Annotated in this window: 94 protein-coding genes and 1 tRNA gene (2 of these 95 running past the window's edge); 34 read left to right on the top strand and 61 right to left on the bottom strand. The window is 64.9% G+C overall.

The genetic code is table 11. The features are described from left to right. From glnL to glnA, 3 genes are all read right to left on the bottom strand, one after another. Nucleotides 1–975, bottom strand: the 5' portion of a protein-coding gene (gene glnL / locus ACFPQ5_RS01240) for a nitrogen regulation protein NR(II) (protein ID WP_379751111.1). It extends 108 nt beyond the left edge of the window; 975 of the gene's 1,083 nt are visible here — the first part of the coding sequence; its start codon is at nt 973–975; the stop codon falls past the left edge of the window. Beyond that, the gene (locus ACFPQ5_RS01245) at nt 972–1,469 is read right to left on the bottom strand and encodes a DUF4124 domain-containing protein (protein WP_379751113.1); all 498 of its coding nucleotides are present in this window, start codon (nt 1,467–1,469) and stop codon (nt 972–974) included. Before ACFPQ5_RS01245 ends, glnL begins: the two co-directional genes overlap by 4 nt. 174 nt (nt 1,470–1,643) lie before the next feature. After that, complete coding sequence (gene glnA / locus ACFPQ5_RS01250) at nt 1,644–3,059, bottom strand: type I glutamate--ammonia ligase (RefSeq protein ID WP_379751115.1); 1,416 nt, start codon at nt 3,057–3,059, stop codon at nt 1,644–1,646. 333 nt (nt 3,060–3,392) lie between these two features. Between glnA and ACFPQ5_RS01255 the strand changes: the two genes are divergently transcribed. Continuing rightward, nucleotides 3,393–3,851 carry a rhodanese-like domain-containing protein gene (locus tag ACFPQ5_RS01255; RefSeq protein ID WP_379751117.1) on the top strand — a complete coding sequence of 153 codons (459 nt, stop codon included), beginning with the start codon at nt 3,393–3,395 and terminating at the stop codon, nt 3,849–3,851. A gap of 107 nt (nt 3,852–3,958) precedes the next feature. Here ACFPQ5_RS01255 and ACFPQ5_RS01260 read toward each other — a convergent pair whose 3' ends face one another. From ACFPQ5_RS01260 to ACFPQ5_RS01275, 4 genes are all read right to left on the bottom strand, one after another. After that, entirely contained in the window at nt 3,959–5,914 is a 1,956-nt protein-coding gene (locus tag ACFPQ5_RS01260) for a CocE/NonD family hydrolase (RefSeq protein ID WP_379751119.1), read from the bottom strand. Between the two features lie 63 nt (nt 5,915–5,977). Further along, nucleotides 5,978–7,360 (bottom strand): TAXI family TRAP transporter solute-binding subunit, encoded by a 1,383-nt coding sequence (locus tag ACFPQ5_RS01265; protein WP_379751121.1) that lies wholly within the window; start codon nt 7,358–7,360, stop codon nt 5,978–5,980. Continuing rightward, entirely contained in the window at nt 7,357–10,605 is a 3,249-nt protein-coding gene (locus ACFPQ5_RS01270) for a transglycosylase domain-containing protein (RefSeq protein WP_379751123.1), read from the bottom strand. The genes ACFPQ5_RS01265 and ACFPQ5_RS01270 overlap by 4 nt, the downstream gene beginning before the upstream one ends. Before the next feature lie 336 nt (nt 10,606–10,941). Further along, a complete protein-coding gene (locus tag ACFPQ5_RS01275) occupies nt 10,942–11,772 on the bottom strand; it encodes an EI24 domain-containing protein (RefSeq protein WP_379751125.1) in 831 nt (276 codons plus the stop codon). A 104-nt stretch (nt 11,773–11,876) separates the two neighbouring features. Between ACFPQ5_RS01275 and ACFPQ5_RS01280 the strand changes: the two genes are divergently transcribed. Together ACFPQ5_RS01280 and ACFPQ5_RS01285 are read left to right on the top strand one after the other, a co-directional pair. Then, entirely contained in the window at nt 11,877–12,233 is a 357-nt protein-coding gene (locus ACFPQ5_RS01280) for an FKBP-type peptidyl-prolyl cis-trans isomerase (RefSeq protein WP_136220257.1), read from the top strand. A gap of 161 nt (nt 12,234–12,394) precedes the next feature. Beyond that, entirely contained in the window at nt 12,395–12,649 is a 255-nt protein-coding gene (locus ACFPQ5_RS01285; RefSeq protein ID WP_379751127.1) for an acyl-CoA-binding protein, read from the top strand. A 118-nt stretch (nt 12,650–12,767) separates the two neighbouring features. Here ACFPQ5_RS01285 and ACFPQ5_RS01290 read toward each other — a convergent pair whose 3' ends face one another. Beyond that, nucleotides 12,768–13,049, bottom strand: coding sequence for a polyhydroxyalkanoic acid system family protein (locus tag ACFPQ5_RS01290; protein WP_379751129.1), 282 nt, complete (start codon nt 13,047–13,049; stop codon nt 12,768–12,770). 170 nt (nt 13,050–13,219) lie between these two features. On the opposite strand from ACFPQ5_RS01290, the gene ACFPQ5_RS01295 reads away from it, so the two are divergent. From ACFPQ5_RS01295 to ACFPQ5_RS01325, 7 genes are all read left to right on the top strand, one after another. Next, complete coding sequence (locus ACFPQ5_RS01295) at nt 13,220–14,758, top strand: gluzincin family metallopeptidase (protein ID WP_379751131.1); 1,539 nt, start codon at nt 13,220–13,222, stop codon at nt 14,756–14,758. 197 nt (nt 14,759–14,955) lie between these two features. After that, nucleotides 14,956–15,279 (top strand): ferredoxin FdxA, encoded by a 324-nt coding sequence (fdxA, locus tag ACFPQ5_RS01300; RefSeq protein ID WP_136220260.1) that lies wholly within the window; start codon nt 14,956–14,958, stop codon nt 15,277–15,279. A gap of 139 nt (nt 15,280–15,418) precedes the next feature. Continuing rightward, entirely contained in the window at nt 15,419–16,516 is a 1,098-nt protein-coding gene (locus ACFPQ5_RS01305) for an NAD(P)/FAD-dependent oxidoreductase (protein WP_379751134.1), read from the top strand. 289 nt (nt 16,517–16,805) lie between these two features. Then, entirely contained in the window at nt 16,806–18,041 is a 1,236-nt protein-coding gene (locus ACFPQ5_RS01310; RefSeq protein WP_379751136.1) for a polyhydroxyalkanoate depolymerase, read from the top strand. A gap of 383 nt (nt 18,042–18,424) precedes the next feature. After that, complete coding sequence (locus ACFPQ5_RS01315) at nt 18,425–21,151, top strand: TonB-dependent receptor (protein ID WP_379751138.1); 2,727 nt, start codon at nt 18,425–18,427, stop codon at nt 21,149–21,151. 193 nt (nt 21,152–21,344) lie between these two features. Beyond that, nucleotides 21,345–21,956: a hypothetical protein gene (locus ACFPQ5_RS01320; RefSeq protein ID WP_379751140.1), complete on the top strand. Its 612-nt coding sequence runs from the start codon at nt 21,345–21,347 to the stop codon at nt 21,954–21,956. A 10-nt stretch (nt 21,957–21,966) separates the two neighbouring features. Further along, on the top strand, nt 21,967–22,557 hold the full coding sequence (locus tag ACFPQ5_RS01325) for a hypothetical protein (RefSeq protein ID WP_379751142.1): 591 nt from the start codon (nt 21,967–21,969) through the stop codon (nt 22,555–22,557). Nucleotides 22,558–22,622: 65 nt separating this feature from the next. Here the strand turns inward: ACFPQ5_RS01325 and ACFPQ5_RS01330 are convergent, their stop codons facing one another. Further along, a complete protein-coding gene (locus ACFPQ5_RS01330; protein ID WP_379751144.1) occupies nt 22,623–22,829 on the bottom strand; it encodes a hypothetical protein in 207 nt (68 codons plus the stop codon). A 194-nt stretch (nt 22,830–23,023) separates the two neighbouring features. After that, nucleotides 23,024–23,467, bottom strand: coding sequence for an RcnB family protein (locus tag ACFPQ5_RS01335; protein ID WP_379751146.1), 444 nt, complete (start codon nt 23,465–23,467; stop codon nt 23,024–23,026). Nucleotides 23,468–23,639: 172 nt separating this feature from the next. Here ACFPQ5_RS01335 and rsxB point away from each other — a divergent pair, with 172 nt between their 5' ends. Both rsxB and nth read left to right on the top strand, forming a co-directional pair. Beyond that, on the top strand, nt 23,640–24,335 hold the full coding sequence (gene rsxB, locus ACFPQ5_RS01340) for an electron transport complex subunit RsxB (RefSeq protein WP_379751148.1): 696 nt from the start codon (nt 23,640–23,642) through the stop codon (nt 24,333–24,335). Beyond that, nucleotides 24,335–25,015, top strand: a complete 681-nt coding sequence (gene nth / locus ACFPQ5_RS01345) for an endonuclease III (protein ID WP_379751150.1) — start codon at nt 24,335–24,337, stop codon at nt 25,013–25,015. Before rsxB ends, nth begins: the two co-directional genes overlap by 1 nt. A 68-nt stretch (nt 25,016–25,083) precedes the next feature. Here the strand turns inward: nth and ACFPQ5_RS01350 are convergent, their stop codons facing one another. The 8 genes from ACFPQ5_RS01350 to rplU form a co-directional block, all read right to left on the bottom strand. Beyond that, nucleotides 25,084–26,736, bottom strand: coding sequence for a methyl-accepting chemotaxis protein (locus tag ACFPQ5_RS01350; RefSeq protein ID WP_379751152.1), 1,653 nt, complete (start codon nt 26,734–26,736; stop codon nt 25,084–25,086). A gap of 201 nt (nt 26,737–26,937) precedes the next feature. Continuing rightward, nucleotides 26,938–28,191, bottom strand: a complete 1,254-nt coding sequence (locus ACFPQ5_RS01355) for a serine hydrolase domain-containing protein (RefSeq protein ID WP_379751154.1) — start codon at nt 28,189–28,191, stop codon at nt 26,938–26,940. 79 nt (nt 28,192–28,270) lie between these two features. After that, nucleotides 28,271–28,639, bottom strand: coding sequence for a nuclear transport factor 2 family protein (locus ACFPQ5_RS01360; RefSeq protein ID WP_379751156.1), 369 nt, complete (start codon nt 28,637–28,639; stop codon nt 28,271–28,273). Between the two features lie 8 nt (nt 28,640–28,647). Next, nucleotides 28,648–29,766 carry a glutamate 5-kinase gene (proB, locus tag ACFPQ5_RS01365; protein WP_379751158.1) on the bottom strand — a complete coding sequence of 373 codons (1,119 nt, stop codon included), beginning with the start codon at nt 29,764–29,766 and terminating at the stop codon, nt 28,648–28,650. Then, nucleotides 29,763–30,170: a hypothetical protein gene (locus ACFPQ5_RS01370; RefSeq protein ID WP_379751160.1), complete on the bottom strand. Its 408-nt coding sequence runs from the start codon at nt 30,168–30,170 to the stop codon at nt 29,763–29,765. Before ACFPQ5_RS01370 ends, proB begins: the two co-directional genes overlap by 4 nt. After that, on the bottom strand, nt 30,160–31,275 hold the full coding sequence (gene obgE, locus ACFPQ5_RS01375) for a GTPase ObgE (RefSeq protein ID WP_379751162.1): 1,116 nt from the start codon (nt 31,273–31,275) through the stop codon (nt 30,160–30,162). The genes ACFPQ5_RS01370 and obgE overlap by 11 nt, the downstream gene beginning before the upstream one ends. Before the next feature lie 106 nt (nt 31,276–31,381). Further along, nucleotides 31,382–31,654: a 50S ribosomal protein L27 gene (gene rpmA, locus ACFPQ5_RS01380; protein ID WP_136220274.1), complete on the bottom strand. Its 273-nt coding sequence runs from the start codon at nt 31,652–31,654 to the stop codon at nt 31,382–31,384. Between the two features lie 40 nt (nt 31,655–31,694). Continuing rightward, nucleotides 31,695–32,006 carry a 50S ribosomal protein L21 gene (rplU, locus tag ACFPQ5_RS01385; protein WP_136220275.1) on the bottom strand — a complete coding sequence of 104 codons (312 nt, stop codon included), beginning with the start codon at nt 32,004–32,006 and terminating at the stop codon, nt 31,695–31,697. A gap of 281 nt (nt 32,007–32,287) precedes the next feature. Here rplU and ispB point away from each other — a divergent pair, with 281 nt between their 5' ends. Together ispB and ACFPQ5_RS01395 are read left to right on the top strand one after the other, a co-directional pair. Next, the gene (gene ispB / locus ACFPQ5_RS01390) at nt 32,288–33,274 is read left to right on the top strand and encodes an octaprenyl diphosphate synthase (protein ID WP_379751164.1); all 987 of its coding nucleotides are present in this window, start codon (nt 32,288–32,290) and stop codon (nt 33,272–33,274) included. A 52-nt stretch (nt 33,275–33,326) separates the two neighbouring features. Further along, nucleotides 33,327–33,403, top strand: a tRNA-Pro gene (locus ACFPQ5_RS01395). 56 nt (nt 33,404–33,459) lie between these two features. Here the strand turns inward: ACFPQ5_RS01395 and ACFPQ5_RS01400 are convergent. Both ACFPQ5_RS01400 and ACFPQ5_RS01405 read right to left on the bottom strand, forming a co-directional pair. Next, nucleotides 33,460–33,879: a hypothetical protein gene (locus ACFPQ5_RS01400; protein WP_379751166.1), complete on the bottom strand. Its 420-nt coding sequence runs from the start codon at nt 33,877–33,879 to the stop codon at nt 33,460–33,462. A gap of 86 nt (nt 33,880–33,965) precedes the next feature. Continuing rightward, on the bottom strand, nt 33,966–35,207 hold the full coding sequence (locus ACFPQ5_RS01405) for an ROK family transcriptional regulator (RefSeq protein ID WP_379751168.1): 1,242 nt from the start codon (nt 35,205–35,207) through the stop codon (nt 33,966–33,968). A 310-nt stretch (nt 35,208–35,517) separates the two neighbouring features. On the opposite strand from ACFPQ5_RS01405, the gene ACFPQ5_RS01410 reads away from it, so the two are divergent. Beyond that, nucleotides 35,518–35,781 carry a hypothetical protein gene (locus ACFPQ5_RS01410; RefSeq protein ID WP_379751170.1) on the top strand — a complete coding sequence of 88 codons (264 nt, stop codon included), beginning with the start codon at nt 35,518–35,520 and terminating at the stop codon, nt 35,779–35,781. 132 nt (nt 35,782–35,913) lie between these two features. Here ACFPQ5_RS01410 and ACFPQ5_RS01415 read toward each other — a convergent pair whose 3' ends face one another. From ACFPQ5_RS01415 to ACFPQ5_RS01445, 7 genes are all read right to left on the bottom strand, one after another. After that, nucleotides 35,914–38,613: a molybdopterin-dependent oxidoreductase gene (locus tag ACFPQ5_RS01415; RefSeq protein WP_379751172.1), complete on the bottom strand. Its 2,700-nt coding sequence runs from the start codon at nt 38,611–38,613 to the stop codon at nt 35,914–35,916. 14 nt (nt 38,614–38,627) lie between these two features. After that, nucleotides 38,628–39,839 carry an NAD(P)/FAD-dependent oxidoreductase gene (locus tag ACFPQ5_RS01420; RefSeq protein WP_379751174.1) on the bottom strand — a complete coding sequence of 404 codons (1,212 nt, stop codon included), beginning with the start codon at nt 39,837–39,839 and terminating at the stop codon, nt 38,628–38,630. Next, nucleotides 39,836–40,177 carry a nitrite reductase small subunit NirD gene (gene nirD, locus ACFPQ5_RS01425; RefSeq protein WP_379751176.1) on the bottom strand — a complete coding sequence of 114 codons (342 nt, stop codon included), beginning with the start codon at nt 40,175–40,177 and terminating at the stop codon, nt 39,836–39,838. The genes ACFPQ5_RS01420 and nirD overlap by 4 nt, the downstream gene beginning before the upstream one ends. An 11-nt stretch (nt 40,178–40,188) precedes the next feature. Beyond that, nucleotides 40,189–42,714 (bottom strand): nitrite reductase large subunit NirB, encoded by a 2,526-nt coding sequence (gene nirB / locus ACFPQ5_RS01430; protein ID WP_379751178.1) that lies wholly within the window; start codon nt 42,712–42,714, stop codon nt 40,189–40,191. 10 nt (nt 42,715–42,724) lie between these two features. Then, entirely contained in the window at nt 42,725–44,020 is a 1,296-nt protein-coding gene (locus tag ACFPQ5_RS01435; protein WP_379751180.1) for an MFS transporter, read from the bottom strand. Nucleotides 44,021–44,551: 531 nt separating this feature from the next. Next, nucleotides 44,552–45,700: a CmpA/NrtA family ABC transporter substrate-binding protein gene (locus ACFPQ5_RS01440; protein ID WP_379751182.1), complete on the bottom strand. Its 1,149-nt coding sequence runs from the start codon at nt 45,698–45,700 to the stop codon at nt 44,552–44,554. Further along, nucleotides 45,697–46,356, bottom strand: a complete 660-nt coding sequence (locus ACFPQ5_RS01445) for an ANTAR domain-containing response regulator (protein WP_379751184.1) — start codon at nt 46,354–46,356, stop codon at nt 45,697–45,699. Before ACFPQ5_RS01445 ends, ACFPQ5_RS01440 begins: the two co-directional genes overlap by 4 nt. 488 nt (nt 46,357–46,844) lie before the next feature. Here ACFPQ5_RS01445 and ACFPQ5_RS01450 point away from each other — a divergent pair, with 488 nt between their 5' ends. The 3 genes from ACFPQ5_RS01450 (at nt 46,845) to ACFPQ5_RS01460 (ending at nt 53,360) form a co-directional block, all read left to right on the top strand. Further along, nucleotides 46,845–49,196 (top strand): S9 family peptidase, encoded by a 2,352-nt coding sequence (locus tag ACFPQ5_RS01450; RefSeq protein ID WP_379751186.1) that lies wholly within the window; start codon nt 46,845–46,847, stop codon nt 49,194–49,196. Between the two features lie 93 nt (nt 49,197–49,289). Further along, nucleotides 49,290–51,554, top strand: coding sequence for a hypothetical protein (locus ACFPQ5_RS01455; protein WP_379751188.1), 2,265 nt, complete (start codon nt 49,290–49,292; stop codon nt 51,552–51,554). Between the two features lie 108 nt (nt 51,555–51,662). After that, complete coding sequence (locus tag ACFPQ5_RS01460; RefSeq protein WP_379751190.1) at nt 51,663–53,360, top strand: vWA domain-containing protein; 1,698 nt, start codon at nt 51,663–51,665, stop codon at nt 53,358–53,360. 89 nt (nt 53,361–53,449) lie between these two features. Here the strand turns inward: ACFPQ5_RS01460 and ACFPQ5_RS01465 are convergent, their stop codons facing one another. Continuing rightward, nucleotides 53,450–54,676 (bottom strand): M20/M25/M40 family metallo-hydrolase, encoded by a 1,227-nt coding sequence (locus tag ACFPQ5_RS01465; RefSeq protein WP_379751192.1) that lies wholly within the window; start codon nt 54,674–54,676, stop codon nt 53,450–53,452. A 4-nt stretch (nt 54,677–54,680) separates the two neighbouring features. Next, nucleotides 54,681–55,898, bottom strand: coding sequence for a urate hydroxylase PuuD (locus ACFPQ5_RS01470; protein WP_379751194.1), 1,218 nt, complete (start codon nt 55,896–55,898; stop codon nt 54,681–54,683). A gap of 206 nt (nt 55,899–56,104) precedes the next feature. On the opposite strand from ACFPQ5_RS01470, the gene ACFPQ5_RS01475 reads away from it, so the two are divergent. Next, entirely contained in the window at nt 56,105–57,043 is a 939-nt protein-coding gene (locus tag ACFPQ5_RS01475; protein ID WP_379751196.1) for a LysR substrate-binding domain-containing protein, read from the top strand. Nucleotides 57,044–57,117: 74 nt separating this feature from the next. Continuing rightward, the gene (locus tag ACFPQ5_RS01480) at nt 57,118–58,860 is read left to right on the top strand and encodes an allantoate amidohydrolase (protein WP_379751198.1); all 1,743 of its coding nucleotides are present in this window, start codon (nt 57,118–57,120) and stop codon (nt 58,858–58,860) included. Here ACFPQ5_RS01480 and ACFPQ5_RS01485 read toward each other — a convergent pair. From ACFPQ5_RS01485 to aptA, 10 genes are all read right to left on the bottom strand, one after another. After that, complete coding sequence (locus tag ACFPQ5_RS01485; protein ID WP_379751200.1) at nt 58,846–59,148, bottom strand: hypothetical protein; 303 nt, start codon at nt 59,146–59,148, stop codon at nt 58,846–58,848. The genes ACFPQ5_RS01480 and ACFPQ5_RS01485 overlap by 15 nt on opposite strands. Nucleotides 59,149–59,311: 163 nt before the next feature. After that, a complete protein-coding gene (locus ACFPQ5_RS01490) occupies nt 59,312–60,178 on the bottom strand; it encodes a DMT family transporter (protein WP_379751202.1) in 867 nt (288 codons plus the stop codon). A gap of 193 nt (nt 60,179–60,371) precedes the next feature. After that, nucleotides 60,372–60,701, bottom strand: coding sequence for a hypothetical protein (locus ACFPQ5_RS01495; protein WP_136220293.1), 330 nt, complete (start codon nt 60,699–60,701; stop codon nt 60,372–60,374). Between the two features lie 76 nt (nt 60,702–60,777). Beyond that, the gene (locus ACFPQ5_RS01500; RefSeq protein WP_379751204.1) at nt 60,778–62,049 is read right to left on the bottom strand and encodes a Zn-dependent hydrolase; all 1,272 of its coding nucleotides are present in this window, start codon (nt 62,047–62,049) and stop codon (nt 60,778–60,780) included. A gap of 104 nt (nt 62,050–62,153) precedes the next feature. Beyond that, nucleotides 62,154–63,545, bottom strand: a complete 1,392-nt coding sequence (gene hydA / locus ACFPQ5_RS01505; protein ID WP_379751206.1) for a dihydropyrimidinase — start codon at nt 63,543–63,545, stop codon at nt 62,154–62,156. A 22-nt stretch (nt 63,546–63,567) separates the two neighbouring features. Continuing rightward, the gene (locus ACFPQ5_RS01510; RefSeq protein WP_379751208.1) at nt 63,568–65,055 is read right to left on the bottom strand and encodes an NCS1 family nucleobase:cation symporter-1; all 1,488 of its coding nucleotides are present in this window, start codon (nt 65,053–65,055) and stop codon (nt 63,568–63,570) included. 109 nt (nt 65,056–65,164) lie between these two features. Continuing rightward, on the bottom strand, nt 65,165–66,487 hold the full coding sequence (preA, locus tag ACFPQ5_RS01515) for an NAD-dependent dihydropyrimidine dehydrogenase subunit PreA (RefSeq protein ID WP_379751210.1): 1,323 nt from the start codon (nt 66,485–66,487) through the stop codon (nt 65,165–65,167). After that, nucleotides 66,475–67,845 (bottom strand): NAD(P)-dependent oxidoreductase, encoded by a 1,371-nt coding sequence (locus ACFPQ5_RS01520; RefSeq protein WP_379751212.1) that lies wholly within the window; start codon nt 67,843–67,845, stop codon nt 66,475–66,477. The genes preA and ACFPQ5_RS01520 overlap by 13 nt, the downstream gene beginning before the upstream one ends. 291 nt (nt 67,846–68,136) lie before the next feature. After that, entirely contained in the window at nt 68,137–69,639 is a 1,503-nt protein-coding gene (locus tag ACFPQ5_RS01525; protein WP_379751214.1) for a CoA-acylating methylmalonate-semialdehyde dehydrogenase, read from the bottom strand. Nucleotides 69,640–69,651: 12 nt separating this feature from the next. Next, nucleotides 69,652–70,968: an omega-aminotransferase AptA gene (gene aptA / locus ACFPQ5_RS01530; RefSeq protein WP_379751216.1), complete on the bottom strand. Its 1,317-nt coding sequence runs from the start codon at nt 70,966–70,968 to the stop codon at nt 69,652–69,654. Between the two features lie 327 nt (nt 70,969–71,295). Between aptA and ACFPQ5_RS01535 the strand changes: the two genes are divergently transcribed. The 5 genes from ACFPQ5_RS01535 (at nt 71,296) to ACFPQ5_RS01555 (ending at nt 74,365) form a co-directional block, all read left to right on the top strand. Next, on the top strand, nt 71,296–71,883 hold the full coding sequence (locus tag ACFPQ5_RS01535) for a GNAT family N-acetyltransferase (protein ID WP_379751218.1): 588 nt from the start codon (nt 71,296–71,298) through the stop codon (nt 71,881–71,883). A gap of 96 nt (nt 71,884–71,979) precedes the next feature. Further along, entirely contained in the window at nt 71,980–72,231 is a 252-nt protein-coding gene (locus ACFPQ5_RS01540; RefSeq protein ID WP_379751220.1) for a hypothetical protein, read from the top strand. A gap of 2 nt (nt 72,232–72,233) precedes the next feature. After that, the gene (locus tag ACFPQ5_RS01545) at nt 72,234–73,124 is read left to right on the top strand and encodes a sensor histidine kinase (RefSeq protein ID WP_379751222.1); all 891 of its coding nucleotides are present in this window, start codon (nt 72,234–72,236) and stop codon (nt 73,122–73,124) included. Next, on the top strand, nt 73,124–73,888 hold the full coding sequence (locus ACFPQ5_RS01550; RefSeq protein WP_379751224.1) for a LytR/AlgR family response regulator transcription factor: 765 nt from the start codon (nt 73,124–73,126) through the stop codon (nt 73,886–73,888). Before ACFPQ5_RS01545 ends, ACFPQ5_RS01550 begins: the two co-directional genes overlap by 1 nt. A gap of 90 nt (nt 73,889–73,978) precedes the next feature. After that, the gene (locus tag ACFPQ5_RS01555) at nt 73,979–74,365 is read left to right on the top strand and encodes a VOC family protein (protein ID WP_379751226.1); all 387 of its coding nucleotides are present in this window, start codon (nt 73,979–73,981) and stop codon (nt 74,363–74,365) included. 110 nt (nt 74,366–74,475) lie between these two features. Here the strand turns inward: ACFPQ5_RS01555 and ACFPQ5_RS01560 are convergent, their stop codons facing one another. From ACFPQ5_RS01560 to xapA, 10 genes are all read right to left on the bottom strand, one after another. Continuing rightward, nucleotides 74,476–75,468: a DUF6708 domain-containing protein gene (locus ACFPQ5_RS01560; protein WP_379751228.1), complete on the bottom strand. Its 993-nt coding sequence runs from the start codon at nt 75,466–75,468 to the stop codon at nt 74,476–74,478. 42 nt (nt 75,469–75,510) lie between these two features. Then, on the bottom strand, nt 75,511–77,976 hold the full coding sequence (locus tag ACFPQ5_RS01565; protein WP_379751230.1) for a T6SS effector BTH_I2691 family protein: 2,466 nt from the start codon (nt 77,974–77,976) through the stop codon (nt 75,511–75,513). Beyond that, complete coding sequence (locus ACFPQ5_RS01570) at nt 77,973–78,863, bottom strand: DUF4123 domain-containing protein (RefSeq protein ID WP_379751232.1); 891 nt, start codon at nt 78,861–78,863, stop codon at nt 77,973–77,975. The genes ACFPQ5_RS01565 and ACFPQ5_RS01570 overlap by 4 nt, the downstream gene beginning before the upstream one ends. Before the next feature lie 11 nt (nt 78,864–78,874). Continuing rightward, the gene (locus tag ACFPQ5_RS01575; protein ID WP_379751234.1) at nt 78,875–81,619 is read right to left on the bottom strand and encodes a type VI secretion system Vgr family protein; all 2,745 of its coding nucleotides are present in this window, start codon (nt 81,617–81,619) and stop codon (nt 78,875–78,877) included. A 180-nt stretch (nt 81,620–81,799) separates the two neighbouring features. After that, the gene (locus ACFPQ5_RS01580; RefSeq protein ID WP_379751236.1) at nt 81,800–82,204 is read right to left on the bottom strand and encodes a cytidine deaminase; all 405 of its coding nucleotides are present in this window, start codon (nt 82,202–82,204) and stop codon (nt 81,800–81,802) included. 10 nt (nt 82,205–82,214) lie between these two features. After that, nucleotides 82,215–83,537, bottom strand: a complete 1,323-nt coding sequence (gene deoA, locus ACFPQ5_RS01585) for a thymidine phosphorylase (RefSeq protein WP_379751238.1) — start codon at nt 83,535–83,537, stop codon at nt 82,215–82,217. Nucleotides 83,538–83,694: 157 nt separating this feature from the next. Then, nucleotides 83,695–86,073, bottom strand: coding sequence for an aldehyde dehydrogenase family protein (locus tag ACFPQ5_RS01590; RefSeq protein WP_379751240.1), 2,379 nt, complete (start codon nt 86,071–86,073; stop codon nt 83,695–83,697). 18 nt (nt 86,074–86,091) lie between these two features. Continuing rightward, nucleotides 86,092–87,048 (bottom strand): deoxyribose-phosphate aldolase, encoded by a 957-nt coding sequence (gene deoC, locus ACFPQ5_RS01595; protein ID WP_379751242.1) that lies wholly within the window; start codon nt 87,046–87,048, stop codon nt 86,092–86,094. Beyond that, nucleotides 87,045–88,238, bottom strand: a complete 1,194-nt coding sequence (locus ACFPQ5_RS01600; protein ID WP_379751244.1) for a phosphopentomutase — start codon at nt 88,236–88,238, stop codon at nt 87,045–87,047. Before ACFPQ5_RS01600 ends, deoC begins: the two co-directional genes overlap by 4 nt. A 12-nt stretch (nt 88,239–88,250) precedes the next feature. Then, on the bottom strand, nt 88,251–89,096 hold the full coding sequence (xapA, locus tag ACFPQ5_RS01605; protein WP_379751246.1) for a xanthosine phosphorylase: 846 nt from the start codon (nt 89,094–89,096) through the stop codon (nt 88,251–88,253). 285 nt (nt 89,097–89,381) lie between these two features. On the opposite strand from xapA, the gene ACFPQ5_RS01610 reads away from it, so the two are divergent. From ACFPQ5_RS01610 to ACFPQ5_RS01620, 3 genes are read left to right on the top strand one after another with little or no spacing between them, the layout of a single operon-like run. Beyond that, nucleotides 89,382–90,473 (top strand): carbohydrate kinase, encoded by a 1,092-nt coding sequence (locus tag ACFPQ5_RS01610; RefSeq protein WP_379751248.1) that lies wholly within the window; start codon nt 89,382–89,384, stop codon nt 90,471–90,473. A gap of 14 nt (nt 90,474–90,487) precedes the next feature. Continuing rightward, entirely contained in the window at nt 90,488–91,405 is a 918-nt protein-coding gene (locus tag ACFPQ5_RS01615; RefSeq protein WP_379751250.1) for a pseudouridine-5'-phosphate glycosidase, read from the top strand. A 7-nt stretch (nt 91,406–91,412) separates the two neighbouring features. After that, entirely contained in the window at nt 91,413–92,315 is a 903-nt protein-coding gene (locus tag ACFPQ5_RS01620) for a LysR family transcriptional regulator (RefSeq protein WP_379751252.1), read from the top strand. Between the two features lie 159 nt (nt 92,316–92,474). Here the strand turns inward: ACFPQ5_RS01620 and pcp are convergent, their stop codons facing one another. The 3 genes from pcp to ACFPQ5_RS01635 are packed head-to-tail and all read right to left on the bottom strand — an operon-like array spanning nt 92,475 to nt 94,761. Continuing rightward, nucleotides 92,475–93,113 (bottom strand): pyroglutamyl-peptidase I, encoded by a 639-nt coding sequence (gene pcp, locus ACFPQ5_RS01625; protein ID WP_379751254.1) that lies wholly within the window; start codon nt 93,111–93,113, stop codon nt 92,475–92,477. A gap of 2 nt (nt 93,114–93,115) precedes the next feature. Beyond that, the gene (locus tag ACFPQ5_RS01630; RefSeq protein ID WP_379751256.1) at nt 93,116–94,072 is read right to left on the bottom strand and encodes a DUF979 domain-containing protein; all 957 of its coding nucleotides are present in this window, start codon (nt 94,070–94,072) and stop codon (nt 93,116–93,118) included. After that, a complete protein-coding gene (locus ACFPQ5_RS01635) occupies nt 94,069–94,761 on the bottom strand; it encodes a DUF969 domain-containing protein (protein WP_379751258.1) in 693 nt (230 codons plus the stop codon). Before ACFPQ5_RS01635 ends, ACFPQ5_RS01630 begins: the two co-directional genes overlap by 4 nt. Before the next feature lie 162 nt (nt 94,762–94,923). Here ACFPQ5_RS01635 and ACFPQ5_RS01640 point away from each other — a divergent pair, with 162 nt between their 5' ends. After that, nucleotides 94,924–96,087 carry an NHL domain-containing protein gene (locus ACFPQ5_RS01640; RefSeq protein WP_379751260.1) on the top strand — a complete coding sequence of 388 codons (1,164 nt, stop codon included), beginning with the start codon at nt 94,924–94,926 and terminating at the stop codon, nt 96,085–96,087. 18 nt (nt 96,088–96,105) lie between these two features. Here ACFPQ5_RS01640 and ACFPQ5_RS01645 read toward each other — a convergent pair whose 3' ends face one another. Beyond that, nucleotides 96,106–96,408: a YciI-like protein gene (locus ACFPQ5_RS01645; protein ID WP_379751262.1), complete on the bottom strand. Its 303-nt coding sequence runs from the start codon at nt 96,406–96,408 to the stop codon at nt 96,106–96,108. A gap of 217 nt (nt 96,409–96,625) precedes the next feature. Between ACFPQ5_RS01645 and ACFPQ5_RS01650 the strand changes: the two genes are divergently transcribed. The 5 genes from ACFPQ5_RS01650 (at nt 96,626) to ACFPQ5_RS01670 (ending at nt 102,586) form a co-directional block, all read left to right on the top strand. Then, on the top strand, nt 96,626–97,498 hold the full coding sequence (locus ACFPQ5_RS01650; RefSeq protein WP_379751264.1) for an alpha/beta hydrolase: 873 nt from the start codon (nt 96,626–96,628) through the stop codon (nt 97,496–97,498). 387 nt (nt 97,499–97,885) lie between these two features. Further along, a complete protein-coding gene (locus ACFPQ5_RS01655; RefSeq protein WP_379751266.1) occupies nt 97,886–98,905 on the top strand; it encodes a BMP family lipoprotein in 1,020 nt (339 codons plus the stop codon). A 92-nt stretch (nt 98,906–98,997) separates the two neighbouring features. Next, nucleotides 98,998–100,527 carry an ABC transporter ATP-binding protein gene (locus ACFPQ5_RS01660; RefSeq protein WP_379751268.1) on the top strand — a complete coding sequence of 510 codons (1,530 nt, stop codon included), beginning with the start codon at nt 98,998–99,000 and terminating at the stop codon, nt 100,525–100,527. A 5-nt stretch (nt 100,528–100,532) separates the two neighbouring features. Further along, a complete protein-coding gene (locus ACFPQ5_RS01665) occupies nt 100,533–101,618 on the top strand; it encodes an ABC transporter permease (protein WP_379751618.1) in 1,086 nt (361 codons plus the stop codon). A gap of 2 nt (nt 101,619–101,620) precedes the next feature. Beyond that, nucleotides 101,621–102,586: an ABC transporter permease gene (locus ACFPQ5_RS01670; RefSeq protein WP_379751270.1), complete on the top strand. Its 966-nt coding sequence runs from the start codon at nt 101,621–101,623 to the stop codon at nt 102,584–102,586. Between the two features lie 93 nt (nt 102,587–102,679). Here ACFPQ5_RS01670 and ACFPQ5_RS01675 read toward each other — a convergent pair whose 3' ends face one another. The 8 genes from ACFPQ5_RS01675 to xdhC all read right to left on the bottom strand — a co-directional run. Continuing rightward, a complete protein-coding gene (locus ACFPQ5_RS01675) occupies nt 102,680–104,059 on the bottom strand; it encodes a hypothetical protein (RefSeq protein ID WP_379751272.1) in 1,380 nt (459 codons plus the stop codon). Between the two features lie 90 nt (nt 104,060–104,149). Next, nucleotides 104,150–104,989 (bottom strand): MipA/OmpV family protein, encoded by an 840-nt coding sequence (locus ACFPQ5_RS01680; protein WP_379751274.1) that lies wholly within the window; start codon nt 104,987–104,989, stop codon nt 104,150–104,152. Nucleotides 104,990–105,128: 139 nt separating this feature from the next. Continuing rightward, entirely contained in the window at nt 105,129–106,181 is a 1,053-nt protein-coding gene (locus ACFPQ5_RS01685; RefSeq protein WP_379751276.1) for a S1/P1 nuclease, read from the bottom strand. A gap of 25 nt (nt 106,182–106,206) precedes the next feature. Continuing rightward, entirely contained in the window at nt 106,207–107,913 is a 1,707-nt protein-coding gene (locus tag ACFPQ5_RS01690) for a bifunctional metallophosphatase/5'-nucleotidase (RefSeq protein ID WP_379751279.1), read from the bottom strand. Nucleotides 107,914–108,086: 173 nt separating this feature from the next. Next, nucleotides 108,087–111,542 carry a TonB-dependent receptor gene (locus ACFPQ5_RS01695; RefSeq protein WP_379751281.1) on the bottom strand — a complete coding sequence of 1,152 codons (3,456 nt, stop codon included), beginning with the start codon at nt 111,540–111,542 and terminating at the stop codon, nt 108,087–108,089. A 528-nt stretch (nt 111,543–112,070) separates the two neighbouring features. Further along, nucleotides 112,071–113,585: an adenosine deaminase family protein gene (locus ACFPQ5_RS01700; protein WP_379751283.1), complete on the bottom strand. Its 1,515-nt coding sequence runs from the start codon at nt 113,583–113,585 to the stop codon at nt 112,071–112,073. 189 nt (nt 113,586–113,774) lie between these two features. Beyond that, nucleotides 113,775–115,094 (bottom strand): guanine deaminase, encoded by a 1,320-nt coding sequence (gene guaD / locus ACFPQ5_RS01705; protein WP_379751285.1) that lies wholly within the window; start codon nt 115,092–115,094, stop codon nt 113,775–113,777. Further along, nucleotides 115,094–115,343, bottom strand: the 3' portion of a protein-coding gene (gene xdhC / locus ACFPQ5_RS01710) for a xanthine dehydrogenase accessory protein XdhC (RefSeq protein WP_379751287.1). It continues 842 nt past the right edge of the window; the window shows 250 of its 1,092 coding nt (coding positions 843–1,092); its start codon lies beyond the right edge, outside the window; it ends in the stop codon at nt 115,094–115,096. The genes guaD and xdhC overlap by 1 nt, the downstream gene beginning before the upstream one ends.

The raw sequence follows: 115,343 nt of genomic DNA on the forward strand, positions 1-115,343 counted from the left end.
GCCGCTGCCGCCATCCCTGCCCGACACCAGCGGGTAGAAGATACGGTCGCGGATCTCCGGTGCGATGCCCGGTCCATTGTCGATGATATGCAAGTCTAATGCCAGCCCGTAGCGGACCTTGGCCAGCGTGACTTGCCGCGCCACGCGGGTGCGCAAAACGATCTCGGCGTCGCCCGCCGCGATGCGGCTTGCCAAGGCCTGCGCGGCGTTGTGGACGATGTTCAGGACGGCCTGGATCAGCTGTTCCTTGTCGCCCCTGAATTCGGGGATCGAGGCGTCGTAGTCGCGCCGGATCGTCAGGCCATTCGGGAATTCGGCCAGCACCAGCGAACGCACGCGCTCGCACACTTCGTGGATGTTGACGTCGCCGACGATGTGGGGTTTACGGTGCGGCGCCAGCAGGCGGTCGACCAGGGTTTGCAGGCGGTCGGCTTCCTTGATGATCACCTGCGTGTATTCCTTCAGCTGGCTCACGTGCAGCGGCGGCAGTTCGAGTTCGAGCAGCTGCGCCGCGCCGCGGATGCCGCCCAGCGGGTTCTTGATCTCGTGCGCCAGGTTGCGTATGAGTTCCTTGTTGGCCTGGCTCTGGTCGAGGAAGCGCTCCTCGCGGTCCAGTTTCAGCTGCTGCACGTTCTCGCGCAGTTCGATCAGCACCTCGCCGCCTTCCAGGCTGCTGGCGATCGAGTGCACGTGCAGGGTCTCCCTACCCGGTCGATCCAGGGCCAGGTCCTGCCGCAGGTCGGCGTACTGGTGGGCGCGGGTCTGCTCGCACAGGGCCGCCAGTTCCTCGCCGTTCGAGAACAGCGATTTTAACGTTTGGCGCGACAGCGATTTCAGGGAGGCGTCGAGCATGTTCTCGGCCGCCGGATTGGCGTAGCGCACGCGGTCGGCGGCGTCGATCAGCAGCACGCTGGAGGCCAGCAGTTCGAGGCCGGCGAAGCGGGCCTCGCCGGCAGGACGGTCGGGGAGGTTCATCGGATATTCGAAATCTCGCGGCGCAGCGCCTCGATGTTGCGCTCGGTGCGGCTGATGTCGTCGCGCATCTGCGCCACGCGTTCCTGGTACTTGGCGTAGTTGCGCTCGTTGCCCTGGCGTTCGGGCTCGCCGTTGTTGAAGACCTTGCGCAGGTCCGCCAGCTTCTGCTCCTCGGCGCGCAGCTCCTCGTTCAGGATGCCGCGGCGGTCGTCGTCGCGCGCGCGCTGCTGCGAGCTGTCCACGCGCGGGAAGTTGGCGGGGCTCGGCGTTGCGGCGGCGGGCGCCGGATTGTTCGGACGGCTCGCGGCCGGCGCTGGAGCGCTGCGCGCGGGAGGCGCCGGAATATAGCCCGGCAGGTCGAGCGCCTTGCAGCCCTTCTTGCCGGTATCGGTGAACTCGACGCGGCCCTGGGCGTCGACGCATTTGTAGACCGTGGTCTGGGCTGCGGCCGCACCGCTGAAGAGCACGCCGGCAGCCAGTGCCAGGCGGGTCATGCTGGTTGTCATTCGCATCGGTAGAAAGCTGCACGGCATACGCGTGCCTAGGTCATCGTTGGGCCGAATATACCGCATCCAAATAAAAACGCGGGGAAAGCCACTGGCCCTCCCCGCGTTTGTTACCTGCGCTTACAGCTTTTGATGCCGTAGCGCAACGGTATGGTCAAGCAATTACGACGAGTAGTACATGTCGAACTCGGCCGGGTGCGGGGTCATGCGCATGCGCTGGACTTCCTGCATTTTGAGCTCGAGGTAGGCGTCGATCATGCTGTCGCTGAACACGCCGCCGCGGGTCAGGAACTCGCGGTCCTTGTCCAGCGCTTCCAGGGCTTCTTCGAGCGAGGCGCAGACGGTCGGGATCAGCTTGTCTTCTTCCGGCGGCAGGTGGTACAGGTCCTTCGAGGCGGCTTCGCCCGGGTGGATCTTGTTCTGGATGCCGTCCAGGCCCGCCATCAGCAGCGCGGCGAAGCACAGGTAGACGTTGGCCAGCGGGTCCGGGAAGCGCACTTCGATGCGGCGGCCTTTCGGGTTCGCCACGTGCGGGATACGGATCGAGGCCGAACGGTTCTTGGCCGAGTAGGCCAGTTTCACAGGCGCTTCGTAGCCAGGCACCAGGCGCTTGTACGAGTTGGTGCCAGGATTCGTGATCGCGTTCAGGGCCTTGGCGTGCTTGATGATGCCGCCGATGTAGAACAGCGCCGTTTCCGACAGGCCGGCATAGCCGTCGCCTGCGAACAGGTTCTTGCCGTCCTTCCAGATCGACTGGTGCACGTGCATGCCCGAGCCGTTGTCGCCGTTCATCGGCTTCGGCATGAAGGTCGCGGTCTTGCCGTAGCTGTGGGCGACGTTCCAGACCACGTATTTCAGGTTCTGGGTCCAGTCGGCGCGCTCGACCAGGGTCGAGAACTTGGTGCCGATTTCGTTCTGGCCGGCGCCGGCCACTTCGTGGTGGTGCACTTCGACCGGGATGCCGAGCGATTCGAGGATCAGGCACATTTCCGAGCGCATGTCCTGGAAGCTGTCGACCGGAGGGACCGGGAAGTAGCCGCCCTTGACGGTCGGACGGTGGCCGCTGTTGCCGCCTTCGGTTTTCGCGTCGGTCGACCACGAGGCTTCGTCCGAATCGATCTTCACGAAGCAGCCCGACATGTCGATCTTCCAGCGGATCGAGTCGAAGATGAAGAATTCAGGTTCCGGGCCGAAGTAGGCGGTGTCGCCCAGGCCGGTCGACTTCAGGTAAGCCTCGGCGCGCTTGGCGATCGAGCGCGGGTCGCGGTCGTAGCCCTTGCCGTCCGACGGTTCGATCACGTCGCACTGCATGAACATGGTCGTTTCTTCCATGAACGGGTCGATGTTCGCGGTGTTCGGGTCCGGGAGCAGGAGCATGTCCGATGCTTCGATACCCTTCCAGCCGGCGATCGAGGAGCCGTCGAAGGCGTGGCCCGACTCGAATTTGTCGAGGTCGAAGTGCGACACAGGAACGGTGACGTGCTGCTCTTTACCGCGGGTATCCGCAAAGCGGAAATCCACGAACTTGACTTCGTTATCCTTCACCATCTGCATCACATCTGCGGCGGTCTTTGCCATGCGTTTCTCCTAAATGAAATCGGTTGCTGCAGAACGGGCGAGGTCTTTGTCGACCGGTCAGCCCTCTACAACATGCTTGCAGGAACATATGCAGGAACCATGCCAGCCGCTTATCGGACTTTTCAGCATGAACAAATGCATAATCCTTCTTTAGCGCGCCGAGTGTTTGACCATAAAATCAGGCATCCGGCCATGGTGCAGCTTTGCTCATCCATTGCACCAAAACGGTGCGCGCACTCCAAAGCGCACCATTTTGATGCAGAGCGCACCGTTTCGGCAAGGGCGCTCCACTGCGGTGCGCATGCCCGGTGCGAACGTTTACGAAAGGACATCATGCAAACGACCAAAGAAATACTCGACGCCGCGCGCGAACGTGCCCCGGGCCAGCCTTATGCCGGCGCCGTCACGCCAGGCGAGGCCTTCACGCTGCTGCAGGCGGCCCCAAACGTGAAGCTGGTCGACGTGCGCACCAACGCCGAGCGCGACTGGGTCGGCCGCGTCGTGGTGCCGGAAGGCCAGCACCTGGCCGTCGAATGGGCGAGCTACCCGGGCGGCCAGCCGAATCCGCAGTTCGGCCAGCAACTGGAACGCCTGGCCCGCAAGGACGACGTCCTGCTCTTCCTGTGCCGCTCCGGCGTGCGCTCGCGCCACAGCGCGCGCGTGGCGGCCGAACTGGGCTACGCGAACGCTTTCGACATCCTGGAGGGTTTCGAGGGCGACAAGGATGCGGACGGCCACCGCAAGACGGTGGGCGGCTGGTGCAAGGCGGGGTTGCCCTGGGCAGGCGCGTGACCCGCACCTGACGACAGCTGTAGGGTGGGCGCCCCGTGCCCACCAAACGATGCGTCGACGGTACCTATGCTCATGGTGGGCACGGGGCGCCCACCCTACGCCTAGCGTTACATTCCTGCCGGCAGCACCATCACCTGCAGGCCCGAGGCTTGGCCCGGCGCGCGGTACACGCGCTGGGTCGCCTTGACGAAATCTTCCGGCTTCGCTTTCGGGATGTGGGTGAAGGTCTGCGGATTCAGGTCGATCAGCGGGAACCAGGAGCTCTGCACCTGCACCATGATGCGGTGGCCGCGGCGGAAGGTGTGGTTTACCTGGCCGATGTCGAAGCTGAGCGCCTCGACCTTGTTCGGAGTGAACGGCTCCGGCTTCTCGAAGCTGTTGCGGAACTTGCCGCGCAGCGGATTGCCGCGCACCAGCTGCTGGAAGCCGCCCATCTCCACGTCCGGCGCACCGACGTCGCCACCCTTGCGCTCCGATGGCGTTGCCGGATACGCGGCCGGATACACGTCGATCAGTTTCACGACCCAGTCGGCGTCGGTGCCGGTGGTCGACACGAACAGCTTCGGCGTCACCGGACCGGCAATCGTCACGTCCTCTTCCAGTACTTCGCTCTCGTACACCAGCACGTCCGGACGGGTACTGGCGAAGCGCTGGTCGGAGACCATGTACTCCTTCGGCATGCCGGTGGACGGGTAGCCGATGAAGGGCACCGGCTTTTTCGGATCGGCCACGTATTCGTCGAAGGCGACGCCCGCGGCGGCCGGCTGGGTCCAGCCCAGTTTGCCGTCGGCGCCGAAGTAGAGCGTGCGCGGCTTGGCCTGCACCGGCGGCCAGGCCGCATAGCGGCGCCAGACATTGCTGCCGGTCTCGAAGGCCGTCACTTCGGCAATCGCGGCAGCCGGTTTCACGCCCTTCAGGTGCTGCTCGAAGAAGGGAAATTGCAGCTCCTTGCGGAAGTACTCGGCCGTCTTGCCGTCGAAGGACACGTGCCCGAGCCGCGCGCCCTCCCCGTGCGCCCAGCCGCCGTGCACCCAGGGCCCCATCACCAGGCTGTTGACGATGCCCGGGTTCTGCTTCTCGATGGCGCCGTAGGTCGTGAACGGTCCCTGCGGATCTTCGGCATCGAACCAGCCGCCCACCGTCAGCACGGCCGCCTTGATGTTTTTGAGGTGCGGCGCGATGGCGCGCGCTTTCCACCAGGCGTCGTAGGTGTCGTGTTCGATGTTCGGCATGAAGAGCGCGCGCTGCTCCGCGCTCATGCTGGCGGCGATATTCGACAGGGTCAGGTGCTTCAGGAAGAAGTCGTAGCCGCTGGTCGTGCCGTAGTCGAATCCGGTCCAGGTCTTGGGCAACGGAGTCGGGTTCGGCGCCTCGGTGAAGGCGGCGTAGAAACCGAAGTTCGCGGCCAGCATGAAGGCGCCGCCATGATAGGAGTCGTCGCCCATGTACAGGTCGGTCACCGGCGCCTGGGGCGAGGCCGCCTTGATCGCCGGATGCGAGTCGATGATGCTGGCCGCCGTATAGAAGCCCGGATAGCTGATGCCGTAGATGCCCACTTTACCGTTGTTGTTCGGGACGTTCTTCAACAGCCAGGCCACGGTGTCGTGCATGTCCTCGCTCTCGACGCCCTCGCCCGGCGCGCGTTTGGCTTGAGCGTGCGGCGTCATCTCCTGCCACTTCCCTTCCGACATGTAGCGGCCGCGCACGTCCTGGCTGACGAAGATGTAGCCGGCGTCCTCGAACTCGCGCGAGGGGCCGATCGCGCCCGGCATCCACTGCACGCCGTAGCGCAGCTCGCCCTCGGCATGCACGCCGGCGCTGTAGGGCGTGCGCGTCATCAGGAAGGGATAGGGGCGCGAGGCGTCCTTCGGCACGTAGACGGTCGTGAACAGCTTCACGCCGTCGCGCATCGGGATGCGGTATTCGTACTTGGTGTAGGTGTCGCTCAGCTTGCGTTTGGCGGCGGGGGCGTCGGCCTCCTGCGCTGCGGAGGTGGCCAGTACAGGGCTGGAGGCGAAGGCCAGCGCAAGGCTCAGCGCAAGCAGGGAAAGCGGACGACGCATGGTGGATTCTTTCGAAGCAATTACATTGGGGCCGCCAGTGTAATCCGATTCGGAACCGAATTGCTATTCGGGCAAGCCGTCTCCTTCGGTGGCGACCGCTTTCAGACGCTGGCGCACGATGTTGATGTGGCCGCGCAGGCCATACAGGCCGTCCGCATAGGCCAGCGGGATCGAGATGTGGTTCACCTGCTCCTCGATCTCGTCGAGGCGTTTCAAAAGATAGGCGCGGACGATCTCGCGCTGCGGCTCCTGCACGCCCTCCCAGGCCTGCTCCACCGCCCGCAGTTCGCCATACCAGCGGTAGACGCGCGAACGCACGCGCCACACGTACAGCGGCGGCACGATCTTCGACAAGGGAATCACCAGCGCCGCCAGCGCCACCACCACGACCCAGAGCCGCTCGAACAAGTTGGCCAGCCAGAACCGCATGTAGCGCTGCAGGAGCGGCGGACCATCGCGGTAGTACTTGGCCGCTTCGTCGGCTACCGGGATTTCCGTGAACTTCGGCGACGGGAACTGGCCCTGCTGCTGGAACCACCCTGCCCCGCCGTGGATTTCGCCGGCCGCCTTGACGAACAAATCGATCAGGGCCGGATGCAGGTCTTCGCGCGCTACCAGCGTCGCTGTGGGCGCAATCAGGTGATAGTCCTGCGAAGGAATGTCGCGCCCGAGGTCGACGATCCCGCGCGGCAGGGTCACGTGGGTGAGGAAAGGCAGGCGCCGCGTATAGGCTTCGGCCTGCGTGAAGTTGAAGAGGCGGATACCAGGGGTCTGCAGCAGCATCTGGATCAGCGGCGCTTCCGGCGCCGAACTGAAGACCAGGCCATCGATGCGTCCGGCCAGCAGTTCGACCGTGGCCGGCGTGTTCTCGAGCGCGCTGATGTTCAGCTCCTGCGGCTCGACGCCGTTCACGCTCAGGATCTGCCGGAACAGGTTCGGCACGCCGGTCCCCTCCGGCCCCAGGTTGATGCGCAGGCCGCGCAGGCCGGTCAGGTTGTTGGTCTTCACATTCTCGCGCAGGAAGAGCCAGACCGGTTCCGTGAACAGGCTGCCCAGCGAGGCCAGCCCGAGCTGGGCGGCCTGCTCCGCGCTGGTCGAGCCGCTCTGCACGAAGGCGATGTCGGCCTGGCCGCTGCGCAAGCGTTCGAGATTGTCCTGCGAACCGAGGGTCGGCTGCAGGCTCAGGACGATGTCGTCCTTCTTCAGCGCGGCGGCGTATTGCGCGCCGAAGGCCTGGTAGGCGCTGTTCTCCTGTCCCGTCGCCAGGCGCACTTGGCGCGGCGGCGCCGGATCGACCAGCCAGTAGGCGACGATGCAGGCGAGCGTGACGAGGATGATGGTCGGCCCGGACGCGACCAGCAGGTCGCGCAGCGAGACGAAGGAGAAATTACGGATTTTCGAAACAGCGCGCCGGCTTGCCCGGCGCGCTTTCTCTGACGCCGTCAACGCACGCACTGGCGCGTGGCGCCCACGCTGCCCTGCGGCGGTTCGATCATCGGCATCAGGCTCGGCGCCAGGGTCACCAGCAGCTGCGAAGGCAGCGCACTGGTGAAGTCGTAGTGCTCCGACTGCGGACCATGGACATAAGCCGTCATCGAACCGAAGAAGCGCTCGCCGATGTTGAAGACAAAGGTCGCCGAACGGTTCACGTAGCGCGATTCGATCAGGCGGCCGCCGCGTGCATAGACGTCGAAGCGCTGGTCGCCGGTACCGGTCTTGCCGCCCACGGCGATGACGTTGCCGTCCGAAGTGGAAAACGCCGTCTTGACGCGCTTGGCGGTGCCGTCCGAGACCACGCCGCGGATCGCATCGGCCACGGCGCGCGCCACTTCCGGTGCCAGCACGACTTCGTTCTCCACTTTCGGCGCGCGCTTCACGAGGGTCTCGTAAGGCGTGCCCTTGGCGAAGTGCAGCGAGTCGATGCGCTCGACGGGTTTGCGCACGCCGCCGTTGATGATGATGCCCATCAGTTCGGCGAGGGCCGCCGGACGGTCGGCCGAGGCGCCCAGGGTCGTCGCATAGGACGGCACCAGCGAGTCGAACGGATAACCCATCTTCTTCCACTGGGCGTGGATCTTGAGGAAGGATTCGACTTCCAGCAGGCCCGCGATGCGCTTGTCCTGGGCGTTCTTGCGGTTGGTCTTGAACAGCCACGAGTACACTTCCTGGCGTTCCTTGACGCTCGCCGCCACCGCTTCGCTCCAGCTGGCCTTCGCATGGGTACGCAGGTAGCCGACCAGCCACAGTTCCAGCGGATGGACCGAGGCGACGTAGCCGCGGTCGGCCAGCGACATGTTGGCCGGGGCGTACTGGTCGTACATCTTGGCGATGCGCTCGTCGTCGACCTCGTTGGCCGGCAGCGAGGCGTCGATGAAGGCGCCGAATTCCTGCAGCGTCGCGTTCGGGGCGATCGTGCGGTGCACGGCGGCGAGCTTCGAGGCCATCGGGCGCACGCCCTGCACCAGCAGCGTGGTCGCCTCAAGCCCGGTCTTGCCCTTGTACTTGTTCCAGAACTTCGCCAGGAAGGTCTTGCCCTCGGCATCGGCGAAGCGGGCCAGGTACTCGGCGCGGCGCGGATCGTCGGCGTCGGCCAGCAGCGCGGCCGAGGAGCCAGGCAGCTGGAACATGTAGTAGCGCGCGACGTCGCGCATCAGGCGCACGAACACCAGGTTGGTCGACTGCTGCAGCGCTTCCTGCACCGTCATGATCTTGCTGTTATCGAGCTTGCTGAAGTTGCCGAAGTAATGCAGGCCGCCGCCGGTGAAGAAGCCTTCGCCCGGATTGCCCGAATACTTGCGCGCCATCGCGGCGGCCAGCATCGGCTTGAGGCCGCGGTCGGCATTCGCCGGCAGCGCCTGGAAGTATTCGACGGCCCACTGGCTCAGGCGGTCCTTCGGATCGATGCGGGTTTCGCGCAGCGCCTTCGGGTCGAGCGGCTCGTAGCGCTTGTGCAGCTGGTCGACGATGTCGAGGTAGGTGACGAGCGTGCGCAGCTTCGCGGTCGAGCCGAGATCGAGCTTGGCCTGCTCGTTGATGTCGAGCGGCTGGTCGTAGTTATCGGTCTGCACGCGCAGGTAGTTGACGTTCTCGCCGCGTTCCATCAGCGTGAAGCTGTACACCACTTGCGAGGGGTCGCCGTTGCCGAGCAGGCCCTTGCCGGTGAGGCCCGCCTCCGCCGCCGCTTCCGGCGTAGTCAGGCGGCGCAGCGCCGAGGTCACGGCCTGCTGGGCTTCGGAGTCGAGCGTCGAGACCACCGACATGTCGAGGCGGTCGAGGTTGTACAGGCGCGGTTCGCCGAGCAGGTAGCCGAGGTGGTTGCGCACCGCGTTCGAGGCCTTGCGCGAGACAAAAGCGTTGGCGGCCGGCGCCTCGACGCCCGAGTGGAGCGCGGGTTTGAGCTTGACGGCGAGCGCGGCGTCGCGCAGCTGCGGCGTGATCACGCCGGCCTGCGCCAGCACGCGCAGGTGGCTGTTAGTCAGCGTCTCGAGGTCGGCTTCGCCGGCGCCGAGGTAGTAGGCAGGGCGGCGCTGCGCGATCATCAGCGACAGCGCTTCCTTGTAGATCAGGACCGCTTCCGGCGTATCCATCGCGCCCTTCAGGGTCGCGCCGACCTTCTTGAAATCGCGGCCGTACCAGACCCACATGCCGTCGCCGATGCCGTTTACTTCGCCGTAGCCCAGCTTTGCCGACAGCGGCACCGTGTTCAGGTAGTCGAGCACGATCTGGCGCCGCGCGCCGGTCGTGTCTTCGCCATCCTGGTAGGCGCGCAGCGTGGCCGATGCCATCTGGATCAGCTTGTCGTGCAGCGAGGCGGTGCGGCCTTCCGGCGAGTGGCGGTATTTTTCGATCTGGGTGGCGAGCGTCGAACCGCCGGCCACGCGGCCGCCGCCGCTGATGCCGATCGCGGAGAGCGACTTGTCGAATACGGCTTTCGAGAAGCGGTCCCATTCGATCGCCGGATTGCGTTTCGGGTAGGCCGGGTCGAGCAGCTCGCGGTTCTCGATGAAGAGCAGGCTTTGCACCAGCAGCTGCGGCGTGTCGTCGAAGCGCTCGTAGAAACGCTCGGGGAAGCGCGAGGCGAACAGCGGCTGGCTGCGGCAATCGAGGATCTCGAGACCGGTGCGGGTCTTTTCGCGGTAGGTCGCGAAGATGCCGCGGTCGGCCAGCTCCAGCATCTTGGGCGACATGCGCGCCTGGGCGTCGATGACGTAGTCGCGCGTCTGCAGCTTGGTGAGGAACGCGGGCAGGTGCGAGTAGCCGAGGCGCGCGTCATACGGGCTTTCGGCGGGGAAGCGGATCGCATCGCTCGGGCCCTTGTCCATGCGGTAGTGGACGTCCTTCATCATGCCGGCGAAGAGCTTGGCCTGCAGGGTCGAGGTGCGCGTTTCGTAGACCGCGTAGGCCGAACCGGCGGCCACAACCACCAGCAGGATCCCGAACAAAACGAGCTTGCCGCGGCCCTTGCCTTTCGGCGGCTCGCCTTCGCGTTCGGGTTCGGGGCTGATCCCGTCTTCCGGGCTGCTGTCGGCGGGCGCGCCGGCTTCGGTCACGAGCGACAGGTGGGGAACGGTCTCGGGCAAGGTTTCTTCCTGCGCGGCCGCATCGATTGCGGGCGCGGCGTTGCCGTCGGCTTGACCGCGCAGTGCGCGAAATACGTTACGAGGCCGTTTGAAACGGCGGGTGCTTTCCATGATGGCTCAACTGGTTTTGAATCGATATGCCTGCAATCCCGTCAACCTGCTCGCCATCCATGCTGCCGGTTTGTTCGAGTGATTACGGTAGTCTTTTTGTTCACGTTTGTGGTGCTTTTTTCAAGCGCCGATCCAGTGAGAATTGTGTCGGCGCCCAAGACATCATTCCACCACATCAACAGGTATTGGATGAAGCGCTGTTCAACAAATTTGACCTGCCCTGATTTTTTTCGCAAAAAAACAACGGCAGAGTTATCGGGATAGCATTGATGCCTACAAGCATCCTTCTCGCTATCCTACACAGCAGTCATGTCGGGTCTGTGACAGGCAGTTTCATCAACGTTCGAGGGTGCCCATCGGTGCACTTGCGTCCTGCCCGCGCAGCTCTTCCAGTGCCTGCAGGCAGTAGTACTGGAACCACAATCCCGTGAACAGGAAGATCAGCACATACAGCCAGGCCGACAGGATGGCGAGGAAGGGAAACAGGGCCACGGCCAGCACCGCGCCGCCCATCCAGGCGATGCCCGGCAGCGCGCCCAGCACGCCCGAGGCCATGCCGATCGCCAGCAGCGGCCAGCGCCGCGTGTGCATCAGGGTCTTGCGTTCGGCGGCGCTGGCGTGGGCGGCGAGCGCGTCGTAGCTCATCACGCGCGAAGACACCCAGCCCCACAACGCCGCCTGCACCAGCACCGCCAGCGGCGGGATCGCATACAGGGGCACCGTGCACAGCCACAGCAGCGCGAACACCAGCACGCTGCTGAGGTTCATCCAGACGCTGCCGGCGAAGCTGCCGCCCTCCTTCTGTTCGAGCTTGGGGAACTGGCGGCGGCCGACATAGCGCTCGATGGCCGGCATCGCGAACACGCCCATGAACAGCAAGGCGGAGGCGATCATCAGCGGAAGCAGCAGCAGGATCGCCATCAGCGGCACGACCACCACCTTCAGCACGCCCAGTCCCAGGCTGGACAGTACGCTGCCGCTCGACTGGAACCAGCCGTAGTCGCGGAAGACGCCATCGAGCCAGTCGAACAGCGCCGGCCCGTAGGCCCACAGCAGGCCGCCCCAGAGCAGCAGCGACAGCAGCAGCGGCGCCAGCGACAGCAGCATCATGCGCGGCGAAAAGCCGGCGGCCAGTGCGCGGCCCCAGGCCGTGGCGATGCCCTTCATGGAAGACTCCCGATGTCAAAAGGACATTGTAGAACAGGGCAACGAATGGCGGTTTGCAGGTGCATGCACTACAATCGCCGTTCACAGATTATCGAGGGAACAACATGTCCACTACCACCACCGCTTCCGGCCTGCAATACGAAGACACCGTCGTCGGCGAAGGCGCCGAGGCGAAAGCCGGCAACTACGTCACCGTCCACTACACCGGCTGGCTGCGCAACGACGACGGCACGGCCGGCGCCAAGTTCGACTCCAGCAAGGACCGCAACGACCCCTTCCAGTTCCCGCTGGGCGCCGGCCACGTGATCCGCGGCTGGGACGAAGGCGTGCAGGGCATGAAGGTCGGCGGCCAGCGCCGTCTCACCATTCCTGCGAGCCTCGGCTACGGCGCACGCGGCGCCGGCGGCGTGATTCCGCCGAATGCGACGCTGATCTTCGACGTCGAACTGCTGGCAGTCTAAGTAATCAGGTAGCACCTGCCTTGCCCCGCCTCGCGCGGCAAGGCAGCATCGAGTATCCCTTCTAAAATTCCCCGCCAAACGGCACGCTCAGCCGAACCCTGCGCTAAGATGGCCGCGCGCATTGCCATCCCGTCAATGCACCTTCATCCACAGGAGTAGTTATGAGCTTGCAAGACCAGTTCACCCAGGCCCAGGCCGATTCGAAGAACCTGCCGGAACGCCCGGACAACATGACCTTGCTGAAGATTTACGCGCTGTTCAAGCAGGCCTCGAGCGGTGACGCCACCGGCGAGCGTCCAGGCTTCACCGACATGGTCGGCCGCGCCAAGTTCGATGCGTGGGACGCCCTGAAAGGCACCTCGCAGGAAGACGCCATGCAGCAGTACATCGATTTGATCGAAGAGCTGAAGGCTTAAGAGAATCGATCGGTTTTGTAGGGTGGAGTCCTGACTCCACGCGTTGCAGCGCTTGAACCGCGTGGAGTCAGGAGCGGTTCGCCGCCCGCTCCACCCTACAACGGCAACCCCGACGCCGTCACGCCGCGGTGAACACCCGGCGCATCTTGTCCGCTACCTTCTCCTCGATCATCGGGCGAAACGCACTCATCAGCATTCCCAATTTGATCCGCAGCGCCGCGCGCTGTTCGCCCAGGGTCAATGCTCCCTCCACGCCGCTGCGCTCGAAGCGCAGGACGTCGCCATCCCAATGGCACTGCATGCCGAATTCGGCGGCCACCTTGTCGGCCACCTGCTGCGCCGCGGCGCGTGCCCCTTCCGGGCTCAGCTTGTGCTCCTGGACGATCTGGATGTCGGCCATGTGTGATTCCTCTCTCTCTACAAATTGCGCAAACAGTCCGCCATGATGCCAGTTGCATGGGTCTGATGCCAGTCCAGTGTGCAATTGATCCGGGTCAAAACCATATCCGGCTGGGGGACGAGTATTGGCTGAGCTAAGTCAATCGCCATCAATAACATGAGGATTGCGCAATGGAACGAGCCTTGCTGCCGGACGACATCGTCACCCCAGAGCGCGACCAGCCTCCGGTCGCCTTCATCCCCACCCCGAGCGCGCCCTACCGCCAGCACCGCAAGGCGGCCCAGCTGCTCGACCAGCCCGGCGCCCCGCGCGCGGTGGATGCGCCGCCGGCCCCGGACGTGCCCCTGCCCTACGCCTTCGGCGCGCGCGTGCTGATGTGGAAGCAGGACCCGTCGGTGCTCGAGATGGGCACCCGCAAGGCCTTCCTGCCCGGCGTGGTGCTGGCCGGACCGCGCGACGCCCGCATCGCCTCGGGCGACCCCGGGATCAGCCCGGTCGAGCCGAATGCCTTCGGCGACTTCGTCACCATGCCCGACACGCCCCAGTTCGACGCCGTCCACACCTTCGCAGTGGTGCGCCAGACGCTCACGATGTACCAGCGTTCGCTGTCCTCGGCCGGCGCCGAGATGCCGCTGCCCTGGCAATGGAACAGCAGCATCGACACGGCGCCGCTGCAGATCTTCCCCTACGGCCTGCCGAACGTGATGAACGCCTTCTACAGCCGCGCCCAGACCTGCCTGAAGTTCGGCGACTTCGTGCCCGCCGGGGAAAAGGAACGCGTATTCACCTGCCGCTCCTTCGACATCGTCGCCCACGAAACCGGCCACGCCGTGCTGGATGGCCTGAAGCCTCACTGGCTGCTGGCCGACGCCCCGCCGCAGACGGGCGGCCTGCACGAATCCTTCGGCGACCTGACGGCGATCTTTCTCGCGCTGTCCCAGCTCGACCAGTGCGAAGCGGTGGTGGCCCAGACCAAGGCACGCCTGCACGACAAGACCTTCCTGGCCGACATCGCCGAGCAGTTCGGCCTGGCGCTGGGCGGCACCACCGGCCTCCGGAACGCCGACAACGACCTGACGCTCTCGCAGGCCGGCACCCAGGTGCACGCGATCTCGCAAGTGTTTACGGGTGCCGTCTACGACATCCTGGCCGACCTGTTCGCCCTGGAACGCAATCCGGCTTTCGAGGACGATGCCGCCGTACTGCACCGGGTCGCCGCCTGGCTGCGCGGACTGGTGCTGCGGGCGCTGGTCGCCGCACCCGACATCGCCGCCACCTATGCCGACGTGGTCAACGAAATGCTGCGCCTGGCGAGCGAGGACGGCAAACCGGTTGGCTACCTCGATGCGATCCGCCACCAGTTCACGATCCGCGAAGTCGTGGGCGGGCCGGAAGCGGCGCAGGACGCGCCACTTCCCGTCGAGCCCACCGGCCCAAGCGCCTCCGCCACGGTGCCCTGCGCCTACACGCGCCTGGCGGCGGCCGTCTGCGACGCCCCCGGCGCCCAGCAGGACCGGCGCGCCTGCTGCGGCACCATGAACCTGGCCGAGTACTACAACATCGAGCGTGTTCTGGATGCCGAGGCAGAGGCGCTGGCGCGCTGGTGCGCCGAGCGCGGCCGCAACGGCCCTGCCGGCGAGGAGTTACCGATCGAAACCGTCCCGTCAGGCGACCAGAGCCAGGCGGCCTTGCACCAGCCGGGCAAGTGACACGCGGCTCTGCCCCGGGGCAGCTTGCGGTCTGCCACGGGGCAAATCGCGCGTCACGCATCACATTTGCTTATGTATATTGTGTCTAAGCCCAATTTGTAGGAAAAGGCGAATTGCCCTAAAATACAGTGCTTTGCCATGTTGGCGGCCCCACCCTGCGCTGATGGCCGCGGCACCCCACCATAGATAGGACTGTTATGACCCACGTTGTCACCGAATCGTGCATCCGCTGCCGGTATACCGACTGCGTCGATGTATGCCCGGTCGATTGTTTCCGGGAAGGCCCGAATTTCCTCGCGATTGACCCTGACGAGTGCATCGACTGCGCAGTGTGCGTGGCCGAGTGCCCGGTGAATGCGATCTATGCCGAGGAAGACGTGCCGGGCGACCAGCAGCAATTCATCAAGATCAACGCCGACCTGTCGCGCTTCTGGCCGTCGATCACCAAGACCAAGCCGGCCCTGCCCGACGCGGAAGAGTGGAAAGACGTCAAGAACAAAGTGGACCAGCTGGCCCGCTAAGCGTCATGCTTCTTCGCCGCTGGCGCCCGTTTTGACCGGCGCCAGCAGGCACGCTCCATCCATGGCACACTAGCGGCCATCGCAGCATCGGGCATCCCCCGCGCGCCCCTCTTTTACAAAATCAACAGGACCCAAGCACATGACGATCAGTGCCACCCATGATGCGGGCAGCATCGCCCCCAACAGTTCGTTCGCCGGCGCCATCGACGCCGACGCCGTCATCATCGGCGCGGGCCCGGTCGGCCTGTTCCAGGTCTTTGAACTCGGCCTGCTCGAGATCAAGGCCCACGTCATCGATTCGCTCGCAGCCGTCGGCGGCCAGTGCGTCGAGCTGTATCCGGACAAGCCGATCTACGACATCCCTGCCGTGCCTGTCTGCACCGGCCAGGAACTGACCGACAACCTGCTCAAGCAGATCGAGCCTTTCGAGCCGACCTTCCACCTGGGCCAGGAAGTGACGACCGTGCAGCGCCGCGAAGACGGCCGCTTCAACGTCGAAACCTCGACCGGCACCCAGTTCATCACCAAGACCATCTTCATCGCCGCCGGCGTCGGTTCCTTCCAGGCGCGCACGATCAAGGTCGAGGGCATCGAGAAGTTCGAGAACACCCAGCTGCACTACCGCGTCAAGGATCCTGCCCTGTTCGAAGGCAAGAACCTGGTCATCTGCGGCGGCGGCGACTCGGCCCTGGACTGGGCCCTGAACTTCGTCGGCAAGGCCGAATCGGTCGTGCTGGTGCACCGCCGCGAAGACTTCCGCGCCGCGCCTGCCTCGGTCGCCAAGATGAAGCAGCTGTGCGAAGAGTACGAAATGCAGCTGATCACCGGCCAGGTCACCGGCTTCGACGAGAAGGACGGCCAGCTGAGCGAAGTGAAAGTCACCGGCGCCGACGGCGTCACCCGCCGCGTGCCGCTGGACATGCTGATGGTCTTCTTCGGCCTGTCGCCGAAACTCGGCCCGATCGCCGAGTGGGGCCTGGACATCGAGCGCAAGCAGCTGAAGGTCGTGGACACCGAGAAGTTCGAGACCAACGTGCCGGGCATCTTCGCCGTGGGCGACATCAACACCTATCCGGGCAAGAAGAAGCTGATCCTGTCGGGCTTCCACGAAGCCGCGCTGGCCGCTTTCGGCGCCGCCCCGTACATCTTCCCCGACAAGAAGATCCACATGCAGTACACGACGACTTCGCCGAAGCTGCACAAGATCCTTGGTGTGGAAACCCCGGTCTTCGATTAATACGACCGTTCAGTTTCCTAAAAACGACAATGCCCCGGACCTCCGGGGCATTTGTTTTTATGTGTGCCGCATCACCGACGGCCTAGCGTAATCGGGTGTATAAATTCTCTTAAGCGTGTGCCGAATAAGCTTGGGAGGGAAATGGATATTTCCACGCGTCAAGCAAGTTATCCTATAATTGGTTGATGAATTTTCGCGCACCGAGACGGCCCGCCCACACGGCGGCCATGCCGGGCGCAAGGGCCCTGGCGACGCGCCAAGGCGACACGCACCACATGAAGGAAATACTATGCTTTATCAACTGCACGAGATGCAACGCTCCTTCCTGACCCCGCTGATGCAATGGGCGGATGCGTCCTCGAAGCTGTTCTCCAATCCGGTTTCCCCGTTTGCCCACACCCCGTTTTCCCAGCGTATCGCCGCCGGGTACGAGCTGATGTACCGCCTGGGCAAGGACTACGAAAAGCCGGCCTTCGGCATCGACACCGTCCCCATCAAGGGCGAGACGGTCAAGATCGTCGAACGCGCGGCCGTCACCAAGCCCTTCTGCAAGCTGCTGCATTTCAAGAAAGACCTGCCGGACGCGGCTTTCGAAGCGCTGGCGCAGCCGACCGTGCTGGTGGTCGCGCCGCTGTCGGGTCACCACTCGACCCTGCTGCGCGATACCGTGCGCGCCCTGCTGCCCGACCACGACGTGTTCATCACCGACTGGATCGACGCGCGCATGGTGCCCCTCTCCGACGGTCCGTTCCACCTGGACGATTACATCTATTACGTGCAGGACTTCATCCGCGCCCTGGGCCCGGACGTGCACGTGATTTCCGTCTGCCAGCCGACCGTGCCGGTACTGGCCGCGATCTCGCTGATGGCCAGCGACAATGACCCGAAACTGCCGAAGACGATGACGATGATGGGCGGTCCGATCGACCCGCGCAAGTCGCCGACCGCCGTCAACGACCTGGCCACCGAAAAACCCTTCTCGTGGTTCGAGAACACGGTGATCTACGCCGTGCCGGGCAACTACCCGGGTTTTGGGCGCAAGGTCTATCCGGGTTTCCTGCAGCATGCCGGCTTCATCGCCATGAACCCGGGCCGCCACGCCCAGTCGCACCGCGAGTTCTACCAGCACCTGGTGCGCGGCGACGAGGAGTCGGCGGAAAGCCACCGCCAGTTCTATGACGAGTACAACGCCGTGCTCGACATGCCGGCCGAGTACTACCTCGACACCATTAAAACCGTGTTCCAGGAGTTCCGCCTGCCGAAGGGCACCTGGGAAGTCGGCGGCAAGCTGGTGCGTCCGCAGGACATCAAGAGCGTCGCCCTGTTCACCATCGAAGGCGAGCTCGACGACATCTCCGGCGCCGGCCAGACCCAGGCCGCGCACGAACTGTGCAGCAGCATCCCGGAAAACATGAAGCGCGACTACGTGGCGCCGAAGGCCGGCCACTACGGCATTTTCTCGGGCCGCCGCTGGCGCGAGACCATCTGCCCGAAGATCGGCGAATTCATCCGCGAATTCGGCTGAGCATCCCTCGCCCTCCTCCAAAAATGCCGCAGTGACTGTGGCATTTTTTTTTGCCGTTCCTCCATGCTCGCTGGGTAAAAGCAGACTAAAGTTGTAAGTACGCAACACAAAATCTTGTGTTATGGCATCTTTCGTACGGTCTGCCCGGACCATCCGAAACCCATAGCCCCTGTACGTACGGGGCCTATGTGAATTATCACCTGTTCGCGGCACAGCTCCATTTGTGCAAATCTATCCAATTCTCACAAATTTCTCTTCGTCATTGTTGAGTTCTTCTACATAATTTATTTCGGCAACTGCGAAGCCAGCTTCGCAGGCATGCCGGAGACCACATCGTTATAACGAAACAAGGTAGATAGAGAAATATGATGTTTAGAGAAAAAATGGGTGTACGTTCCGTACGCCTGGCACTGGGCCTGCTGACCGGCCTGGCTGCAACCCAGTCGTTTGCACAAGAACAAGCAATGCAGCGCGTCGAAGTGACCGGCTCGGCGATCAAGCGCATCAATGTCGAAGGCGCGCTGCCGATCCAGACCCTGTCGCAGGAAGTCATCGCCAAGACCGGCGCGACCAACGTGGCGGAACTGATCCAGACCCTGCCTGCCATGCAGGGCTTTACTATTTCGGCCGTCGCCGCCGGCTCGAACTCGGGCGGCCGCGTCAGCGCTTCGATCCACGACATCGGCGAAAGCTACACCCTGGTTCTCCTGAACGGCCGCCGCCTGGCGCCGCAAGGTTCGGGTAGCGCCGTCAACCTGCAGGCCATCCCGATGAGCGCAGTCGAGCGCGTCGAGATCCTGACCGACGGCGCCTCGGCCCTGTACGGCTCGGATGCCATCGCCGGCGTCATCAACTTCGTCCTCAAGCGCAACCAGCAAGGCGGCGACATCGAGGCCAACTACAGCACCCCGACCAGCAACCGCGCAGGCGATTCGAAATACGTCGCCGCCAGCTATGGCTTTGGCGACCTCGACACCCAGGGCTTCAACGTCCTGCTGAGCTATCGCCACGACGACCAGAGCCAGGTGCGCTCCACCGACCGCGACTTCGCGAAGACCGCCTACCTGCCGTTCGAATACGGCGGCAAGAACTACATCTACGACCGCACCAGCTCGGCAACGATTCCGGCCAACGTCACCGTCACCTTCAACGACCCGAAAGTGGCTTCCGCGGCCTTCTCGCCTTACCTGCGCAAGAATGGCAACTGCCCGGAACTGAACTTCGCCAGCCTGACGAACACCGCTGCGATCCAGAACTGCTCGTTCGACTTCGTTACCCAGGTCGAAATCGTCCCCGAAAACAAGCGCGACAGCCTGTTCCTGAAGGGCTCGCTGAAAGTTGCCGACAACGTCACCCTGTTCTCGGACGTCGCCTACTCGCGTTTCGACCTGACCGCGCGTATCGCCTCGAACACCGCGCCGTTCACGATCGCGACGAACTCGGCCATGTTCACCCAGTACGTCGATCCCTACCTGACGCCTGCCCAGCGCGCCGCCGGCATCAAGAGTGTGGCCGGTAACTACCGTACCTATGACTGGGGTACCCGTGACAGCCAGACCATCACCGAATCGAAGCATGCCGTCGTCGGCGCCGACATTGATGTGGCGAACTGGAGCGTAAATACCGCCCTGACCTGGTCGCAGAACGCCATCGACGAGCGCTATGTCGGCGGCTACGCAAAGAACGCCGAGTTCCGCAAGATGCTGGCCGACCGCTCCTTCGATCCGTTTGCACCGATCGGCGCCCAGAGCGCAGCGACCCAGGAACTGATCAAGAACTCGATCTTCCACGGCTCGATCCGCGAAGCCTCGACCACCCTGAAGGCGGTCGACCTGCGCGCCTCGCGCGAACTGTTCGCCATGGCGGGCGGTGCCGCCGCCGTCGCCCTTGGCGCCGACTATCGCGAGTACCGCTACGACCAGGTGCCGCATGCCACCTCGTCCGACATCTACAACTTCAACACGTCGCCAGCCTACGACATGAAGCGCGACAACATGGGCGCCTTCACCGAGTTCCGCGCACCGTTGACCAAGCAGATCGAACTGAACGCAGCCCTGCGCTACGACAAGATCTCGGCAATCGACGACGCCATCCAGGGCCGCAAGTTCGGCAGCGATCAGTCGAAGTCGACCTACAAGCTGTCGGCCCGCTACCAGCCGACCCAGCAACTGCTGTTCCGCGGCTCCTACGGCACCGGCTTCAAGGCACCGAGCATGCTCGACATCGCCCAGCCGCTGGTCAACGCCGGTTTCACCGCCGGCAACTTCGATTGCCCGATCGCCGACGCCAACCTGTGCCGTCCAGGCAAGACCCAGTACAACGTCGTCTCGAGCGGCAACGAGAACCTGAAGCCGGAAACCTCGAAGCAGTTCACGATCGGTACCCGTTGGGAACCGAGCGCGCGCCTGTCGATGGGCCTTGACCTGTGGGACGTGAAGATCCGCGACGCCGTCTCGGCCGTCAGCGAGCAGCAGGCCTTCGCCGATCCGGTGAAGTTCCGCGACCTGTTCACGACCTACACCGAGCCGTCGACTGGCAATACCTACTGGGCGTTCCGCAGCTCGTCGGTGAACATCGGCCGTACCCACAACCGCGGCATCGACTGGGATATCACCGCCCGTCAACGCCTCGGCTTCGGTAACCTGACCGCGACCCTGAACGGTACCTACACGCTGAAATCGGATTACACCCGTCCGGGCACCAGCAACGACTGGACCAACAGCATGAACTACTTCGGCATCAACAATGCCGTCACGTTCAAGAACATCGTGCGCCTGCTGACCACGCTTGACACCGGCAAGCTGTCGAACAGCATTGTCGTCAACTACCGCAACGGCTATACCGATGCCGCTGCCGACGTGCGCGACGTGGCTGCGAACGCGACCGTGAAGAACTTCCGCATGGAAGTGCCGTCGTTCACGACCTTCGACTGGCAGGCACGCTTCAAGTACAACGAAGCGATCACCGTTCGTGCCGGCATCAAGAACCTGTTCGACCGCGAGCCGCCGCTGTCGCTGCGTAACTCGTCGGGCCACCAGGTCGGCTTCGATCCGCGCTACGCCGATCCGCTGGGCCGCCAGTTCTACCTGACCGGCAACTACAAGTTCTGATTCAGGGCAGGCTGAAATAAACAATGCCGTCCGGTGCAAGCCGAACGGCATTGTCGTTTTTACTGCCGCGTCTTGTCACACCCGGTACAGGCAAACTTGCCGATGTGACAAAGGGAGAGATTTCCAGCTCAGCAATACTATATCCTCGAGTGTCGGCATCTTGCCGCATTCAAAACACGAGGGGATACATGACATGAGTACTGCCTTTGCACGCACGCTGCGCCGTGCCGCCGTCGCTACGCTGATGGCCGGTTCCGCGCTGCTGACCGGTTGCGCCAGCTTCTATGTGGACACCGCCACCCGCGACGTTCCGGTCGCCCAGCTCAAGAAAGTCGCCGCTCCGAAGCCGGTCGCCTTCAGCTTCGAGTTCAAGTCGCGCGGCGCACCGAATCCACGCGCTACCGAGTTCCTTCAGGCCCAAGTGCGCGACCAGGTCGCCGGCAGCGGCCTGTTCTCGGCCGTCAACGGCGGCAGCGACAGCGCCCGGCTGAACGTCGAACTCAACAACGTGCCGAAGGAAGGCGAGAACGCATTCGGCAAGGGCTTCGTCACAGGCCTGACCTTCGGCGTGGCGGGCAATGTCGTCACCGATCTCTACGAGTGCAAGATCACCTACCTGCCGCCGGGCCAGGGCGCGCCGCTGGTCACGACCGCGCGCCATGCGATCCACACCTCGATGGGCGCGACCGGCGAGCCGGCCAACGCCGTCAAGTCGGCCAACATGGAAGACGCCATCCGCACGATGACGCGCCAGATCGTCGCCAATGCCCTGAACGACCTGTCGCAGCAAGCCACTTTCAACTAAGGAAAACAAGATGACCGCTTCCCTCCTCCGCAAGCTCGGCCTCGCCCTGGCCGCCGCCGTTGCACTGCAATTGACCGGCTGCGCCACCCCGATGGGTGCCCCGCAGGCAAGCATCGACAACACCACGAAACTGCGCGCCGCCGCCATCGCGCCGGCCAGCCTGGGCAGCTTCACGATCGCGCCCGGCAAGGCGGCGGGCATGGACCAGGGCGTGAGCCTGCGCGGCACGAAAGTGCACTCGCCCTATAACGAATCCTTCTCCCAATACCTGAAGGAGACGCTGCGCGTCGAACTGGACGCGGCCGGCCTGCTCGACCCGGCCTCGCAGGCCGTCATCAGCGGCACCCTGACCGACAGCGAAGCCGATGCCGCCATCGGCACCGGTACGGCCAAACTGGGCGCGCGCTTCGTCGTCACCCGCGGCCAGACCGTGGCCTACGACCGCACCCTGCAGGCGGACGCCAGCTGGGAATCCTCGTTCGTGGGCGCGGTGGCGATCCCGCTGGCGGCGGGCCAGTACCAGGGCCTGTACCGCAAGCTGGCCGGCCAGCTGTTCGACGATCCGGAGTTCCGCAAGGCGCTGGCGCGTCCGGCGCTGTAAGGCAGCCAGGACGGAAGACGAAAAAAATGCCACGACACGTCGTGGCATTTTTTTTGCGGTATGGCTCAGAGCACGTCGTCGCGCCGGTCCTCGCCGCGGCCGAAGTCGGGATCGGCTTCGTCGTCGTGGTTGTCGCGGCGCTCGCCATGGCGGCGATCACCGCTCTCCTCTTCGGCCTCGTCCTGCCCTTCGGCGCTGTGCGCCGAAACGCGGTGCGCGATCATGCCGGTCGGGTCGGGTTCGAGCAAGGGGGCGATAATCCATTCGTTCATACATTCTCCTGTCAGCGTTCGCCGCGTCATGCGGCCGATGGTCTATTAAGCCATCGGCGGCGGATCACATCTGTTAGATACGCCACTTACGAGAACGATACGCACTGTCTCAATTGCGTAGCCTGGGCTCCCGAGCGTAGCCTGGGCTCTCGAGCCCAGGACTGCGGCGCAAACATCGTGTTTGCTCCACTCGCTTAATTATTCAACAGGACGCTTGCAATGATCCCCGTCGCAATCGCCGCCAGCACGTAGTCGCCGCCGACCTGCACCCAGTGGTAGCCGCGCGGCGGCGCGCTCAGGCGGTGCGAGCGCCAGTTGTCGACCACGTATTGACGGTTGTGGTAAGCGGAGGGCAGGCGCTGGCCGCGGTACAGGTCGTGGCGCGGGCCGGCGCCGCGGCGGGCGTCGCGGTAGCCCTCGCGGTAAGCCTGGCGCTCGTCGCGGCGGTCGTCGCGGTAGTCGCGGCGGGCTTCACGGCGCTCCTCGCGGCGCTCCTGGCGGTACTCGCGGCGTTCCTCGCGGCGTTCCTGGGCGCGGTCGTCGCGGTGATCGCGGTAGCCGCGGTCCTGGGCCATCGCCGGCAGGCTGCCTGCCAGCATGACGGCGATCATGGCGCGTGCAATCGTCTTGTTCTTCATGGATTTCTCCTGTTGTCAAAGCCGGCAACGGCCCGGCGGAACACTCAGTAGGCCACACGCGGGCTTACGGCTCTGTACGCTCACCCACGCAAGCGCCGAGCTCGCCGGTGCAGGTCGCACCCTGCCCGCTTTTGTCGGATAATGACGCCTTTGACATCGCTTTCGCCGCGCCGTGACCAAGACCCTTGCCGACCTGATCGAAGACCAGCTGCCGCAGACGCAATGCACCAAGTGCGGCTATCCGGCATGCCGGCCTTATGCCGAAGCGATCGCCGCCGGCGAAGCCGACATCAACCAGTGCCCGCCCGGCGGCATCGAGGGCGTGCGCCGCCTGTCCAGCGTGACCGGCCGCCCCGTCATTCCGATCAATCCGGCCAACGGCGTCGAGCGCCCGCGCCCGGTCGCCTTCATCGACGAAGCCTTGTGCATCGGCTGCACCCTGTGCATCCAGGCCTGCCCGGTCGACGCCATCCTCGGCGCGGCCAAGCAGATGCACACCATCCTCCCGAGCCTGTGCACCGGCTGCGATCTGTGCGTGGCGCCCTGCCCGGTCGACTGCATCAGCATGGTGCCTGTCACCGGGAACGCCACCGGCTGGGATGCCTGGTCGCAGCAGGCGGCCGACGCTGCCCGCGCCCGTCACGATTTCCGCAGCGCGCGTTTGCAACGCGAACGCGAAGAAAACGAGGCACGCCTGGCGGCCAAGGCGCTGGAGAAGATGCGCGAAGTCACGGCCGAGGCGACCAATACGCCGGAGGAGCTGGCGGAGAAGGAACGCAAGCGCGCCATCATCGCCGCCGCCATGGAACGCGCCCGCCAGCGCGCAGCAGGCACTCCGACCGAAGCGCCCGAAGATAAGCCAAATTAATGAATCCGGCCAAACGTTTAGAAATATTTACGCGCTTTCGCGCCGCCAATCCGCATCCGACCACCGAGCTGGAATACTCGACGCCCTTCGAACTCCTGATCGCGGTGCTGCTGTCGGCGCAGTCGACCGACGTCGGCGTGAACAAGGCCACGCGCCGCCTGTACCCGGTGGCGAACACGCCGCAAAAGATCCTCGACCTTGGCCTGGACGAACTGAAGACCTATATCTCGACGATCGGCCTCTACAACACCAAGGCGAAGAACGTGATCGCCACCTGCCAGATCCTGGTCGAGCAGTACGGCGGCGAGGTGCCGCGCCAGCGCGAGGCGCTGGAAGCCCTGCCGGGCGTGGGCCGCAAGACGGCCAACGTGGTGCTCAATACCGCCTTCGGCGAGCCGACCATGGCGGTCGACACCCACATCTTCCGCGTTTCGAACCGCACCAAGATCGCACCGGGCAAGAACGTCGACCAGGTCGAGATGAAGCTGCTGAAATTCGTGCCCAAGGAGTTCCTGCAGGACGCCCACCACTGGCTGATCCTGCACGGCCGCTACACCTGCGTGGCGCGCCGCCCGAAGTGCTGGAACTGCATCATCAACGACTTGTGCGAGTTCCGCGACAAGACGCCGGCGCCGGATGGGCTGATCGCACCGGAGGCGGTGCCGCCCGTCGCCGCCTGATTGCGGCATAAAAAAAGCCCGCGCGGCACAGGGCGCCGGCGCGGGCTGTCAAGGCAAAACCGTTCGAATTAAAACGCTTCCCAGTCGCCGCCTGCGACGCGCTTTGGCGCCGCACGCATGCCGTGCGCCGGCAAGGCACGCACCGGCGCGAGGGGGATGGCCGGCGCATCGTTGGCCGCGAGCGCCACGCTGCTGTCGCCATCGAGCTTGAACACGCCGACGACGCCATTGAGCGCCACGGTCTGCTCGCGCAGCGCCTCGGCCGCGGCCGCCGCTTCCTCGACCAGCGCTGCATTCTGCTGGGTGACGGTGTCCATCTCGGTCACGGCGATGTTGATCTGTTCGATGCCGGCGCCCTGCTCGGCGGTGGCCGCGCTGATCTCGGCCATCACGTCCATCACGCGCTTCACGCTGGCGACGATGTCGGTCATGGTGGCGCCCGCTTCGCTGACCAGCGCACTGCCCGCTTCCACGCGTTCGGTGGAGGCGCCGATCAGGGTCTTGATTTCCTTGGCGGCGACGGCCGAACGCTGGGCCAGGCTGCGCACTTCCGAGGCCACCACGGCGAAGCCGCGGCCCTGCTCGCCGGCACGCGCCGCTTCCACGGCCGCGTTCAGGGCCAGGATATTGGTCTGGAAGGCGATGCCGTCGATGACGCCGATGATGTCGGCGATCTGCTTCGAGGATTCGCTGATCGCGGCCATGGTGCCGACCGCGCGCTCGACGATGTCGCCGCCCTTCACGGCTACGTCACAGGCGCTCACCGCCAGCTGCTTGGCCTGGCGCGCATTGTCGGCATTCTGCTTCACGGTCGACGTCAGCTCTTCCATCGAGGAGGCCGTTTCTTCGAGCGCGCCGGCCTGCTGCTCGGTGCGCGAGGACAGGTCCATGTTGCCCTTGGCGATTTCGTTGGAAGCCACCGAGATCGTCTCGGCGCCGCCGCGCACCCGGGTGACGATCTGCTTCAGGCTGGCGTTCATGTCGCGCAGCGCGGCCAGCAGCTGGCCCGTTTCGTCGTTCGACGTCACCTCGATGCGGGTGCGCAGGTCGCCGGCGGCCACCGTCTTGGCCACTTCGACGGCGCGGTCCAGCGGACGCACGATCGAACGCGAGACGACGATGCCGGCCACGATCGCAGCGGCCGAGCCGAGCACCATGGCGAGCAGGCTCAGGAACGTGGCCCGCTGGCTGCCGGCCTGTGCTGCCGCCACCTCATGTTCGGTTTCCGCCACGATCTCGTCGGACGCCTGCACCAGCAGTTCGGAGGGCGCGCGGTCCTTGCCCTTGACGGCGGCGTCGCCGGCGGCCGGTTCGAAACCGGCGGCCTCGAACCGGGCGTAGCCGGTACGGAAATCCTGGCCCATCTTTTCATGTGCTTGCGCGAACTGCTCGAGCAGCGTGCGCTCCTTGCCTGCCGGGAGCGATGCGATCAGCTTGCCCGCCTGCCCGGCCACCTTGCGCTCGCCCTCCTGGAAGGCTTGCCAGTACCTGGCGCGCTGCGTCTCGTCCTTACCGCGCAGCAGCGTATTCTTCCATTCCTGGACCTGGGTCTTGAAGCTCGACTGCAGGGTCTCGACCGCTTCGGCCTGGCTGTAGCTGGTGACGGCGCCGCCGTAGGTCGCGATCGAGCTGTTCAGTTCGTAAAGGCCGAAGAAGCCGGCGCAGGCCACCACGAGGGCGACGGCGGCAAAGCAGAGGGGAAGTTTACGGCTCAGTTTCATGGCGATTCCAGGTAGCGGCGGTGCAGGTATGCACGCCGGGTCCCGGCCAGTCTACGTGAGCTGTATCCGTGCGGCAATAAAACGCGGCCGAGAATGGCGAATGTCCGGCGGGATGTCAGCCCGCCACAACACAGTTAATTGAACCATATGAGCGAAGCGGCAAGTTCTTTGGTCAGCCTGGCAAGCCTGCCGCCCGACCGCTTACCATTTGCCGTAATGCTCGACCACGCCGCGCCAGAAGGCGTCGGCTTCCTTGCCCAGCGACGTCCCTCCCGCCTTGGCCGTGGCATTCGCAGCCGTCTGCACCATCACCAGTTTCAGCTGCGGATCGACCACGATCATCTGCCCGTACACGCCGAGCAGCGCGAAACGCCGCTTCTCGCTCGGGAAGGTCCAGAACTGGTAGCCATAGCCGTAGTAGGGCGTCGCCGCCAGCGGACGGAAGGCCGGCGGCGCCTGGCGCCAGTCGGTGGCCTCGACCAGGTAGCTGTTCGGAATGACTTGCGTACGCGCCGGATCGTCGGGACGCGCGCCGTCGTTGGCCAGCACCACGCCCAGGCGCCCGTAGTCGCGCAGCGTGGCGTTGAAGTTGCCGGCCGCGCGCTCCAGGCCGGTGCGGTCGGCGCGCCACAGGGCCGGCGTCTCCGCGCCGATCGCCTGCCACAGGCGCGTGCCCAGGTAGTCGCTCAGGTTGCCGCCGGTCGCGCCGCGCAGGACCGCCGCCAGCACTTCCGTTTCGGCGCTGGCGTAGGAAAAGCGCGCGCCCTGCGGCGCATCGCGCGTCGTGATCGCCTTGGCCGCCTGCTCGACGCCGCCTCCGATCACGGCGCGCGCCCAGCGCTCCAGGTCGTCCTTGCCGTCGTAGCGCTCTTCGAAGTGGGCGCCCGAGGCCATGCGCAGCAGGTTGCGGATCGTGGTCTCGCCATACAGGGTGCCGCTCAGGCCCGGCGCGTACTTGTCCGCACGGTCGTCGAGCGAAGCGATCTTGCCTTCTCCCAGCGCGATGCCCACCGCCAGCGAGACGAGCGACTTGGCCATGGAATTCGAGACGAAGCGCTGCTGCGCCGTGCGGTCGTACTGGTAGCGTTCGACCTGGATCACGCCGTCCTTGATGATCAGGAGGCCCATGATGCGCTGGCGCGCCAAGTAGTCGTCGATGCTCAGCTTGCGGCGCATGTCGAGCGTCCAGCGGATCGGCGGCTCCTGCTCCAGGCGCGGCAGCGGCATTGGCGCGCCGCTGGCCGGAAGCACGTTGGCCTTGCCGCCGAAGATGCCCGGGATCTCGCCCTGGGCGGTAAACGAACCCACCCGCACCGATTCGTCGTAAAACCAGCTTTTCGCCGTGCCGACCGGGTAGCCCAGCGGCTTGCCCAGCTTGTCTTCGTCCGGTGCGGGCGCGGCGCAAGCGGCGCCCGTCCACAACAGCAGGAATGCTAGGGCGCGTGCGTACGGCATGGGTCGATCCTCGTCCGGTGCTGGAATGCCGGACATGTTGCCACGAAGTTATCCTTCAGGCAACAACCAGAACCGGGTCTCAGGCGGCGAACAGGGTGGTGGCGCCGGTGGCAAAGGAAGCGCGCGCGATGCGCCCTTCCACCACCTCGTAGATGCACAGCATCTCGACCCTGCCCTTCCCTTCCGGGAAGTTGCGCGTCACGACTTCGAGGTCGGTGACGAAGTTGCCCAGCACCGTGCGGCTGAGCAGGCGCGCGTGCAGGTCGGGCTCGGCGAAGCGCGCCACGTAGCGCGGGCGAATCGCATCGATGCCTTCGGCCAGCAAGGGACCGTGCAGCGTGAACTGCTGCGCATTGGTCGCATACGTCGCCATCAGGGCATCGACGTCCTTGGCGTTATAGGCCTCCAGCTGGGCCTGGACGACGGCGGCGGGATCGAGATAGGTCATGCGTGCTTTCAGAGGAGGACGAGGTTGTCGCGGTGGACCAGTTCCGGTCCTTCGATGTAGCCGAGGATGGCTTCGATCTCGTTCGAGGAGTGGCGCATGATGCGGCGCACCTCGCTGCTGGTGTAGCTGGTCAGGCCGCGCGCGATCGGTTGGCCGGCCTCGCTGACGCAAGTGATCACCTGCCCGCGCCCGAACTCGCCTTTCACCGCGATGACGCCGATCGGCAGCAGGGACTTGCCCTCCTTGGTCAGCTTTTGCACGGCGCCGGCGTCGAGCACCACTTCGCCGGACGTGTGCAAGTGGTCGACCATCCACTGGCGGCGCGCGGTCAGGCGCGTGGTGGGCGCCTGCAGCTCGGTGCCGATCGATTCGCCGCCGGCGAGGCGCGTCAGCACCTCCGGTTCGCGGCCCCAGGCGATCACGGTATGGGCGCCCGAACGCGCGGCGCGCCGTGCGGCCAGCACCTTGGTCAGCATGCCGCCGCTGCCGATATTGCTGCCGGCGCCGCCGGCCATCGCTTCCAGGCTGGCGTCGCCGGCCTGGGCCCGTTCGATCAGGGTGGCGCCTGGGTCCTTGCGCGGATCGGCCGAATACAGGCCGCGCTGGTCGGTCAGGATCACCAGGGCATCAGCTTCGATCAGGTTCGCGACCAGGGCGCCCAGGGTGTCGTTGTCGCCGAACTTGATCTCGTCGGTGACGACGGTGTCGTTCTCGTTGATGATCGGGACCACGCCCAGGCGCAGCAGGGTCGTGAGCGTGGCGCGCGCGTTCAGGTAGCGCTCGCGGTCGGCCAGGTCGGCGTGTGTGAGCAGCACCTGCGCCGTTTTAACACCGTGGGCCTTGAAACTGGTTTCGTAGATCTGGGCGAGGCCCATCTGGCCGACGGCGGCGCAGGCCTGCAGCTCGTGGATGTCATGCGGGCGCGTAGCAAAACCGAGGCGCAGCATGCCTTCGGCGATCGCGCCGGAGCTGACCAGCACGACCTCCTTGCCGAGGCTGCGCAGGGCCGCGATCTGGGTGGCCCAGCGCGCGATGGCGTTGTGGTCGAGGCCGCGGCCTTCGTTGGTGACGAGCGAGGAGCCGACCTTGACGATGATGCGGCCGGCGGTGTGAATCACGGAATTCATGGCGAGAGTCTCTTTTCCCTGGGACGCAAAGCAAGCAGGGCCAACCCTGCCAGCAACTCGATCCCGCTGACGACGAACAAGGACCCATGCGGCAGGCCGATCGCGAAAGCCGCGACCAGGCGCCCGGCCGGCTGGGCCAGCAGGAACAATGCTACGAGATCGCCGAGGATGGGCTGGTCGCCCCGCCTTGCCGCCAGCACAGCCAGTCCCGCGGTGGCGAGACGGACTCCGACATAGATGGCGTAGAACTGGCTGTAGCCGTTCACGCCAACGAGAAACAGGCCCATTGCGGTGGCGACCCGGTCCGGATCGAGCAAGGCAACGAGCGCCGCCAGCGAACTGGCGGTGGCGACCAGCTGCAGGAGCTGGCCGCGAGCCCAGGCGCGGGTGGGCTTAGTCTTCAAGGATCTTGAAGCGAGGATCGTCCGGATCGATCGAGACGATGCCGCGTGCCTCTTCCGTCATCTGGGTCGTCTCGTCGGCGCGTACGTCGAGCGCGCGCTTCTCTTCCAGGTGCAGGTAGATCGCATTGATCAGCTCCTGGCAGCCTTCGCGGCTGAGGGCCGAGATCTCGAAGACAGGGCCCTTCCAGGCCATCTTCTTGAGGAAGTCCTTGACGCGCTTCTTGCGCTCTTCTTCCGGCACCATGTCCAGCTTGTTGAGCACGAGCCAGCGCGGCTTGTTCAGCAGGTCCTCGTCGTACTTTTCCAGCTCCTTGATCAGGGCTTTCGCTTCCTTGACCGGATCGACGGTCGCCTCGAACGGCGCCAGGTCGACGATGTGCAGCAGCAGACCGGTACGCGCCAGGTGGCGCAGGAACTGGTGGCCGAGACCCGCGCCTTCGGCCGCGCCTTCGATCAGGCCCGGGATGTCGGCGATCACGAAACTCTTCGCGTGCGACACGCGCACCACGCCGAGGTTCGGATGCAGGGTCGTGAACGGGTAGTCGGCGATCTTCGGCTTGGCGTTCGAGACGGCCGTGATGAAGGTCGATTTTCCGGCGTTCGGCATGCCCAGCAGGCCCACGTCGGCCAGCACCTTCAGCTCGAGGCGCAGCGTGCGGCGCTCGCCTGGTTTACCGTCGGTCTTCTGGCGCGGCGCGCGGTTGGTCGAGGTCTTGAAGTGGATGTTGCCCCAGCCGCCTTCTCCGCCCTTGGCGAGCAGTTCGGTCTGGCCGTGTTCGGTCAGGTCGGCGATGATCTCGCCGTTGTCGTTATCGATGATCAGGGTACCGACCGGCATGCGCAGGGTGACGTCGTCCGCGCCCTTGCCGTAGCAGTCCGAGCCGCGGCCCGGCTCGCCATTGCGCGCCGTGTGGGTCTTCGAATAGCGGAAGTCCACCAGGGTGTTGATGTTACGGTCCGCCACCGCCCAGATCGAGCCGCCCTTGCCGCCGTCGCCGCCGTCCGGACCGCCGAAGGGGCGGAACTTCTCGCGCAGGAACGAGGCGCACCCGTTGCCGCCGTCGCCAGCAATGACATCAATTCGTGCTTCGTCGATAAACTTCATTTTTGACCGCCAAAAAACTAAAAGGCTCTACGTTAAGCAGAGCCTTTCGATGGAAGGCTTGCGCCTTACAAGATGCGCCGCTCGGGGCGGCGCTTGCATGCTTGAATTAAGCAGCGACTGCTTCGTTGGCAACGACGGTCACGAACTGCTTCGAGCCCACGCCTTGCTTGACGAATTTCACGGTGCCGTTGACCAGGGCGAACAGGGTGTGATCCTTGCCCAGGCCGACGTTCACGCCAGGACGAACCTGGGTGCCGCGCTGACGCACGATGATGCCGCCGGCGTTGATCGCCTGGCCGCCGTACACTTTCACGCCGAGGCGTTTGCTTTCTGAGTCGCGGCCGTTACGGGTAGTGCCGCCGCCTTTTTTGTGTGCCATTTAGTTACTCCTTGATGACTGTTTAAATAGACCGGGGCAATTAGCCGTTGATCGAAACGACTTCGATCTCGGTGAAGTTCTGGCGGTGGCCTTGACGCTTCTGGTAGTGCTTACGACGGCGCATCTTGAAAATGCGGACCTTGTCGTGGCGACCATGGGAAACGACCTTCACCAGCACCGTCGCGCCTTCGACCAGAGGAGCACCAAACTTGATGCTTTCGCCCGCGCCAACGGCGAGGACCTGATCGATGGAGAGTTCGGAACCAATGTCTGCCGGTATCTGTTCTACTTTAAGTTTTTCGCCAGCGACAACTTTGTATTGCTTGCCACCGGTTTTTATGACCGCGTACATGATTGAAAACCTCATCAATTGTTAATTAAAAATCCCTGCGGCGACGACCGATCAATGACCGCGTTGCGCTTCTCTGGTGCCGGGGAACAGGGAATTATACACGGATGATCCTGTTGCGTCAAAAGCCGGAATGATCGCCTTACTGTCGTGGCAACGCGGCAACGCCGCCCGGGAGGCCGGGATCGCGGGCACGCACGCGCAAACTTGGCCAAATGGCACGGCTCATGCTTGCATGTCGTATAATCGCCGCACTCTCAACGCATATAACAAGCAGGTTCGCCTTGTCCGCCGCTACCCCTCACGCCCAGAACACCATCACCCAATCGATCGCCGCCGACATGGATGCGGTCAACGCGGTGATCCGCCAGCGCCTGCATTCGGAAGTGAGCCTGGTCAACCAGATCGCCGAGTACATCATCAGCGCCGGCGGCAAGCGCATCCGCCCCGTGCTGGTGCTCCTGCTGGCCAACGCCTACGGCTACAAGGGCACGGCGCACCACGAACTGGCGGCCGTCGTCGAATTCATCCACACCGCCACCCTGCTGCACGACGACGTGGTCGACGAATCCTCGATGCGCCGCGGCCGCCAGACGGCGAACGCCCTGTTCGGCAATGCCGCCTCGGTGCTGGTGGGCGACTTCCTGTACTCGCGCTCCTTCCAGATGATGGTGAGCCTGGAAAACATGCGCGTCATGCAGATCCTGTCGGACGCGACCAACGTGATCGCGGAAGGCGAAGTGCTGCAGCTGCTGAACATGCACGATCCGGACGTGAGCCACGAGAGCTACCTGAAGGTGATCCGCTCGAAGACGGCCAAGCTGTTCGAAGCGGCGGCGGAACTCGGCGCCCTGGTCGCCGGCGCCAGCAGCGCGCAAGTGGCCGCGGCCGGCGAATACGGGCGCTCGCTGGGCACGGCGTTCCAGCTCATCGACGACGTGCTCGATTACGCCGGCGACGCTGCCGAAATCGGCAAGAACGTCGGTGACGACCTGCGCGAGGGCAAGCCTACCCTGCCGCTGATCTACCTGATGGAACACGGCACCGCGGAACAGCGCGAACTGGTGCGCACCTGCATCGAGCAGGGCGACGAGCAGCATTTCGACGCCGTGCTGGCCGCCGTCACCTCCAGCGGCGCTCTCGATTACACCCGCCGCGAAGCCGAAACGGCCGCGCGCCGCGCCGCTGAATCGATCGCCGATCTGCCCGACAGCATCTACAAGGACAGCCTGCTCCAGCTGTGCCGTTTCGCTGTTGACAGGAACCATTGAGCAAAATTATAGTAATGCTTCCTGAGGCAGGGTTTCAGCGCCTCGAACCAGTCGGGGTGTAGCTTAGCCCGGTAGAGCGCTACGTTCGGGACGTAGAGGCCGGAGGTTCGAATCCTCTCACCCCGACCATCCGATTCCTTGCGAATCATGACAGCAAAGCCCCTCATCGAAGGGGCTTTTTGCTTTCAACTGCCCGTGCGCCGCGTACAGTAATCGTAGGCATCCGCCTTCGGCGCCAGGTCGGTATCGACCAGGATGATGACCGGCGCGCCGTCGCCGCGCTTGCCGAAATGCGCCTCGAAACCCTTGCCCAGCGGACCGCTGGTGAAGGCGATCTTGCCGCTGGCGCTGTCATACGTCATGGCGCCGGGCTTCTTGCCGCCGCTGACCCAGGCGTACTGGGTCGGGCTGCCGAATTCGACGACTTTATACGTGTAACCCGCCTGGTTGTACTGCTGGCGGCAGGCATAGGTGCCTGGCTCGAAGGCGCCGCCACGCTCCTTGAAGACGCTGAGCGGCTGGATGTCGGCCAGCGCGGGAGAGGCGCATGCCAGTGCCAGTGCGGAAAGAAGGAAGGAGTGCGTGAGCCGATGGATGGGTTTCATGGATTCTCGCTGGGCGGGCTGGGAAGGCTTGCACATTCAAAAATACCATAGATCGCGTGCCGGCGGACGAGCTCGCCAGCCGCGATTCAGCCCCTGCCCTGCTTCAGGAAGGATTCGTGCCCCGGCGCGAAATTCGCGTGCAGCGGCAGGTAGGCCGCCCCGATCACCTTCGCATCGCGTCCGATGGCGCCGGGGATGATCTCGGGCCGGATGATGCCCTGCCAGCTGTACTGGCCCAGCGCCATGCGGATCGCATCGACCAGGCCGTCCAGCAGCGATGCATGGAGCGCGCCGTCGACGATCACGCCATCCAGGTCGAGCAGGCAGGACCCGCCGTTGACGGCAAAGGCGATCGCATTCGCCGCTTCTTCCAGCCAGCGCGCCGTGACCGGCGCCCAGGGCGCCTGCAGCAGGCGCGCGTCGCCGGGCGGCAGCTTGTCCAGGCCCACGGCCGCCAGCATGTCCTCGAGCGTGGCCAGCGAGGCGCAGGACAGCAGCTGCTGCGCGCCGCCGGGACGCAGGCCGTCGGCCACTCCCAGCGGCATCGAACCGATTGCGCCGGCGTTGCCGTAGACGCCGGCATGCGGCTGGCCGTTCAGCACCAGGCCGCCGCCGATCAGGGTGTCGATGTACACGTACAGGTAGTTCTTCAGGTGGCGTCCGCGCCCGGCCACCAGTTCGGCGACGCAGGCGGCCGCCGTGTCCTTGGCAAAGGCGACCGGCAGCCGGGTCATGGCTTGCAGGCGCTCGCGCATATTGGTGCGGGTCCAGGCGTCGGCGTCCTGCGGCGACAGGCCCACCAGCTCGCGCCAGCCGCCGAAGGCCAGCGGCGCTGCCAGGCCGATGCCGCTCACGCGCCGGCCCTTTTCCGCGCCCAGCTGGTCGGCAATGCGTTCCAGGTGCTCGCCGATCTCGCCGAACACGGCATCGACCGAGGGCGCGCCATAGACGATCGATTTGCGGTAGCGCGGCGCGCCGGTGAAATCGATCAGGGCGACATCCAGGTTGCGGCGCCCGATCTGCACGCCGATCGAAAAGGCGCCGTCCGGATTCAGCGCGATCGGCTGCGAAGGCTGCCCTACCCGGCCGCGCAGGGAGTCGCGCTTGACGACAAAACCTTCTTCCAGCAGGCGGTTGATGATGACCGAGACCGTCTGCGTACTCAGGTTGGTGAGCCGCGCCAGCTCCGCCTTCGGCAGGCTGCCGTGCAGGCGGATCGCATGCAGCACCACGCGCTCGTTGAACTCGCGCATGCCGATCTGGTTCGAGCCCGGCATGCGGGGCGTGGCGGTGTCGGAAAGAGCGCTGAGAGGGGCGAATGAATGCATGCGAAAACAGAATCGGCGTAGCGAAAAGACACCGAGTATAAATTTCACTAATAAATAAATCAATGTGAATTATTATCTTGGCGCTAATTTATTACGTGTTTCGCATTGCAGCGCAACAAGAAGACGCTGGTGTTCGCAGAACTGGAGGGTGGGTCGCGCCGATGAGGCAGAGAGCGTCGGAAGGCGGCATTGACGCCTCGATAAATATACGTCTGGCTTATCATGGACATCACGAACTGAAAGTATATTTATGGACGCAAGGCATTTATACTGCACCGCAACATCACAGTATTTATCTCTGGAGCGACACATGAACGCAGCAACGATCACCCAGGCGCAGGAAGACGGTCTGCGCCACCAATCCACCGGCCTGTTCGCAACGGTCCGCAGCTTCGCCGAACAGCTGTTTGTCGCCCACGGCGGCTGGCTGGCAGCGCGCAAGGAACGCGCCGCCCAGGCTTCGTATGCCGTCGCCGAGCGCGCGGGCCGCGCCGAACTGTTCGCGATGGCCGCACAGGCCGAGAAGCATTCGCCTAACCTGGCCGCCGAACTGCGCTGGCTGGCGAACCGCTAAGCTTTGTAGTAGCAGCAAGCAGTAGAAGCAGGTAGTACCTCGCGCCCAGGCTTTCGCCGCTTCCGCGGCACCCTGGGGGCACACTTCCCTCCTCCACCCGGAACATGGTGCCCACCGTGTTCCGGGTTGCTTTTATCCCCTCTCCGATTCACCGCACCTGGCCTCGGCCAGCAGCTTGCCGATCTCCGGCACGCAGGAACCGCAATTGCCGCCCGCCTTGAGGCAGCTCGTGACCTGCGCAGTCGTTTCCAGGCCCTGCTTGCGGATCGCCGCGTAAATCGTGTTGCGGCCGACGCCAAAGCAGGAGCAGACCGTCGGTCCCGGGTCCGCGCCGGCCAGCGGCGCACGCCCCGCCAGCAAAGTCGCGCGTTCGCCCGGCGCCAGCGTCTCCTGCGCGAACAGGCCGGCCAGCCACTGGCGCGGCGGCAGCGCCCCTCCACGCGTGACGAAGATGCAGGCCTGCAGCCGGCCCTCGACCAGGTGCGCCGCCCGGTACACGCCGGCGCCGGCATCGTCGTACTCGATCCAGTCGGCTTCCTCGTCCACGTCCAGCAGCGTGCGCGCCCACCCGGCCTGCGCGGGACCGCGGCCGCCCAACTCGTAGCGCACGAAGCCCGCGCCCTGCACCCGCGTCCAGTTGGCGACCTTGTCCACGGCCAGCGGCGTGCGGCTCAGCACAAAGGCCTGCCACTCGACGACGAAGGGTTCGACCCGCACCGGCGTGTGCTTGAATTCCGGCTCGCCCGAGACCGGATCGACCACCGGATTGACCAGCGCGCCGACGCGGGCATCCGACGCCGTCTGGCCGCTCCAGTGGATCGGCACGAACACGCTGCCGCGCGCGATGCCGCCGCCGTGCGCGACGCGCGCCACCATCGCGCCCCAGCGGCTGGTGACGCGCGCCAGTTCGCCTTCGCGCACGCCGCACAGCAGGGCGTCGTGCGGATGCAGGTCGATGGTCGGTTCCGGCGCATGGTTCGCCAGGCGCGGCGACTTGCCGGTGCGCGTCATGGTGTGCCACTGGTCGCGCAGGCGGCCCGTGTTCAGGGCCAGCGGGAAGTCCTCGTCGACGGCGTGCACCGGTGCGCGCGGCGCCGTCGCGATGAAGCGCGCCTTGCCGTTGGCGTGGGCGAAGCGGCAGTCGGCGAACAGGCGCTGCGTTCCTTCGCTGCTGCCTGGCGCTACCGGCCACTGGACCGGTTCGAGCGCGTCGTAGTCCTTGCGGTGCATGCCGGCGAGGCCGGAGATGTCGAACACGCGCCGATTGTGTGCATCGTTGCGCCAGCCCGACAGCCGTGCATGCTCGTCGAAGATCGCGTGCGCGTCTTCGTAGCCGAAACCAGTAAAACCCATGCGCCGCGCGACTTCGCACAGCGCCCGCCAGTCGGCGCGCGCTTCGCCCGGCGCCGGCAAAAACGCGCGCTGGCGCGAGATGCGGCGTTCGGAATTGGTCACCGTGCCGTCCTTTTCTCCCCAGCCCAGGGCCGGCAGCAGCACGTCGGCGTAGTCATTGGTATCGGTCGCGGCCACGATGTCGCTGACCACCACCAGCTCGCACTTGTCGAGCGCGCGCCGCACTTTCTCGGCGTCGGGCAGGCTGACCAGGGGATTGGTGGCCATGATCCACACGGCTTTTACTTTGCCCTCCTCCACCGCGCGGAACAGGTCGACCGCCTTCAGGCCCGGCTTGTCGGCGATGCGCGGCGCATCCCAGAAGCTGCGCACGAGCTCGCGCTGGGCCGGATTGTCGAGGTCCATGTGCGCGGCCAGCATGTTGGCCAGGCCGCCGACCTCGCGCCCGCCCATCGCGTTCGGCTGGCCGGTCAGCGAGAAGGGGCCCATGCCGGGCCGGCCGATGCGCCCGGTGAGCAGGTGGCAGTTGATGATGGCGTTGACCTTGTCGGTGCCGCTGGAGGACTGGTTCACGCCCTGCGAATACGCGCTGACGACTTTATCGCTTGCGGCGAAGGCCTCGTAGAAGGCAAGCAGCTTGCCAGGGTCGACGCGGCAGATGCGCGCCACCTGGACCGGGTCGCTGCAATCGGTATCGGCCGTGGCCAGGGCGCCTTCCAGCCCTTCGGTCTGCGCCTGCACGAAGGCCGCATCGGCGTGTCCGTGGCGCGCGAGATAGGTGAGCAGGCCGTTGAACAGCCAGACGTCGGTGCCGGGCTTGATCGGCAGGTGCAGGTCGGCCAGCTCGCAGGTGGCTGTGCGGCGCGGGTCGATCGCCACGATGCGCAAGCCAGGCCGCGCTTCCTTCGCCTTCAGGATGCGCTGGAACAGGGTCGGATGGCACCAGGCCGTGTTCGAGCCGACCAGCACGACCAGGTCGGCCAGCTCGAAGTCCTCGTAGCAGCCGGGGACCAGGTCTTCGCCGAAGGCGCGCTTGTGGCCGGCCACGCTGGAGGACATGCACAGGCGCGAATTGGTGTCGATGTTGGCGCTGCCAACGTAGCCCTTCATGAACTTGTTGGCGACGTAGTAGTCCTCGGTCAGCAGCTGGCCGGAGACGTAGAGCGCGACCGCGTCCGGGCCGTATTCTTCGATGATGCGCGCGAAGCCGCCAGCCACGCGCTCCAGGGCTTCGTCCCAGCCGGCGCGGCGCATCGCGCCCTCTTCACGGATGTGCGGATACAGCAGGCGGCCGTCGAGATCGAGCGTCTCGCCGAGGGCCGCGCCCTTCACGCACAGGCGTCCGCCGCTTGCTGCGTGCCGGGCATCGCCGGCGATGATCGGGATCGTGCCCGGCTTGACGGTGGCCGTCACGCCGCAGCCGACGCCGCAGTATGGACAGGTGGTGCGCACGGTGGGCGCGGGCAAGGACATGTCCATGGTGCTTCCTTTTCTTATGTTGCAGTACAGAGCGCCTGGCCGAACAGCAGCCGGTCGCGCAGTTGTGAAACGTCGGCACCGCGCTGGATCAGGTCGAAATACCAGGGGCCGTCGCCGACGTCGCCCATCAGTACCGCGCCGGTCACGCGCCCGCCCTCGAGCACGAGGCGTTTATACACACCGGCCGTGCGGTCGCGCAGCACCAGCTCTTCGCTGCCTTCGCCGCCGAGGATGTCGCCGGCCGAATACAGGTCGATGCCGGTGACTTTCAGCTTGGTGGCGGTGGCGGCCTGCACGTAGCGGCGGTGTCCGGCGCCGGCCAGGTGGGCGGCGCAGACGCGCGCCTGTTCCCACACCGGTGCGACCAGGCCGAAGGTGGCGCGCCGGTGCTGCACGCATTCGCCGACGGCATAGACGCGCGGGTCATAGGTCTGCAGGGTGTCGTCGACGACGATCGCCCGTTCGCAATGCAGGCCCGCATCGCGCGCCAGCGCGATATTGGGGCGCACGCCGGCCGCCATCACGACCAGGTCGGCCGGCAATGCGCTGCCGTCGGCGAACTGCACCGCTTCGACCTTGCCTTCGCCCGTGATCGCCGTGGTCTGGGCACCGAGCACGATCTGCAGGCCGCTGCGTTCGAGCGACTCCTTCAGCAGGCGCCCTGCTTCGCCGTCGAGCTGCTGGTTCATCAGGCTGGCCGCCACGTGCACGACGGTCACGCGCATCCCGCGCCGCATGAGCGCGTGCGCCGCTTCCAGTCCCAGCAGGCCGCCGCCGATGACCACCGCAATACCTTTCTCGCGCGCGGCGGCCAGCATGGTGTCGACGTCCTGCAGGTCGCGAAAGCCGACCACGCCGGGCAGCGTATTGCCTGGCACTGGAAGCATGAACGGCGTCGAACCGGTCGCCAGCAACAGGCGGTCGTAGGGCGCTTCCAGACCGGAGCGGGCAACGACGACGCGCCGCTTGCGGTCGATGCGCACCACCGGATCGCCCGCGTGCAGGGTGATGCCGTGCTCGGCATACCAGGCGCGCGGATGCAGCATGATGTCCTCGACCTGCTTGTCGCCGGCCAGCAGCGGAGAGAGCAGCACGCGGTTGTAGTTCCCATGCGGCTCGGCGCCGAAGACGGTGATGTCGTACAGCTCGGGCGCAAGCTTCAGCAGTTCCTCGACCGTGCGCATGCCGGCCATGCCGTTGCCGATGAGGACGAGACGGGGTTTCATGCGGCGACCCACACGGTGCCGTTCTCGATCCGCACCGGGAAGCTGCTCACCGAGTGCGCCGGCGCTTCCAGGCACTCGCCCGTCTGCAGATCGAAGTGATGCTTGTAGATCGGCGACGCGACCACGATGCGCTCGCCGATGCTGCCGACCAGGCCGCGCGAGAGCACGGCGGCATGCGCGTTCGGATCGTAGTTATCGATGGCGAACAGGCGTTCCCGGCCGACGCGGAACACGGCGACCTGGCGGCCGTTCAGCAAGGCGCAGACGCCGGTGTCGGGCACGATCTCGTCGACGGGGCAGATCGCATTCCAGTTGTGAAGCTGAATATCTCGGTGCATGGCGAACTCCTTCAGTTGATGGCTGCGATCGGGATCGTGCGGCGGCGTTCTTCGATGGTGGCCGGACGAACCTGGCCGCGCTCCGGCATGAAGACCACGTTGTCGTCCTGCGCCGGACTGTTGACGAAGTGGCGGAAGCGCTTGCGCACCTCCGGGTCCTCGACCGCGCTCTTCCATTCGCAGGCATAGCTGTCGACGACTGCCTGCATGTCGGCTTCCAGTTCTTCTGCGATGCCCAGCTTGTCGTCGACGACCACGCTCTTGAGGTAATCCAGCCCGCCTTCCAGGTGTTCGCGCCAGGTGCTGGTGCGCTGCAGGCGGTCCGCCGTGCGCACGTAGAACATCAGGAAGCGGTCGACCAGCTTCACCACGGTCGCCTCGTCCAGGTTGGAGGCGATCAGCTCGGCGTGACGCGGCTTCATGCCGCCGTTGCCGCACACGTACAGGTTCCAGCCCCTGTCGGTGGCGATCAGGCCGACGTCCTTGCCCTGGGCCTCGGCGCATTCGCGGGTGCAGCCGGAGACGCCGAATTTCACCTTATGCGGCGTGCGCAAGCCCTTGTAGCGGTTCTCCAGCGCGATGGCGAAGCCGGCGCTGTCGCCCACGCCGTAGCGGCACCAGGTCGAGCCGACGCAGGACTTCACGGTACGCAGCGACTTGCCGTAGGCATGGCCGGACTCGAAGCCGGCGGCGATCAGTTCTTCCCAGATCGGCGGCAGCTGGTCGACCCTGGCACCGAACAGGTCCACGCGCTGGCCGCCCGTGATCTTGGTGTACAGCCCGTACTTCTTGGCGATCTGGCCGACGGCGATCAGGCCGTCGGCCGTGACTTCGCCGCCCGGCATGCGCGGCACCACCGAATACGTGCCGTCCTTCTGGATATTCCCGAGGAAGTAGTCGTTCGAATCCTGCAGGCTCGCGTGCTCGGGCTTCAAGACGAAATCGTTCCAGGTCGAGGCCAGGATGTTGGCGGCGACCGGCTTGCAGACGTCGCAGCCGAGGCCCGTGCCGTGCTTGGCCAGCAGTTCGCCGAAACTCCGGATGCGCCCGACCCGCACCAGGTGGTGCAGTTCCTGGCGCGAGTGCGCGAAGTGTTCGCACAGCGCGCGGCTGACGGCCACGCCCTGCTTCGCCAGTTCGGCGTTCAGCACCTGCGTCACCAGCGGCACGCAGCCGCCGCAGGCCGTGCCGGCCGTCGTGCACTTCTTCAGCGCGCCGATGCTGGTGGCGCCGTCCTGCACGGCCGCGCACAGGGCGCCTTTCGAGATGTCGTTGCAGGAGCAGATCTGGGCCGTGTCCGGCAGCGCGTCGACGCCGAGCCCCTTCTTCGCTGCGCCGCTGGCCTGCGGCAGGATCAGGCTCTCGGGTGCTTCCGGCAGGTCGATGCCGTTCAGTGCCATCTGCAGCAGCGTGCCGTATTCGGCCGCGTCGCCCACCAGCACCGCACCCAGCAGGCGCTTGCCGCAATCGCTGACGACCAGCTTTTTATAGGTCTGGCGCCGCTCGTCGAGGTACTGCACGCTGCGGCTGCCGCTTGTCGCGCCGTGGGCGTCGCCGATGCTGGCGACGTCTACGCCCATCAGTTTCAGCTTGGTGCTCAGGTCCGCGCCGGCGAAGCCGCCGGGCGCGCCCAGTACGTGGCGGGCGGCGGCGCGCGCCATGTCGTAGCCCGGCGCCACCAGGCCGAACAGCTGGCCGCGCCAGGCCGCGCATTCGCCGACCGCGTAGATGTCGGGGTCGGACGTGAGGCAATCGTCGTCGATCGCCACGCCGCCGCGCGGCCCCAGCGCGAGATCGCAGGCGCGGGCCAGCTCGTCGCGCGGACGGATGCCGGCCGAGAACACGATCATGTCGGTGTCGAGGTGAGTGCCGTCGGCGAAGCGCATGCGATGGGTGCCGGCTTCGCCGTCGACGATCTCCAGCGTGTTCTTGCCGGTGTGGACCGTGACGCCGAGTTCTTCGATACGGCCGCGCAGCACGCGCGCACCGGGGTCGTCGACCTGCACCGCCATCAGGCGCGGCGCGAATTCGACCACGTGCGCCTCCAAACCCAGGTCGCGCAGGGCTTTCGCGCATTCCAGGCCGAGCAGTCCGCCGCCGACCACGACGCCGGTACGCGAACGGGCGCCGCATTCCTGCATCGCTTCCAGGTCTTCGATGGTGCGGTAGACGAAGCAGTCGGCGCGTTCTCGGCCCGCTACCTGCGGCACGAAGGGAGAGGAGCCGGTCGCCAGCACCAGCTTGTCGTAGACGAGGACTTCTCCGCTTGCCAGCGTCACCGTGTGTTCCGAACGGTCGATGGCGACCACCCTGGCGTCAAGCTTCAACGCCAGATTGCTGCGCTCGAAGAAGCCCGGCGCGACCAGCGACAGGTCCTCCGCCGTCTTCCCCGCAAAGAATTCGGACAGGTGCACGCGGTCGTAGGCCGGGCGCGGCTCTTCGCCCAGCACCGTGATGTGGATGTGGGGCGCGGCGGCGGCCAGGCTCTCGACGAATTTGTGGCCGACCATGCCGTGGCCGATGACGATGACGTTCATACTGCTCTCCTCATGCACGCGCCGCGGCGGCGGCGCTCGTTGCGGTATTGCTGAATCGGGCGCCCAGGGCGCACAGGCTGGCCACCACCACCAGGCCGCCCAGGATGAACAGGGTCTGGCGCACGTCGCCCGTCCCTTTCATCAGGAAGCCCGCCAGCACGGCGCCGACATTGCCGCCGGCGCCGACGATACCGGCCACGCCGCCCAGCGCGCTCGGGGCGACGAAAGGCACCAGCGCATAGGTGGCGCCACAAGCCATGTGGGTGAACAGCCCGAAGACCAGCATGGCGGCGAGTGCGAAGGCGACGCCGTCGGCATTCGCGAACAGGAGCAGGCCCAGGCCTTCGCCCACCATCAGCACGAACAGCACGGTGACGCGGCTGTTGAGGTCACCACGTCCGGCGCAGCGGTCCGACAGCCAGCCGCCCAGTGCCCGGGCGAACAGCGCCAGCACGCCGAAGCTGCCGGCCGCCAGGCCCGCGGCCTTGAGCGACAGGCCGAAATGGTCGACGTAGTACACGGCGGCGATGTTGTGGATGAAGATCTCGATGCCGAAGCAGGCGCCGTAGGTGACGAACAGCAGCCAGGCGCGGTGGTTGCGGCAGGCCGCCTTGAAACTGGCCCAGCCGCCCTTGCCGCCGCTTTCGACAGGAACGCCGGCCGCGCGCAGCTCGCTGAAATTCCCGGCCGGGCAGTCCTGGGTGTAGCGCCAGTAGACGACGGCCATGACCAGCATCGCGACCCCCGGGACGATCAGCGCGACGCGCCAGCCCAGGGTTTCGGACACGCCCGCCATCAGCAGGGCCGCCAGCAGCAGCGGCATCGCCGCCTGAGCCGCCCCGCCGCCGGCATTGCCCCAGCCGGCGGCGGCCGCGTTGGCGGTGCCGACGACCTTGGGCGCGAACATCACCGAGGTGTGGTACTGGGTGATGACGAAGCTCGCGCCCACGGCGCCGATCCCGAGCCGGAACAGCAGGAAGCTTTCGTAGCTCTGGGCGAAGGCGACGCCCAGCACGGGAATCGCGCCGAGGGCCAGCAGGCCGGTGTAAGTCTTGCGCGGACCGTATCGGTCGCACAGCGGACCCACGACCAGGCGCACCAGGATCGTGATCGCGACCGCGGCGATATTGATGTTGGCGATCTGCGCCACCGACAGCCCAAACTCGCCTTTGATCACCGGCATCAGCGGCGCGCAGGCGAACCAGGCGAAGAAGCAGACGAAGAAGGCGACCCAGGTCAGGTGGAAGGCCCGCATCTGGGGCGTGTGGAACTCGAGTAAGTTGATGCTGTTCGCTTTGCTGGCCATGGTATCCCTCGTTTGAAAACAAAAAGGCGTCCGCGTCCCGAGGTGGTCACCTGGGAGGCGGACGCCGTTGTCCGGATGAGCAGGTCCTGCGTTGGACCTGCCAGATAAATGAAGGGATCGCCGTTGATCCTGTCCTCTGTGTTTGCAAGAGGCGTGCCAGAAGCGGCGCGGGGCGGGAAGGACCGTCAGGGCGGTGCGGGCGCTCTATTGCAGTGCACAATGCGCGTTAATGATGCAAGAATGCGCACCGGGATGATTCGGTACAGGTGAACTTGACCCGTAAGGTGGGCGGGTTCCCCCGCCCACGCGTTCAACCAGCTAGGGAATGGACGCGATATCAAGATAGATACGCCTGTTGAACGCGTGGGCGGGGAACCCGCCCACCTTACGGGTTAATGATGCGAAAGCGCGCACTGTCGTAGGGTGGGCGCCCCGTGCCCACCGATGGTCGAGCAGGGTTGGCGCACGCGGAACCGGTGGGCACGGGGCGCCCGGTGAAACCGTGGGCGAGGCCATTGGCCTCGCCCACCCCTACGCCCTCAGGGCTTGCGGATCGCGCTGGTGAATCGCGAACGAGGCCGTATACCCCACCGGATCGCTGCCATCCCACACCCGCCCATCCATCAGCCGGCTGCTGCGCATCAGCCCATCCGGCACGTCCACGCCCGCCAGCGCCGCCGCCTCGCGATACAACTCCACCTGGTTCACCGCGCAGGCCACGCCCAGGTAATCGGGATCAGCACGCAGCAAACCCCAGCGCCGCTGCTGGGTCAGGAACCACATCCCGTCCGACAGCCAGGGAAAAGTCGCCTCCCCTTCGCCGAAGAAGCGCAGGCCGGGAAAGTCGCCGCGCCGCGGCAGCAGGCAGGCGCGCAGCAGGTCGACCCTGGCGTGGACGTAGGCTGGACTGGCCAGCACTTCGGCCGCCGCTTCGCGGTTGGTGGCCGAAGCGTCGAGCCAGCGCGCGCTGTCGAGCAGGGCCGCGACGAGAGCCCGGCAGCTGTTCGGATGGCGCGCGACGAAATCGGCGCGCGCGCCGAGCGCCTTGCCGGGGTGATTCGGCCAGACCTGGCTGCTGGGCGCAACCAGCGCGCCGCTCGCTTCCATCACCGCGCGCCGGCTCCAGGGCTCGCCCGCGCAAAAGCCGTCCATGTGGCCGGCTTCCAGGTTGGCCGCCATCTGGCCCGGCGGCACCGTCACGAGGCGCATCTGCGCCAGCGGATCGATGCCGGCCGCGGCCAGCCAGTAGCACAGCCACATCGCATGGTTCCCGGTCGGGAAGGTGTGGCCGAAGGTGTAGCGCCGCGGCTGTTCGCGCATCAGCGCGGCCAGGCCGGCGCCGTCCTTCACGCCGGCGGCCGCCACGGCGCGCGAGAGCACGATGGCCTGGCCGTTCTGGTTCAGGTTCATCAGCACGGCCATGTCGCGCGGGGCGCTGCCGATCCCCATCTGCAGGCCGTACAGCAAGCCGTACAGGGCGTGCGCGCCATCGAGTTCGCCGTTGGTGAGGCGGTCGCGCATGGCCGACCAGGACTGCTGGCGCTCCAGCACGAGCTTGATGCCGTACTTCTCGTCGAAGCCGAGGATGGATGCCATGACCAGCGGCGCGCAGTCGGCCAGCGGCATGAAACCGATACGGAGTGTCTCGGTTTCGGGGCGGTCGGAACCGGCGATGTTCATGGGTTTCCTTTCGCCGGGCGTTCGCCCAGCAAGTCCTCGACGTCCAGGATCCGCTGCGCGATCTCGGCCAGTCTCATGTTCTTGTTCATCGCCAGGCTGCGCAGGCGGCCGTAGGCTTCGTCCTCGAGCAGCCCGTGGCGCGCCATCAGCAAGCCCTTGGCGCGGTCGATCACCTTGCGCTCGGCCAGCTTCTGGCGGGTGTCGGCCAGTTCGCCCAGCAGTTTCTGCTCGCGCTTGAAGCGCGCCAGCGCCACGTCGAGCACGGGGCGCACGCGCTCGGCGCGCAGGCCGGCCACGATATAGGCCGAGACGCCGGCCGCCACCGCCGCTTCCATCGTGTCGGCGCTGTCGTCCTCGGTGAACAGCACGATCGGCCGGCGCGCCTCGCGGGTGGCGATCACGATGTGTTCGAGCACGTCGCGCGCGTCGGACTCGCTGTCGACGATGATCAGGTCGGGCTGCAGCTGGGCGATGCGCTCGGGCAGGAAGATGTCCGGCGGGAGCGAGGCGACGATGTCGTAGCCCGACTCGAGCAGGCCAACGCGCAGGGCTGCGCTGCGGCAGGCCTGGGCAGCGAGGGCGGCGTCGTCCGCCTGCGCGTCGCCGCCATGGACGACGACGATGCGCAGGCTGCGGGAAGGATCGGGAGCTTTCATGCCCCTGGTCGATGCAAGAAGCGGGCCACGCCGCTGTCCATACAACACAGCCGCAGTCGAGATATTTCACTCATCAATATCTGGCGACGCCACGAATGCTCATCCATTCACAAAACGCATCGCCGAGATCACAAACAAAAAGTTCGTTTATGACTGGGAGGGACTTATACTGCAACGCAACATTACCAACAAACCCAAGGAGCTCCAGCATGACCGTTCTCGAATTCCTCCCTGTCGGCCTCGCCGTGCTCGCCGTTGTCGCCCGCATCGCCATGTTCCTGCCACGCCAGCCGAAGTCGGCCGCACAAGCCGGCTAAGCTGCAACGCAGCACCCGACGCTCCAAGGCGCGCCCGTCAATACGCGGGACGCGCCTTTTTTCATGGGCCGGATAAATCTTCCGTGCGCTCCCCTGTCGCAGAGTGGCTGAGCTAGAATGCATGCGCATTTTCTGGCCAGAAAGCTATTTTCACTCACTCACACATCCACGATGCGACTTCCTGCCCTCACTTTTATTGCCGCGCTGAGCGCCCTTCCGGCGGCGGCAGCCCCCACGCCGATCACCCTCGAGCAGGCCATGGCCCATCCGGACTGGATCGGCAATCCGGTCGAAGCCGCATGGTGGAGCTGGAACGGCAAGGATGTGTACTTCAAGCAGAAGCGAAGCGGCTCGCAATTGCGCGACACCTTCCTCGCCGCGCAAAAAGGCGCACAGAAAGTCGACGACGCCGACCTGGCGAAACTCGACAGCCCGGCCGTGGTCTACGATCGTGCACACACCCGCACCATCATGGTGCGTAACGGCGACCTGTTCGAGCGCGACCTCAAAAGCGGGCAGCTGGTCCAGATCACCCGCGGCGTGAAGGCCGAAGATCCGCAGTTCTCCAGCGACGAGCGCGCCATTCAATTCCGCGTCGGCCACGACTGGTTCAGCTGGGACCGCGCCAGCCGCGTGCAGGGCCCTGTGGCCCAGCCGCGTGCTGCCAAGGACCCGGCCAATCCGGAAGCGGACGCGCTGCGCGACATGCAGCTGCGCCTGATGACGACCCTGAAGCGCGCCAGGGACGACCGCGACGCCGCCCGCGCGCGTACTGAAGAAGAGCGCCGGGCCGATGCCACGCGCGCGCCCGGCCAGGTATACCTGGGCGACAAGGTCACCATCGAGGGCAGCGCCCTGTCGCCAGACGGACGCTGGCTGCTGGTCGTCACCGCCGCCAAGGGCGCGGATAAAGGCCGCGTCGGCAAGATGCCGCGCTATGTGACCGAATCGGGTTACGAAGAGATGGACGACGAGCGTACCCGCGTCGGCCGCACCAATCCGGTGCCGCACCAGCTCAAACTGATCGATCTCACCACCAGCCGCGTGCAGGACGTCCCCTTCGACACCCTGCCCGGCATTGCGGTCGACCCGCTCGCCAAGCTGCGCGCCGAAGCCAAGCTCGAGCCGCTGAAGGGCAACCGTCCGCTACGCATCGCCGACCGCGCCGACGCCGTGCGCTGGACCCTCGACGGCAAGCAGGCCGCCGTCATGCTGCGCGCGGTCGACAACAAGGACCGCTGGATCGCCACCGTCGACCTGAAAGCGGCGAAGCTGGTGCCGCAGCACCGACTCAGCGACGAAGCCTGGGTCAACTTCGACAACAGCGATTTCGGCTGGCTGCCGGACAACCGCACCCTGTGGTTCGTGTCGGAAGAAAGCGGCTACGCCCACCTGTACACGCAAACGCCAGGCGGCCCGCACCGCGCGCTGACCAGCGGCCAATGGGAAGCCGGCGACGTGCGGTGGAGTGCCGACGCCGCCACCGCCTACATGCTCTGCAACCGCAAGAATCCGGGCACGTATGAAGTCTGCGCCGTGAACGCCAAGGACGGCGCCACGCGCGAAGTGACGCAGCTCGAAGGCGTCGAGCGCTTCACCCTGTCGCCGGACAGCCGCAAGCTGCTGGTCCACTATTCGTCGAGCTACATGCCGGCCCAGCTGGCGACCGTGCCGGCGAGCGGCGGCGCGGCCGTCAGGCTGACCGACACACGTACCGCGGACTACAAGGCGCGCGAGTGGATCCAGCCCGAATTCGTGGCGGTGCCGTCGAGCGACGGCGGCGCGCCGGTCTGGTCCAAGCTGTACCGCCCGGCGAACATGGTCGCCGGTAAAAAATATCCGGTCGTGATGTTCGTGCACGGCGCCGGCTACCTGCAGAACACCCATAAACGCTTCCCGGTCTACTTCCGCGAGCAGATGTTCCACAACCTGCTGGTCGAAAAAGGCTACATCGTGCTCGACATGGACTACCGCGCATCGCAAGGCTATGGCCGCAACTGGCGCACCGCGATCTACCGCCAGATGGGCCACCCGGAACTGGTGGACTACCAGGACGGCGTGAAGTACATGGTGGCGAACCACCAGGGCGACCCGGCGAACGTCGGCATCTACGGGGGCAGCTACGGCGGCTTCATGACCTTCATGGCCCTGATGCGCGCGCCGGAGATGTTCAAGTCGGGCGCAGCCCTGCGTCCGGTGACCGACTGGACCAGCTACAACCACGAGTACACCGCGAACATCCTGAATACGCCGGACCTCGATCCGCAGGCCTATAAAATCTCGTCGCCGATCGAGTACGCCGACAAGCTGCAGGGGAACCTGCTGATCGCGCACGGCATGGTCGACGACAACGTGTTCTACCAGGACTCGGTGCGCATGGCCCAGCGCCTGATCGAACTCCGGAAGGACAACTGGGAACTGGCGAGCTACCCGCTCGAACGCCACGCCTACACCCAGCCGGAAAGCTGGTTCGACCAGTATCGCCGCATTTATAAACTGTTCGAACGCACGCTGAAACAGTAAGCCTGCAGGCTTCAGACGGACAAACGGGCGCCCCGCGGGGCGCCTTTTGTTTTACTGTTCACCTTGTTTTCGTTTCGCTTTCCGATTGCCCTCATGACGCCTTCCGTTTCCCGCACTCTCTCCTGCCTGCTGGCCCTCCTCGCCTGCGGCGCCGTCCACGCCCAGGACAAGGGCAAGTCCGGCGACCTGGGTTTTGTCGGCTTGCCCGTCACCGGCCAGCTCGATGCGAACCGCGTGCTGGCCGAGCGCCACGGCGAAGCGCCTGACGATGAGGACAAGGATCAGGACAAGGACAAGGACAAGGACAAAGGCAAGGACAAGGACAGGGCCGGCGCCAGGGAAGACGCCGCGCCCGCGCGTGCAGCGCGCAGCACGCCGATTCCAGCGGGCGGCATCACCGGCGTCGTCATCGAGAGTACCGCGCGCGAAGACCAGGCCGACGTGCCGGTCAGCTTCGGCCAGGTCTTCGCGCCCGGCGACCTGCCGCGCGGCGCCGGCCTGGCCGCCAGGCTGGCCGACGGCAGCCTGCTGCCGCTGCAGCTGGACGTCAAGGCCAGCCATCCGGACGGGTCGGTGCGCCACGCCGTGATCTCGCTGATCCTGCCGCGCCTGCGTGCGGGCAAGGACCTGGGCCTGGCCCTGGTCAAGAGCACGAAGAAGCCGCAGGGAAGCGCGAAGGCGGGCAGCGCGCCCGACACCGTGGTCACTGTCGTGATCGACGGCGAGCGTTATACCGCGTCGAGCGCGGTCCTGCTGAAGGCGCAGAAGGCGCAGACCTGGCTGCAAGGCCCGGTCGTCACCGAGCTGCAGGTGGCCGCGCCGCTGAAGAACGCCAAGGGCGACGAGCACCCGCACCTGGCGGCGCGTTTCGCGCTGCGCTGGTATCCGGAAGCGCGCCAGGCGCGGGTGGACGTGACGCTCGAAAACGACTGGGCCTACGAACCCGATCCGCGCAATTTCACCTACGACGTGACGATCACGGCCGGCGGCAAACAGGTCTACCGCAGGCAGGACCTGACGCACCACCACCATGCGCGCTGGCGCAGCGTGGCCTGGACCGGCGAGGCGCCGGCCCTGCACCTGCGCCACGACAGCGCCTACCTGATCGCAACGCGCGCGCTGCCGAACTACGATCTCTCGGTCGTCATGCGCGAGAAGGCGCTGGCCACGATGGACGCGCAGTGGGAAGGGCCGAAGACCGAACCGATGGGCGTGGGCCTGGCCGCGCGCTCGATGCACGCCCAGGGCGGACGCCCCGACATCGGCCTGCTGCCCGGCTGGGGCGCGGCTTACCTGATCAGCATGGACCCGCGCGCGAAGAAGGTCACGCTCGGCACCGCGGACCTCGCCGGCAGCTGGCCGATCCACTACCGCGACAAGCAGACCGGCCTGCCCGTCAGCCTGCTCGACTATCCCTACATGACCCTGCTCGGGCGGCCGAACGACACCCGCAATCCGAAGACCGGCAAACTGGAAGTCTTCCCGACCTGCCGCAAGGAGCTGTGCGCGTCGCCGAACGGCGCCGACGATTCGCACCAGCCGGCCTTCGCCTACCTGCCCTACCTCGTCACCGGCGACCACTACTACCTGGAAGAGCTGCAATTCTGGGCCATGCTGAACGTCTTCGCGACCAACCCGGGCTACCGCAAGAACGTGCAGGGACTGCTCGCGCCCGGCCAGGTGCGCGGCCAGGCCTGGAGCCTGCGCACGCTGGGCGAGGCCGCCTACATCACGCCCGACGGCCATCCGCTCAAGCAGGCCTTCACTACCCTGCTCGACAACAACCTGGACTGGTACAACGCCACGTACAGCCACAACAAGGAAGCCAACAAGCTGGGCGTCATCGTCAACGGTTATGCGGTCCTCTACAACAAGAAGACCGGGGTCGCGCCCTGGCAGGACGACTTCTTCACCGCCGCCGTCGGCCACCTGGCGGAGCTCGGCTTCAGGGAGGCCGAGCCGCTGCTCAAGTGGAAAGCGCGGTTCCCGATCGGGCGCATGGTGGGCGACGGCGTCTGCTGGATCGAAGGCGCGGCCTATGCCTGGGCGGTACGCGCGACGCCCAGCGGGCCCTTCTTCGATACGATAGCCGAAGCCTACGCGGCCACCGTCGGCCCCGAGGTCGCCGCCCTGCCCTGCAACAGCGCCCAGATGACGGCCGCGGTCAAGAAGCGCCAGGGCGACATGGGCGGCTATTCCAACGCCGTTGCCGGCTTCCCGTCGAACATGCAGCCGGCGCTGGCCTATGCCGCGAACGCCGGCGGCGAAGCCGGACGCAAGGCCTGGGCGCGCTTCATGTCGCGCAGCGTCAAGCCCGACTATGGCAATGGTCCCCAGTTCGCGATCGTGCCGCGCTGAACGCGCAGGGGCTGCCACGGCTTAAAACGATTACAACATGTAACCGCGATTGCATCGGCGCGCCGCCCGTAGCATCTTGTACGAACAATAATTCGACAAGGTCCTGACATGAGACACGCCGCTTTTGCCCTGCCTGCCCTGGCAGCCGCATCCCTTCTTGCCGCCTGCAGCACGGAGAGCCAGCTGGCCCAGCCCGCGGCCGCCGAGGCCGGGGCCAGCGCCGCGGCGCCCGCGCCTCCTGCGCCCCCCGCGCCGCAGCAGCGCGTGGCGGTATCCGGGTCGCGCCCGCGGTTCGCCACCGGCGACGCCTTCACCTATGCGCCGGCGCTGGCGCCGCCACCCTACTTCATGCCGCCGCATGTCTTCAAGATGCCGGGCGTCGACAAGTTCCCCGACAGCGCAGCCAACAAGGCGATCCTGGTCGAGGAGCAGCCCGTCTCCACCTTCAGTACCGATGTCGACACGGCCTCGTATGCCTTCGTGCGCCGCCAGTTGACCGCCGGCCGCATGCCGCCGGCTGCCGCGGTGCGCGTCGAAGAGATGGTGAACTACTTCCCCTACGATTACGCGCGCCCGTCCAGCCGCAGCCAGCCCTTCGCGGTGACGACCGCGGTGATGCCGAGCCCGTGGAAGGCCGAGAACCAGCTGCTGCACATCGCCGTGCGCGGCTTCGATGTGAATGCGGCGCAGCAGCCGCCGATGAACGTGGTGCTGCTGGTCGACGTCTCCGGTTCGATGGGTCCGCAGGACCGGCTGCCGCTGCTGAAGCAGGGCTTCCGCCTCTTTGCGGAGAGCCTGCGTCCGCAGGACCGCGTCGCGATCGTCACCTACGCCAGCGGCACCAAGGTGGCGCTCGAGCCGACCGGCGGCGGCGACAGGCAGAAGGTGCTGGACGCCATCAACGCCCTCGGCGCAGGCGGCAGTACGGCCGGCGCCGACGGCCTGCAGCGCGCCTATGCGATGGCCGAGCGCCACTTCGACAAGGATGCGGTGAACCGCGTGATCCTCGCCACCGACGGCGACTTCAACGTCGGCATCACCGATCCGCGCGAACTGGAGAAATTCGTCGCCGCCAAGCGCAAGAGCGGCGTCTACCTCTCCATCCTGGGCGTCGGCAGCGGCAACCTGAACGACGCGCTGATGCAGCGCCTCGCGCAGTCGGGCAACGGCAACGCGGCCTACATCGATTCGCTGCTGGAAGCGAGAAAAGCCCTGGGCGAAGAACTCGGCTCGACCATGTTCCCGATCGCGAACGACGTCAAGATGCAGGTCGAGTTCAACCCGGCGCAAGTCGCCGCCTACCGCCTGATCGGCTACGAAACGCGCATGCTGGCGCGCCAGGATTTCAAGGACGACAAGGTCGACGCCGGTGACATGGGCGCGGGCCATACGGTCACGGCGATCTACGAGATCACGCCCGCCGGCGCTGCCGGTACACTGGTCGATCCGCTGCGCTACGGCGAAGGCAAGAAGCCGGCAGCGCAGGCAAAGAGCGACGAGCTGTGCTTCGTGCGGGTGCGCTACAAGCTGCCTGGCGAAAGCCAGAGCCGCCTGGTCGAGCAGCCGGTACGTGCGGGTACGGCGCACAAGTCGCTGCAGGCGGCGCCGGCTGACCAGCGCTTCGCCGTCGCCGTGGCCGCCTTCGGCCAGCGCCTGCGCGGCGAACAGCAGCTGGCCGATTACGCGTATGCCGACATCGCCGAGCTGGCGAACGGCGCGCGCGGCGCGGATTCAGAAGGGTATCGGGCCGAGTTCGTGAACCTGGTGCGGATGACGGAGGCGCTGGGCAAGGCCGGGCAGCCGTAAGACGTGGGGTGGGCGCCCTGTGCCCACCAAAAACGATGCGCCAACGCAGTGCATGCTCTCGGTGGGCACGGGGCGCCCACCCTACAGAGTTAGGCCGACAGCAGATCGAACAGCGTCAGCGCCACGACCTTGGTAGCGCGCCGAAGATCCTCCAGCGCCAGCTTCTCGTCGGCCTTCTTCGCATTCGATTCCGGCACCGTGCGCGGCCCGGCGCCGTACATCACCGCCGGAATCCCGCGCTCGCCATACAGGCGCGCATCCGCGTATAGCGGCGTACCCACCGCCGGAATCTCCTCGCCCAGCACGGCAGCCGCATTCTGCTGCAGACTGCGCACCAGCCGTTCCGACCCAGGCAGCGGCCGCAGCGCGTGCGACAGCAGCAGTCTCCGAATCTCCACCCGGATACCGGGCAGGCCCTGCACCGCTTCCTCGATCAATGCACGCACACCCGCTTCCACCGCGACCGGATCCTCTTCCGGAATCATGCGCCGGTCCATCTTGAGCACCACCTTGCCCGGCACGACGTTGGTATTGGTGCCGCCGTCGATGCGCCCGACCAGCATGGTCGGCGAATCGATGCCGGGCACGCCCGACTTGATCTTCTTCAGTTCCGGCAGCTGGCCGTAGATCGCATTCAGGATGCGGGTCGCGGCCTGCAGCGCGTCGTGCGCGGTTTCCGGCATGGCGCCGTGGCCGGCCTTGCCGTGCACCGTGACTTCCAGCTGCAGGCAGGCGTTGTGGGCGGTGACGACCTGGTAGCTGAAGCCGGCGGCGATCACCAGGTCGGGCTGCGTCAGCTTCTGCTCGAGCAGCCAGCCGGGACCGAGCAGGCCGCCGAATTCCTCGTCGTAGGTGAAGTGCAGCTCGACTCCCCCCTTCAGAGGCAGGCCGAGCGCTTCCAGCGCCCGCACGGCGAAGATGTAGGTGGCGAAGTCGCTCTTCGACACGGCCGCCGCGCGGCCGTACAGGTAGCCGTCCTCGATCTCGGCGCCATAAGGCGGATGGGTCCAGCCTTCGCCCGGCGGCACCACGTCGCCGTGGGCGTTCAGGGCGATCGTGGGACCATCGCCGTAGGGCCGGCGCACGATCAGGTTGGTGATGCTTTCCATGCCGTAGTCGCGTACGGCCTGCTCGGGCACCGCGTGGCGCTCGGCCTGCCAGCCGAACCGGGACAGCATGTCCGCTATTGCCTCGGCGTGCGGGGTGTTGTTGCCCGGTGGCGTATCGGTGGGAATGCGTACGACCGACTGCAGGAAGGCGACTTCCTCGTCGAAATGGGCGTCGATCCAGTCGAGCAGCTGCTGTTTGTCGTCCATGTCTTTATTTACCTGTCTTTGCGCCGGCTTCGAACCAGGCGCCGACCTGCGCCCGTTCGGCGTCGGTCATGTTGGTGAGGTTCGCCAGCGGCATCGCCTTCAGCTGCACCGTCTGCTGGTAGATGCGCGCCGCGTGCTGGGCGACCAGTTCCGGCGAATCGAGCATCACGCCGGCCGGCGCCGTGGCAAAGCCGGGCTGGGTCGGATGGGCGGCATGGCAGGCCACGCAGCGCTGGTCGACGATGGTTTTTACGTGCGCGAATTGGGCGGCGGGATCAAAACCCGGCTGCTGCGCCGTTGGCGCTTTCGGTGCGATCAAGACCGCCAGCACGGCCAGCAGCGCCACGCCCGCCGCCGGATACCTCCACTCGATGCGGCCCTTGTGGCGCAGGTTGAAGAAGTGACGGATCAGGACGCCCGCCGCCATGATCACCGCCAGCACCGCCCAGGCGTGCTCGTGGCGGTAGGTCATCGCGTAATGGTTGCTGATCATGAGGAACAGCACGGGCAGCGTGAAGTAGTTGTTATGGACCGAGCGCTGCTTGGCGCGGATGCCGTAGACGGGATCGGGCTTATCACCGGCCATCATCGCGTTCACCATCTTGCGCTGGCCGGGAATGATCACGTGGGCGACGTTGGCCACCATGATGGTGCCGATCATGGCGCCGATGTGCAGGTAGGCCGCGCGGCCGCTGAGCAGGTGCGTGAGCACATAGCTGCTTGCGACCAGGAAGGCGAAGATCACGAGGCCGAACAAGAGGTCGCGCTTCCCGAGCGGCGATTTGCAGAGCAGGTCGTACACCAGCCAGCCGACCACCAGGCTGCCGAGACCGATGCCGACCGCCTGCCAGCTGGTGAGGTCGGCCACGCTGCGGTCGACCATCATCGCCTGCGCGTTCAGGTAGTAGACGATGAACAGCAGCGCGAAGCCCGACAGCCAGGTCGAATAGGCTTCCCATTTGAACCAGTGCAGCTCCTTCGGCAGCTCGGCGGGTGCGACCAGGTACTTCTGCGGGTTATAGAAGCCGCCGCCGTGCACGGCCCAGAGTTCGCCGGCCACGCCCTTTTTCGCCAGGTCCGAGCCGGGCGCCGGCGGCCTGATCGTGTTGTCGAGCCAGACGAAATAGAAGGAGGCGCCGATCCAGGCAATGCCCGTGATGATGTGCAGCCAGCGCACCAGCAGGTTGAGCCATTCGAGGCCATAAGAGGCGAACACGTCCATGCAAGGTCCTTTTGCCGATAGCTAAGAGCGTCTAACAACACCGTCAGGGCAAGGCGCTGCGCCGAAGACAGTACGAAGGTACGGCGAGGCGCTGCAACGCAGCCATGGCGGTGTTGTTAGGCGCTCTGACGATAAACCGATTTCATTTTGGATAACATGAAAGATGGCGTATATTCGACATACCCGTTTTCATATACAACAACGCCATGTCCGCCCTGCCCCAGCACCTGGATATCCACCTGATCCGTATCCTCTACCTGCTGCTGGTAGAGAAGAACGTCTCGCGGGTGGCGCTGAAGCTGAACCAGCCGCAGCCCTCGATCTCGGCCTCGCTGCGTAAACTCCGCGAACTGACGGGCGACCCGCTACTGGTGCGCGGCGCGCGCGGCATGGTCCCGACCCAGCACGGGGAAAGCCTGTTGAAACCCGCCAAGCGCATCCTCGACGAGACCGAGAGCCTGTTCGTCAAGAAGTCGGCCTTCGTGCCCGAGGACGCGGCGCGCACCTTCCACATCGCCGCACCCGACTACCTCGACACCCAGTTCCTGCCGAACGTGGTGGCCGCCGTGCGCCGCGGCTCGCCCAACAGCCGCGTCGCGATCCACGGCATGGGCGCCGGCGCCGACTACCTGCGCATGCTGTCGGACGGCGAGATGGACCTGGTGATCGCCAACTGGGACGAGCCGCCCGCGCACCTGCACATCTCGAAGCTGTTCGAGGACCCGATCGTCTGCACCATGCGCGCCGACAGCCCGTACGCGCGCAGGACCGAAGCCGATGCGATGACCATCGAAGACTACCTCAGTTTGCCCCACGTGGCACCCTCGCAGATCCTGCCGGGCTACCACGGCGTGATCGATTCCTTCCTCGCGCGCCAAGGCATGCAGCGGAAAATCGCGGTCGAGTCGCCCTACTTCGGCCTGATCCCCTACATGCTGACCCAGACCGACCTGGTGCTGACCACGGGCCGCCAGTTCATGCGCTCGTACGAGAAAACGCTGCCGCTGAAGACGTTTACGATGCCCCTGAAATTCCCGCCGATGCGCTTCTACCAGCTCTGGCACCAGCGCGTGCACCAGTCGCCGGAACACAAGTGGCTGCGCGACCAGGTGAGCCAGGCGGCGCGTGCGCTGGTGCAGAAGTAGCAGGTATATGCGCTGGCTTATATAGGAAGCACGCGCAGGATTTATTATCGAACGCTTGACCATCCGAGGCCGCCATGACCACGCTTGCAAGCCTGAACACCCTTGATGCCGACGCCTTTGCCGCTGCCCTGCACGGCATCTACGAACACTCGCCCTGGATCGCCGAACGGGCCGCGCAGCGCCGGCCCTTCGCCACGCTGGCCGCGCTCAAGCGCGCGCTGCAGGAGACGGTGGACAGCGCCGCCGAGGCTGAGCGCCTCGGCCTGCTGCGCGCGCACCCCGAGCTGGCGGGCAAGGCTGCGATTGCCGGCGAGCTGACCGCGGAATCCACGGGTGAACAGGCTGCCTCCGGCCTGAATCTGTGCAGTCCGGACGAGTATGCGCGCCTGCACGCCTTGAACGCCGAGTACAACGAGAAGTTCGGCTTCCCCTTCATCCTGGCCGTGAAAGGCCCCACCGGCCGCGGTCTCACGCGCAGCGTCATCATCGACACCTTCGCGCGGCGCCTGAAGAACACGCGGCCGGACGAATTTGCCGAAGCGCTGCGCCAGGTGCACCGCATCGCCGAGATCCGCCTGAATGCCCTGCTCGGCGTCGAGCCGAAGCTGGGCGCGCAGGTAATGGACTGGTGCGAGACGATCGGCGCCTGGAGCGACGCCGACATCGGCCTCACCTGCGCCTACCTGACGCCGGCCCACCGCCGGACCGCCGCGCAGATCGCCGACTGGATGGTTGACGCCGGCATGGAGGCGCACATCGACGCGGTCGGCAACGTGGTCGGCCGCTACGCGTCGCACGATCCGGATGCGAAGACCCTGATGACCGGCTCGCACTACGACACCGTGCGCAACGGCGGCAAGTACGACGGGCGCCTCGGCATCCTGCTGCCGGTCGCGGTCGTGGCTCACCTGCATGCGCGCGGCGAGCGCCTGCCCTTTCATCTGGAGGTGGTCGGCTTCGCGGAGGAGGAAGGCGTGCGCTTCCGCAGCACCTTCCTCGGCAGCAGCGCGATCACGGGACAGTTCGATCCGGCGCTGCTGGACGCGCTCGATGCCGAGGGTGTGACGCTGCGCGACGCGATCCTCGCCGCGGGCCGGGACCCCGTTGCCATCGCCTCCATTGCACGCAAGCCGGACGACCTGCTCGGCTTCGTCGAAGTCCACATCGAACAAGGGCCGGTGCTGCTCGAACGCGGCTTGCCGGTCGGCGTCGTGACGGCGATCGCCGGCAGCTCCCGCTACCTGGTCGAACTGACGGGCGTGGCCAGCCACGCCGGCACCACGCCGATGGGCATGCGCCGCGATGCCGCCGCTGCCGCAGCCGAGATCGTGCTGCTGGTGGAAGAGCGCTGCGGCGGCATCGCTTCGCTGGTCGGCACCGTCGGCCAGCTCGAGGTGCCGGCCGGCTCGGTGAACGTGATCCCCGGCGCCTGCAAGCTCTCGCTCGACATCCGCGCAGCCGACGACGCCGTGCGCCTGGCGGCGGTGGACGACATCCTGGCCGGGATCAGCGCGATTTGCGCGCGGCGCGGCATCGAAGAAAAGCTGTGGAAAATCGTCGAGGCGGAAGCGGCGCCGTGCGCGCCGCGCCTGATGGATGCGCTGGGCGCGGCAGTCGAGCGCCAGGGCGTGCCGCGTTTCGACCTGTTGTCGGGCGCCGGCCACGATGCGATGCAGATGGCCGCGATCACGGAAGTGGCGATGCTGTTCACGCGCTGCGGCAACGGCGGCATCAGCCACAATCCATTGGAGACGATGACGGCGGACGACGCCGAACTGGCGGGCCAGGTGCTGCTCGACTTTTTACGGCGCGTGTGAAGGCTTCTGCGTGCCGGGCAAGTTGCCGCGCACCGTCAGCGCGATCGACAGGCCGATCGACGCCAGCAACAGTTGCCCGCCCAGCTGGCGCTCGGCCTGTTCGCCGAGCAGGAATAAACTCAGCAGCCAAAAGCCGATCGCCCACAGCAGGCACAGGGCGATCAATTTGAAGGGATTGCGCCGGATGGCGCAAGGCGCCGGCAGCGCGCGCGGCGCATGGCAAACAGGACAGGCCGCCGTGCCATCATGCACGTCCGCCGCACACGCCGGGCAAAAGACCATTTCCATGTTTGCTCCTTCAATGTTTGCGCTCGGAATGATGCGCGCAGAAAACATTACGCGGGCGGTGCGGCAGGGATGTGATCGCCCTCAGTGTCAATGTAAGGCAATCGGCATCGATATCAAGGAGAAGCGATGATCGCCCTGCGTCCGGCTAGTGCCGACGAGCTCGCTATTTCTTCTCCCGCCGCGCCAGCACCAGCGCGATTCCGCCCAGGATCGCCATCGAGGCCAGCGCGAGGCGCAGCGTCACCGGTTCGGACAGGAACAGCACCGCACCGCAGGCCGTGATCAGCGGCACCGACAACTGCACCGTCGCCGCGCGCATCGCGGTCAGCTCGCGCAGCGCCGTGTACCAGAGCGCATAGCCGATGCCGGAAGTTATGGCACCCGAGACGATCGCCAGCGCGATCCCGGCCGCATCCGCATGGGCCAGACCGGCAAACGGCAGCCACAGCGCGAAGGCCAGCGGCGCAGCGCGCAGGAAATTGCCGGCGGTGGCGCGCAACGGATCGGGCGCGCCGCGACCGCGCAGCGAATACACGCCCCAGGCGGCGCCCGCCAGCGCCATCAGGGCGGCGCCCAGCAGCGGCGGCGCACTGACTCCCGGCAATACCAGATACACCAGCCCCGCCCCCGCCAGTCCCAGCCCGCACCAGGCTGCCGGCGAAAAACGCTCGCCGCCGCGCAGGGCCCAGGCGAACATGCTCAGCTGCACCGCGCCGAACAGGATCAGCGCGCCGGTACCGGCCGCCAGGCTGACATAGGCGAAGGAAAAGAAGGCGACATAGGCGAACAGCATGGCCGCCGAGACCCAGTCGCCGCCGACAACGGTGTCGTGTCCGGCGCGCCGGCGCACGATCAGCACCAGCGCGAGCGCACCGGAGGCGACCCGGACCGCGCCGAAGCTGGCCGGATCGATGCCGCCGCCTGCCAGCGCCAGGCGGCACAGCAGCGAATTGGCGGCGAAGGCGAGCATTGCCGCGGCCGTGAAGGCCAGCGTGGCTAGGCGCGGGGTTTCGATGGCACGGTCACGCATGGGACGCTCCGATCTGTCCGGAACATGCAGGTTTGCAGTCGCAGACCGCATGGGCGGGGCCTTTCAGGCGATGGCACATGGCAATCTCCTCGTCGCGCGACCGCGAGGGACGGCCGGCCGCTTGTTGCTGCTGCATGTCTTACCTTAGGCGCTGGCGCCCCGGTAAGACAAGCGCGGCCTGGGTAAAGACTGCCTACTCGTCCACGCGCTGCACGGCGCGTTTCGCCGTGGCCCGGCTCTTGAGCCAGTCGCGTCCGCCCGCTTTCAGTGCACGTTCGACCACGGCCGGCGGCAGGCTGTACACGGTGGCCCAGGTCGCGCGGCCATCAAGGCCGTTCGACGGAAAGCTGCTGGTCTCGATCGGCCAGTTGTACTTGCGTTTCAGGGTACGCACGATGGCCGCCAGCGTGACGCGACCGCGCAGCGGCTCGGCGCCGGTCTGGTCTTCGTCGGACAGCAGCACCGCCAGCACGGCGCCACGCGCGGTCAGCGGACCGGGAAAGGTAGGGGTTTTGCTCGGCATGCGGGCATTGTAGCCGCGTTTTCACGGGGCTAGTGCACGCTGGCAGGCCGGCCCTTTCAGCCGAGTCGCGACCGCCTCAGGCGCTCGCCTCCTCCCCTGCCATCGCGCCTTCCGCGACACCGGCACGCACCAGCATCGCATGCAAGAGCACGTTGCAGCCGGCTTCGAGGTGGCCCGGCTGCGCATCCTCGATCTCGTTGTGGCTGATGCCGTCCTTGCAGGGCACGAAGATCATGCCCGAGGGCGCCACGCGCGCCGTATAGATGGCGTCATGACCCGCGCCCGAGACCACGTCCATCGTCGAATAGCCGAGTTTTTCGGTGGCGGCGCGCACGGCGTTCACGCAATCCGGGTGGAAGGGACATGGCGGGTAGTAGGAGACGCGCTCGATCGCGATGCCCAGGCCGGTGTCGCGCTGCGTCTTGTCGACGAAGGCCAGCATCTCTTCATGCATGGTGTTCAACAATTCGTCGTTTACGTTGCGCAGGTCGATGCTGAATTTGACCTGGCCGGGAATCACGTTGCGGCTGTTCGGAAAGACCTGCACCATGCCGACCGTGCCGCGTCCGTAGGGCGGATAGCGGTTTGCAATGGCGACGACTTCCTGCATGATGCCGGTGGCCACCTGCAGCGCGTCGCGGCGCAGGCCCATCGGGGTCGGGCCGGCGTGCGCTTCCATCCCCGACACCGTGCAGTCGTACCAGGACAGGCCCATCACGGCGGGCACCACGCCGATCACCTTGTCGGCATCCTCCAGCACAGGGCCCTGTTCGATATGGGCCTCGAAATAGGCGCCGATCGGATGGCGGCCCGGTTCCTCGCTGCCGAGATAGCCGATGCGCTCCAGTTCCTCGCGTACGGTCTTGCCCTCGACATCTTGCGCCGCATAAGCGGTCTCGAGGCTGAAGGCGCCGCAGAACACGCCGGAACCCATCATCACGGGCACGAAGCGCGATCCTTCCTCGTTGGTCCAGAAGGCGACTTCGATCGGGGCCTCGGTGACGATATTCCGGTCGTTCAGGGTGCGCACGACTTCGATGCCGGCCAGCACGCCGTAGTTGCCGTCGAACTTGCCGCCGGTGGGTTGCGTATCGATGTGGCTGCCCGTCATGACCGGAGGCAGGCTGTCGTCGCGGCCGGGGCGGCGCATGAAGACGTTGCCGATCTTGTCGACGGTGATGCTCATGCCGGCTTCGCGTGCCCAGCCGACGACCAGGTCGCGGCCCTGGCGGTCGAGGTCGGTCAGGGTCAGGCGCTTGACGCCGCCCTTGTCGGTGGCGCCGATCTGGGCCAGTTCCATCAGGGAGTTCCACAGGCGTTGGCCGTTGATGCGCAGGGTGTCGGGCATGGTTTCTCCGGGAATAAATCGACGCGCGGTATGCGAGCGTAGGTTGAACGCGTGGGCGGGAGAACCCGCCCACCTTACGGGTTTATCGGTCGGAATCGCGATGATTATGTAGATTGCGTCGTGAACGCTGGCCGGTCGATGTGGCGGCCGGCGCCCTCTTCCGCGCGCAGCTCGCCGCGCTCGAAGACGAGCTTGCCGGCGGCAATTGTGTGGGTCGGGATGCCGCGCACGGTGCGGCCCTCGAAGACGTTGAAGCCGCCTTTCGCGAACTGGGTCTTGGCCGAGATGGTGCGCGTGCCGTTCGGGTCCCAGACCACCAGGTCGGCGTCGGCGCCGACGGCGATCACGCCCTTGCGTGGGTACATATTGAAGATCTGCGCCGCGTTGGTCGAGGTGACGCGCACGAATTCGGAAGGCGTCAGGGTGCCGGAATTCACGCCGGCATCCCAGACCACGGCCATGCGTTCTTCCACCCCGCCGCAGCCGTTCGGGATGCGCGTGAAATTGTCCTTTCCGGCCGCCTTCTGCTCGGCGCAGAAGGTGCAGTGGTCGGTGGCGGTGGTGTGCAGGTTGCCGCCGCGCAGCCCCTGCCACAAAGCCTGCTGGTGGTGCGGACTGCGGAATGGCGGACTCATCACATGGCCGCGTGCGAAATCCTCGTCCGGGCTAGCGTAGACGCTGTCGTCGATCACCAGGTGGCCGGCCAGCGCTTCGCCATACACGCGCTGGCCTTTCGCACGGGCGCGGGCGATGGCCTCGAGCGATTCGGCGCAGGACACGTGCACGATGTACACGGGCGTGCCGAGCACGTTGGCAATCGCAATCGCGCGGTTGGCCGCCTCGGCCTCGACTTCCGGCGGACGCGACAGCGGATGCGCTTTTGCGCCCGTGATGCCGCGCGCCAGCAACTCCTGCTGCAGCTGGTAGACCAGTTCACCGTTCTCGGCGTGCACGGTCGGGATCGCCCCCAGTTCCAATGCGCGTCTGAAGCTGTTCACCAGGGTCTCGTCGTCGGCCATGATCGCGTTTTTATAGGCCATGAAGTGCTTGAAGCTGTTGACGCCATGCTCGCGCACCAGTGTGCCCATTTCCGCATGTACGGACTGGTCCCACCAGGTCACGGCCACGTGGAAGGTGTAGTCGCCGGCCGACTTCCTCGCCCAGCCGCGCCAGGTGCGGTAGGCTTCGAGCAGCGATTGCTTCGGGTCGGGAATCACGAAGTCCATGATGGTCGTGGTGCCGCCCGCCAGGCCGGCGGCGGTGCCGGTGAAGAAATCGTCGGCGGTGACCGTGCCCATGAAGGGCAGCTGCATGTGGGTGTGGGTGTCGATCCCGCCCGGCATCACGTACTGCCCGCCGGCGTCGACCACGGTGGCGTTGGCCGGTGCGTCGAGCTGCTCGCCGACCGCCACGATCTTGTCGCCGAAACAGAGCACGTCGCCGCGGAAGGCGCGGTCGGCGTTCACGATGGTGCCGCCACGGATGATCGTCGTCATGGACACTCCTTGGGTAATGGAATCAGGTTGGCGAATTGGCTGCCCGATGCACTGCCTGGGCCGCATGGCCCTTCATCATGAGGCCGTACACGACGGCGGCAATGACGACGCCGACGAACCAGGCATAGGTATAGATCGCCTTGAAGGTATCGCCCACGTCGGGAAACGCGTCCGGCAGGGCTGCGTTCAGGAAGCCCGGCAGGTTCGGCAGCACGCCGGCGGCAAAGGCGACCAGCGCGGCGACGTTCCAACCGCCGCGGTAGGTGTACACGCCGCGGTCGCGGTACAGCTGGTCGACGTCGAGTTCGGTCTTGCGGATGAAGTAATAGTCGATGATCATGATGCCGGCGATCGGTCCGAGTAGGGCCGAGTAGCCGGTCAGCCAGATGAAGATGTAGTTCTGGGTCGTCTCCAGGATTTTCCACGGCATCATCGCCAGCGCGATGCCGGCCGTGATGTAGCCGCCGACGCGATAGGAGATGCGCTGGGGCGACAGCGCCGAAAAATCGTAGGCCGGGCCGACCAGGTTGGCGGCCAGGTTGACGCTGGCGGTGTCGATCAGCAGGATCAATAGCGCGACCAGCACCGCCACGCCCGTCATGCGGCTGGCGACGTCGACCGGATCCCACAGCGCCTTGCCGTACAAGACGATGGTGGCCGAGGTGACCGTCACCGCCAGCGCCGCCAGCAGCGCCATCGGCAGCGGCAGGCCGAGCGACTGGCCGACCACCTGATCGCGCTGGGTCTTGGCGAAGCGGGTGAAGTCGGGGATGTTCAGCGCCAGCGTGGCCCAGTAGCCGATCATGGCGGTCAGCGAGGGCCAGAAGACGCTCCAGAACAGGCCGGCCTTCTTGCCGCCTTCGACGAACTGCGAGGGCTGGTCCAGCAGCGGCCCGAAGCCGCCGACCTTGCCGTACACCCACCAGAGCAGCAGGAAGCAGATCGCGATCTTCAGGGGCGCGGTATAGGTCTCGAGCTTGCGGATCGACTCCATGCCATGCACGACGAAGTACATCTGGATCGCCCAGAAGCCCAGGAAGCAGGCCAGCTGTCCGAGATTGATGCCGAGGCCCGGGAGATTGTCGCCGCCGATCGGGTGGCCGAGCAGGACGCCCAGCAGCGTATAGATCATGCTGCCGCCGAACCAGGTCTGGATGCCATACCAGCCGCAGGCGACGATCGCGCGCATCAGCGCCGGCAGGCGCGCGCCGCGGGTGCCGAAGGAAGCACGTGCCAGCACCGCGTAGGGAATGCCGAACTTGGTGCCGGCGTGGCCGATGAGCAGCATCGGCAGCAGCACGATCACGTTCGCCAGGAACACGGTAACGACGGCCTGCCAGGCCGACATGCCGCTTTCGATCAGGCTCGAGGCCAGCATGTAGGCGGGAATACTGATCACCATGCCGACCCAGAGCGCGGCAAAGTGATACCAGCGCCAGCTGCGCTGCGCGGCGCTGGTCGGCGCCAGGTCGTGGTTCCAGAGTTCGTTGCTGACGGGGTGCTGCGTCACAGGTGGCTTCTCCAAGCGGGTTTCTCCAATCGGTTGCTGAATGCGACGCAGTGTAGCGCAAACATTTATGCAGGCGCGAGCGGGAGGCGGCCCCGCTCGTCCCGCCGGCTCAGGCCGGAAGTTCGACCGGCAGCGCCGGCTCGCCCACGACCGCCGCCGGACGCACTTCCGCCCGTGGATTGCGCGGATCCTGCGTCCAGTTCATGTAGGGCTTGCCCGTTTCCTGCGGCACCATCGCGATGCAGGCCTCGACCGGACAGGTGATTTCGCACAGGTTGCAGCCGACGCACTCGTCGCGGATCACCTCGTAGCGGCGCGCGCCGTTGTCCATGACCAATTGGGCGATCGCCTGGTGCGAGGTATCCTCGCAGGCGTTGAAGCACTTGCCGCAGCCGATGCATTTGTCCTGGTCGATGTGGGCGATCACCTGGTAATTCATGTCCAGGTATTTCCAGTCGGTCGTGTTCGGCACCGCCTTGCGCGAGAAGGCGGCGACGTTGGCATAGCCCTTCTCGTCCATCCAGCGCGACAGGCCGTCCTTCATTTCCTCGACGATGCGGAAACCGTGCAGCATCGCCGCCGTGCACACCTGTACCGAGCCGGCGCCAAGGGCGATGAATTCGGCCGCATCGCGCCAGTTGCCGATGCCGCCGATGCCGGAGATCGGCAGGCCGGCCGTGATCGGATCGCGTGCGATCTCGGCCACCATGTTGAGGGCAATCGGTTTCACGGCCGAACCGCAGTAGCCGCCGTGGGTGCTGGCGTTGCCCACCTGCGGGAACGCGACCATGCGGTCCAGATCCAGGTGGGTGATCGAGTTGACCGTGTTGATCAGCGAGACCGCATCCGCCCCGCCCGCGAGCGCCGCACGTGCGGGCGCGCGCACGTCGGTGATGTTCGGCGTGAGTTTCACGATCACGGGTAATCTCGTGTGCTTCTTGCACCAGGCGGTGACCATCTGCACGTACTCCGGCACCTGCCCTACCGCTGCGCCCATGCCGCGCTCGGGCATGCCGTGCGGACAGCCGAAATTCAGTTCGATGCCATCGGCGCCGGTCGCCTCGACCAGCGGCAGGATCGCCGCCCAGGGCGCTTCCTCGCAGGGCAGCATCAGGGACACGACCATCGCGCGGTCAGGCCAGGCCTTTTTAACTGCCGTGATCTCGCGCAGGTTGATCTCCAGGCTGCGGTCGGTGATCAGTTCGATGTTGTTGAAACCGATGACTTCGCGGTTCTTGCCATAGTGGGCCGAATAGCGCGAGGAGACGTTCACGGCCGGCGGGTCTTCGCCCAGGGTCTTCCAGACCACGCCGCCCCAGCCCGCCTCGAAGGCGCGCACGACGTTATAGGCCTTGTCGGTCGGTGGCGCCGAAGCGAGCCAGAAGGGATTGGGCGATTTGATGCCGCAGAAATCGATGCTCAGGTCGGCCATGCTGCCTCCGATACGATGTCGTTGTGGATCGCCAGCGCGGCCAGCTTGCCGTGCTGGACCGCCTGCACCGTCAGGTCCTGTCCCGCGGCGACGCAGTCACCGCCGGCGTAGATGCCGGGAATGATGGTACGCAGCGCGCCGTCGACGACGATGCGCCCGCCCTCCTGCCACAGGCCTTGCGCCAGCGTGTCGAGCTCCGGCGGCGGCGCCATCGCCTGGCCGATCGCCTTGAACACGGCATCGGCCGCGATCTCGATGAAGGCGCCGGTGCGTACCAGCCGGCCTTCGTCCATGCGGGTTTCCTCGAAGCGCATGCCGGCCACGCGGCCCGCATCGTCGAACAGCACTTCCAGCGGCGAGGCCCAGGTCTTGATGCGCACGAAATTGGTCTTCGCGATTTCGATCTCGTGGCCGGTGGCGCTCATGGCGTCGAAGCCGCGGCGGTAGACCAGGGTCACCTCGTCGGCGCCCAAGCGTTTCAGTTGCACCGCCATGTCGATCGCGGTGTTACCCGCGCCGATGACGATCGCGCGGCGCGGCACCGGCAAACGTGACAGGTCGCTCGCCTGGCGCAGGGCGGCGATGTAATCGGTGGCGGCCATCAGGCCCGGCGCGTCCTCGCCCGTGAGGCCGAGGCGGCGGCTGGCGCCCAGGCCCAGGCCGAGGAAGACGGCGTCGAAGCGCGCATGCAGGTCGTGCAGCTGCAGGTTGTCGCCCAGGGCCTGGCCGTACTGGATGTCGATGCCGCCGATCGAGAGCAGGAAGTCGACCTCTTGCTGGGCGAATTCGCCGGGCAGCTTGTACTTGGCGATGCCGTATTCGTTCAGGCCGCCGGCCTTGGGCCTGGCTTCGAACACGACGACGTCGTGCCCGAGCATGGCGAGACGGTGCGCGCAGGACAGGCCGGCGGGACCGGCGCCGACCACGGCGATGGTCTTGCCGGTCGCGGGCGCGCGCCCGAACGGGTGGCCGGCGAACTGTACGTTGTCGATCGCGTGGCGCTGCAGCAGGCCGATTTTCACGGGTTCGTGTTCGGCGTAGTGATTGCGCACGCAGGCGCTCTCGCACAGGATCTCGGTCGGGCAAACGCGGGCGCAGCTGCCGCCGAAGATGTTGGCCTTGAGGATGCCGATGGCCGCGCCGTTGATGTTCTGGTCGTGGATGTTGCGGATGAAGCTGGCGACGTCGATGCCGGTGGGACAGGCACGCATGCAGGGGGCGTCGTAACAGTAGAGGCAGCGCGCCGCTTCGATGGCTGCCTGGCGGGCGGTGAGCGGCGGGGCCAGGTCCGTGAATTGCGCCGCGAGCGCGCCGTGCGAATCGGCTGCCGGCGGCAGGTGCTGGAGAGTCTCGATCATGTGCATCCCTGTTTCTATTGTTGGAGTGCTTGTTCGACTGCTTCATGCGGGTGCTGCGGTGCTTCTGGTGTTGTTTTTGTAGGGTGGGCATGCCCACGCGTGATACCTACCCTTAGATTCGTCGTACGGCCGATCTTGCTGCAACTATCGACGCGTGGGCGGGATTTAGTCCCCCGGACTAAATCCCCCGCCCACCTTACGATCCTGCGCTTGGTGTTATCGTCGACGCATGCGTCCGCGTGGGCACGGGGCGCCCACCCTACGATTCCGATCACGTGCGCGGTAACGCATTTATTTCATCTGCGGGAACGCGAACTCGACGCCGGCGCTTGCGGTGTTCGGCCAGCGCTGCATCACGGCCTTGTGGCGCGTGTAGAAACGCACGCCTTCCGGGCCGTAGGCGTGGTGGTCGCCGAACATGCTGCGCTTCCAGCCGCCGAAGCTGTTGAAGGCCATCGGCACCGGCAGCGGGACGTTCACGCCGACCATGCCGACCTGGATCTGGCGCACGAATTCGCGCGCCACGCCGCCGTCGCGGGTGAAAACGGCGACGCCGTTGCCGTACTCGTTGGCGTTGATCAGTTCGACGGCGCTGCCGACGTCCGGCAGGCGCACCACGCACAGCACCGGGCCGAAAATCTCTTCCTGGTAGATGCTCATCTCCGGCTTCACGTGGTCGAACAGGGTGCCGCCGACAAAGAAGCCGTTCTCGAAACCCTCGACCTTGTGGCCGCGGCCGTCGACGACCAGCGTCGCGCCCTGCTCCACGCCTTCGCCGATCAGGCGCTCGATGCGCTGGCGCGCGGCTTGCGTCACGACCGGACCCATCTCCATGCCCTGACTCATGCCCTCGCCGATCTTCAGCTTTTTGGTGCGTTCGGCCAGGGTGGCGACCAGCTTGTCGCCGGCGTCGCCGATGGCCACGGCCACCGAGATCGCCATGCAGCGCTCGCCCGCCGAACCGTAGGCCGCGCCGATCAGGGCGTCGACCGCCATGTCCATGTCGGCGTCGGGCATCACGACCATGTGGTTCTTGGCGCCGCCCAGGGCTTGCACGCGCTTGCCGTTGGCGCTGCCGCGCGCGTAGATGTATTCGGCGATCGGGGTCGAGCCGACAAAACTGATCGCCTGCACGTCGCGGTTGTCGAGCAGCGCATCGACAGCGACTTTATCTCCCTGCACCACGTTGAAGACGCCGTCCGGCAGGCCGGCTTCCTTCAGCAGGCGCGCATGCAGCAGCGAAGGCGACGGATCGCGCTCCGACGGTTTCAATACAAAGGTGTTACCGCAAGCCAGCGCCACCGGGAACATCCACATCGGCACCATGACCGGGAAGTTGAACGGGGTGATGCCGGCGACCACGCCCAACGGCTGGCGCATCGACCAGGCGTCGATGCCGCGCGCGATCTGGTCGGTGAACTCGCCTTTCAGCAGTTGCGGAATGCCACAGGCGAATTCGACGACTTCGATGCCGCGCGCGACTTCGCCTTGCGCGTCGCTGAAGGTCTTGCCGTGCTCACGCGTGATCATGGCCGCGAATTCGTCGGTGTGCTGCTGGCACAGCTGCAGGTATTTGAAGAGGATGCGCGCACGCGCCAGCGGCGGCGTGGCCGACCAGGCCGGGAATGCGGCTTGCGCGGCGAAGACGGCGGCGTTGACTTCGTCCACGCTTGCCAGGGTCACGCGGGCGCAGGGTTCGCCCAAGGCCGGATTGAACACGTCGGCGTAGCGGTCGCCCGCCGTATCGACCACCTGGCCTCCGATGAAGTGGCCGATGATTTCATTCTGATTCATGTCTTGTCTCTTTTAGTCCAGGTTTTTCAATACGTTGGCCAGCTTGCCGAACAATTCGTCGATGTGCTGTTTCTCGAGGATGAGGGGCGGCGACAGCGCAATGATATCGCCCGTGGTGCGGATCAGGATGCCGTCGGCGAAGGCTTTTTTCAGCGCCTGGTAGGCGCGCGCCCCCGGCTTGCCCGGGATCGGTTCAAGCTCGATACCGGCGATCAGGCCGATGGTGCGCAAGTCGATCACGTTCGGCAGCCCCTTCAAGGCGTGCACCGCGTCTTCCCAATAGGCCTGGATGCCCTTCGCATGCTCCAGGATCTGCTGGTCCTGGAAGGTGTCGAGCGTGGCGAGCGCGGCGGCGCAGGCGACCGGGTGACCCGAATAGGTATAGCCGTGGAACAGCTCGATTCCCGCCGGCGCTTCCATGAAGGCGTCGTGGATGAATTTTTTACTGAACACGGCGCCCATCGGGATCACGCCATTGGTCAGCCCCTTCGCGGTCGTCATCAGGTCCGGCTCGACCTCGAAATAGTCCGCCGCGAACGGCGTCGTCAGGCGGCCGAAGCCGGTGATGACTTCGTCGAAAATCAGTAGGATGCCGTGTTTGGTGCAGATCTCGCGCAGGCGCTTCAGGTAGCCTTTTGGCGGCACCAGCACGCCGGTGGAACCCGAAACCGGCTCGATGATGACGGCGGCAATGGTGGATGAGTCGTGCAGCGCGACGAGGCGCTCGAGTTCGTCCGCCAGCTCGACGCCGAAGTCCGGCTCGCCGCGCGAGAAGGCGTTTTTCAGCAGGTTGTGGGTGTGCGGCAGGTGGTCGACGCCGGTGAGCAGCGGGCCGAAATGCTTGCGGTTGGGACCGATGCCGCCCACCGAGAGGCCGCCGAAGCCGACCCCGTGGTAGCCGCGCTCGCGTCCGATCAGGCGGGTACGTCCGCCCTCGCCGCGCGCCTTGTGGTAGGCCAGCGCAATTTTGAGGGCGGTATCGACCGCTTCGGAACCGGAGTTGGTGTAGAAGACGTGGCCGAACTTGTGGTTCGTGTAGTCCATCAGCCGTTCGGCCAGGTCGAAGGCGGCCGGGTGGCCCATCTGGAAGGTGGGCGCGAAATCGAGCTGGCCAATCATCTCGCGCACCGCGCTCACGATTTTCGGCTGGGCGTGGCCGCAAGGCACGCACCAGAGGCCGGCGGTACCGTCGAGGATCTGGTTGCCGTCCACGTCCTTGTAGTACATGCCTTCGGCCGAGACCAGCAGGCGCGGATCGGCCTTGAAATCGCGGTTATTGGTGAATGGCATCCAGAATGCGGACATCGATTCGGGTCTGGACTCGTTCATGCAGGCTCTCCCTTGTTCTGTTTAGCAAAACGATGAGGCAATAATAGCAATGTGCGCGTCGGCGCTCCGAATGTAAAGCTGCGGAACTTTGTTGCCGGCTGGTCCGAACCGGGTGCGTTGCAAAAATGCAAAAACACCTGCCGATCCGGTAATATAAACGCGCGCCGTGATGCCGTCATATCGATTTGCGTATATGCGAAGTCAGCGGCAGCGAAGGAGCATGCTAAATCAGCCAGCATGCTGCCAGTGTGAGAATGCTAACGCCTTTGATCTAACGCAAACTCAGCCATCGCGGGTAAGCGACTGTGATGCTGGACCGAGACGACCATGACCGACACCTTGCCCCCCGTTCTCAGCACCGCGCGCCTCAGGCTGCGGCCGTTCACATACGACGATGTTGCGTCGCTGTTTCGCGTCTTTTCCGACGAACAGGTCGTGCGTTTCTGGTCGGTCGGCGCCTGGACCGAGCTTGCCCAGGCCGAGAAGATGATCGAGGAAGCCCTGCTCGCCTACCGCGAGGGCGGCCTGAGCCGTTACGCGATCGCGCTGGCCGAAACCGACGAGCTGATCGGCATCTGCAACCTGCGCGGCTTCTTCGAGCAGAACCGCCGCTGCGAACTCGGCTACGCGCTGGGCAGTGCCCACTGGGGCCGCGGCTACGCCTTCGAGGCACTGGAAGCCCTGCTCGGCCACGCCTTCTCGGCACTCGACATGAACCGCATCGAAGCCGACATCGATCCGCGCAACGATGCCTCGGCGCGCCTGCTCGAACGCCTGGGATTCCGCCAGGAGGGCTACATGCCGGAACGCTGGTTCGTGCATGGGGAATACGCCGACACCGCCTTTTATGGCTTGCTCAGGCGCTACTGGGACGAGCGCTCCCTGTCCCGTTCGTCGGCGGCCGCTGCCGGTTAGCCCATGAAAACGGCGCTTCGTCGGACAAGCCTCGCCACCACCGGGCAAGGGTCGTAAAGTGCTTCCATCGACACCCCGCACATGAGGAGCACGAGCATGAAAACCACCACTTTCCGATCCTTCGCCGCCGAACTGGAAGACGCCGCGGCCAATTGCATGCGCTTCCTGCGCAGCGGCCTGCGCACCTTCTCCGCCTTGCCCTGGCCGGCCCTGCTGCTGGCTGCCGTGATCACCGCCTGCGCGATCACCGTCATTCCGCTGGCCCTGATGCTGTTTGCGATCTTCCTCGCCATCAAGTACGCCGTGCTGGCCATCAATAGCGACAAGACGACGCCGCTGGAGAAGTGACCATGCAAGCCAGCCAGATCAACCGGGCCTTGGACCTGATGCGCGAAACCTTCGCCGAAGTGAGCAAGCTGTGGTGGGCGTTTTTCGACTGGGTCGCGGTCGTCGACTGGCGCAAGCTGGCCGTCACCTGGCTGCTCGCCTTCGTCTTCTTCGGCATGGTGAATACGCCGGAGCCGGCGGTCTGGTACCTGTTTATCTCGTTCGGCATCAAGGTCCTGGCCGGCGGCAAGCGGCGCGCCGAACTGGTGGCCAAGGACGCCACCCTCAAAGCCGAGGTCGCTACGCTGGAGCGGCGCCTGACCGAGGCGCAAATGGCTGCCCTGCAAGCCCAGGTCGAACCCCACTTCCTGTTCAACACCCTGGCCCTGATCGGCCGCCTGATCGAAACCGACCCGCCGGAAGCGGCCAAGGTGCACGCCCACCTGATCTCCTACCTGCGCTCCAGCCTGCCGCAGATGCGCTCGAGCGGCGGCGCGACCCTCGGCAAGCAGCTCGAACTGTCGCGCGCCTATCTGGCGATCATGCAGGCAAGGATGAAGGAAAGGCTTGGGGTACGCTTCGAAGTGCCGGACTTCCTCGGCAGCGCCCCCTTCCCGCCGATGATGCTGCAGACCCTGATCGAAAACGCGATCAAGCACGGGCTGGAACCGAAGATCGAAGGCGGCACCATCACGGTGCGCGCCCGGGTCGAGGTCGCCACCCTGATCGTCGACGTCTGCGACGACGGCATCGGCATCGACCTGCACGCCGACGATGGCGTGGGCCTGGCCAACATTCGTGAACGCCTGCAGCTGCTGTATGGCAACCAGGCCGAACTGGTCATCGAAGCGCCTCCGGGCGGCGGGGCCTGCGCTTCGGTGCGTATTCCGTACAAAATGATGGAGGAAGGATAATGCCCGTCACCGCCCTGATCGCCGACGACGAAGAAGCGATGCGCGAACAATTGCACGCGCGCTTGTTGGAAGTGTGGCCCGAGGTCGAAGTCATCGCGCTCGCCTCGAACGGCATCGAAGCCGTGGAAATGGCCGCGCGCCACCAGCCGCAGATCGCCTTCCTCGACATCCGCATGCCCGGCATGGGCGGCATCGAAGCCGCGCGCCAGCTCTACGACCGCTGCCACATCGTCTTCGCCACCGCCTACGATCAATATGCGGTCGATGCGTTCGAACATGGCGCGATCGACTACCTGCTGAAGCCCGTCACCGCCGAACGCCTGGCCACTACGTGCGAGCGCCTGCGCCGCCGCCTCGAAAAAGAACCGCAGGACATCGGCGCGCAACTGGCGCAGCTGGGCAGCCTGCTGCAGCAGCAAGGGAGCGCTCCTAAGCGTTCCTACCTGCGCTGGATCCAGGCGCAGGTCGGCGGCAGCCTGCGTATGGTCAGCACGCGCGAGATCCTGTTTTTCCAGTCGGACGAAAAATATACGCGGGTGCAGACGGCGACTGCGGAACTTCTTATTCGCAAAACGCTCAAGGAGCTGGCGGACGAGCTCGATCCGGACGAGTTCTGGCGTATTCACCGTTCGACCCTGGTGCGGGTCGATGCGATCGCCGAGGTCTCGCGCGATTTGCGCGGGCGGCAAATGCTCAGGGTGAAAAATTACCCTCAGGAGCTGGAGGTGAGCCGGAATCATTCACACTTGTTCCAGCAGATGTGAAGCGGTTTGATCTGGAGGGCATCCTGCCCTCTACCGTCGAACTTCCTGCGGTATCCGCGCTCGAAAGATGAACCGTCGAGAGGAGCCGCCATGCCACGCGCAGTGCATTTCGAGATCCACGCCACGCAGCCGCAGGCGCTAATCGATTTTTACAGCAGCCTGTTCGGCTGGTCGTTCAGCAAGTTCCACACCGGCGAATACTGGATGATCAATACGGGGCCGGATAGCCAGCCGGGCATCAATGGCGGCCTCCTGCCGCGGCCGGGGCCCATTCCTGGGCCAACGGCTTCACCGAATGCGTTTGTGATCACGATCGATGTAGAAAACCTCGATGCGTCGATGGCGAAGGCGCAGGGCGGCGGGGCCGTGCTGTGTGTGCCGAAGATGGCGATACCTAAGGTTGGGTGGCTCGCTTATTTCAAGGATCCCAATGGAAATATCTTTGGGATGATGCAAATGAATTCGGAGGCAGTTTAACTGGACTCTTCATTCCCAGTGCTATTCGCGACGTTTGCAAGAATTATTCTTCTTCGACGAAGAGACGGATGAATTTCCACGATTGCTGTGACGACAAGGAATCTTCCCACTCAACTGCGCGAAGGTATGCAGAAATAAACGTTCGCGTCCAATGCTGCTTTTGGAAATACAGCTGTTCGCTCACCGGTTGGAGTACCTTTGATCGCATATGGGTCATTAGGCTCAACCATACAGCTAGCCTCGACTTCGCTTGGCCATTGTGGGACTTTGCTCGTCCGCATAGCAATCCATCTAAACACGCTTACGCCCAAGCATAATGGAAACATGATCCAGTAAACTAGAAAAGGGGCTCCCGCAAAATTAGCGAATACTCGCTCCGCACCTACGCGGAATGCTTCCTTCCGTTTGTCGACAGGCATACAAAATTGTATTTGTTTTATCACATCTTGTGGGCCATCCTCCATATAACGTCGAATGAATTCCCAATGCGCGCGTACCAAATCCTTGGAAGAGTCGTTTGCGCCGCCCAGACCGGCATTTTCTGCATCGATCGAACCAACATAACTAAGAGCAAAAGTCTCGCGGACCGTTACCTTATCAGACTCCAGGATATGCCCACGAACTTCCCATTCATTCCACTGAGGCATATGTCCCAAAGTAAAAAATACAGCATCCCAGCGAACGGACGCTACCGTTCCATTTTTTCTGAATACGTACACCATCTGATTCTTCCGATCGAAACGTATTGGATAATGCGTATATGCAAATGCTTCTTTTTTCAGCAACCAAATGGCTGCAGCTATTACTGGAAAGATCATAATCGCGATAACTGTACAGATCCACCAGCCGTCGTTTGCAGGACGAAGATCAGATGGACTCGTCAGCGTCACGTACACTATTCCTAAGAATCCGCAAGCAAAAATTGTAATAACTATGATGGCAAAGGCCGTCAATATTCCCTTCCAACCAAACCATTTGTCAACCGATTCCAAATAACTCGAGTTTAGTTTAATAACGCTTAATTGATATTGCGGCTCGAGTGCAAGACGTTGGCCCTGCTTCAGATGATGGAGTTTCTCCTCATCATTAAGCAGTCGGTTCACTTTGTAGTCTCGAATTAGCCCAGAGAATTCCATACTTACCTTTCAGGATAAAGCAAGTTTAAGCTGTGCTTGTTCGGTATCGAAATCGAGGTAGCGTTGATTTGCTAGCTTCCCCCAAGGGCAACGTTCCAACCAATCCTGCACTGGATTATCTTTAATATTTTCGATAAGGATTCCGATACCGATTGCGAGCAAAACTAACAAACCAATTATCGGGATTGAAACCGAAAGAAGAATTGCTGCGCTGAGGGCCACCCCGACAATTGCTGATCCGATATAGCTAACAACAATCAATCCGCTCGATCCCTCTTGATATTCTTTGTAAGCTTTGTAGACATCTAACCCGGCCACAACCAATCCAGCACATAATCCGACACCCTTCCCCCCATGTTTTAGGAAATCTGCAAGCTTAGACGAAAATCCGTGCCCAAAGCGCATACCTAGATTTACCCGCCCAGCCAAGGCATGGCCTACTACCTCGGAAGTAGTTGCTGCAACCGCCACCATGCCGCTATATAATCGGGCACTCGCATCGAACTTTTCGTCTTTTAGACTTTTCGCCTCGTCCGATATCAATTTTGTTAAACATACTGCCTGCAAGATTCCTGTGACGACACCTGCACGAACGTCTGTGCTAATAACCTTCCGCCATCGACCCAAGTTGAGTGCTTCGACTGCTTCTGTAGTTTTGATACTCTTAGCTAAATAATCGTGACGCTGTTGCGGAGTTAATCCATCGGGCAGCTGGCTGACAAATTCCTTGTCAGCAATCATCAGCCAGCTTCTTTTTGTAGTACCACTCATCTGCTTGCCATGAACCTTTTGACGTTTTAACTCAATTGCAACGGCTCGTCTCAGCTGTTCCTCGTTGGCAGGCTGGCCGCTTAATTGAATGAGCTGTTTGGTCAGAAGCGTTACGAATTGTTTTTTTGTGCCGACGAGATCGCAAACAACGATCGGATGCCCAGATATCAATCCTGTCGCCATTACTGCGGCTCTGAAGCCTGAATTTCCGTCTATTACCTTATGAAATATTTTTGCTATCGAACTGCCTATCTGTGTAATAAGATGGGCTGTCACGTCCTGTGCCTGGGAGCTGATAGTACCGATAGCGAGAGTGGAAGCAGTAAAAACAGTATCCCAGGGCAACTGACGCAAATCGAAACCGACCGTAGTTGCGCTTTTAATTGCATCTTTAGTAATATTTTGATTAAGGATCATCGCACGTAACAAAATATTTTTTGAATCCGCGATATCGCCTTGAAGCCAGTCCTCGTACAAATCCGTACATGCTTTCTTGTCTTGTGTAGCAACTATGCACTGTGTAACCGTCTTTGTGAACACAACTCCCGATTCTGCGTTATGAGGATCATAATTACAGTCAAGATGATTGATGAGGAATATACTTTTCATCCAAGCGACGTGACTTAGAGCCAACGGGGCGATGAACTCTGCATCGAATGCTTGAAGTCTTCTGCTAAAGGACTCCTCCCAACGACGCCGCGCAGCATTATCAAATTTCTGGGCATACTTATTCCAACCATTATCTGAAGCATGCTTTAGCTCCGTTGGCGTAACATCACGAATTCTCTCCGATTGAGCACGAGTTGAAGCGGAAAACAAATGGCCGAGAGGGTTTTCTTGGATTTGCTGATCAGCGATCTGCTCTGCGGTAGCCATCTCAGCATCCTCCACCTGCTTACGCACCACCTCCTCAATCCGATCAATTGCATTACTTGCGGCCAAGTACCGCTTATTTTCAACGTTCTTCTCAGAAAATAAGAGTGCATTTCGCTTCATTAAGAAGGCCAATTCCTGTGCTATACCTACGGGGTCAGTTAGGGTGACAATCAATCCCCTGTCTGCACGTAGAACGTCACACTCACGCTTTAACCGTTCAGCCTGACCTTGGCGGGGAGTAAACTCGAACGGACTCCACTCGAAATTGGCTTTCGCCTGACTGGGAGCCATCGCATATTCTGCTATTTGAGCATCGACCTGCTTAATTGACTGGTGAGGAGTTTGGCGACCACTTAGCGCAGCCTTAATATCGATTTCGGTCATATGACGTTTGCGATAAGCAGCGTCTTCATTCGTCGTCCGAACAGCATCTGTCCATAACACATCGCTAAAACCAACCCATATCTTAGTCGCGTTCACAGGGTCGGACACGGTAATACAACTTGCTACAGCACGATGGCCCTCATCCGGACAATCAAACGGCTTCTTTGGCGTTATCGGCATGGCTCCAGACTGTTGCATCAATTTGAAGAGATAGCCGTCCGGCGTGACAAAGTAGGTGTCCCACCGTCGACGTGCTTCGTCGAATACATTCACATAACCACTGCGCAGGAGCCGCTTCGTGTAATGCGCCGCCCTGCTACTGAGCTCGATAGGCAAAGCTGGCACACGCGGCGCATCAGCTCCAGCCGGTGCCACTGCATCGCGCACCAATAACAAGGGCAAACCCCGCTTGTCACAAAATTCGCATTTCTTTGTACAAATCATAGTAGGCTTTCCTGCAGCATTTTTCGGGACTGTCGCAACTCATTCCACACCTGCTCCTCGAGCAAAGCGAGTCGATCGGGGAGGGTCGAGTCTTCGCCAAGGGCTGCGTCCGGCTTGATTGCCTGTATTACTACCGGATGTTGGTCGAACGCCGGATGGGTGGTGAGGCCACGTATGGCGAACTCCACTAGATCGACTTGCTCGACAAAGCCATGATGCTGAGCTGCGCGTTCGATCAATTGTTCAGCCAGCGCTCCGGAACTCGACAGCATGATGGGCTGCTGGATTCCAGCGCCATGCAATGCACGATTGATCAGTCCGATACGCTCAATTCGGGGCCAATCCCAGCGCGCCGGCCCTGCAAACGGCTCGACGTCAGCACGAGCTTGAGCACTGTTAGCGTCCTGCAAATCAAAATCGCGCTCCGCCTTAATCCATTCCCCGCCTATCCAGTAAGTGAACGTCACTGACAGTCCAAACAGATTCCTGCGCTGCGTCGGGTTCAATATGCGCAATAGCTGGTGCATTACCCGTGGGTCATGCAGGCGGAGCCATAGCTTGTGTCCTGGCTGTGGCTGTGCGACCTGCATCGAATTCCAATGACGCACCATCTCCCGTTCGCTGGCATTTGTTTTGATGAACAGTGCGACAGGTGGAGCTTGTGCGTTAGCACAGGCATTTTGGATAAATTTAGATAAGTCATTCAACTGCTGACCGCGTGCTCGGTTCAAATTGATCAACGTCGGCATTAAATGAGCGCTTGACGCAAGGTTATTCGGAACCAACCGTTGAGTGATCAGTCCATTGGGGAGAGGTTCTGCCATTGCTGCATCGGCCACGGCAAATGCGTGTTGGCGCATCACCTCAAGATTAAAAAGCTCGTTCATCGAATTCCCGATCAGGAAAAAGGGACCGTACTGTCGCCCGCAGCTGCAGCACCTGCTGCCCGGAATTCGCACAGCTTGAGGTCCCCAGGTTTCGGCATCGTTTTTTCGCCATTCGCACTTTGCGGCCCCGCTAACTCCTTCGCACTCGCCTTGAACTCAACCTTCCCCGGCGCATGCACCTCGATATTCCCGCCCTCAAGCTTGATGGACGCCCCCTGCGCCGTCAGCAGCACATGCTTCTTCGGCGCCGAGATCGCCACTGATTTCGTAACGCTCGCCACCGTCACGGTCTTGTCCGCAACAAGCGAAGTCGTACCCGACTGGCTCTGGCTACTGAGCTTGCCGCTGGCCGCATGCAGCTTGAGACCGACCTCCTGGTTCGGCTTTGTCTTGTTTCCAGCTTTGCCATAGGTGAACAGGCTGATGCCGCCCACAACCGCAGTAGCCGTGGAACCCTGAGCAACGAAGTTGATGTCCTGCCCCGCACTCAGGCTGGTGGTCGTTCCCGCCGCGAGGATCGCGTCGGCCGGCGTGGCGGTGACGATACCCGCAGGGCTGGACAGTTGCATGTGCGGCTCGCCATAGGCGATGGCATTGTTCTCAGCGGTCGCTATCACATCGGCGCTATGACGCACCTGTCCAAGCGCCGCCAGTTTTTCGGGCTCCGCTTCGTCCTTGAGCTTCGCATTGTGTTTCTGCGCCTGCGTCGCCAGCGCGACCTGCAGCTGGTGGCTTTCCTCGACTTGCGACACCGCCTCGCGTGCATCGAGTTGCGCGCCTGCGCCGCCATTGCGCGCGTCGGACGACAACAGCAAGCCTTGCCCGGCACGCAGCGCCGCACCGTGCGCGGTCTTGAGTTCGGCGGCAAAACCCGCGGGCTGCAGGCGTTCGTTGTCGCTCTGATGCCGCAACTGGCCCATATTCAGTTCGGCCATGCCATCGTGAGCCTTCGCATGCCGCTGCAATGCGACCCGCGACTGGCCGGAGGTATCGTCGAACACCAGCTGGCCGTACGCACCGGCACCGCCCTGACTGTCCGCCATCGCCTGTGACTTGAATCCCGACAGCACCGCCGGATGCGCATGGCCGCCGCCCTCGCCCGGGAACCATGCCGGCGCATTGCCCGTTGCCGCAGCCGCGCCGTGCGCCATCTGATTATGTTGCGCATCCTGCTGCCCGCGCCCGTTGTGCAGGCTGCCGATGACGACGGGGCGGTCGATGTCGCCCTCGATGAAGTCGACCAGCACTTCCTGCCCCACACGCGGCAGCATGTTGCTGCCCCAGTTGGCGCCGGCGAGCGGGGTTACGACGCGGACCCAGGTGCCGGACGCGCCGGCGTGGCCTTCCGGGTAGGGATGGGCCAGGCGGCTGTGGCTGGCGTCGCCGCGCTGCCAGTGGAACTGGATCTTGATGCGGTGATCGCGGTCGGTGTGGATCATTGCACCCGGCGGGCCGACCACGATCGCCGTCTGCTGGCCGCGCACCGTCGGACGCGGATGCAGGATGCGGCCGTGCGCATCGGTGCCGAGGCTGCGATAGGGAACGCGTGCGGGGATCGCGTCGATCCGGTTGCGGTACAGGGGCCGCGCGTCGCCGGAGAGGCTGAACTCGTCGGCAGCGCTCGACGCCACCGTCCCCTTCCCTAATAACCTGCCGATCGAACCCAGGACGTCCGCGCCCAGGTTGTTGTGCATCAGGTGCACAGTGCGCGTGATGAGGAAGCGGCGGTCGTCGTCGTGATCGGCCGCGTCGACGCTCGCATGGCCGTGCAGCGTGAAGGTGGTGCCGGGCGTGAAGCTGCGCACGGTGCCGGCCCCGACGTGCACCTGGCGCGAGGCCTCGAGAGCCTGCACCTGGTTGAGCGCGATGCGCTGGCCCTGCTCGCGCTTGGGCCAGGCATAGACGCCGGGCGCGTCGCGGCTCGTCAGCCCGGTCTCGCCTTGCAAACCCGCGGCATCGGCGCGGCGCTGGCGCACGGTGCGATAGTCCCAGCTACCCATCTCGATCGCATCCGTGCGCAGGCGCGATTCGATGCGCCAGCGGTCGATGCTGTCGGCGCGCATGACGGCGCCGGGACGGGTGAACTCGACCGCCGCTTGCGGGTTCGGCCGGAAGGCGCCGTTATGGTCCGCGACGACCAACGTGTGCGCGCCCAGCGACGGGCTGCCTGGCGCGCCCTCGTGCTCGAAAAAGTAGAACAGGCCCTCTTCGTGCATCAGGCGCTCGGCGAAGGCCAGGTCGCTCTCCTGGTATTGCGTGACGAGGCTGCGCTTCGGGTAGACGCGGCTGTTGGCCAGTTCGAAGCGCCAGGCGGGCGCCAGCCGGCCGCGCGCGGCCCAGGTTTTAAAGACGCTGTCGAGGATCTCGATCGTCGTCATGCCCTGGAAGATGCGGCTGTCCCGGCCGAAGGCGAGGAAGCGGGTCCAGGGTTCGATCGTGAGGACGTAGCGGGCGAAGCCGCCGTTGGCGCCGCTGATGTCGGCAGCGGTGACGTGGCCGTGAAACGCGCGCAGCTCGCCGCTGGTCGCCGTCAGCAGTTGCAGCAGGACCGGCTGCCCGATCAGGCTCCGCAAGGACAGGTGCGCATCGAGCGACAGGGCCTCGACCCTGAACGTGAACCCGGCGCTGATGGATTCCTCGCCACGCACGCATTCGGCCAGCAAGTCTTCGCCCAGCGGGGTCGTCAGCCTGAGCAGCCGCGTGTCCTGGGTAAAGCGATTGAAGGCTGCAAGGAGTGCGGGCACCTGCTCTGACATGTCTTCCCCTGTGATCGATCGTTGCGAATCGCGTTATGAGCGCATACAACATGCGATTACACGTCGAGATCACGGCTCGGCTGTTGAGGAAGATCAGCCGCCTTGCCAAGTGGCATGCAACAAAAAAGCGCTGCCACGTTTCCGTGTGCAGCGCTCGTATGGTCCAACGAGAGTAGGCGCTTACTTGTTCAAATCGCGTCCACCAAACGCGTTCGGCAGTTGCTCCGCCGCGGTCGTCTCGTAGACGTCGCCCTTCAGGTTGGTCAGCACGACCGGCAAGGCATTGCCGCCCAGTTCCAGCACGACCTGGCGGCAGGCGCCACAGGGAGCGATCGGACCGTCGGTCTGACCGATCACGGCCAGGGCCGTGAAGTCGCCCGGCTTGTAGCCGTGGGCGATGGCACTGAAGAAAGCGGTGCGCTCGGCGCAGTTGCACAGGCCATAGGAGGCGTTTTCGATATTACAGCCGCGGAAGATGCGGCCATCCTTGCATTCGAGGGCGGCGCCGACCTGGAAGTTCGAGTACGGCGTGTAGGCCAGCTCGCGCGCGGCTTTCGCTTCGGCGATCAGTTTTTCGTATTTCATGCCTGCCCTCTCACGGACGAATGGTACGGTGGATCATCGGCGCGGCAGCGGCCTTTTCGGCGCCGATCCGGTACGCTGCCTGCACCTGGCGTACGGCCTGCTCGGCTGCTTCCTGGGTACGCGCGTGGACCATCGCCAGCGGCTGGCCGACGGCGATCTGCTCGCCGAGTTCGACCAGGTTCGTCAGGCCGACGGCGAAGTCGATCGCATCCTGCGGACGCACGCGGCCGCCGCCCAGCGCGACGACAGCCAGGCCGAGGCCGCGGGTGTCGACGGCAGTGGCGTAACCGGCGCTCGGGGCCGGCACCGGCACAATGACCGGTGCGGTTTCGAGGTAGGCGTCCGGCTTGTCCATCAGGTCGGCCGGGCCGCCCAGTGCCGTCACCATGCGTGCGAAGCGTTCCGCCGCTTCGCCCGAGTCGAGGGCCGCCTGCAGCTTGGCCCGGGCTTGCTCGTCGTTCGAAGCCAGGCCGGAGATGACGAGCATCTCGGCGCACAGGGCCATCGTGACTTCGTGCAGGCGCGCCGGGCGTGCCTTGCCGGTCAGGTAGTCGATCGCGACGCGCACTTCGACGGCGTTGCCGGCGGCGTGGCAGAGCGACTCGTCCATGCCGGTGAGGATCGCCGAGGTGCGCGTGCCGGCGCCGTTGCCGACGCTGACGATGCTCTCCGCCAGCTCGACCGATTTCGCATAGGTCGGCATGAAGGCGCCATTGCCGACCTTGACGTCCATGACCAGCGCGTCGAGACCTGCCGACAGCTTCTTCGACAGGATCGAGCCGGTGATCATCGCCACCGATTCGACGGTCGCCGTGGTGTCGCGGATGCTGTAGAAGCGCTTGTCCGCCGGCGCCAGTTGCGCGGTCTGGCCGATGATGGCGACGCCGACTTCCTTGACGACCTTGCGGAACAGCTCGGGATCCGGGACGGTGCTGTAGCCCGGGATCGAATCGAATTTATCCAGCGTGCCGCCGGTGTGGCCCAGGCCGCGGCCCGAGATCATCGGCACGAAGCCGCCGCAGGCGGCGATCATCGGTCCGAGCATCAGCGAGACGACGTCGCCGACGCCGCCGGTCGAGTGCTTGTCGACCACCGGGCCGGGCAAGTTCATCGACTTCCATTCCAGGACCTGGCCGGAATCGCGCATCGCCAGCGTGAAGGCGACGCGTTCGTCCATGTTCATGTCGTTGAAGTAGACGGCCATAGCGAGGGCTGCGATCTGGCCTTCGGTAACGCTGCCGTCAGGGATGCCGCGGACGAAGAACTGGATTTCTTCGGCGCTCAGGATGCCGCCGTCGCGCTTTGTGCGGACGATTTCTTGGGGGAGGAACATGGCGTATTCGCCTCTCTACAATTCAAACATTCAAACGACGTAGGGTGGGCACTCTGTGCCCACGCGGTGATACGCGGCGGCGAGATCGTCGAACACGACAACGGAGCCCTTACGTATCACCGCGTGGGCACGGAGTGCCCACCCTACAAAATCAAAATCAAACGCCGTATGGAATCCAGACGTTCTTGACCTGGCTCGCATGCTGCAGCACGGTGCGGCCGCACGCCTGCTTCGCATCGAACCAGTCACGGCCCTTGCCGCCGCCGACCCAGGTGCGCTTCAAGGTCTCGGACGACAGGCGCTCGACTTCCGCGCAGCCTTCCGCCGAGCCGTCGTGACGCCACACGGCATCGACGTCGCCGTGCGTCGCCAGCGTGCGTGCCAGCTCGTCGGCCGAACCCGTGACGATGTTCAGCGCGCCGCCCGGCAGATCGGACGTATCCAGCACCTGGTACAGGTCGGTGGCCGACAGCGGGTAGGCTTCCGACGGAACGGCGACCACGCGGTTCCCCAGCGCCAGCGCCGGTGCGACCAGCGAGATGAAGCCCAGCAGCGGGTTCTCGTTCGGGCAGATCACGCCGATCACGCCGACCGGCTCGTTCAGCGCAACGGTGATGCCGTGCATCGGCGGCTGGTGGGCCTGGCCGTCGTACTTGTCGCACCAGGCTGCCCAGTAGAACAGGCGCTCGATCGAAGCGGCGACTTCGCGCTGCGGATCGCGCACGCCGGTCATGGCGGCCAGGCGGGCGGCGAATTCCTCGGCGCGGATCGCCAGGTTCTCGGCGATGTAGTACAGGACTTGCGCGCGGTTGTGCGCGGTCGCCTTGGACCAGCCGGCGGCTTTATGGGCGGCTTCGACGGCGTTGCGGATGTCCTTGCGGTTGCCCTCGCCGACGTCGGCCAGGAAGGCGCCGTTGGCGCCGTTGATCGCGCGGCTGTAGGCGCCGTCAGGGCGGGCCTGCTTGCCGCCGATGTACAGCTTGGCGGTGCGGTCCACGGCGAACGGGCTGCCGGCGTCCGAGGCCTTTACTTTGCCTTTTTCGGCCACGATCGGTGCCGCTGGACGCGCATCTTCCGACAGCGGCGTCAGGTACTCGTACATGCCTTCCTTGCCGCCTTCGCGGCCGAAGCCCGATTCCTTGTAGCCGCCGAAGCCGCAGGCTGCGTCAAACTGGTTGGCGGTGTTGATCCACACGACGCCGGCCTTGATTTGCGGCGCCACGTCCAGCGCCAGCGAGATCGATTCCGACCACACGCAGGCCGCCAGGCCGTAGACGGTGTTGTTCGCCAGTTGGACGGCTTCGCCTGGGGTACGGAAGCTCATCGCCACCAGCACCGGTCCGAAGATTTCGGTCTGGGCGACGGCGGCCGAAGTCGAGGCGCCGGTGATCAGGGTCGGCAAGTACCACGAGCCGGCGACGGGTGCTTCGCAGGCTGGCTGCCAGATTTCGCAACCCTCTGCGCGAGCCGCTTCGACCAGGCCGTGGATGCGCTGCTGCTGCACCGGATCGACCAGGGCGCCGATGTCGTTCGACTTATCGAGGGGCGAGCCGACGCGCAGGTTCTGCATGCGCGCCTTGACCTTGGCGATGAAGCGGTCATATACGGATTCCTGCACCAGCAGGCGCGAGCCTGCGCAGCAGACTTGGCCCTGGTTGAACCAGATCGAATCGACCAGGCCTTCGACGGCCGCGTCGAGATCGGCGTCGTCGAAGACGATGAACGGCGACTTGCCGCCCAGTTCCAGCGACAGCTTCTTGCCGCTGCCGGCGGTGGCTTTACGGATGATGCGGCCGACTTCGGTCGAACCGGTAAAGGCCAGCTTGTCGATGCCAGGGTGGTTGACGATGGCTTCGCCCACGCGGCCGTCGCCGGTGACGATGTTGACCACGCCCGCAGGCACGCCGGCCTGCTGGCAGATCTCGGCGAACAGCAAGGCAGTGAGCGAGGTGTACTCGGCCGGCTTGAACACGATGGTGTTGCCGGCGGCCAGCGCAGGCGCGATTTTCCACGCCAGCATCAGGACCGGGAAGTTCCACGGCACGATCTGGCCGACGACGCCGACGGCGCGGTAGTCGGCGAATTCTTCCGACTGCAGCTGTGCCCAGCCGGCGTGGTGGTAGAAGTGGCGCGCGGCCAGCGGCAGGTCGGCATCGCGGGTTTCGCGGATGGTCTTGCCGTTGTCGAGCGTTTCGAGCACGGCGAACAGGCGCGAGTGCTTTTGCAGCAGGCGCGCGATCGAATACATGACTTTCGCGCGGCCGTGGCCGCCCATGGCGACCCAGCCCGGCTGCGCGCGGCGCGCGGCTTCGACGGCGCGGTTGACGTCGTCGCTGGTAGCTTGCGTCACCTGCGCCAGTTCCGAACCGTCGGCCGGGTTATTGCTGGCGAAAGTCTCGGCGCCTTCGCTCCACGCGTTGTCGATGAACAGTCCAAAACGGCGTCCGTGCTGGTCCAGCCACGCTTGCGCTTCTTTGGTGCTCTCGGGTGCGGGGCCGTAATCCATAGTTTGCAGAATCTCTTTAATTGTTGGCATGACGAATCCGTTCGGTATTTAAGGTTGCGCGTGGCGGTGGGCGGCCGAGTAGGCGCCGGTCACGTAGTGCTCGAGCTGGCGCTCGATGTCGGTCATCAGGCTCGATGCGCCGATGCGGAACAGGTGCGGCTGCAGCCAGTCGTTGCCCAGCTCTTCCTTCATGACGGTCAGATACTGCAGGGCCGCCTTCGCAGTCGACACGCCGCCTGCAGGCTTGTAGCCGACCTGGAAGCCGGTCTGCTCGTAGTATTCGCGGATCGCGCGGGTCATCACCAGCGAGACCGGGATGGTGGCATTGACGCCTTCCTTGCCGGTCGAGGTCTTGATGAAGTCGGCGCCGGCCATCATGCAGACCCACGAGGCCTTGGCCACGTTGTCCAGCGTGACCAGGTCGCCGGTGGCGAGAATCGCTTTCACGTGGGCCTCGCCGCAGGCGGCGCGGTAGGCGACCATCTCGTCGTACAGCGCCTGCCAGTTACCGGTCAGGACGTGCTGGCGCGTGATGACGATGTCGATCTCGGTGGCGCCGGCGGCAACCGACAGTTCGATTTCGCGCAGCTTGGTTTCCAGGCTCGACAGGCCGGCCGGGAAGGCGGTCGACACGGCGGCGATCGGCAGGCGGCCCTGCAGGATTTTCACGGCAGGCTGAATCATCTCGTGGTACACGCAGACGGCGCCGGTGGTCAGCGATTCCAGGCCGAGGGCCTGCATCAGGTCGGCGCGCAGCGGGCGCATCGCCTTCATGCACAGGCGCTCCACGCGGCCCGGGGTGTCGTCGCCACCGAGGGTGGTCAGGTCCATGCACTGCACGGCGCGGATCAGCCAGGCGGCCTGGTATTCCTTTTTCACCGTGCGGCGATTGGCCAGGCTGGCGGCGCGGCGGTCGGCCGCATTGCGGTTGACCTTGATGTGGTTCACCCAGCCGAGGTCGAGGCCGACGGCGGTGTTACGTTTGAAGTCCAGGTTCTGGGTCATAGCAGTGCGGTTCCGTTGGAGAGAGGTTTGACGCCGAGGTGCTTTGCCAAAGTGGCGCCGATGTCGGAGAAAGTAGTCGCGGTCGGCAGTTCCTGCGGCTTGACGTTCGGGCCGAAGAAGATCATCGGGATGTGTTCGCGGGTGTGGTCCGAACCTGGCGCGGTCGGGTCGCAGCCGTGGTCGGCGGTGATCACGACCAGGTCGCCGTCCTTCAGTTTCGCCATGAACTCCGGCAGGCGCGCGTCCAGCTCGTGCAGCGCGTTCGAGTAACCGGCAACGTCGCGGCGGTGGCCGAAGTGCATGTCGAAGTCGACGAAGTTCACGAAGGAGAGCGACTTCGACGGGGCTTCGTCGGCCACTTCCAGCAGGCGGTCGAACAGCGCCATGTTGTCCGGGCCTTTTACGAGGCGAGTCACGCCCTGGGCCGCGAAGATGTCGCTGATCTTGCCGAGAGCGATGACTTCGCCGCCGTCGTTCTTGACGTGGTCGAGCAGCGTCGGCGCGGTTGGCGGGACTGCATAATCGTGACGATTCGAAGTGCGCTTGTACTTGCCGTTCGCACCGAGGAAAGGACGCGCGATCACGCGGCCGATGTTGTAGGGCTTGACCAGTTCATAGGCCGCTTCGCAGACTTCGTACAGGCGCTCGAGGCCGAAGCTCTCTTCGTGCGCGGCGATCTGCAGCACCGAGTCGGCCGAGGTGTACAGGATCGGCTTGCCGCTGGCGACGTGTTCGTCGCCCAGCTCGTCGATGATGGTGGTGCCCGAGGCGTGGCAGTTGCCCAGCCAGCCCGGCACGCCGGTCAGTTCCTGCAGTTTATCGGTCAGCTCTTGCGGGAAGGACGGCACGGTCTTCGGGAAGTAGCCCCAGTCGAACAGCACCGGCACGCCGGCGATTTCCCAGTGGCCGCTCTGCGTGTCCTTGCCGGTCGACTGTTCGCGCGCGACGCCCCAGGCGCCGGTAAAACCTTCGCGCTGATTGAAGCCGGCGGCCCACTCGCCGCTGGCCTTGTGCGCGGCCGCCGCGAGGCCCAGGCGCTCCAGATTCGGCAGCGACATCGGCTTGCCCTCTTTCGCAGCCCACTCGGCGATGTGGCCAAAGGTGTTGGCGCCCGTGTCGCCGTATTTGTCGGCGTCGGGCAGCGCGCCCAGGCCGAAGGAGTCCAGCAGGAGGATGAATGCGCGTGACATGGAAGTCCTCGGTTATTGAGCAGCCGCGCGTGGAATCGACGCCAGGCGCTCGGTGAACGAATGGATCAGGGTGACCAGGTCTTTCGCCGCGATCGCCGCGTACTTCAGGGTCTGCTCGTGCGACAGCGGGAACGGCGACAGGCCTTCGGCCAGGTTCGTAATGGCCGAGATGCCGACCACTTTCAGGCCGCAGTGGCGTGCCGAAATCACTTCCGGCACCACCGACATGCCGACGACATCCGCGCCCATCGTCTTGAATGCGCGGATTTCGGCGGCGGTCTCGAAGTTCGGGCCCGGCGCGGCCAGGTACACGCCTTCGGCGATGGTGATGCCCTTCGCTGCTGCGGTTTCCTTGACCAGCGCGCGCAGGTCGGCGTCGTAGGCGTTGGCCATGCTGAAGAAGCGCGGGCCGAAGCGGTCGTCGTTCGGGCCGGCCATCGGGCTGCCCGGCAGCAGGTTGATGTGATCCGACAGGACCACCACGCTGCCGGCGTCGACTTCGGTGCGCAAGGAACCTGCGGCATTCGTCACCAGCAGCATCTCGCAGCCCAGCAGTTTGAAGGTGCGCACGGCCGAGGTCATGACATTGGCGCCATAGCCTTCGTAGAAGTGGCCGCGGCCCTTCATGCACACGACCGGCACGCCGGCCAGCGTACCCAGCACCAGTTCGCCCGCGTGACCGTGCACAGTGCTGATCGGGAAGCCCGGCAGTTCGCTGTAGCTGATCGACACGGCATCCTCCATCTGCTCGGCGAGCACGCCGAGGCCGGAACCGAGGATCATCGCCACACGCGGCTCGAACCCTGGCTTACGGGCGCGAATGATCTCGGCGGCTTCGAATGGGGTATTGCTGGACATGAGGTTTCCTTCTATGAATCTGGAGTGGGAGCTTGGTGCGGGCTGTACTGTTGGAGCGGCCCGGCGTCGCAGAACGGACGCAGATAAGCCAAAAATTATTATAACTATGCATTATCGCGGATATGTATGGCAAATACCATTTCTCTTGCTCATTTATATCGCTGGCGACTAAATGGCTGAGATGGTCGTTGGCATCCTCCGACAGCTGCCCTGGCGTCAATACCGGTTGACTCGAACCAAACATTTGTCTAGCATGGACAAACATTTGTTTAATCTTGAGCCGCCGTGACCGACTTGTCGAAAAAAGAACAGTTATACGAGCTGATCCGCGCCAATCCCTTCATCGCGCAGAACGAGCTTGCCAGCGAACTGAATTTGTCGCGTTCGGCCGTGGCCAACTACATCGCCACTCTGGTGCGCGAGCGGCGCCTGCTCGGGCGTGCCTACGTGCTGCCAAGCGCGCGCCCGATCCTGTGCATCGGCGCGGCCAACCTGGACCGCAAGCTGCGCGCCGCCGGTCCGCTGGCGATGGGCAGCTCCAATCCCGCCAGCGCGGTCGAATCCTTCGGCGGCGTGGCGCGCAACATTGCCGAGAACCTGGCGCGGATGGGCGCGAAGGTCGGCCTGATCACGGCGGTCGGCAGCGACTCCTCCGGCAGCGCCCTGCTCGCCCATGCCGACGGCGCCGGCATCGACACCCACGGCGCCTTGAAACTGGACGATGCCGCCAGCGGCACCTACACCGCGGTGCTCGACAGCGACGGCCAGATGGTCGTCGCGCTGGCCGACATGGCCCTCTATGACCGCATCACGCCGAGCTTGCTCGAGCTGCGCCGCCAGCAGCGCGCCGGCGCTTCGCTGATCGTGGCCGACCTGAACCTGAACCGCGAGGCCATCGAAACGCTGCAGATTGACGCCGCGCGCGATGGCGTCGATCTCGTCATCGTCGCCGTCTCGGAACCGAAGATGAAGCGCCTGCCGGAATCGCTGCAGGGCGTGCGCCTGCTGATCCTCAACCGCGGCGAACTGGCCGCGCGGCTGGGACGCACGCTGGACAGCGACGACGAACTGGCCGCCGCCTGCCGCGACCTGCAGGCGCAAGGCGCACGGGACGTCGTCGTTACCCTGGGCCCCCGTGGCGTGCTGTTCACGACGCCGAGCGGCGTCGAGCGGCTGGACGCGCCGCCGGCGCAGGTCGTCGACGTCACCGGCGCCGGCGACGCCTTTTCCGCCGCCGTGTGCCTGTCGCTGCAAGGCGGCGACGCCGACCTGGCGCTGGCCTGCCGCCGCGGCCTGGAACTGGCTTCGATGACCATCGCCTGCCGCGAGACGGTCTGTCCGCAACTGACGCCCGAGACCTTCGGCGCCCTTATCTAAGTACTGGAACCATCATGCACTCCTTCCTGCTGTTTTCTCCTGAAGTGGCCGCCGCGCGCAACGCCGGCCGTCCCATCGTCGCGCTCGAGTCGACCATCATCTCGCACGGCATGCCCTACCCGCAAAACGTGCAGACCGCGCGCAAGGTCGAACAGATCATCCGCGACGCCGGCGCCGTTCCCGCGACAATCGCCATCATGGACGGCAAGATCTGCATCGGCCTCTCCGACGAGCAGCTCGAAACCCTCGGCACCGCATCGAACGCCATTAAAGTGAGCCGGCGCGACCTGGCCTACGTGCTGTCGCAGCGCCTGCTGGGCGCGACCACCGTGGCCGCGACCATGATCTGCGCGCAGCTGGCCGGCATCGAAGTCTTCGTCACCGGCGGCATCGGCGGCGTGCACCGCGGCGCCGAAACGAGCTTCGACATCTCGGCCGATTTGCAGGAATTGGCGCAGACCAGCGTCGCCGTGGTCTGCGCCGGCGTGAAGTCCATTCTCGACATCGGCCTCACGCTCGAATACCTGGAAACCCACGGCGTGCCGGTGCTGAGCGTCGGCCAGCCCGGCTTCCCCGCCTTCTTCACGCGCGAATCGGGCTTCAATGCCGACTTCCAGATCGACAGCGCGGAAGACCAGGCCGGCTTCATCCGCACCAAGTGGCAGCTCGGCCTGCAGGGCGGCGTCGTGGTCAGCAATCCGGTGCCGGCGGAGTCGGCGATGCCGAAGGAAGAGATCGACCGCATCACCGAACAGGCCTTGCAGGAAGCCGATCAGCAAGGCGTCAGCGGCAAAAAAGTGACTCCATTCCTGCTGGCGCGCATCAAGGAACTGACCGAAGGCCGCAGCCTGGCCACCAACATCGCGCTGGTCGAACACAACGCCCTGGTCGGCGCGCGCCTGGCCGTCGCACTGAACGCACAGCCTGCATAAAGCACTTATGTCGATCGACCTGAAACAGCTGAAATACTTCCTCGCCGTGGCCGAGGAAAAAAGCTTCAGCCGCGCCGCCGAGCGCCTGCACATCTCGCAGCCGCCGCTGTCCCAGCAAATCATGAAGCTGGAAGCGGAACTCGGCGTGCGCCTGTTCGCGCGCACCACGCGCAGCTTCGAGCTGACCGTGGCCGGCAAGGCGCTGATGGCGGAAGCCTCGGACCTGCTGGGCCGCATGCGCATGACGATCGACACCATCCGCCAGATCGACCGCGGCGAAGTCGGGCGCCTGCGCGTGGGCATCGTCGGTTCGGCGATGTGGGGGCCGATCCCCAGTTTGCTGGAACGCTTCCAGAGCGAGTTCCCGAAGGTGACCTGGACCATCCACGAACTCGGCCCGGACGAACAGTTCGAGGCGCTGCGTTCGAAGCAGATCGACGTCGGCTTCTGGCGCGAGCCGCGCCTGGACGAGGAAGCGTTAAAGGCGGCGCACCTGCACCAGGAACTGTGCTTCCGCGAGAACGTCTGCGTGGCCGTGCACAAGCAGCACCCGCTGGCTGCGCGCGAAGCGATCGACCTGCTCGACATCGCCAACGAACCGATGCTGACCCTGCACCTGAGCCAGTCGGCCGAGCCGCGCTATCTGATCCAGTGCTGCGTGAATGCGGGCTTCCAGCCGCAGATTTTCCAGGAAGCGGCCGAGCCGCAGACGCTGCTGGCCATGGTGGGCGCGGGACTGGGCGTGGCGCTGATGCCGGAGACGACCAGCCGGATCGGCTGGCCGGGTGTGGTGTTTGTGCCGATCGTGAAGAATACGCCGTCGGCGAATTTGTATATCACGTATCCGAGCCAGGACGATGCGCCCGTTGTGCGGGCGTTCCTGAAGATCCTGAATCCGGACGGGGGTTGATTTGGGTTGGCGGCATGCTTTTCATGGCGATGCTGGCGTGCCGCGATTCGTAGGGTGGGCTCTGCCCACGCGGTTCGGCGGTCGATATGCGATTACGTTTTCGTCAGCCGTCGCCACAGATCAGGCGGTGATACCGCGTAGACGGAGTCCACCCTACAATTAATGGGTTGCGCCTTCCACCTCAACTTGCGCGCTGCTACCCCGTACGGCCACTTCGACCGCCGCTTTCAATCCCTCGACGATCTCGGAAAGCGCCATCGACGGTGCGCCGTCTGGCGCCTGCTCCGGCAGGTACGGCACATGAATGAACCCGCCCATCACCGCCCTCTCCTGCACGTGATGCATCAACCCATAAAACACGTGATTGCACACGAAGGTCCCCGCCGTCTGCGACACCGACGCTTTTAAGCCGCGCTCGCGCATCGCACCCACGATCGCCTTCACCGGCAGCGACGCGAAATAGGCGGCGGGACCGTCTGATGCGATCGCCGCATCGACCGGCTGCTGCCCGCCGTTGTCCACGATCGGCGCATCGTCGACGTTGATCGCGACCCGCTCCACCGTCAGGTCCGCACGCCCGCCGGCCTGGCCGACGCAGATCACGACGTCGGGCTTGATCTCGTCCACGGCGCCGCACAGCACCCGGTTGGCCTGGCCGAAGACGCAGGGCAGCTGCAGCACTTCGACCAGGAAGTCGCCGTCCACCCAGCCTTTGAGCGCGCGCACCGCCTCCCAGGCCGGGTTGATCGTCGCGCCGTTGAAGGGCTCGAAGCCAGTCAGCAAGACAGTCTTTTTCATCGCTATCGATTCATCAGGAAGTAGAGGAGGACGATGTTCGCCGCCAGCAGCGGCAGCGCGGTCGGAATCTGCGCCTTGATCACCGCGTTTTTGTCAGGCAACTCCAGGAGCGCCGCGGGGACGATATTAAAGTTCGCCGCCATCGGCGTCATTAATGTGCCGCAATACGCGCTGAACATGCCGATGGCAGCCATGACAGCAGGATCGGCCCCGTATTGTCCAACCAGCACGGGTACGCCGATGCCGCCGGCGATTACCGGAAAGGCGGCAAAGCCATTGCCCATGATGACGGTGAACAGCGCCATGCCGATGCAATACAGGGCCACGGCCGCCAAACGCGAATCGACCGCGAACCAGGACGTCGTCACCTGCGCCACCGCCTTGCCGACGCCCGCCTCGGCGAACAGCAGGCCGAGCACGGCCAGCATGTGCGGCAAGGTCACCGCCCAGCTCATCGCGTCGACCAGGCGGCGCGCCTCGCGCAGGCCCTGTACCGGGCTGGCGCGCGTGAGCCAGCAGGCCGCCCCCAGCGCCAGCAGGGCCGCCAGGCCCAGGCAGGAGAGGGTCAGGTGCGCCTTGTCGAACAGGGCGAATGAGCCGATGTGCACGTCCTTCAGCAAGGTTGCGCCCAGCACGGTCACGAGCGGAATCACCAGCGCCGGCAGGAACAGACGGTTGCCGAGACGGGCGGCGCTGGCGCGGCGTTCGCCGTCGGGCAGCGTGCCGTGCCGGCCCGGCTTGACGAGACCGCAGCCGGCCAGCAGCGCCATCGCGATCATCAGCGCCCCGGCCAGCGCCGGCGCCATGTAGTCGCCCACCAGGTAGACCGCCGCATACAATCCCCAGAACAGGCTGGAAGTAAGGCGGCGCGGATGGTCGCGGTCCAGGGCCGTGAGCAGCGCGACAAAGCCCAGCAGCAGGCCGACCAGCACATACAGGAAGCCGAGCGAAAAGATCACTTGCTTGCCCCTTCGCGGCGGATGGCGGCATCTAACCGGCGCAAATTCCAGCTGTGGATCACGAAGGCGCACACCGCCGTCGGGATGCCCCACAAGGCCATGCGCAGCGGATCGACCTCGATGCCTTCGGCGCGCAGGATGGTCTGCATCAGCACGATGGCGCCGAAAGCGACAAAAATATCCTCGCCGAAGAACAGGCCGACGTTGTCGGTGGCTGCCGCCATCGCGCGGATGCGGTGGCGCAGCGCCTCCGAGATGCTGCCGTTGCGCGCCTCGGCCGCGCCTTCGGCCAGCGGCGCAACCAGCGGGCGCACCATCGAGGGCTGCCCGCCCAGGCTCGTCAAACCGGCCGCCGCCGACACTTCGCGCAGGAACAGGTACACGATCAGGAGGCGCCCGGTCGTGGCCGAGCGGATCTTCGCGATGCTGGCCATCGCATGCTCCTTCAGGCCGAAGCGCTCGAGCAGCCCGATCGCCGCCAGCGGCAGCAGCAATACCAGCGGCAGGTTGCGCGTCTTGATGAAGGCGGTGCCGAGCGACTCGAGCACCTGCATGACCGGCATCGCGGCCGCGGCCCCGGTCACGCCGCAGGCGGCGACCACCACCAGCACGGGATTGGCGCGCAGCAGGAAGCCGGCGGCGATGACGGCCACGCCCAGTAGCGGCCACAGGTTGACGGTGGTGTGCATGCCCTCTCCGGCTCGATTGCTCAGTTGCTCAGTTGCTCAGTTGCTAAACGGGAAGTGTAACCGAAGCCCGCGCACGCTTGATCGCGCTCATGCTTTGCGCGACCCTGTTCTCTAATCTCGGGACATAAACGGCAGCCAAGCTGCCACCCACAAGGAGACACCATGCGCCTGCCCGCCTTCTTTTCACTCCTGCGCCGCTTCGCCAGACAACTGGGGCCGATCCTCCTGTGCACCACGCTGGCCGCCTGCGGCGGCGGCGTCGCAATTGGTCTCGGTTACTACGACGACGACTTCGACGACGATCACCACGACAAACCCGATCGTCCGACCCTCGAAACCGGCATCTTCCTGGTCGCCGGCGACCTGTGTCCGACCTGCGGCGGCTCGCTCGACGGCACGGGATCAAAGGCGCGCTTCGACGCGCCCGAAGGCATCGTCAACGCCCCGGACGGCAACCTGTACGTCGCCGAAAAGAACAGCGCGACGATCCGCCGCGTTTCGCCCCAGGGCGTCGCGACGACCTTCGCCGGCAGCGTGGGCGCCATCGGCAGCCAGGACGGGGCCGGAAACGCCGCGCGCTTCAACACGCCGACCCGGCTCGAGGCCGACGCCGAGAGCAATCTGTACGTGACCGATACCGGCAACTCCCTCATCCGCCGGATCAGCGCCGCCGGCGCCGTCACCACGCTGGCCGGCGCGGCGGGCCAGTGCGGCAGCGCGGATGGCGACGCCCGCAACGCCCGCTTCTGCTCGCCCCAGGGCATCGCCATCGACCGCCAGGGCAACCTCTACGTGGCCGATACCCTGAACCACACGATCCGGCGCATCGACCGCGCCAACGTGGTCACGACCATTGCAGGCACGCCCGGCGCCTGCGGCGGCAGCGATGGACGGGGCAGCGCGGCGCGCTTCTGCGAGCCGCAGGACATCGAGGTCGACAATGCCGGCTACGTGTACGTGGCCGACACCGGCAATTCGACGATCCGCGAAATTGCACCGAATGGAGAGGTGCGCACGATCGCCGGCGCGGCGGGACAATGCGGCAGCGCCGACGGCGTCGAGGGCAACGCGCGCCTGTGCCGTCCGGCCGGACTGGCCCTCGACGGCAACGGCAGCCTGTTCGTGGCCGATACAGGCAACGGCACCATCCGGCGCATCAGCACCTCGAACGCCGTCAGCACGGTGATCGGTGTGCCCGGCAGCCAGAACAACGTGCTCGGCCCCCTGCCCGGCGGCCTGAATGCCCCGCGCGGCATCGCGGCGTTCGGGGCCGGCGCGCTGGCCGCGACCACGCAGAACCTGGTGCTGAAGCTGGTGCCGCGCTGAGGGCGGCGCGCAGCGGAATTAAGCCGGCCGCACCGGCGTGGTGGCCAAGTCGCCCACCACCGTGTTCCATGGGCGCACATGGAAGGCGCGCACCAGGCCATGGGTGACGTACGGATCCTTCGCGGCGAACAGCTGCGGGACTTCCGGACTGTCGCAATCGAAGACCAGCAGCGCGCGGTCGGCCGGTTCGCCGAGTGCGCCGGCCAGCACGATGTCGCCGCGTTCCTGCGCTTCCCAGGCCAGTTTGAGGTGCTCGTCGCGAAATTCCGGGCGGCGCTCGAGGTAGTCGGGCGCAAGGTCATAGGTGAGCAAGTAATGCACGGCGGTTCCTTCATTATTGAATGGACAATGATTCCGACCATGTTACCCGAAGCTGGGGCGGCCCACGCATGCCGCCGGTATTGCGGCCGGCCGTCTTCACGGGCGCAAAGATGTTCCTGTAGCGAAAAACATACTCTCCCGCCGGCCATTCAATATGCTGCGGTGCATTGCGACTTGGCGCACAGAACATTTTCTACCGACGAGGTAGACTGTCTCCATGAACACATCGAGCAAAAAAGTGGCGGCAGGGATGGCGGGCTTCGCCAGCGTGTTGTGGCTGGGCCTGACGGCCGCCGTCGCAGCCAACCAGCGCCGGCTGGTGTTCAATCCGACCATCATCCCCGAAGTCAACAGCCCGCGCAGCAGCGGCCACCGTACCCGGCCGATCGTGCTGCGCGCGAAAGACGGCACCCGCCTGTGCGGCTGGCTGATGACGCCGCGCACGCCGGGTCCCCGCCCTGCCGTGCTCTACTTCGGCGGACGCTCCGAAGAGGTGTCCTGGGTCGTGCGCGATGCCGGCAACCTGTTCCCGAACATGACGGTGCTGGCCCTGAACTACCGCGGCTACGGCAATTCCCACGGCATTCCCGACGAAACCCTGCTGGTCGAGGACGGCTGCACGCTGTTCGACTGGCTGGCCGCTCTCGGCCAGGTCGACGCGCGCCGCATCGCGGTGGTCGGGCGCAGCCTCGGTTCCGGCGTGGCCGTGCAGGTCGCGAAGGAACGGGCCGCGCACTCGGTGGTCCTGATCACGCCCTACGATTCGATCCTGGCGATCGCCAAGAAAAAATTCCGCGCGATGCCTATCGAGTACATGCTGCGCCACCGCTTCGAGTCGATCAAGCACGCGCCTTCGCTGAAGGTGCCGACCTACGTCCTGCGCGCCGAGAGCGACGACATCGTGCCGCACTCGCATACCGACCAGCTGTGCGAAAAGCTGGCCAACCTGATCCTGGACGACATCGTGCCCGGCTCCGACCACATGAATATCCCCTACCTGGAAGCGACGCAGAGCCGCATCGCCGGTTTCCTGACCCAGCGCTTCAGCGCGCCTCTCGAGACGCCCGAGCTCATCCAAACTGTGGCTTGATGGAAAAAATGCCGAATGTTGTCGGCATTTATATTTCCATCGAATAAATTGCCAAGTAAAATCGTATTTGCCTTGCATCGGCGGACTGATGCATATTTGACAGGTTGAGCTGCAGGATTCCGATATCGGATGACGCGGCGCATGGCCGGCCCTCCCCCAGGACAAACACGCTGTTGTGATGACGCGACATTCGCGCCTTCAGCTGTCTTGAGGAAAGGTTCCGATACAAATCGTAACCCCATGAAACGTCCGGGGCTGACACAATCCGCACGGTTCCACCGCCGCGCCCGCAGGAAATGCGGCCACGCGCCGAGCCTTGCCTCTAGGTCATCCCTCCCAACGCAGCCGTTGCGCCGGGTACAATATCGACATTCCAGGAGCTCATTCATGAAATTCAAGCAACTCAGCACGACGATTGCGGCATTGTTCATCGCCGGCAGCGCCATGGCGGCTGCCCCGGCGGGCGCACAGACAGGTGCACCTAAGCTGGGCATCGTCTACGATGCCGGCGGCAAGTTCGACAAGTCGTTCAACCAGTCCGCTTTCGAAGGCGCCGAGCGCTTCAAGAAAGAAACGAACATCCCCTACATCGAAGTCCAGGCCAACAGCGATACCCAGGCCGAGCAGGTGATGCGCGGCCTCGCGCGCAAGAAGCTCGACATGATCGCCGCCATCGGCTTCTCCCAGACCCAGGCCGTGGCCAAGGTCGCCAAGGAATTCCCGAAAGTGAAATTCGTCCTGATCGACTCGATCGCGCCGGGCGCGAACGTGAACTCGATCATGTTCAAGGAACAGGAAGGCTCGTATCTGGTCGGCGTCGCCGCCGCGATGGCCTCCAAGTCCAAGAAGATCGGCTTCGTCGGCGGCATGGACATTCCGCTGATCCGCGCCTTTGCCTGCGGCTACAGCCAGGGCGCCAAGGCGCAATTGCCGAAGATCGAGATCATGTCGAACATGGTCGGCACCACCAGCGCAGCCTGGAACGACCCGGCCAAGGGCGGCGAGCTGGCACGCCAGCAATTCGACCGCGGCGCCGACGTCGTCTTCGCCGTGGCCGGCGGTTCGGGCATGGGCGCACTGCAGATGGCCAAGGAAAAGGGCAAGCTGGCGATCGGCGTCGATTCGAACCAGAACTACCTGCATCCGGGTTCGATGCTGACCTCGATGGTCAAGCGCGTCGACGTCGCGATCTACGACTCGTTCATGCAAGTCAAGAACAACACCTGGAAAGCCGGCACGACCTATAAAGGTCTGAAGGAAGGCGGCGTCGACTGGGTGCTGGACAAGGACAACCGCAAGGTCGTCTCGCCGGAAATCGAAAAGCGCGTCAATGGCGTGAAGGCCGACATCATCAACGGCAAGATCAAGGTCATCGACTACCGCGCCGCAGGCAGCTGCCCGGTTTAAATTTTTTTAGTTTCACAAGAGGCGCGCCGCACCGGGTTTCCGGTCCGGCGCGCTTTTGAATACAAGCATCCACATTTTTACTACTGATCGCTATGCAGCCAGCCGTAGAATTTCGCAACATAAGCAAGGCCTTCGGGCCGGTGCAAGCGAACGCTGACGTCAGCTTCACGATCGCCAAGGGTTCCATCCATGGCGTCATCGGGGAGAACGGCGCCGGCAAATCCACCCTCATGAGCATCCTGTACGGCTACTACCACGCCGACAGCGGGCAACTCCTGATCGACGGCCAGGCGCGGAATATCCGCAACAGCCAGGAAGCCATCGATCTCGGCATCGGCATGGTGCACCAGCACTTCATGCTGGTCGAGAACATGACCGTGCTCGACAACGTGATGCTCGGCGCCGAGGGCGGCTTCAAACTGGCTGCCAAGCGCAAGGAAGTCGAAAACAAGCTGCGCGAGATCTGCACCCGCTACCGCCTCGACGTCGATCCGCTCGCGACCATCCACGATTTATCCGTGGGCGCCCAGCAGCGCGTCGAGATCCTGAAGCAGATCTACCGCAGCGCCGAAATCCTGATCCTGGACGAGCCGACCGCCGTCCTGACCGCCCAGGAAACCGCGTCCCTGTTCGAGATCCTGCGTCTGTTCAAGGACCAGGGCAAGACCATCATCCTGATCACCCATAAACTGCAGGAGATCATGGACATCACCGACCAGGTGACGGTGCTGCGCGCCGGCCGCGTGTCGGGTGCGGTCGCGACAAGCGAGACCTCGAAAGAGCAGCTGGCCAACATGATGGTGGGCCGCCCGATCGAGGGCAACCTGCCGCGCAAGCCTTTCAATCCAGGCGCGCCGGTGCTGAACGTGAAGAACCTGCAGCTCAAGGATGCCAACGGCGTCCAGCTGCTGGCCGACATCGACCTGAACGTGCGCGCGGGCGAGATCGTGGCGATTGCCGGCGTCTCGGGCAACGGCCAGAGCGAGCTGATGGAAATCCTGGCGGGCATGCGCCTGCCGACGTCCGGCCAGGTCGAGTTGGAAGGCAAGCCCCTCCCCTTCGGGCGCCGCGCGAACGCCGACGGCCTGCCCGCCACCTTCCGCGAGCTCGGCATCGGCCACGTGCCGGAAGACCGCCTGCGCGACGGCGTGATCAAGGATTTCTCGGTGATGCAGAACACCGTGTTCGGCTACCAGGACCGTGTGAAAAACCGCTGGGGCCTGTTCGACTTCGACGCCATCGCCAAGCGCTGCGCCCACCTGCTGCAGGCCTTCGACGTGCGTCCGAACAATCCGGACCTGCGCATCGGCCTGCTCTCGGGCGGTAACCAGCAGAAGGTCGTCATCGCGCGCGAAGTCTCGGCGCAACCGAAGCTGATGCTGGTCGGCCAGCCGACCCGCGGCGTCGACATCGGCACCATCGAATCGATCCACACCCAGCTGCTGCGCCTGCGCGACGAAGGCGTGGCGATCCTGCTGGTCTCCGTGGAACTCGAGGAAGTGCGCGCCCTGGCCGACCGTATCGTCGTCATGTCGGGCGGCCGCGTCACCGGCGAACTGAATATCGACGAATTCGACACCACCCGCATCGGCCTCCTGATGGGCGGGATGCACAAGTCATGAAACAGATGAAAACCACCGAACTGCCACGCTGGGCGACAGGCTTCGTCCTGCCGCTCCTGAACCTGCTGTCGGCGCTGCTGGTCGCCGCGCTCGTCATCCACCTGCTGGGCGAAAGCCCGGTCGAGTCGATGCAGATCCTGATCAACTCCGCGATCGTCAATCCGGAAGGCCTGGCCTATACGCTGTTCTACGCCAGCACCTTTATCTTCACCGGTCTTGCCGTGTCGATCGCCATGAAGGCGGGCCTGTTCAACATCGGCGCCGAGGGCCAGATGTACTTCGGCGGCCTGGGTCTCACGCTCGTCGTCCTCGCCTTCGATGCGAGCCTGTCGCCCTGGCTGCTGATCCCGCTGGCGATGCTCGGCAGCGCCCTGTTCGGCGCCCTGTGGGCCTTCCTGCCGGGCTACCTGCAGGCCAAGCGCGGCAGCCACGTGGTGGTCACGACCATCATGTTCAACTTCATCGCCGCCAGCCTGATGAACTTCATCATCGTGAAGTACCTGATTCCCGAAGGCGAACAGAATCCGGCGAGCCGCGTGTTCGCCGAGTCGGCCGCGCTGCCCACCCTGAACACCTGGTTCCCCTTCTTCGGCGACACCCCGCTGAACATCGGTTTCCCGATCGCGATCGTGGCCCTCGTCATCTACGGCGTGATGGTTTCGCGTTCGAGCTGGGGCTACCAATTGCGCGCCACCGGCCTGAACCAGCACGCGGCCCACTACGCCGGCGTGCGCATCAGCCGCATGATCATCGTCGCGATGCTGATCTCGGGCGCCCTGGCCGGCCTCGCCGCCCTCAACTCGGTGATGGGTTCGACCCACTACCTGAGCCTGAACTTCCCGGCCGGCGCCGGTTTCGTCGGCATCGCGATCGCCCTGATGGGCCGCCAGCACCCGGTCGGCATCTTCCTGTCGGCGGTGCTGTTCGGCGCGCTGATCCAGGGCGGTTTCGACCTGTCGCTGGAAAAACCGAACATCCCGGTCGAGACCTTCGTTTTCATCCAGGGCCTGATCATCCTGTTCTGCGGCGCGATGGAGAATTTCTACGCACCGGCCGTCCTGAAACTGATCAACGCAACACGCAAGGGTTAATCATGGAAGGCTTTGACATCCTCAATATCGTCGTCTCGACGGTCCGCAACGCACCGGTGCTGATGTTCGCCGCACTGGCCGGCCTGTTCGCCGAACGCAGCGGCGTCGTCGACATCGGCCTCGAGGGCAAGATCCTCGCCTCGGCCTTCGTCTCGGCCGCCGTCGGCTACACGACCCAGAACCCGTGGCTCGGCATCGCCGCCGGCATCGCCGTCTCGGTGGCCCTCGCCATGGTGCAGGCCTTCGTATCGATCACCCAGAAGGGCAACCAGCTCGTCGCCGGCATCGCGATCAACATCGCCATGAGCGGCCTGACCTTCGTGGTCGCCCAGTACATCTTCCAGCAGGGCGGCCGCACGCCGGACCTGGGCGCGGCGCGCCTGTCCAACGTGGTGCTGCCGGGCGCGGAAGCCCTGGCCGGCGTCCCGGTGCTGGGCTGGATCTGGAACAGCCTGCTCGGCGGCCACTCGCCGCTGGTCTACCTCGCCTTCATCCTGCTGCCGATCGTGCACTGGGTCGTGTACCACAGCCGCTTCGGCCTGCGCCTGCGCGCCTGCGGCGAGAACCCGCACGCGGCCGATGCCGCCGGCGTGTCGGTCGAACGCACGCGCTACCTGGCGATGCTGGTCGCCGGCGTGCTGTGCTCGTTCTCGGGCGCCTACCTGTCGATCGTCCAGAGCGGCTTCTTCCTGCGCGACATGTCGGCCGGCGCCGGCTACCTGGCCCTGACCGCCCTCGTGTTCGGCAACTGGCGCCCACTGCAGACGGTGCTCGGCTGCCTGATGTTCGGCTTCTTCTCGGCCGTGCAGATCCAGATCGAAGGCGTCGACCTGCCGGTCGTGGGCCGCATTCCGGGTTCGCTGATCCAGATGATCCCGTACGTCGTGACCGTGATCGTGCTGGCCGGTTTGATGGCGAAGTCGGTGGCGCCGAAGGCGATCGGCAAGCCGTTCGTGAAGTCGCGCTGATCGGCGCTTCACATTGAAACAAGGGCGGCCTGCAGGCCGCCCTTTTTTTGTCCGGACAGGATGGTGGGCCCGGGGCGCCCACCCTACGGCCATTCACTCCCGCTGCACCGCCACCCCACCCGCATCCAGCTTTTGCAGCGCATGCTTCTTGCCGCTCTTCGCCTCGTGCCAGGCCGGCAGCACGCGGAAGGTCAAGGCCAGGTCGTAGTCGCCGGCCATGCTGCCCGTATCCATCGCCACGTCGCCCGCCCGGTTCTGGAACCAGCGCAGCCATTCGTTCGAGCCCGGCGCGGGCGAATTCATGTAGGGCGCACCGGCCTTGGCGTCGCCGGGAACCAGGGGCATCATGAACGAGGCCATGCCTTTCGCCGGATTGGCCGCATTCCACTGCGAGGCGCCATGGCAGCTGAGGCAGGACGAATTGCCGGCGCGCCGCAACAGCACGCGCTGGCCGCCCCTGGCCACATCGGCCACCGAGATGTCGTTTACGCCATGGTCGTTCGGCCCCGACAGGCGCCCTCCCCAACCCAGGGTCTCGGTCGCATACAGGGGCGCCGACGGATTGATCCAGGTTTCCTGCAACGGCGCGCCCGGGTTGGCGGCGCTGTCCACGCGCGGATCGTTGCCCCACTGCGCGCCCAGCGGCACCATCTGGTCCCACACGCCGCGGCTGCCCGGACGCGTGTTGCGGTCGTAGACCAGGGTCGCGAACACCCAGCCAGTCTGCGGCGCCGACTGCGTATCCTTGACCACGATATCGACCTGCATCAGCCAGGCCTTGCCCAGCGTGGGCCGCTCGAACTGGCCGGTGGTGGCGTTCGCCGTCATCATCATCGGCCAGGACAGCGCGCCGCGCATCGCCGGCCATTCGGCGGGACCGGCCGTCGTGAAGGCGAGTTTCACCGTGACCGAACCCTCGGCGTACTGGGTCGCGCCGCCGTTCAGCTGCGGGTTGTGCGGATCGCGCCAGATCGCGCCCAGGGTCTGGGCGCCAATGCGGTTGTAATAGGTGATCACATAGGTCGTGAACGGTTTGGTGAGGCCGCTCTTCGGGAACAGGTCGTCGTCGACGCGCTCCAGTCCGACCAGCATGCCGTGGACCGCCTCGCGCTGCGCGCCCAGCCAGGGATCGTTGTACCAGCCGCGCCGGCCGGCATCCCAATCGCCCTCGTCCAGCAGCAGCGCCACCATGTCGCGCGCGACCGCATCCTTCAGCGCCTGGGTGTAGGCGGCCGCGTTGCTCGTGCCGATAGGCGCATTGTTGATGGCGGTGCGCCAGGGCATGTGCGGCGCCGGCAGGCCGGACGGGTAGTCATGGCTGAGCTTGAACAGCGGCCCGGCATGGTCGGAGCGTGCCGGGAGACGGCCGTTATGGTCGAGCCAGGGGTCGGGCGTGGCGGCCGTTGCCGGCAGCGCCAGCAGGACGCCGACCACGGACAGGCAGTAGCAGAAATACAAGGTTCGAATGCGCATGTTCGTTTCCTGAACGGAAGTGAAAACAGCTCATTCTTTACTCCTGCTCGTCGCGCGGATTGCGAAGGAACAAGGTCCGTCGAGAACGTATCAGTCGCTCGCCAGCGCCGCCGAACGCTTGATCGTCCACGACAGACCAAACCCGGCAGACACCCCGTTGTCGCGCAAATGCAGCGGACTGTTGTGGTTCTTGCCGACCCCATAATTCTCCGCACGCAGGAAGGCATAGGCGCGCAGGTCCGGGTTGATCACGCGCGCGGCGAAGACGCCGGCGCGCACCAGGATCAGGCCGGCGTCGGCGCTGTAGGCGGCGCGGGTCGCGGTCGCGTATTCCGGCCGCACTTCGTAGAAATAGCGGTTGATCTTGCCGTCGCCGACGACGGCGGCCAGCTGGGTGTCGAACAGCCACTTGCCGTCCGCGCTGCGCCGTTCGTAGACCAGGCGCGGCTCGAAGGTATAGCCCTGGTGGCGCAGGCCGCTGCGCACTTCCATCACCGCGCGCAGCGGCAGCTCGGCGCGCAGGCCGCTACGGGCGTCGAAGCGCGCCAGGCGCAATTTGAGGCGCGGACCGAATTCGGCCAGCGCGCCCAGGTCGGGCATGCCGGCGCGCGCTTCGACGTCGTCAGACCGGGCCGGCAACGAGGCCGCCAGGCCGATGTCGAATTCCGCCCGTTCGCTCTTGAACAGGCGCGCGCCGATGCCGCCCTGGTCGGAGCGGAACACCTTGCCGCGGTAGATGATGAGGGGCAGCACCAGGCCGCGCGTTTCGCGATCGTCGGCGCCCGGATACGAAGGCGTGGTGACGGCGCCGCCCGCCAGGCCCAGTTCCCACAGCGGCTGACCCGGACGCGATTCGGGGATGGCATCCTGCTGGGCGTGGGCGGCGGTCGCGGCCAGACAGAGGCCGGCACAGGCAAGGAGGCGATTCATGCGGTATCCGTTCAAAGGGCGCGGCGCGCCGGAACCGCCATTCTAGCCGCGGCCGCGCCAGCCCAGCCGCACGGCATGTCGAATAAACAAAAAGGCCGCAGGCGTTGCCGCCGCGGCCTCAATCGACAATAAAAATTGCTTAGCCGTAGATCGCCTTGAGCACCTCGGCCAGCTTGTAGCCGCCCTTGATCAGCTGTTCCTTGGCGATCTGCGAGCTCGGCACCGGATAGTTGTTCGGCACTTCCAGCGCGAAGGTGTAATAGGTGTCGCCCTTCTTGCTGGTTTGCGGCGTGATCTTGCCCGGCACCACGTCGGCGTAAGCGAACTTCGACACCACCAGCGCGTCGTCCGCCCACTGGTACGGCCAGGTCGCCACGTCGCCGGTGTTCGCCTTGATGGCCGGCTTGCTGTCGATTGCAAACTGGGCGAACTGCGCCGGGGTTTTCGTCTGCACGCGGCGGAAGGCGTAGTCCACCGTGGTGCTGTCCCAGTACGAGTGGAAGGGTTTCGTCAGCGCCTTCGGCACGCCTTCCTTGATTGGCTTCGGTTCGCCCGGCGGGATCAGGTTGGCGCTCAGCTGGCTCAGCTTTTCGTCGTCCAGCAGCAGGTTGTTGCCGCCGCGCGAATCGAAGATCGCCGCTTCGTCGACTTCCGCATGCGTCTTCGGCACCACGAACTTGCCGTCCTTGGAGACGAAGGCCGCGCCCACGTGCAGCGGCTGGTGGATGTCGCCGGTCATGTGGGTCAGCAGGATCAGGGCCTGGCGCTTGGTGAACTTGTGCGGGTTCAGGGCCGGATCGGTCTTGCCCTGCAGGACCGCGATGCACTGTTTCAAGGTCTGCACGATGTCGACTTCGCTGGTGCCGACGCCGTGGTCATGGTAGTGCTCGAGCTGGAACGGCACGTCGGTGTAGTGGTACTCGCTGTGCTTCGGATTGGCGGTGGTGTACTCGACCATTTCCGGCGACTGCGGGCCGCAATAGGTGCCCTTCACGCAGTCCGGCCAGTTGGCGATCGATTCGAGCGTCTCGCCCGGCAGCAGCAAGGCGGCGATCTGCTTCTGCGCATTCGTGCCCTTCAGCAGTTTGTCGGCGATGGCGCCGACCGCGCGGTGGCCGTCGCCGCCCCATGCGAGCGCGTCGACCGAGGTAAAGGCGCTGGCGAGCGCGAGGACACAAGCTAGTTTTTTCATGGATTCTCCGTGTTGGGCAGTACTGTTATTTGGACGCGGACACCTTGCCGATGCGCGCCGCAGGCGCCAGGCCGGCTTGCGCCCCGCCGGCACCCGGATTCTTTGCGATGTAGTCGCTCAGGGCATCGAGGTCGACGATCTGCGTATCGACACGGTTCGTGCCCTTGGCAAATTCCGGGAAGTTGTCGCCGCCTTCGGCCAGGAAGTTGTTGGCGACTACGCGATAGGTCTTGGCATCGTCCACCGGCGCGCCGTTGAACTTCAGGCTGCCCGGCACCACGCGCTGGCCGACCGGGCGCTGCTCGTCCCAGGTGTACGTGAGGCCTTGCGACACTTGCAGGATGGTGGCGCCCGAGGCGCTCGGACGCTGCCACTGCTGCTCCAGCAGGCGGCGCAATTGCGCGCCGGTCAGGTCCAGCACGACCAGGGTATTCCCGAACGGCAGCACCGCCTGGGCATGGCCGAAGTTGGTGGTCAGCGCGGCGTCGGAGGTTTCCAGGTCCTTGCGGATGCCGCCATTGTTCATGAAGCCGATCTGGGCGCCCTGCGCACGAGTCGCGGCGAGTACCGCGTCGGCGATCAGGTTGCCCAGCGGCGCTTCGCCGGCCTCGTTGGCCTTGCGCGCCACCGTGGCCGTGCCGAGCTTGCCGAGCGGACGCGCCAGCGCCGCGCGGCTGCGTTCCTTCACGCCGGCCAGGTAGGCGGCCACTTGCGGATCGGCCGGGAACTTGGCCGGATCCATGACGACGTTCTTGACGTCGATGTCGGCAATCGCGCCGCTGGCCGCGTCCACCTTCAATGCAATGCGCGACAGCAGGTGCCCCGCCGCATCGGCCTGGGTCACGATGCGGCCATCGACCGTGCACAGGTAGCCCTGGTGCGAGTGGCCGGTGATCACCAGGCGGATCGCCGGATCGAGTTTTTTCACGATGTCGACCACGCCGCCGGTCAGGCCCTTGCAGCCCGGCTGGTCCGGCGATTCGTCGGTGCGGCCGCCCTCATGGATCAGGGCGATGAACACCTTGGCGCCGTCCGCGCGCATCTGCGGCAGCGTCTTGTTGATGGCTTCGGCTTCGTCGATGAAGTCCAGGCCGGCGATCGCCGAGGCCACCGCCACCGAGGCGGTGCCTTGCAGCACGGCGCCGGCCACGCCGACTTTCACGCCCTTCACGCTTTCCACGCGATAGGCGGGCATGAAGGGTTTGCCGGTCGCGCTGTCGAGCACGTTCGCGGCGAGGTAGGTGAAGCGCGCGCCGCGGTAGTCCGGGCTCAGGCGGCAGGCCTTGCCGGGACGCGGCGAATCGCAGCCGCCGGCCTGCTGGCGCAGCAGCTCCTTGCGGCCCTGGTCGAATTCGTGGTTGCCGACCGAGGACAGGCGCAGGCCCAGCAGGTTCATCGCCTCGATGCTCGGCTCGTCGGCCCACATCGAGGACAGCGCCGGGCTGGCGCCGATCAGGTCGCCCGCGCCGATGAACAGCAGGTCCTTGTCTTCCTTGCGCCAGGCGGCCAGCGCGCCGCTCAAGGCTTCGATGCCGCCGGCGCGCAGGGTTTCGCTTTTGCCGGTGGCGGCGCTGGTATAGGTGTACTTGCTCGGCTCCAGATTACCGTGGAAGTCGTTGATGGCGACCAGGTTCAGGGTGACCGGACCGCGCGGGGTCGTGGTGCAGCCGGCAGCCAGCAGGGCCAGCGCCAGGAGAGACAATCGGGCGCACGCGCGCGGGGAAACGGTCATGACTTACCTTTACTGATAGAAAACGGGGACGGCCCCGCGTGGGCAAACGGAATTATTGCACGTAGGCCAGCGCGCGGCCATCTTTACAGGCGGGCTTTGCTACTACCCCGTCCATAAAAAAAGGCCGGTGTCGCCACCGGCCTTTCATCACCTTACAGGCAGGGAATCAAGTATTAGAACTCGTACTTGACGGTTGCCTGGATGGCCCACTGCGACTCGCCCTTGGCTTGACGCACGTTCAGGTCTTCCACGTTGTTACGCACAGCGTAGATGTACTTGCCCGATGCATCCAGGCCAGCGTAGTCGACGAAGCTACGTGCTTGCGCACCGGCCGACTGGAAGCCGACTTCTTCGATACGGCCCCACTTCTTGTTCAGCAGGTTGCCGAAGTTCAGGATGTCGAGCGAGAAGCTGGCCTTGTGCTTGGCCATGAAGCCAGGCAGTTCCTGGGTGATCTTCACGTCGAAGCTGTTGGTCCACTTCGAGAAGGCGCTGTTACGCTCGACCACGCCACCCTTTGCCTTGCTCAGGGCCTTGTTCGAGTCGACGATTTCCCAGAACTTGGTCTCGTTAGCCTTGTTGGCCGCGGTGTCGCCGAAGAACACGACTTCGCCCGAACCGAAGGCCGTCGGGATGTACATCAGGTCGTTGCCTGCCAGGCCGTCGCCGTTCAGGTCGTTGTTGATGGTCCAGCTGTACGGCTTGCCCGAACGGCCTTCATAGAAGACGCCCAGACGGGTGCGGTAGTTGCCGAAGAAGCGCTTCTCCCACGACATGCGGGCATTGATACGGTCCTTCACCAGGTACGAAGAGTTGGCGGCAACTTCTTCGTTCGGGTTGAAGACCGAGCGGCCCGACCAGTTCGAGTTCGAGGTCGACGAGGTCAGCGGCGAGACTTCGGTCGCGTTGGTGTGCGAGTAAGCCACCGACCAGCCGAAGCCCTGGCGGGTCGGGCTCGTCAGCGAGATGGTCGCGACCTGGGCGTCGCCCTTGTCGGTGCCCTTGGCCAGCAGCACGTTGCCGTAGTTCAGGTTCGAACGGGCCTTGGCAGTCGCCTGGCAGGCGGTGTTAATGGCGATCGCGTTGTTGCTGAACGTGTAGCACTGCTGGAAAGCGCCGGCTGCGTTACGGTTCAGACCGCCTGGGGCGTAATACAGCTCGCGGCCATCGGTACCGATCGCGGTCGGCGCGCCGATGTTCAGGTTCTGGTAGAAGATACCGTTCTTGTTCTGGGTAGCCAGCAGCTCGGCGCCGAACACCAGGCCGTACCATGGCAGTTCATGCTCGAATGCCAGGTTGGCTTTCCAGATCGACGGTTGCTTCAGGTCCGGCGACAGGATGTCGACGTTGGCGGCCGGGGTGGCGCCGGTGACCGTGCGCTGCGCATCCACGTCAGGCGTGAAGGTGCCGTCGGTGGTCGGGCAGCGGGTTGCGCCGGAGCCCGAGCAGGTGATGACGCGGGTAGCGACGCCCGGGTTCGAGAACGGGTTCGACATCCAGACGGTTGCCGCGGCGCCCTGGAACAGGCCGGCGCCACCGCGCAGCTGCATTGGACGGGCCGAATCGAACTTGTAGTTGAAGCCGACGCGCGGCTGCCACAGTTTCTGGCCGTCGAAGGTCTGGGTGTTGTCGTAGCCGTAGCCACCGGTCTGGCGGCCGAACGAGCCGGTACCGGCGATGGTCGGTGCGGCGACTGCGGTGTTCTGCAGCGGACGGTTGTCGACGTCGGTCAGGTCGACGCGCACGCCGGCGCTGACGGTCAGGTTCTTGTTGACGGTCCAGTTATCCTGCAGGAAGAAACCGGTATTCTTCATCGTGAACTGGGCGATCGCGTTGCTCAGCGAACCGCCGGCGACCGGCAGCTGCACGGTGTACGACGAAGGGCGGCCACGGGTGAAGTTCTCGTAGATCGCGGCTTCGATCTGGGCAGCGGTAACCGTGTTGCCTGCGCAGTTGAAGGTGCTGCCGGCGGCGACGCCCGGCACCGTGTTATAGGCGAAGTTGCTGTCGCACTGGAAGGTGTAGTTGCCGAACACGTTCTGCAGGAAGGCGTTGTACACCTCGTTCGAGGTGTAGTCGGCGCCGGCCTTGAACTCGTGGTCGCCCCACTTGTAGTTGGCGCCTGCGTACAGGTCCAGGGTCTTGGTGCCCAGCACGTTGTTGTGGCGGCTGTTTTCGGTACCGGTGTTCAGGAAGCGGGTGCCGGTGCGGGTGCCGCTCGGCGCGTCCGACGGCAGCGGGCCGCTGAACGAGAACGACATCGTCGGCAGACGAGCGTTATTGATCGGCACCGAGTCGTAGTCACGGGTCGAGGCGCGGAATTCGGTCGAGAAGTTCTCGGTCCAGTCCGAGAACACCTGGGCCACGGCCGTCTCGATGGTCTTGTCCTGGTTGTAGAACTGCGAGCTCAGGGACACGCCGGTCTGCGAGAAGCCCGGGAAGATCGGTTCGTTCTGCGAGGTCTTCGAGTAACGGAAGTTGGCGCGGTGGTCGTCGTTGATGTTCCAGTCGACCTTGAAGGTGCGCTCTTCGGTCTTCATCTTGGTGCCCTCGGGGATCGAGTTGCTGCCGAGGTCGAAGCCGTAGGTCTTGCTGGCGATGTCTTGCAGGCGCGCGATCTGGTTCGGGCTGATGCCGACGGTGGTGCCGGAACCCGAGCCGATGGCGTTGAATTCAGGACCGCTGCGGGTGCTTTCGTAGTTTTCCGCCAGGGCGAAGAAGAACAGCTTGTCCTGGATCAGCGGGCCGCTGACCCACAGGCCCTTGGTGTTGTCCTTGAACTCAGGCGCGTCGTTGTAGTTGCCGGTGGTCGCGTCGTAGCGCTTGCCGACCAGGCGGTCGTCGCGGGTGATGTAGTAGGCGCCGCCGTGGTACACGTTGGTACCCGACTTGGTGACGGCGTTGACGTTGGCGCCGGTGTAGCCGCGCTGGGTCACGTCGTAGTTGGCCACGTTCACCTGCACCGAGGCGATCGCTTCCATCGAGATCGGCTGGCGGGCGGTCGGGCTGCCGTTGGCTTCCAGGCCGAAGGTGTCGTTGATCGCGACGCCGTCGATGGTCATCGAGTTGTAGCGCGAGTTCTGGCCGGCCACCGACATCTCTCCGCGTTCCTTGTCGGTCTGCGACACGCGTGGGTCGATACGGGCGAAGTCCTGCAGGTTGCGGTTGATCGAAGCCTGGGTTTCCAGGTCGGCGCGGGTCAGCGTGGTGACCGAACCCATCGCGCTGTTCGAGAAGATTTCCGAACGGGCGCGGTTGCCGGTCACGGCGACGGTCTGCATCTGCTGGCCGAGGGTCGCGTCGACGGCGGCGGTTTCCGCCAGCTCGACGTACACGTTCTCGCGTTTTTCCGTGATGCCGTTCTTGGAGATAATGATCGTGTACGGACCGCCGACACGCAGGCCGCGTGCGACGTAACGGCCTTCAGCGTCGGTCACGACGTTGCTGACAGAGCCCGACTCCGTGTGCACGATCTGCACCTGGGCGCCTGCAGCCGGCGCACCATCCGCACCCGAAACACGGCCGCCGATGGCCGAGGTGGTGTTCTGTGCGAACGTCGGTGCTGCCGACAACGCAATCGACAATGCCAGCGCCAGCTTGGTCAGCCGGATCTGTTGTTGAGTGATCATTATTAAAACCCCAAAATAGACTTAATAGTTATTTGGGCGCCGGTGAGCGCCCCTCTTTACAAGTACTGCAAGCTTCGATGCTGCTAGCGCAGCGGCAACCAGCCGGCCCTCCAGAGGACCGAGCGATTGTAGACAGGAAATGTTTCAACTCCGTTACCACCGCTCTTGAAAAAACTTCAAGCATATTTATTAACAACAACAAATATGCATGACTGTCCTTGGCGAGACAAATACGTTTTTCGTTGGCGATTTATACCGCCCAGCTCTTAATCGCCCAAAAAACGTGCATATTGACGCCGCGCAGGGGTTTCCCCAAGCAAAATCACAAGGCGCGATTATACGGAAGGCATTCTTGGCTGAAATATTTTGATAAAACTTTTCTGCATTCGCCCCGGAGGCTGAGGCAATTTGTGGCGACTTGACCACAAACCTTATCTGGGCGCTAACATTTGTCTGTTTCATCATGGTGCACGGCATGGTGCACACGACAAAACGGCAGCCTTGCGCTGCCGTTCTTGAACACCTCGATTAGCGTTTCGACCGTCGTTCCGGCACAACGGTTTTTCCCATTTTTGCCACATCGGCTTCGAAAGCGGCGAAGCGCGCATCGAGCTGGCGCGTCAGGCGCGCTTTCTCGGCGGCCGGCAGGAAGGCGTAGCGGATGCTGTTGTACGAGGTCTTCTTCATTTCCGCATAGTCCGGCTTGTAGCGGCTTGCGAACAGCACGTATTCCTGCGACAGCGTGTGGCGCGTGACGCCGGCGTCGTCGGTCGAGATCACGTAGGGCACGCCGTACTTGCGGTACAGGGTGACCGGGTGGTTCTCGCCCTTGATGCCGCTGATAAAAGCGTTCGAGGTCAGGTTGATCTCGACCGGGATGTCCTTCTCGCGCATGGTGCGCAGGATGGCCCGGGCGTTCGCCTCGTGCGCCAGGTCGATGCCGTGGCCGATGCGGTCGGCGCCGGCCACCGTCAGGGCCTGGTCGATGTGGAACTTCAGGCCTTCAGGCGGCACCTCGCCCAGCGCCAGCTCGCCCGCATGCAGGGCGACCTTGACGTTCGGGTAGAGGGGTTTCAGGAAGCGGAACATCTTCATGTGCAGCGCGTAGTCGCGCATCGACACCATCGTGCTTTCCTGGCCGACGATGTTGACGCCGACCACCTTGCCGCCGCTCGACGCCGACTTGAAGGCGGCGACCATCGAGGAAAACACCTGCGACGGGTTCAGGAGGCGCAGCACATAGGTCTGGTAGCGCATCGTGAAGCGCTCGTCGTCGATGCCGGCGGCCGCTTCGTCGATCTTCGCCGTGAAGTCGGCGATGGATTTCGCAAAGGCCGGGTCGCGCTCGAGCGCTTCCATCGCGCGGCGCAGTTCGGCGTCCAGGCCGGCGTCGTCGTTCGCCAGCTGCCAGGCGCGCGCGTCGAATTCGGGGTTGGCGATGGCCGGGGCCATCTTGAACATGGTTTCGATGTAGCTGACGTTTTCCGCGATCGCGCGCTTTTTCAGCTCCTGCAGGCCTTCCTTGAAGTTCGCGTTCGAGACCGGGCCGAAGTAGCCGAAGGTCTGGAAGAACAGGCGGTCCGGCGGCGGGTTCAGGACGCCGTGGTTGTCGAAGTCCTTGTTCGACCAGCGCTGCACCAGCTCGCGCCAGGTGTAGTCGTCGGCATACACCTCGGCGCTGTTCAGGCAGTTGCGTTCCTTGGCCGGCTTGGCGCGTTCCTGCGCGATGACGGCTTTATCGGTCTCGATGCGGTAGCTCTGCTTGTTCACGCACAGGCCCTGGCGGTCGAGGAAGTCGAGGTATTGCTCGACATAGATCGCGCCCGAGTAATGGTGGTGCAGGTCGCCCCCCTTCGGCATCTGCGTGAAGAACATGGTCAGCTCGGCCAGCTTCGGATCCTGGCCGGCGACGAGCGCGGCGTAATGACGGCTGGTCGCCGCCTCGTTGGCCTGGCGCGATGCGGTGGCCGGCTCCTTGGCCATGGCGCCGCTTGGCGCGGCGACGGCCAGGGCGATCAGCAGGCGGCTGATGGTGTTCTGCATGACGGGTCTTTCTTGATGGGTTGACGTGGCCGCGCAACTTTAACGGCTTCGTGCAGTGTTGGCAACGTCGGGCCAACGGTATGCACAGATCCGCGCGGGCATGCCCGCCCTACGGTACACGACAGCCACTGGCCGATGCGTAACGTAGGGCGGGCATGCCCGCGCGGATGTAAAACGACCGATAACGCGTCAGGCGACAGCCCCACTGCGTTCATGCACTTTCACGCCCGCCGCATAGGTGGCACGGACCGCGCGGTCGTCGCCCAGCAGCGCCAGCGCGAACAGCTGCTCTTCCAGCGAATTGCAGTGCACACTGCGGCGCTCGAGCAAAGGCGTGCACTTCGGATCGAGAACAATAAAATCCGCTTCCGCGCCGACCTTGAAACTGCCGATCGTGCCTTCCAGGTCCATCGCGCGCGCCGCGCCCAGGGTGGCGAGATAGAACATGCGCAGCGCCGGCAGGTAGCTGCCTTTCAGGCGCGCGACCTTATAGGCTTCGTTCATGGTCTGCAGCATCGAGAACGAGGTGCCGGCGCCGACGTCCGTCCCGAGCGTTACTTTCGCGCCGGCGCCGTCGGCCTTTTCGAAATCGAACAGGCCGCTGCCGAGGAACAGGTTCGAGGTCGGGCACACGGAAGCGGCCGAACCAGTGGCCGCCATGCGCGCGAAGTCCTCGTCGTCGAGCCAGATGCAGTGGCCGAACAGCGCGCGCGGGCGCATCAGGCCATAGCCGTCATACACGTCGAGGTAGCTGCGCGAGTCCGGGTACAGTTCGCGCACCCAGCTGCACTCGTCCTTGTTTTCCGAGACGTGGGTCTGGATGAAAGTGTCCGGCCAGGCCTTGGCCAGTTCGGCGATCGCGCCCAGCTGCGCCGGGGTCGAGGTCGGCGCGAAGCGCGGCGTGATCGCGTACAGCGAGCGCTTGTGCTTGTGCCACTTGTTGATCAGGGCTTCGCTGTCGCCCACCTGCCCTTCGACGTCGCGCAGGAAGTCCGGGCAGTTCCGGTCCATCAGCACTTTACCTGCCACCATGCGCAGGTTGCGCGCTTCGCTGGCTTCGAAGAAGGCGTCGACCGATTCGCGGTGCACGGTGCAGTAGACCACGGCGGTGGTGGTGCCGCAGCGGGCCAGTTCGTCGAGGAAGAACTCGGCGGTGGCGCGCGCATGCGCCGGGTCGCCGAACTGGCGCTCGGTCGGGAAGGTATAGGTGTCGAGCCAGGGCAGCAAACCAGGCGCCGGCGACGCGATCATGTCCGTCTGCGGGTAATGCAGGTGGGTGTCGATGAAGCCGGGCGTGATGATCTGGCCGCGGTAGTCGTGCGGTTCGAGGCCGGCCGGCAGCGTGGACACGAGCTGCGCATAATCGCCGGCGGCCTTGACGCGGCCGTCCTCGACGATCAGCAGGCCGTCCTGGTGCCAGGAATACGCCTCCTCCGTGAAGGCCGGGTCGGCGAGAAAATGCAGCAAGCTCGCACGGTAGGCTTGCACAGTGTGTGGTGCGGTGGACATCAGTTGGATTCCGGAGAATGGTGCAGGTGGCTGGCGGCGCCGTGTTCGGACGCCTCCCAGACGGTGAGCAGTTGCGCCGCGACCGATGCGGCGATCACGGCCGGCGCCTTGCCGGCGATGCCGGGCAGGCCGATCGGGCAGACCATGGATTCTATACGGTCCTTGCCGATGCCGCGCTCGCGCAGGCGGTGCTCGAACTGGCGGCGCTTGGTATCGGAGCCGATCAGGCCGAACCAGTCCGCGGCGGGG

The sequence above is a fragment of the Massilia suwonensis genome (genome assembly GCF_042655665.1).
Taxonomy (GTDB): domain Bacteria; phylum Pseudomonadota; class Gammaproteobacteria; order Burkholderiales; family Burkholderiaceae_D; genus Telluria; species Telluria suwonensis.

Bases quoted from the DNA above. Each gene is read 5' to 3' on its own strand.
- ACFPQ5_RS01575 (WP_379751234.1), bottom strand. From the start codon at position 81,619: ATGTCAGAGCAGGTGCCCGCACTCCTTGCAGCCTTCAATCGCTTTACC.
- ACFPQ5_RS01520 (WP_379751212.1), bottom strand. From the start codon at position 67,845: ATGATCGAGACTCTCCAGCACCTGCCGCCGGCAGCCGATTCGCACGGC.
- ACFPQ5_RS01475 (WP_379751196.1), top strand. From the start codon at position 56,105: ATGTCCGCCCTGCCCCAGCACCTGGATATCCACCTGATCCGTATCCTC.
- ACFPQ5_RS01635 (WP_379751258.1), bottom strand. From the start codon at position 94,761: ATGCACACCACCGTCAACCTGTGGCCGCTACTGGGCGTGGCCGTCATC.
- ACFPQ5_RS01670 (WP_379751270.1), top strand. From the start codon at position 101,621: ATGGAAGGCTTTGACATCCTCAATATCGTCGTCTCGACGGTCCGCAAC.
- guaD (WP_379751285.1), bottom strand. From the start codon at position 115,094: ATGTCCACCGCACCACACACTGTGCAAGCCTACCGTGCGAGCTTGCTG.
- hydA (WP_379751206.1), bottom strand. From the start codon at position 63,545: ATGACGACGATCATCCGTGGCGGCACCATCGTGAACGCCGACCGCGCC.
- ACFPQ5_RS01440 (WP_379751182.1), bottom strand. From the start codon at position 45,700: ATGAACATCGCCGGTTCCGACCGCCCCGAAACCGAGACACTCCGTATC.
- ACFPQ5_RS01310 (WP_379751136.1), top strand. From the start codon at position 16,806: ATGCTTTATCAACTGCACGAGATGCAACGCTCCTTCCTGACCCCGCTG.
- ACFPQ5_RS01470 (WP_379751194.1), bottom strand. From the start codon at position 55,898: ATGGACGTGTTCGCCTCTTATGGCCTCGAATGGCTCAACCTGCTGGTG.
- obgE (WP_379751162.1), bottom strand. From the start codon at position 31,275: ATGAAGTTTATCGACGAAGCACGAATTGATGTCATTGCTGGCGACGGC.
- ACFPQ5_RS01660 (WP_379751268.1), top strand. From the start codon at position 98,998: ATGCAGCCAGCCGTAGAATTTCGCAACATAAGCAAGGCCTTCGGGCCG.
- ACFPQ5_RS01420 (WP_379751174.1), bottom strand. From the start codon at position 39,839: ATGAAACCCCGTCTCGTCCTCATCGGCAACGGCATGGCCGGCATGCGC.
- ACFPQ5_RS01695 (WP_379751281.1), bottom strand. From the start codon at position 111,542: ATGATCACTCAACAACAGATCCGGCTGACCAAGCTGGCGCTGGCATTG.
- ACFPQ5_RS01535 (WP_379751218.1), top strand. From the start codon at position 71,296: ATGACCGACACCTTGCCCCCCGTTCTCAGCACCGCGCGCCTCAGGCTG.
- ACFPQ5_RS01400 (WP_379751166.1), bottom strand. From the start codon at position 33,879: ATGAAACCCATCCATCGGCTCACGCACTCCTTCCTTCTTTCCGCACTG.
- ACFPQ5_RS01665 (WP_379751618.1), top strand. From the start codon at position 100,533: ATGAAAACCACCGAACTGCCACGCTGGGCGACAGGCTTCGTCCTGCCG.
- ACFPQ5_RS01415 (WP_379751172.1), bottom strand. From the start codon at position 38,613: ATGGACATGTCCTTGCCCGCGCCCACCGTGCGCACCACCTGTCCATAC.
- aptA (WP_379751216.1), bottom strand. From the start codon at position 70,968: ATGAACGAGTCCAGACCCGAATCGATGTCCGCATTCTGGATGCCATTC.
- ACFPQ5_RS01450 (WP_379751186.1), top strand. From the start codon at position 46,845: ATGCGACTTCCTGCCCTCACTTTTATTGCCGCGCTGAGCGCCCTTCCG.
- ACFPQ5_RS01570 (WP_379751232.1), bottom strand. From the start codon at position 78,863: ATGAACGAGCTTTTTAATCTTGAGGTGATGCGCCAACACGCATTTGCC.
- ACFPQ5_RS01525 (WP_379751214.1), bottom strand. From the start codon at position 69,639: ATGAATCAGAATGAAATCATCGGCCACTTCATCGGAGGCCAGGTGGTC.
- ACFPQ5_RS01640 (WP_379751260.1), top strand. From the start codon at position 94,924: ATGCGCCTGCCCGCCTTCTTTTCACTCCTGCGCCGCTTCGCCAGACAA.
- ACFPQ5_RS01465 (WP_379751192.1), bottom strand. From the start codon at position 54,676: ATGGACGACAAACAGCAGCTGCTCGACTGGATCGACGCCCATTTCGAC.
- ACFPQ5_RS01620 (WP_379751252.1), top strand. From the start codon at position 91,413: ATGTCGATCGACCTGAAACAGCTGAAATACTTCCTCGCCGTGGCCGAG.
- nirB (WP_379751178.1), bottom strand. From the start codon at position 42,714: ATGAACGTCATCGTCATCGGCCACGGCATGGTCGGCCACAAATTCGTC.
- ACFPQ5_RS01350 (WP_379751152.1), bottom strand. From the start codon at position 26,736: ATGAAACTGAGCCGTAAACTTCCCCTCTGCTTTGCCGCCGTCGCCCTC.
- ACFPQ5_RS01295 (WP_379751131.1), top strand. From the start codon at position 13,220: ATGGAACGAGCCTTGCTGCCGGACGACATCGTCACCCCAGAGCGCGAC.
- ACFPQ5_RS01650 (WP_379751264.1), top strand. From the start codon at position 96,626: ATGAACACATCGAGCAAAAAAGTGGCGGCAGGGATGGCGGGCTTCGCC.
- ACFPQ5_RS01445 (WP_379751184.1), bottom strand. From the start codon at position 46,356: ATGAAAGCTCCCGATCCTTCCCGCAGCCTGCGCATCGTCGTCGTCCAT.
- ACFPQ5_RS01545 (WP_379751222.1), top strand. From the start codon at position 72,234: ATGCAAGCCAGCCAGATCAACCGGGCCTTGGACCTGATGCGCGAAACC.
- deoC (WP_379751242.1), bottom strand. From the start codon at position 87,048: ATGACCCAGAACCTGGACTTCAAACGTAACACCGCCGTCGGCCTCGAC.
- ACFPQ5_RS01290 (WP_379751129.1), bottom strand. From the start codon at position 13,049: ATGGCCGACATCCAGATCGTCCAGGAGCACAAGCTGAGCCCGGAAGGG.
- ACFPQ5_RS01280 (WP_136220257.1), top strand. From the start codon at position 11,877: ATGTCCACTACCACCACCGCTTCCGGCCTGCAATACGAAGACACCGTC.
- ACFPQ5_RS01600 (WP_379751244.1), bottom strand. From the start codon at position 88,238: ATGTCACGCGCATTCATCCTCCTGCTGGACTCCTTCGGCCTGGGCGCG.
- ACFPQ5_RS01690 (WP_379751279.1), bottom strand. From the start codon at position 107,913: ATGACCGTTTCCCCGCGCGCGTGCGCCCGATTGTCTCTCCTGGCGCTG.
- ACFPQ5_RS01685 (WP_379751276.1), bottom strand. From the start codon at position 106,181: ATGAAAAAACTAGCTTGTGTCCTCGCGCTCGCCAGCGCCTTTACCTCG.
- ACFPQ5_RS01555 (WP_379751226.1), top strand. From the start codon at position 73,979: ATGCCACGCGCAGTGCATTTCGAGATCCACGCCACGCAGCCGCAGGCG.
- glnA (WP_379751115.1), bottom strand. From the start codon at position 3,059: ATGGCAAAGACCGCCGCAGATGTGATGCAGATGGTGAAGGATAACGAA.
- ACFPQ5_RS01680 (WP_379751274.1), bottom strand. From the start codon at position 104,989: ATGAATCGCCTCCTTGCCTGTGCCGGCCTCTGTCTGGCCGCGACCGCC.
- ACFPQ5_RS01245 (WP_379751113.1), bottom strand. From the start codon at position 1,469: ATGACCCGCCTGGCACTGGCTGCCGGCGTGCTCTTCAGCGGTGCGGCC.
- ACFPQ5_RS01335 (WP_379751146.1), bottom strand. From the start codon at position 23,467: ATGAAGAACAAGACGATTGCACGCGCCATGATCGCCGTCATGCTGGCA.
- pcp (WP_379751254.1), bottom strand. From the start codon at position 93,113: ATGAAAAAGACTGTCTTGCTGACTGGCTTCGAGCCCTTCAACGGCGCG.
- ACFPQ5_RS01285 (WP_379751127.1), top strand. From the start codon at position 12,395: ATGAGCTTGCAAGACCAGTTCACCCAGGCCCAGGCCGATTCGAAGAAC.
- ACFPQ5_RS01480 (WP_379751198.1), top strand. From the start codon at position 57,118: ATGACCACGCTTGCAAGCCTGAACACCCTTGATGCCGACGCCTTTGCC.
- ACFPQ5_RS01270 (WP_379751123.1), bottom strand. From the start codon at position 10,605: ATGGAAAGCACCCGCCGTTTCAAACGGCCTCGTAACGTATTTCGCGCA.
- rplU (WP_136220275.1), bottom strand. From the start codon at position 32,006: ATGTACGCGGTCATAAAAACCGGTGGCAAGCAATACAAAGTTGTCGCT.
- ACFPQ5_RS01675 (WP_379751272.1), bottom strand. From the start codon at position 104,059: ATGCGCATTCGAACCTTGTATTTCTGCTACTGCCTGTCCGTGGTCGGC.
- nth (WP_379751150.1), top strand. From the start codon at position 24,335: ATGAATCCGGCCAAACGTTTAGAAATATTTACGCGCTTTCGCGCCGCC.
- ACFPQ5_RS01405 (WP_379751168.1), bottom strand. From the start codon at position 35,207: ATGCATTCATTCGCCCCTCTCAGCGCTCTTTCCGACACCGCCACGCCC.
- fdxA (WP_136220260.1), top strand. From the start codon at position 14,956: ATGACCCACGTTGTCACCGAATCGTGCATCCGCTGCCGGTATACCGAC.
- ACFPQ5_RS01330 (WP_379751144.1), bottom strand. From the start codon at position 22,829: ATGAACGAATGGATTATCGCCCCCTTGCTCGAACCCGACCCGACCGGC.
- ACFPQ5_RS01460 (WP_379751190.1), top strand. From the start codon at position 51,663: ATGAGACACGCCGCTTTTGCCCTGCCTGCCCTGGCAGCCGCATCCCTT.
- ACFPQ5_RS01260 (WP_379751119.1), bottom strand. From the start codon at position 5,914: ATGCGTCGTCCGCTTTCCCTGCTTGCGCTGAGCCTTGCGCTGGCCTTC.
- ACFPQ5_RS01500 (WP_379751204.1), bottom strand. From the start codon at position 62,049: ATGCCCGACACCCTGCGCATCAACGGCCAACGCCTGTGGAACTCCCTG.
- ACFPQ5_RS01315 (WP_379751138.1), top strand. From the start codon at position 18,425: ATGGGTGTACGTTCCGTACGCCTGGCACTGGGCCTGCTGACCGGCCTG.
- ACFPQ5_RS01410 (WP_379751170.1), top strand. From the start codon at position 35,518: ATGAACGCAGCAACGATCACCCAGGCGCAGGAAGACGGTCTGCGCCAC.
- ACFPQ5_RS01455 (WP_379751188.1), top strand. From the start codon at position 49,290: ATGACGCCTTCCGTTTCCCGCACTCTCTCCTGCCTGCTGGCCCTCCTC.
- ACFPQ5_RS01495 (WP_136220293.1), bottom strand. From the start codon at position 60,701: ATGCCGAGCAAAACCCCTACCTTTCCCGGTCCGCTGACCGCGCGTGGC.
- ACFPQ5_RS01550 (WP_379751224.1), top strand. From the start codon at position 73,124: ATGCCCGTCACCGCCCTGATCGCCGACGACGAAGAAGCGATGCGCGAA.
- ACFPQ5_RS01490 (WP_379751202.1), bottom strand. From the start codon at position 60,178: ATGCGTGACCGTGCCATCGAAACCCCGCGCCTAGCCACGCTGGCCTTC.
- ACFPQ5_RS01320 (WP_379751140.1), top strand. From the start codon at position 21,345: ATGAGTACTGCCTTTGCACGCACGCTGCGCCGTGCCGCCGTCGCTACG.
- xapA (WP_379751246.1), bottom strand. From the start codon at position 89,096: ATGTCCAGCAATACCCCATTCGAAGCCGCCGAGATCATTCGCGCCCGT.
- nirD (WP_379751176.1), bottom strand. From the start codon at position 40,177: ATGCACCGAGATATTCAGCTTCACAACTGGAATGCGATCTGCCCCGTC.
- rpmA (WP_136220274.1), bottom strand. From the start codon at position 31,654: ATGGCACACAAAAAAGGCGGCGGCACTACCCGTAACGGCCGCGACTCA.
- ACFPQ5_RS01700 (WP_379751283.1), bottom strand. From the start codon at position 113,585: ATGCAGAACACCATCAGCCGCCTGCTGATCGCCCTGGCCGTCGCCGCG.
- ACFPQ5_RS01435 (WP_379751180.1), bottom strand. From the start codon at position 44,020: ATGGCCAGCAAAGCGAACAGCATCAACTTACTCGAGTTCCACACGCCC.
- ACFPQ5_RS01655 (WP_379751266.1), top strand. From the start codon at position 97,886: ATGAAATTCAAGCAACTCAGCACGACGATTGCGGCATTGTTCATCGCC.
- ACFPQ5_RS01540 (WP_379751220.1), top strand. From the start codon at position 71,980: ATGAAAACCACCACTTTCCGATCCTTCGCCGCCGAACTGGAAGACGCC.
- ACFPQ5_RS01325 (WP_379751142.1), top strand. From the start codon at position 21,967: ATGACCGCTTCCCTCCTCCGCAAGCTCGGCCTCGCCCTGGCCGCCGCC.
- ACFPQ5_RS01565 (WP_379751230.1), bottom strand. From the start codon at position 77,976: ATGATTTGTACAAAGAAATGCGAATTTTGTGACAAGCGGGGTTTGCCC.
- deoA (WP_379751238.1), bottom strand. From the start codon at position 83,537: ATGTTCCTCCCCCAAGAAATCGTCCGCACAAAGCGCGACGGCGGCATC.
- ACFPQ5_RS01360 (WP_379751156.1), bottom strand. From the start codon at position 28,639: ATGACCTATCTCGATCCCGCCGCCGTCGTCCAGGCCCAGCTGGAGGCC.
- ACFPQ5_RS01255 (WP_379751117.1), top strand. From the start codon at position 3,393: ATGCAAACGACCAAAGAAATACTCGACGCCGCGCGCGAACGTGCCCCG.
- ACFPQ5_RS01275 (WP_379751125.1), bottom strand. From the start codon at position 11,772: ATGAAGGGCATCGCCACGGCCTGGGGCCGCGCACTGGCCGCCGGCTTT.
- ACFPQ5_RS01355 (WP_379751154.1), bottom strand. From the start codon at position 28,191: ATGCCGTACGCACGCGCCCTAGCATTCCTGCTGTTGTGGACGGGCGCC.
- ACFPQ5_RS01305 (WP_379751134.1), top strand. From the start codon at position 15,419: ATGACGATCAGTGCCACCCATGATGCGGGCAGCATCGCCCCCAACAGT.
- proB (WP_379751158.1), bottom strand. From the start codon at position 29,766: ATGAATTCCGTGATTCACACCGCCGGCCGCATCATCGTCAAGGTCGGC.
- ACFPQ5_RS01590 (WP_379751240.1), bottom strand. From the start codon at position 86,073: ATGCCAACAATTAAAGAGATTCTGCAAACTATGGATTACGGCCCCGCA.
- ACFPQ5_RS01615 (WP_379751250.1), top strand. From the start codon at position 90,488: ATGCACTCCTTCCTGCTGTTTTCTCCTGAAGTGGCCGCCGCGCGCAAC.
- ACFPQ5_RS01485 (WP_379751200.1), bottom strand. From the start codon at position 59,148: ATGGAAATGGTCTTTTGCCCGGCGTGTGCGGCGGACGTGCATGATGGC.
- ACFPQ5_RS01580 (WP_379751236.1), bottom strand. From the start codon at position 82,204: ATGAAATACGAAAAACTGATCGCCGAAGCGAAAGCCGCGCGCGAGCTG.
- preA (WP_379751210.1), bottom strand. From the start codon at position 66,487: ATGGCCGACCTGAGCATCGATTTCTGCGGCATCAAATCGCCCAATCCC.